Origin of the sequence: Micromonospora sonchi (assembly GCF_014646235.1) — a bacterium.
GTDB lineage: Bacteria > Actinomycetota > Actinomycetes > Mycobacteriales > Micromonosporaceae > Micromonospora > Micromonospora sonchi.
This window is the reverse complement of record NZ_BMNB01000017.1, coordinates 56,215-142,747: the sequence shown is the minus strand read 5'-3', so window position 1 is coordinate 142,747 and position 86,533 is coordinate 56,215. Positions and strand designations below refer to the sequence as shown.

General features: G+C 71.8%; 76 protein-coding genes, 2 tRNA genes, 2 pseudogenes and 1 riboswitch (1 of these 81 cut by a window edge). Of the genes and pseudogenes, 34 read left to right on the top strand and 46 right to left on the bottom strand.

From position 1 onward, the window contains the following. From IEY61_RS19150 to IEY61_RS19105, 10 genes and pseudogenes are all read left to right on the top strand, one after another. Positions 1–253: pseudogene (locus IEY61_RS19150) on the top strand (SCO3242 family prenyltransferase); the annotation flags it as partial. Next, positions 250–1,128, top strand: coding sequence for a sugar phosphate isomerase/epimerase family protein (locus tag IEY61_RS19145; RefSeq protein WP_189046262.1), 879 nt, complete (start codon positions 250–252; stop codon positions 1,126–1,128). The pseudogene IEY61_RS19150 and the gene IEY61_RS19145, both read left to right, overlap by 4 nt. A 25-nt stretch (positions 1,129–1,153) precedes the next feature. Next, entirely contained in the window at positions 1,154–1,774 is a 621-nt protein-coding gene (locus IEY61_RS19140; protein WP_189046260.1) for an EboA domain-containing protein, read from the top strand. Further along, positions 1,774–2,625 carry a TatD family hydrolase gene (locus IEY61_RS19135; RefSeq protein ID WP_189046258.1) on the top strand — a complete coding sequence of 284 codons (852 nt, stop codon included), beginning with the start codon at positions 1,774–1,776 and terminating at the stop codon, positions 2,623–2,625. Before IEY61_RS19140 ends, IEY61_RS19135 begins: the two co-directional genes overlap by 1 nt. Continuing rightward, positions 2,625–3,863, top strand: a complete 1,239-nt coding sequence (gene eboE / locus IEY61_RS19130; protein WP_189046256.1) for a metabolite traffic protein EboE — start codon at positions 2,625–2,627, stop codon at positions 3,861–3,863. The genes IEY61_RS19135 and eboE overlap by 1 nt, the downstream gene beginning before the upstream one ends. Before the next feature lie 118 nt (positions 3,864–3,981). Beyond that, on the top strand, positions 3,982–5,370 hold the full coding sequence (locus IEY61_RS19125) for an alkaline phosphatase family protein (protein WP_189046254.1): 1,389 nt from the start codon (positions 3,982–3,984) through the stop codon (positions 5,368–5,370). After that, positions 5,367–6,434 carry a polyprenyl synthetase family protein gene (locus IEY61_RS19120; protein WP_189046251.1) on the top strand — a complete coding sequence of 356 codons (1,068 nt, stop codon included), beginning with the start codon at positions 5,367–5,369 and terminating at the stop codon, positions 6,432–6,434. Before IEY61_RS19125 ends, IEY61_RS19120 begins: the two co-directional genes overlap by 4 nt. 385 nt (positions 6,435–6,819) lie before the next feature. Further along, positions 6,820–9,693 (top strand): carbohydrate-binding protein, encoded by a 2,874-nt coding sequence (locus IEY61_RS19115; RefSeq protein WP_189046249.1) that lies wholly within the window; start codon positions 6,820–6,822, stop codon positions 9,691–9,693. 79 nt (positions 9,694–9,772) lie between these two features. Then, the gene (locus IEY61_RS19110) at positions 9,773–11,491 is read left to right on the top strand and encodes a ThuA domain-containing protein (protein ID WP_189046247.1); all 1,719 of its coding nucleotides are present in this window, start codon (positions 9,773–9,775) and stop codon (positions 11,489–11,491) included. Positions 11,492–11,732: 241 nt separating this feature from the next. Continuing rightward, positions 11,733–12,740 carry a sugar phosphate isomerase/epimerase family protein gene (locus IEY61_RS19105; protein WP_189046245.1) on the top strand — a complete coding sequence of 336 codons (1,008 nt, stop codon included), beginning with the start codon at positions 11,733–11,735 and terminating at the stop codon, positions 12,738–12,740. Positions 12,741–12,806: 66 nt separating this feature from the next. Here IEY61_RS19105 and IEY61_RS19100 read toward each other — a convergent pair whose 3' ends face one another. From IEY61_RS19100 to IEY61_RS19085, 4 genes are all read right to left on the bottom strand, one after another. Then, complete coding sequence (locus IEY61_RS19100) at positions 12,807–13,985, bottom strand: ROK family transcriptional regulator (RefSeq protein ID WP_189046243.1); 1,179 nt, start codon at positions 13,983–13,985, stop codon at positions 12,807–12,809. Positions 13,986–14,118: 133 nt separating this feature from the next. After that, positions 14,119–15,204 (bottom strand): sugar phosphate isomerase/epimerase family protein, encoded by a 1,086-nt coding sequence (locus IEY61_RS19095; protein ID WP_229706043.1) that lies wholly within the window; start codon positions 15,202–15,204, stop codon positions 14,119–14,121. Positions 15,205–15,285: 81 nt separating this feature from the next. Then, on the bottom strand, positions 15,286–18,630 hold the full coding sequence (locus tag IEY61_RS19090; RefSeq protein WP_189046241.1) for a ThuA domain-containing protein: 3,345 nt from the start codon (positions 18,628–18,630) through the stop codon (positions 15,286–15,288). Positions 18,631–18,900: 270 nt separating this feature from the next. Continuing rightward, on the bottom strand, positions 18,901–19,290 hold the full coding sequence (locus IEY61_RS19085) for a hypothetical protein (protein WP_189046239.1): 390 nt from the start codon (positions 19,288–19,290) through the stop codon (positions 18,901–18,903). A 274-nt stretch (positions 19,291–19,564) separates the two neighbouring features. Between IEY61_RS19085 and IEY61_RS19080 the strand changes: the two genes are divergently transcribed. Then, positions 19,565–19,637: transfer RNA gene (locus IEY61_RS19080), tRNA-Asn, on the top strand. 170 nt (positions 19,638–19,807) lie between these two features. After that, positions 19,808–19,881 (top strand) — tRNA-Ile (locus IEY61_RS19075). 17 nt (positions 19,882–19,898) lie between these two features. Here the strand turns inward: IEY61_RS19075 and IEY61_RS19070 are convergent. Next, positions 19,899–20,060, bottom strand: a complete 162-nt coding sequence (locus IEY61_RS19070; RefSeq protein ID WP_189046237.1) for a hypothetical protein — start codon at positions 20,058–20,060, stop codon at positions 19,899–19,901. A 497-nt stretch (positions 20,061–20,557) separates the two neighbouring features. Between IEY61_RS19070 and IEY61_RS19060 the strand changes: the two genes are divergently transcribed. Further along, on the top strand, positions 20,558–21,376 hold the full coding sequence (locus tag IEY61_RS19060) for a class I SAM-dependent methyltransferase (protein ID WP_189046234.1): 819 nt from the start codon (positions 20,558–20,560) through the stop codon (positions 21,374–21,376). Next, the gene (locus tag IEY61_RS19055; protein WP_189046232.1) at positions 21,373–22,551 is read left to right on the top strand and encodes a hypothetical protein; all 1,179 of its coding nucleotides are present in this window, start codon (positions 21,373–21,375) and stop codon (positions 22,549–22,551) included. Before IEY61_RS19060 ends, IEY61_RS19055 begins: the two co-directional genes overlap by 4 nt. Before the next feature lie 16 nt (positions 22,552–22,567). Here IEY61_RS19055 and IEY61_RS19050 read toward each other — a convergent pair whose 3' ends face one another. Further along, entirely contained in the window at positions 22,568–25,366 is a 2,799-nt protein-coding gene (locus IEY61_RS19050; protein ID WP_189046230.1) for an AfsR/SARP family transcriptional regulator, read from the bottom strand. A 220-nt stretch (positions 25,367–25,586) separates the two neighbouring features. Here IEY61_RS19050 and IEY61_RS19045 point away from each other — a divergent pair, with 220 nt between their 5' ends. Next, entirely contained in the window at positions 25,587–26,315 is a 729-nt protein-coding gene (locus IEY61_RS19045; RefSeq protein ID WP_229706042.1) for a hypothetical protein, read from the top strand. Next, on the top strand, positions 26,303–27,193 hold the full coding sequence (locus tag IEY61_RS19040; protein ID WP_189046225.1) for a hypothetical protein: 891 nt from the start codon (positions 26,303–26,305) through the stop codon (positions 27,191–27,193). Before IEY61_RS19045 ends, IEY61_RS19040 begins: the two co-directional genes overlap by 13 nt. Before the next feature lie 90 nt (positions 27,194–27,283). Here IEY61_RS19040 and IEY61_RS19035 read toward each other — a convergent pair whose 3' ends face one another. From IEY61_RS19035 to IEY61_RS19020, 4 genes are all read right to left on the bottom strand, one after another. Beyond that, positions 27,284–29,458 (bottom strand): DUF4153 domain-containing protein, encoded by a 2,175-nt coding sequence (locus IEY61_RS19035; RefSeq protein ID WP_189046223.1) that lies wholly within the window; start codon positions 29,456–29,458, stop codon positions 27,284–27,286. A 216-nt stretch (positions 29,459–29,674) separates the two neighbouring features. Further along, a complete protein-coding gene (locus IEY61_RS19030) occupies positions 29,675–30,367 on the bottom strand; it encodes a dihydrofolate reductase family protein (RefSeq protein WP_189046221.1) in 693 nt (230 codons plus the stop codon). A gap of 100 nt (positions 30,368–30,467) precedes the next feature. After that, positions 30,468–31,700 carry an RNA polymerase sigma factor gene (locus IEY61_RS19025; protein ID WP_268240664.1) on the bottom strand — a complete coding sequence of 411 codons (1,233 nt, stop codon included), beginning with the start codon at positions 31,698–31,700 and terminating at the stop codon, positions 30,468–30,470. Continuing rightward, complete coding sequence (locus tag IEY61_RS19020; RefSeq protein ID WP_189046217.1) at positions 31,697–32,062, bottom strand: YciI family protein; 366 nt, start codon at positions 32,060–32,062, stop codon at positions 31,697–31,699. Before IEY61_RS19020 ends, IEY61_RS19025 begins: the two co-directional genes overlap by 4 nt. A 145-nt stretch (positions 32,063–32,207) precedes the next feature. On the opposite strand from IEY61_RS19020, the gene IEY61_RS19015 reads away from it, so the two are divergent. From IEY61_RS19015 to IEY61_RS19005, 3 genes are read left to right on the top strand one after another with little or no spacing between them, the layout of a single operon-like run. Beyond that, positions 32,208–32,567 carry a GntR family transcriptional regulator gene (locus tag IEY61_RS19015; protein ID WP_189046282.1) on the top strand — a complete coding sequence of 120 codons (360 nt, stop codon included), beginning with the start codon at positions 32,208–32,210 and terminating at the stop codon, positions 32,565–32,567. Continuing rightward, positions 32,564–33,484, top strand: a complete 921-nt coding sequence (locus tag IEY61_RS19010) for an ABC transporter ATP-binding protein (protein ID WP_189046215.1) — start codon at positions 32,564–32,566, stop codon at positions 33,482–33,484. Before IEY61_RS19015 ends, IEY61_RS19010 begins: the two co-directional genes overlap by 4 nt. Then, positions 33,481–34,173: an ABC transporter permease gene (locus IEY61_RS19005; RefSeq protein ID WP_189046213.1), complete on the top strand. Its 693-nt coding sequence runs from the start codon at positions 33,481–33,483 to the stop codon at positions 34,171–34,173. Before IEY61_RS19010 ends, IEY61_RS19005 begins: the two co-directional genes overlap by 4 nt. Positions 34,174–34,419: 246 nt before the next feature. Here the strand turns inward: IEY61_RS19005 and IEY61_RS19000 are convergent, their stop codons facing one another. Together IEY61_RS19000 and IEY61_RS18995 are read right to left on the bottom strand one after the other, a co-directional pair. Continuing rightward, the gene (locus tag IEY61_RS19000) at positions 34,420–35,937 is read right to left on the bottom strand and encodes a DUF6297 family protein (RefSeq protein ID WP_189046211.1); all 1,518 of its coding nucleotides are present in this window, start codon (positions 35,935–35,937) and stop codon (positions 34,420–34,422) included. 5 nt (positions 35,938–35,942) lie between these two features. Then, positions 35,943–36,659, bottom strand: coding sequence for an ABC transporter ATP-binding protein (locus tag IEY61_RS18995; protein WP_189046209.1), 717 nt, complete (start codon positions 36,657–36,659; stop codon positions 35,943–35,945). Positions 36,660–36,712: 53 nt separating this feature from the next. Here IEY61_RS18995 and IEY61_RS18990 point away from each other — a divergent pair, with 53 nt between their 5' ends. Continuing rightward, positions 36,713–37,642, top strand: coding sequence for an LLM class F420-dependent oxidoreductase (locus tag IEY61_RS18990; protein WP_189046207.1), 930 nt, complete (start codon positions 36,713–36,715; stop codon positions 37,640–37,642). A gap of 26 nt (positions 37,643–37,668) precedes the next feature. Here the strand turns inward: IEY61_RS18990 and IEY61_RS18985 are convergent, their stop codons facing one another. Continuing rightward, entirely contained in the window at positions 37,669–37,950 is a 282-nt protein-coding gene (locus tag IEY61_RS18985; RefSeq protein ID WP_229706040.1) for a hypothetical protein, read from the bottom strand. Between the two features lie 59 nt (positions 37,951–38,009). Between IEY61_RS18985 and IEY61_RS18980 the strand changes: the two genes are divergently transcribed. Continuing rightward, complete coding sequence (locus IEY61_RS18980; protein ID WP_189046205.1) at positions 38,010–39,245, top strand: D-arabinono-1,4-lactone oxidase; 1,236 nt, start codon at positions 38,010–38,012, stop codon at positions 39,243–39,245. Positions 39,246–39,270: 25 nt separating this feature from the next. Here IEY61_RS18980 and IEY61_RS18975 read toward each other — a convergent pair whose 3' ends face one another. Then, the gene (locus IEY61_RS18975; RefSeq protein ID WP_189046203.1) at positions 39,271–39,849 is read right to left on the bottom strand and encodes a TetR/AcrR family transcriptional regulator; all 579 of its coding nucleotides are present in this window, start codon (positions 39,847–39,849) and stop codon (positions 39,271–39,273) included. Positions 39,850–39,919: 70 nt separating this feature from the next. On the opposite strand from IEY61_RS18975, the gene IEY61_RS18970 reads away from it, so the two are divergent. Beyond that, complete coding sequence (locus tag IEY61_RS18970; RefSeq protein WP_189046201.1) at positions 39,920–41,161, top strand: FAD-dependent monooxygenase; 1,242 nt, start codon at positions 39,920–39,922, stop codon at positions 41,159–41,161. Here the strand turns inward: IEY61_RS18970 and IEY61_RS18965 are convergent. Next, positions 41,109–42,245 carry a site-2 protease family protein gene (locus IEY61_RS18965; RefSeq protein ID WP_189046198.1) on the bottom strand — a complete coding sequence of 379 codons (1,137 nt, stop codon included), beginning with the start codon at positions 42,243–42,245 and terminating at the stop codon, positions 41,109–41,111. The two genes, IEY61_RS18970 and IEY61_RS18965, sit on opposite strands and share 53 nt — an antisense overlap. A 160-nt stretch (positions 42,246–42,405) precedes the next feature. On the opposite strand from IEY61_RS18965, the gene IEY61_RS18960 reads away from it, so the two are divergent. Then, positions 42,406–45,714: a DEAD/DEAH box helicase gene (locus tag IEY61_RS18960; protein ID WP_189046196.1), complete on the top strand. Its 3,309-nt coding sequence runs from the start codon at positions 42,406–42,408 to the stop codon at positions 45,712–45,714. Between the two features lie 85 nt (positions 45,715–45,799). Here IEY61_RS18960 and IEY61_RS18955 read toward each other — a convergent pair whose 3' ends face one another. The 10 genes from IEY61_RS18955 to IEY61_RS18910 all read right to left on the bottom strand — a co-directional run bounded on the left by IEY61_RS18955 (position 45,800) and on the right by IEY61_RS18910 (position 51,562). Then, entirely contained in the window at positions 45,800–46,219 is a 420-nt protein-coding gene (locus IEY61_RS18955) for a PIN domain nuclease (protein WP_189046194.1), read from the bottom strand. Further along, positions 46,216–46,422: a type II toxin-antitoxin system VapB family antitoxin gene (locus tag IEY61_RS18950; RefSeq protein ID WP_189046192.1), complete on the bottom strand. Its 207-nt coding sequence runs from the start codon at positions 46,420–46,422 to the stop codon at positions 46,216–46,218. The genes IEY61_RS18955 and IEY61_RS18950 overlap by 4 nt, the downstream gene beginning before the upstream one ends. Before the next feature lie 73 nt (positions 46,423–46,495). Continuing rightward, on the bottom strand, positions 46,496–47,821 hold the full coding sequence (locus tag IEY61_RS18945; RefSeq protein WP_189046190.1) for a helicase-associated domain-containing protein: 1,326 nt from the start codon (positions 47,819–47,821) through the stop codon (positions 46,496–46,498). A 33-nt stretch (positions 47,822–47,854) separates the two neighbouring features. After that, on the bottom strand, positions 47,855–48,571 hold the full coding sequence (locus tag IEY61_RS18940; protein WP_189046188.1) for a hypothetical protein: 717 nt from the start codon (positions 48,569–48,571) through the stop codon (positions 47,855–47,857). A 124-nt stretch (positions 48,572–48,695) separates the two neighbouring features. Next, positions 48,696–49,118: a hypothetical protein gene (locus tag IEY61_RS18935; RefSeq protein ID WP_189046186.1), complete on the bottom strand. Its 423-nt coding sequence runs from the start codon at positions 49,116–49,118 to the stop codon at positions 48,696–48,698. Next, on the bottom strand, positions 49,102–49,779 hold the full coding sequence (locus IEY61_RS18930; RefSeq protein WP_189046184.1) for a hypothetical protein: 678 nt from the start codon (positions 49,777–49,779) through the stop codon (positions 49,102–49,104). The genes IEY61_RS18935 and IEY61_RS18930 overlap by 17 nt, the downstream gene beginning before the upstream one ends. Next, a complete protein-coding gene (locus tag IEY61_RS18925) occupies positions 49,776–50,036 on the bottom strand; it encodes a hypothetical protein (RefSeq protein ID WP_189046182.1) in 261 nt (86 codons plus the stop codon). The genes IEY61_RS18930 and IEY61_RS18925 overlap by 4 nt, the downstream gene beginning before the upstream one ends. Before the next feature lie 2 nt (positions 50,037–50,038). Beyond that, on the bottom strand, positions 50,039–50,302 hold the full coding sequence (locus IEY61_RS18920) for a hypothetical protein (RefSeq protein WP_189046180.1): 264 nt from the start codon (positions 50,300–50,302) through the stop codon (positions 50,039–50,041). Positions 50,303–50,490: 188 nt separating this feature from the next. Further along, on the bottom strand, positions 50,491–50,691 hold the full coding sequence (locus IEY61_RS18915; protein ID WP_189046178.1) for a DUF397 domain-containing protein: 201 nt from the start codon (positions 50,689–50,691) through the stop codon (positions 50,491–50,493). After that, positions 50,684–51,562: a helix-turn-helix domain-containing protein gene (locus tag IEY61_RS18910; RefSeq protein WP_189046176.1), complete on the bottom strand. Its 879-nt coding sequence runs from the start codon at positions 51,560–51,562 to the stop codon at positions 50,684–50,686. The genes IEY61_RS18915 and IEY61_RS18910 overlap by 8 nt, the downstream gene beginning before the upstream one ends. 357 nt (positions 51,563–51,919) lie before the next feature. On the opposite strand from IEY61_RS18910, the gene IEY61_RS18905 reads away from it, so the two are divergent. Genes IEY61_RS18905 through IEY61_RS18895 form a run of 3 tightly spaced genes read left to right on the top strand, consistent with a single transcriptional unit; the run spans position 51,920 to position 54,599 of the window. Next, positions 51,920–52,321, top strand: coding sequence for a DivIVA domain-containing protein (locus IEY61_RS18905; protein ID WP_189046174.1), 402 nt, complete (start codon positions 51,920–51,922; stop codon positions 52,319–52,321). Continuing rightward, positions 52,318–52,575: a hypothetical protein gene (locus IEY61_RS18900; protein WP_189046172.1), complete on the top strand. Its 258-nt coding sequence runs from the start codon at positions 52,318–52,320 to the stop codon at positions 52,573–52,575. Before IEY61_RS18905 ends, IEY61_RS18900 begins: the two co-directional genes overlap by 4 nt. After that, positions 52,572–54,599, top strand: a complete 2,028-nt coding sequence (locus tag IEY61_RS18895) for a thioesterase domain-containing protein (protein WP_189046170.1) — start codon at positions 52,572–52,574, stop codon at positions 54,597–54,599. The genes IEY61_RS18900 and IEY61_RS18895 overlap by 4 nt, the downstream gene beginning before the upstream one ends. A 16-nt stretch (positions 54,600–54,615) precedes the next feature. On the opposite strand, the gene IEY61_RS18890 is transcribed toward IEY61_RS18895, so the two are convergent. The 3 genes from IEY61_RS18890 to IEY61_RS18880 form a co-directional block, all read right to left on the bottom strand. After that, positions 54,616–55,365 (bottom strand): hypothetical protein, encoded by a 750-nt coding sequence (locus IEY61_RS18890; protein ID WP_189046168.1) that lies wholly within the window; start codon positions 55,363–55,365, stop codon positions 54,616–54,618. Positions 55,366–55,510: 145 nt separating this feature from the next. Beyond that, entirely contained in the window at positions 55,511–56,455 is a 945-nt protein-coding gene (locus IEY61_RS18885; protein ID WP_229706036.1) for a L,D-transpeptidase, read from the bottom strand. A 252-nt stretch (positions 56,456–56,707) separates the two neighbouring features. Continuing rightward, positions 56,708–58,156, bottom strand: coding sequence for an alpha-amylase (locus tag IEY61_RS18880; protein WP_189046166.1), 1,449 nt, complete (start codon positions 58,154–58,156; stop codon positions 56,708–56,710). Positions 58,157–58,412: 256 nt separating this feature from the next. Between IEY61_RS18880 and IEY61_RS18875 the strand changes: the two genes are divergently transcribed. The 4 genes from IEY61_RS18875 to IEY61_RS18860 all read left to right on the top strand — a co-directional run bounded on the left by IEY61_RS18875 (position 58,413) and on the right by IEY61_RS18860 (position 63,163). Beyond that, the gene (locus IEY61_RS18875) at positions 58,413–60,098 is read left to right on the top strand and encodes a ferric reductase-like transmembrane domain-containing protein (RefSeq protein ID WP_229706034.1); all 1,686 of its coding nucleotides are present in this window, start codon (positions 58,413–58,415) and stop codon (positions 60,096–60,098) included. 2 nt (positions 60,099–60,100) lie between these two features. Beyond that, complete coding sequence (locus tag IEY61_RS18870) at positions 60,101–61,561, top strand: NADH-quinone oxidoreductase subunit NuoF family protein (RefSeq protein WP_189046276.1); 1,461 nt, start codon at positions 60,101–60,103, stop codon at positions 61,559–61,561. A gap of 61 nt (positions 61,562–61,622) precedes the next feature. Then, complete coding sequence (locus IEY61_RS18865; protein ID WP_189046163.1) at positions 61,623–62,201, top strand: redoxin domain-containing protein; 579 nt, start codon at positions 61,623–61,625, stop codon at positions 62,199–62,201. After that, the gene (locus IEY61_RS18860) at positions 62,201–63,163 is read left to right on the top strand and encodes a cytochrome c biogenesis CcdA family protein (protein ID WP_189046161.1); all 963 of its coding nucleotides are present in this window, start codon (positions 62,201–62,203) and stop codon (positions 63,161–63,163) included. Before IEY61_RS18865 ends, IEY61_RS18860 begins: the two co-directional genes overlap by 1 nt. Here the strand turns inward: IEY61_RS18860 and serS are convergent. The 3 genes from serS to IEY61_RS18845 all read right to left on the bottom strand — a co-directional run bounded on the left by serS (position 63,150) and on the right by IEY61_RS18845 (position 66,908). Further along, entirely contained in the window at positions 63,150–64,433 is a 1,284-nt protein-coding gene (serS, locus tag IEY61_RS18855; RefSeq protein ID WP_189046159.1) for a serine--tRNA ligase, read from the bottom strand. The genes IEY61_RS18860 and serS overlap by 14 nt on opposite strands. 78 nt (positions 64,434–64,511) lie before the next feature. Next, positions 64,512–65,594 (bottom strand): DNA polymerase III subunit beta family protein, encoded by a 1,083-nt coding sequence (locus IEY61_RS18850; protein WP_189046274.1) that lies wholly within the window; start codon positions 65,592–65,594, stop codon positions 64,512–64,514. Positions 65,595–65,717: 123 nt separating this feature from the next. Further along, the gene (locus tag IEY61_RS18845; RefSeq protein WP_189046157.1) at positions 65,718–66,908 is read right to left on the bottom strand and encodes a saccharopine dehydrogenase family protein; all 1,191 of its coding nucleotides are present in this window, start codon (positions 66,906–66,908) and stop codon (positions 65,718–65,720) included. 184 nt (positions 66,909–67,092) lie between these two features. On the opposite strand from IEY61_RS18845, the gene IEY61_RS18840 reads away from it, so the two are divergent. Further along, the gene (locus IEY61_RS18840) at positions 67,093–69,927 is read left to right on the top strand and encodes a helix-turn-helix transcriptional regulator (protein ID WP_189046155.1); all 2,835 of its coding nucleotides are present in this window, start codon (positions 67,093–67,095) and stop codon (positions 69,925–69,927) included. Between the two features lie 41 nt (positions 69,928–69,968). Here the strand turns inward: IEY61_RS18840 and IEY61_RS18835 are convergent, their stop codons facing one another. Together IEY61_RS18835 and IEY61_RS18830 are read right to left on the bottom strand one after the other, a co-directional pair. Further along, entirely contained in the window at positions 69,969–70,667 is a 699-nt protein-coding gene (locus tag IEY61_RS18835) for a BON domain-containing protein (protein WP_189046153.1), read from the bottom strand. 160 nt (positions 70,668–70,827) lie between these two features. Then, entirely contained in the window at positions 70,828–71,232 is a 405-nt protein-coding gene (locus IEY61_RS18830; protein WP_189046151.1) for a hypothetical protein, read from the bottom strand. A 543-nt stretch (positions 71,233–71,775) separates the two neighbouring features. On the opposite strand from IEY61_RS18830, the gene IEY61_RS18825 reads away from it, so the two are divergent. Beyond that, entirely contained in the window at positions 71,776–72,141 is a 366-nt protein-coding gene (locus IEY61_RS18825) for an STAS domain-containing protein (protein WP_189046149.1), read from the top strand. Positions 72,142–72,145: 4 nt separating this feature from the next. Here IEY61_RS18825 and surE read toward each other — a convergent pair whose 3' ends face one another. The 6 genes from surE to IEY61_RS18795 form a co-directional block, all read right to left on the bottom strand. Further along, on the bottom strand, positions 72,146–72,970 hold the full coding sequence (gene surE, locus IEY61_RS18820; protein WP_189046147.1) for a 5'/3'-nucleotidase SurE: 825 nt from the start codon (positions 72,968–72,970) through the stop codon (positions 72,146–72,148). Then, positions 72,967–73,947, bottom strand: a complete 981-nt coding sequence (locus IEY61_RS18815; protein WP_189046145.1) for a 1-phosphofructokinase family hexose kinase — start codon at positions 73,945–73,947, stop codon at positions 72,967–72,969. Before IEY61_RS18815 ends, surE begins: the two co-directional genes overlap by 4 nt. Before the next feature lie 182 nt (positions 73,948–74,129). Then, positions 74,130–75,227 carry a coiled-coil domain-containing protein gene (locus IEY61_RS18810; protein ID WP_229706032.1) on the bottom strand — a complete coding sequence of 366 codons (1,098 nt, stop codon included), beginning with the start codon at positions 75,225–75,227 and terminating at the stop codon, positions 74,130–74,132. Positions 75,228–75,231: 4 nt separating this feature from the next. Next, positions 75,232–75,363, bottom strand: a riboswitch (cyclic di-AMP (ydaO/yuaA leader). A gap of 147 nt (positions 75,364–75,510) precedes the next feature. Then, positions 75,511–76,428 carry a cation diffusion facilitator family transporter gene (locus tag IEY61_RS18805; protein WP_189046142.1) on the bottom strand — a complete coding sequence of 306 codons (918 nt, stop codon included), beginning with the start codon at positions 76,426–76,428 and terminating at the stop codon, positions 75,511–75,513. Positions 76,429–76,525: 97 nt separating this feature from the next. Then, positions 76,526–78,640 (bottom strand): HelD family protein, encoded by a 2,115-nt coding sequence (locus tag IEY61_RS18800; RefSeq protein ID WP_189046140.1) that lies wholly within the window; start codon positions 78,638–78,640, stop codon positions 76,526–76,528. A 204-nt stretch (positions 78,641–78,844) separates the two neighbouring features. After that, positions 78,845–79,174, bottom strand: coding sequence for a hypothetical protein (locus IEY61_RS18795; RefSeq protein ID WP_189046138.1), 330 nt, complete (start codon positions 79,172–79,174; stop codon positions 78,845–78,847). A 295-nt stretch (positions 79,175–79,469) separates the two neighbouring features. Here IEY61_RS18795 and IEY61_RS18790 point away from each other — a divergent pair, with 295 nt between their 5' ends. Then, positions 79,470–79,961 (top strand): DUF3145 domain-containing protein, encoded by a 492-nt coding sequence (locus tag IEY61_RS18790; RefSeq protein WP_189046136.1) that lies wholly within the window; start codon positions 79,470–79,472, stop codon positions 79,959–79,961. A 114-nt stretch (positions 79,962–80,075) separates the two neighbouring features. Continuing rightward, complete coding sequence (locus IEY61_RS18785; RefSeq protein WP_189046134.1) at positions 80,076–81,803, top strand: glycoside hydrolase family 3 protein; 1,728 nt, start codon at positions 80,076–80,078, stop codon at positions 81,801–81,803. Between the two features lie 9 nt (positions 81,804–81,812). On the opposite strand, the gene IEY61_RS18780 is transcribed toward IEY61_RS18785, so the two are convergent. The 7 genes and pseudogenes from IEY61_RS18780 to IEY61_RS18755 form a co-directional block, all read right to left on the bottom strand. Beyond that, positions 81,813–82,469 carry a lipoprotein gene (locus IEY61_RS18780; protein WP_189046132.1) on the bottom strand — a complete coding sequence of 219 codons (657 nt, stop codon included), beginning with the start codon at positions 82,467–82,469 and terminating at the stop codon, positions 81,813–81,815. Positions 82,470–82,540: 71 nt separating this feature from the next. Then, entirely contained in the window at positions 82,541–83,443 is a 903-nt protein-coding gene (locus tag IEY61_RS18775; RefSeq protein WP_189046131.1) for a helix-turn-helix domain-containing protein, read from the bottom strand. Between the two features lie 149 nt (positions 83,444–83,592). Further along, positions 83,593–83,705 (bottom strand): annotated as a pseudogene (locus IEY61_RS32175) (carboxyl transferase domain-containing protein); the annotation flags it as partial. An 11-nt stretch (positions 83,706–83,716) separates the two neighbouring features. Then, positions 83,717–84,943 carry a beta-ketoacyl-ACP synthase II gene (gene fabF, locus IEY61_RS18770; protein ID WP_189046129.1) on the bottom strand — a complete coding sequence of 409 codons (1,227 nt, stop codon included), beginning with the start codon at positions 84,941–84,943 and terminating at the stop codon, positions 83,717–83,719. Positions 84,944–84,945: 2 nt separating this feature from the next. Further along, the gene (locus IEY61_RS18765) at positions 84,946–85,185 is read right to left on the bottom strand and encodes an acyl carrier protein (RefSeq protein WP_189046127.1); all 240 of its coding nucleotides are present in this window, start codon (positions 85,183–85,185) and stop codon (positions 84,946–84,948) included. 82 nt (positions 85,186–85,267) lie between these two features. After that, positions 85,268–86,212 carry a beta-ketoacyl-ACP synthase III gene (locus tag IEY61_RS18760; protein ID WP_189046125.1) on the bottom strand — a complete coding sequence of 315 codons (945 nt, stop codon included), beginning with the start codon at positions 86,210–86,212 and terminating at the stop codon, positions 85,268–85,270. Next, positions 86,209–86,533: the final stretch of an ACP S-malonyltransferase gene (locus tag IEY61_RS18755; protein ID WP_189046123.1), read on the bottom strand. The gene runs 668 nt beyond the window's last position; only the last 325 of its 993 coding nucleotides appear in the window; its start codon lies beyond the right edge, outside the window; the stop codon is at positions 86,209–86,211. Before IEY61_RS18755 ends, IEY61_RS18760 begins: the two co-directional genes overlap by 4 nt.

Sequence of the window (86,533 nt, the reverse complement as noted above, 5' to 3'; positions counted from 1 at the left end):
CGCCGCCGTCGCGGTCGCGCTGGTCGCCGGTCTCGCCGGCTGGTACACCGCCCGCTACGGCGGCGCGCAGGCCCGGGTGGTCGCCCGACCCGACGCCGGCCGGGTCCGCGCGGCGGTCGGTGCCGGCATCACCAACCTGCCGGCGTTGCAGGGTGCGTTGACCGCCCGCGCCGGAGCCGGCCTGCTCGGGCTGGCGGTGGCCGCGGCCGCGCCACTGGGCCGGCGGCTGGCCCGGAAGGTCTCCCCGACATGACCGCCGCCGCCAGCACCGCAGCCCCCGGCTCGGGGGCCGGCGGCCTGCGGTTCGGGTACGGCACCAACGGGTTCGCCAACCACCGACTCGGCGACGCGCTCGCGGTCATCGCCGAACTCGGCTACGCCGGTGCCGCGCTGACCCTGGACCACGCCCACCTCGATCCGTTCGCGCCGGGGCTGGCCCGGCGGGTCGACGCCGTTGGCCGTCGGCTGGCCGCGCTCGACCTCGCGGTGGTGATCGAGACCGGGGCCCGCTACCTGCTCGACCCCTGGCACAAGCACGCCCCGACGCTGCTGCACGACGACTCCACCCGCCGGGTGGAGTTCCTGCGCCGCGCGGTGGCGATCGGCGCCGACCTCGGCGCCGAAGCGATCTCCTTCTGGGCCGGGGTCCGACCGGAGACCGTGCCACCGGCCGTGGCCTGGGACCGCCTGGTCGCCGGCTGCGCCACCGTGGTCGAGGCGGCCGACGCCGCCGGGGTGCGGCTGGGCTTCGAGCCCGAGCCGGGGATGCTGGTCGAGGACATCGCGGGCTGGCACCGGCTGTACGCGGCCCTGGGCCGGCCGCCGGCGCTGGGCCTCACCCTCGACATCGGACACTGTCGCTGCCTGGAGCCGCGGTCGGTGCCCGACTGCGTCCGCGATGTCGGGGCGCACCTGGTCAACGTGCAGATCGACGACATGCGGCGGGGCGTGCACGAGCACCTGGAGTTCGGCACGGGCGAGATCGACTTCCCGCCGGTGCTCGCCGCGCTGCGCGAGGTCGACTACCGCGGTCTGGTCGCGGTCGAGCTGCCCCGGCACTCGCACGCCGCCCCGGCCGTGGCCGCCCGCTCGCTGGACTTCCTCCGGGCCGCGCGGCAGCACCGATGACAGCGCAGAAAGGGCGGAGACGGCGATGACACCGAACGAGCTGCGGGCGGCCCTGCGGGGCGTACCCGATCCGGAGTGGCTGGCGGCGGCGGTGCGCGGTGTCGCGGCACAGCCGGCGGCGATCGCCCGGTTCTTCCCGGCCGCCGGTCGGCGCTGCGGTCGGGCCGACCTGCCCGACCTGCCCGGCTGGACCGCCGACGAGGCGGCCCGCGCGCTGCTGCTGGCCACCATGACGGCCGACCAGGCCGAGTGGGTCGAGACGCTCTACCGCACCGGGGACGCCGCCGAGAAACGGGCCGTGCTCAAGGCGCTGCCGCTGCTGCCGATCGGTGCGGTCGGGTTGCCGCTGCTGCACGACGCGCTGCGCACCAACGACACCCGGCTGATCGCCGCCGCGCTCGGCCCGTACGCGGAGCATCTCGATCAACCGGCCTGGCGGCAGGCCGTGCTCAAGTGCGTCTTCAGCGGCGTACCGCTGGCCATGGTGGCCGACCTCGACACCCGCGCCGACGGGGAACTGGCGGCGATGCTCGCCGCGTTCGCCGCCGAGCGGCGGGCCGCCGGACGGACCATGCCCCCCGACGCCACCGAACTGCTGGACCGGCTCGCCACCGCCGCCGGCCGAGAGCACCACAAGGAGGCGTGATGCGCATCTTCGACCCGCACATCCACATGACGTCCCGCACCACCGAGGACTACGAGCGAATGGCCGCCGCCGGCGTGAAGGCGGTGGTGGAGCCGGCGTTCTGGCTGGGCCAGCCGCGCACCAACGTCGGCTCGTTCACCGACTACTTCGACTCGCTGGTCGGATGGGAGCCGTTCCGGGCCGGACAGTTCGGGGTGCGTTATCACGCCACGGTCGCGCTCAACCCCAAGGAGGCCAACGACCCGCGCTGCCGGCCGGTGCTCGACGTCCTGCCCCGCTACCTGGACAAGGACGGGGTGGTCGCGGTCGGTGAGATCGGGTACGACTCGATGACGCCCGAGGAGGACGCCGCCTTCGCCGCCCAACTCGCCCTGGCCGTGGCGCACGACCTGCCGGCGCTGGTGCACACCCCGCACCGGGACAAGGCCCGCGGCGTCGAACGCAGCCTGGCCGTGGTCGCCGAGTCCGGCATCGAGCCGGGCCGGGTGGTGATCGACCACCTCAACGAGGTGACCGTGCAGCTGGTCCGGGACACCGGCTGCTGGCTCGGCTTCTCCATCTACCCGGACACCAAGGTGTCCCCGCCCCGCTTGGTCGAGGTGCTCAAGGCGTACGGGACCGAGCGGGTCCTGGTCAACTCGGCCGCCGACTGGGGCCGCTCGGACCCGCTGCTCACCCGGGCCACCGGCGAGGCGATGCTGCTGGCCGGGTTCACCGACGACGACGTCGACCGGGTGCTCTGGCGCAACCCGGTCGAGTTCTACGGGCAGTCCGGACGGCTCGACCTCAGCGACATCGACGCACCGGAGCCGACCTTCGCCGGCAACTCGATCCTGCGCGGCGGTGGCTGATGCGGCTGCGGCACGCCGGCGGGCGCGCCGTGCACCTCGGCTACTGCACCAACGTGCATCCGGCCGAGGACCTCGCCGGTCTCCTCGATCAGCTCGACCGCTACGCGGTGCCGGTCCGCACCAACCTCGGCACCGACCTGCTCGGCCTCGGCCTGTGGCTGGCCGCCCCGGTCGCCGCCGAGCTGGCCGCCGACCCGGACGCCCGTCGCCGGTTGCGCACCGAGCTGTCGGTCCGCGGCCTGGAGGTGGTCACCCTCAACGGTTTCCCGTACGCGTCCTTCCAGGCGCCCGTGGTGAAGGGCGCGGTGTACCACCCGGACTGGACCACCGTCGACCGGCTCCGGTACACCCTGGACCTGGCTCGGGTGCTCGCCGACCTGCTGCCCGACGACGCCGCCCGGGGCTCGGTCTCCACCCTGCCGCTGGCCTGGCGGACGCCCTGGGACGCCGCCCGGGCCGGTGCCGCCCGGGGCCGCCTCGACCAACTGGCCGCCGGACTGGCCGCCGTCGAGCGGGACACCGGCCGGCCGGTGCGGGTCGGTTTCGAGCCGGAGCCCGGCTGCGTGGTGGAGAGCAGCGCCCAGGCCGTGGCCCTGCTGTCCGGAGTGGATACGACGCGGCTCGGCGTCTGCCTGGACCTCGCCCATCTCGCCTGTGCCTGGGAGGAGCCGGCCGACGCCCTGGACCGGCTGGCGACGGCCGGCCTGCCGGTGGTCAAGGTGCAGGTCTCCGCCGCGCTGGAAGCGGCCGATCCGGCCGCTGACCCGGCCGCGCTGCGCCGCTGGGTCGAGCCGCGCTTCCTGCACCAGACCCGCGCCGCCGGCTGTGCCGCCGCGACCGCCGGGACCGGAACGGCCGCCGGTGGGCCCGGCGGCTCGGAGCAGGCGGACCCGGCGGACCCCGCCTGGGCGGCCGACGACCTGGACGCCGCGCTCGACGCGCAGCTGCCGGGCCCGTGGCGGGTGCACTACCACGTGCCGCTGCACGCCCCGCCCGAGCCGCCGCTGGGCTCGACCCTGCCGGTGCTGCGCGCCGCGCTGGCCGCGCTTCTCGCCGGCCCCGACGCCGGCTGCGACCACCTCGACGTCGAGACGTACACCTGGGGGGTGCTGCCGGCCGGGCGGCGCCCGAGCACCGACGCGGAGCTGGCCGCCGGGATCGCCGCCGAGCTGGCCTTCGCCCGAGACGAGCTGGTCGCCCTCGGGCTGACCCCGATCGAAACGGCGGTGATCCCGTGAGCGCGAGGAGTGAGCCGGTTTTGCGAGCCCCGCAGTCGCGAACAGAAGGTGATCCCGTGAGCGCGAGGAGTGAGCCGGTTTTGCGGGCCCCGCAGTCGCGAGCAAAGGCGGTAAGAGCGTGAGTCAGAAACTTCTGGTGCTGGACGTGGTGGGGCTGACCCCGCGCCTGCTGGCGCACATGCCCCGGTTGCGGGCGCTGGCCGACGCCGGGTTCCGCGCCGAGCTGGGCACGGTGCTGCCGGCGGTCACCTGTTCGGTGCAGTCGACCTTCCTCACCGGGGCACTCCCTGCCGACCACGGGATCGTCGGCAACGGGTGGTACTTCCGGGACCTCGGCGAGGTGCTGCTCTGGCGGCAGCACAACGCGCTGGTCGGCGGGGAGAAGCTGTGGCAGGCGGCCCGCCGGGTCCGGCCGGACTACACGGTGGCCAACGTCTGCTGGTGGTACGCGATGGGCGCGGACGTGGACTGGACCGTCACCCCGCGCCCGGTGTACCACGCTGACGGGCGCAAGGACCCGGACTGCTACACCGACCCGCCGCAACTGCACGACCAGCTCACCGACGCGCTGGGCACCTTCCCGCTGTTCAGCTACTGGGGGCCGGGGGCCGGGCTGGCCTCGTCCCGGTGGATCTGCCAGGCCGCGCAGCGGATCCTCGCCGAGCAGTCGCCCGACCTGACCCTGGTCTACGTCCCGCACCTGGACTACGACCTGCAACGCTTCGGCCCCTCCTCGCCGCAGGCCGCCGCCGCGGCGACCGAACTGGACGGCGTGCTCGCCCCGCTGCTGGACGCCGCGCAGGCGCGGGACACGACGGTGGTGGTGCTGTCGGAGTACGGCATCACCGACGTCTCCCGGCCGGTCGACGTGAACCGGCTGCTGCGTGCCGAGGGGCTGCTGCGGGTGCACACCCAGGCCGGCATGGAGTACCTCGACCCGTGGACCTCGCGGGCGTTCGCGGTCGCCGACCACCAGATCGCGCACGTCTACGTGCGTGATCCGGCGGACGTACCGGCGGTGGCGAAGCTCTGTGCCGCGCTGCCCGGGGTGGCCGAGGTGCTCGACGCCGCCGGCAAGGCGGCCCACGGGCTGGACCACCCGCGCGCCGGTGAGCTGGTGCTGGTGGCCGAGCCGGACGCCTGGTTCACCTACTACTACTGGCTGGACGACGCCCGCGCACCGGACTTCGCCCGGCTGGTCGAGATCCACCGCAAGCCCGGGTACGACCCCGCGGAGCTGTTCTTCGATCCGGCCGCGCCGGGCGCGGCGAAACGGCGTGCCGGCGTCGCGCTGGCCCGCAAGAAGCTCGGCATGCGGTACCTGATGAGCGTGGTCGGGATGGACGCCGGAGCGCGGGCGGTGCGGGGCTCGCACGGGCGGCTGCCGGCCGATCCCGCCGACGGCCCGGTGCTGCTCTGCTCCGACGGGTCGGCGGCCCGGGACCGGATCGCCGCCACGGAGGTGAAGGGGCTGCTGCTGGAGCTGGCCGGATTGGAGGGGTCGTGACCGTCACGGTGGCGCCCACCGACACGGGCGAGCTGCGGGCCCGGTTCGACGCCGAGTTGACCGCCTTCCTCGACCGCCAGGACCCGGACTGGCCGGACGGCGCGCCCCGGGGCGTCTTCACCACGCTGCACCGCTTCGTGCTGACCGGCGGCAAGCGGCTGCGTCCGCTCTTCTGCTACTGGGGCTGGCGGGGTGTGGGCGGCCCGGACGGCACCCCGATCGTGATCGCCGCCGCCGCGTTGGAGTTGTTCCACGCCTTCGCGCTGATCCACGACGACATCCTCGACGGCAGTGATCGCCGCCGGGGCCAGCCCTCGGTGCACCGGATCTTCGCCGATCTGCACGCCCGCTCGTCCTGGCGGGGCGATCCCGAGGCGTACGGGCGCAACACCGCCCTGCTCTGCGGCGACCTCTGCGCCGCCTGGGCGGACCAGATGTTTCACGAGTGCGGGCTGAGCACCGAGGCGGTGCACCGCGGGTACGGCGTCTTCGCGCTGATGCGTACCGAGGTGATCGCGGGGGAGTATCTGGACCTGGTCTCTGCGGTGGGTGACGGCTCGGTCGCCAGCGCGCTCACCGTGATCCGGATGAAGGGGGCCCGGTACACCGTCACCCGGCCGTTGCAGATCGGTGCCGCGCTGGCCGGGGCGCCATCCGAGCTGGTCACCGCGTTGGCCGACTTCGGTGACCCGCTCGGGGACGCCTTCCAGCTCCGCGACGACGTGCTCGGGGTCTTCGGCGACCCGGCGGTCACCGGCAAGTCCGTCCTGGACGACCTGCGCGAGGGCAAGCCCACGGTGATGATGGCGCTGGCCCGCGACGCCGCCGACCGGAGCCAGGGGGCCCGGCTGCGGGAGCTGTTCGGCAATCCCGACCTGGACGCGGCCGGCGCCGCCGAGCTGCGGAAGATCATCGAGGACACCGGGGCGCGGGCGAAGATCGAGCAGATGATCCAGGTCCGGGCCGACGCCGCCCTGGCCGCGTTGGACCGGACCGAGCTGGCCGAGGAGAGCCGGGCGGCGCTGACCGCGCTCGCCACCCAGGCGATCGACCGGCGGAACTGAGCCCGTTCCGGCCACGGATCGCGCCGCCAACTTTCAATCAAATCGACAAAAGTCCATACCTTGCCGCCGGAAGGTATGGACACATCGACATATCTCATTTACTGTCGTCGGCAACACCGAAATGTTTCGTCGAGGTGAACCGGCGGCGCGGGAAGCCATCGACCGAACCTTCTCAACGGCACCGAGCCCGCGCCCTGACGTGGGCCGCGATGCGGGTTGAGCGGGTTCATCGGTGACCGCCGAGCACGTGGCCCGCCGGCCGTCGGCGGTCACGGCCGACCGGGCATCGCGCCCGGCGGTCCGACGGCATCCCCTGGCACCCGGCGCGACGGCGCGCCCGCCCTGGCAGTCCTCGTCAGGAAGGGACGACAATCAAATGTCCACAATGGACAAAGCTTCCCACCGCGGCACGCGGTGGTTCTCCGCCAGCTCGGCGTTACTGCTGGTCGCCACAGCCGGCACGGTCGCCCTCGCCACCGGTCCGGCCCCGCTCGGTGGCCCGACCCCGGCGCAGGCCCATCCCATCGTCGGCAGCGACTTCCAGCAGGTCACCCTCGCCAAGGGGGTCGCCGAGGTCGGGGAGCCGATGACCCTCGCGGTGCTTCCGGACCGCTCGGTCCTGCACACCGCCCGCAACGGCACGCTGCGCCGTACCGACGCGGCCGGCAACACCTCCGTGATCGGCAACATCCCCGTCTACACCCACGACGAGGACGGGTTGCAGGGCATCGGGGTGGACCCGAACTTCGCCACCAACCGGCACATCTTCCTCTACTACGCGCCGCCGCTCTCAACCCCCGGCGGCGACGCACCGGCCACCGGCTCCAACTGGTCCGCCTGGCAGGGCGTCAACCGGCTGTCCCGGTTCACCCTGAACGCCGACTTCACCCTGAACCAGTCGAGCAAGGTCGACATCCTCGATGTCGCCGCCGACCGGGGCAACTGTTGCCACGCCGGTGGCGACATCGACTTCGACGCCGCCGGCAACCTGTACCTGTCCACCGGCGACGACACCAACCCCTTCTCCTCCAGCGGGTACTCCCCGATCGACGAGCGGACCGACCGCAACCCGGCGTACGACGCACAGCGCAGCGCGGCCAACACCAACGACCTGCGCGGCAAGATCCTCCGGATCAAGGTCAACGCCAACGGGTCGTACTCCATCCCGGCCGGCAACCTCTTCGCCCCCGGCACCGCGCGGACCCGTCCGGAGATCTACGCGATGGGCCTGCGTAACCCGTTCCGAATGAGCGTCGACAAGGCCACCGGCATCATCTACGTCGGCGACTACGGGCCGGACGCGGGCTCCACCACCAACCGTGGCCCAAGTGGTCAGGTGGAGTTCAACCGGATCACCGAGCCCGGCTTCTACGGCTGGCCGTACTGCACCGGCACCAACACCGCCAACGAGACGTACGCCAAGTGGAACTTCGCCAACAACACCGCCGGCGCGAAGTTCAACTGCACCGGCGGCGCGACCAACAACTCGTTCCGCAACACCGGCCTGACCACCCTGCCGCCGGCCAAGCCGTCCTGGATCCGGTACGCCGGCGACGCGGGCAGCCCGCCGGAGTTCGGCGGCGGCTCCGAGTCGCCGATGGCCGGCCCGGTCTACCGCTACGACGCCGCGCTCAACTCGGCCACCAAGTGGCCGCAGAGCTTCGACGGGCAGTTCTTCGCCGGCGAGTTCGGCCGGGGCTGGATCAAGCCGATCCACGTCAACGCGAACGGCTCGATAGCCGGCATCGACGCCTCCTTCCCGTGGAACGGCAAGCAGGTCATGGACATGGCGTTCGGCCCGGACGGCGCGCTCTACGTGCTGGACTACGGCACCGGCTACTACAACGGCGACCAGAACTCGGCCCTGTACCGCTACGACTACGTCGGCAGCGGCAACCGGGCGCCGACGGCGGTGGCCTCGGCCAACAAGACCTCCGGCGTCGCCCCGTTGACCGTGAACTTCTCCTCGGCCGGGTCGTCGGACCCGGAGGGTGGGGCGTTGACCTACTCCTGGGCGTTCGGCGACGGCACCACCTCGACGGCGGCGAACCCGACCAAGACGTACACCGCGAACGGCAACTACACCGCCACGCTGACCGTACGCGACCCGCAGGGCGCCACCGGCACGGCGAGCGTACGGATCGGGGTCGGCAACACCGCGCCGACGGTCACCATCACCAGCCCCGCCAACGGGCAACTGTTCAGCTTCGGCGACACCGTGCCGTTCAGCATCACGGTGACCGACCCGGAGGACGGCACCATCGACTGCAGCAAGGTCAAGATGACCTACGTGCTGGGCCACGACAACCACGGCCACCAGATCACCTCGCAGAACGGTTGCTCCGGCTCGATCGCCGTGCCGGTCGACGGCGAGCACGACGACGCCGCGAACATCTTCGGCATCTTCGACGCCGAGTACACCGATGCCGGCGGCCTGACCACGCACACCCAGCACACCCTCCAGCCCCGCAAGCGGCAGGCGGAGCACTTCAAGACCGCCTCCGGCGTCGACCTGTTCGACAAGACGGCCGCCGAGGGCGGCAGGACCGTCGGCAACATCAACAACGGTGACTGGATCGCGTTCGAGCCGTACCGGATCGGCAACGTCACCTCGTTCAGCGCCCGGGTCTCCTCGGCGGGCTCCGGCGGCACCATCCAGGTGCGGGCCGGCTCGGCCACCGGCACCGTGCTGGGCTCGGCGACCGTCCCGGTCACCGGCGGCTGGGAGACCTTCGCCACGGTCACCGGCAGCATCACCAACCCGCCCACCGGCACCACCACGCTCTACCTGACCTTCGCCGGTTCGGGCACGGGCCACCTCTACGACCTGGACTCGTTCGCCTTCACCACCGGCACCACCCCGCCGCCGAGCGGCGACCGGACCGGCCCGATCACCGGCCTGGCCGGCAAGTGCCTGGACGTGCGCAACGGCTCGTCGGCGGATGGTACGCAGATCCAGATCTGGACGTGTAACGGTGGCGCGTCGCAGACGTGGACGGTGACGCCGAACTCGACGATCCGGGCGTTGGGCAAGTGTCTGGATGTCAACGGCGCCGCTTCGGCGGATGGTACGAAGATCCAGTTGTGGACGTGTCACGGTGGCGCTGCGCAGGTGTGGTCGGCGCAGTCCAACGGCACGTTGCGTAACCCGAATTCGGGCAAGTGCCTGGATGTGTCGAACAACAGCTCCGCCGACGGGCAGGCCGTGCACCTGTGGACCTGCCACACCAACGCCAACCAGCGCTGGGTACTTCCCTAGATGCAAGGAAGGGCCCCTTCTTAACGCCTAGTGTTGTAAAAGGGGCCCCTCCTAACACAACGATCGTTGGGAGAGCGACATGCGCAGACTCCTCCGACCCACCCTCGGCCTGGCCACCGCCGTCCTCGCCGTCCTGGCCTGCACCGCCCCGGCCACCCCCGCCAGCGCCGCCGACACCCCGTACGACGTCCTGGTCTTCTCCAAGACGGCCGGCTTCCGGCACGACGCCATCCCCGTGGGCATCCAGACCATCCGTGACCTGGGTGCGGCGAACAGCTTCACCGTCACCGCCACCGAGGACGCCAACGCCTTCACCACCGGCAACCTCGCCCAGTACGAGGCGGTGGTCTTCCTCAACACCACCGGCGACGTGCTCAACGCCAGCCAGCAGACCGCCTTCGAGTCGTACATCGGCGCCGGCGGCGGCTACGTCGGCGTGCACTCCGCCGCCGACACCGAGTACGGCTGGTCCTTCTACGGCAACCTGGTCGGGGCGTACTTCCGCTCGCACCCGGCCATCCAGCAGGCCCGGGTCCGGGTGGAGAACCGGGCCCACGCGGCCACCGCCCACCTGCCGCAGACCTGGACCCGCACCGACGAGTGGTACGACTACCAGACCAACGCCCGTCCCGGTGCCCGCATCCTGGCCAACCTCGACGAGTCGTCGTACTCCGGCGGCGTGATGGGCGCCGACCACCCGATCGCCTGGTGCAAGACGTACAGCGGTGGCCGGTCCTTCTACACCGGCGCCGGCCACACCCAGGCGTCGTACTCCGACCCGGCCTTCCGGGCGCACCTGCTCGGCGGCATCCGGTACGCGGCCGGCCGCACCAAGGCCGACTGCCGCCCGGAGACCGGCTACACCACCCTCTACAACGGCTCGACCACCGGCTGGTCCCAGGCCGGGCCGGGCAGCTTCACCAACTCCGACGCCACCCTGAGCTCGGTCGGCGGGATGGGGCTGTTCTGGTACAGCGCCAAGCAGTTCACCAACTACTCGCTGAAGCTGGACTGGCGGATCCCCGGGGACGACAACTCCGGCGTCTTCATCGGCTTCCCGCCGTCGAGCGACCCGAACTCGGCGCTCAACAAGGGCTACGAGGTCCAGATCGACCCCACCGACACGGTGGACAAGACCACCGGCGCGATCTACGGCTTCAAGGCCGCCGACATCGCCGCCCGGGACGCCGCGCTGAACCCGGCGGGGGAGTGGAACACCTACGAGCTGTTGGTGGAAGGGTCGCGCCTGCAGGTCTTCCTGAACGGCGTGAAGATCAACGACTTCACCAACACCGACCCGAACCGGTCGCTCGCCGGCCACATCGGCATCCAGAACCACGGCACCGGCGACGACGTGTCGTTCCGCAACATCCGGATCAAGGAACTGGGTGGCACCAACCCGCCGCCGAGCGGCGACCGCACCGGCCGGATCACCGGCCTGGCCGGCAAGTGCCTGGACGTGCGCAACGGCTCGTCGGCGGATGGTACGCAGATCCAGATCTGGACGTGTAACGGTGGTGCGTCGCAGACGTGGACGGTGACGCCGAACTCGACGATCCGGGCGTTGGGCAAGTGTCTGGATGTCAACGGCGCCGGCTCGGCGGATGGTACGAAGATCCAGTTGTGGACGTGTCACGGTGGCGCTGCGCAGGTGTGGTCGGCGCAGTCCAACGGCACGTTGCGTAACCCGAATTCGGGCAAGTGCCTGGATGTGTCGAACAACAGCTCCGCCGACGGGCAGGCCGTGCACCTGTGGACCTGCCACACCAACGCCAACCAGCGCTGGGTGCTGCCCTAGGTGTAAGGAGGGGCCCCCTGTTAACGCCTGGCGTTAACAGGGGGCCCTTTTTAACCGCGCGCCGCCCGCCTAGAGTGAGGGTGGCGACCGCGAGGTGGCCGGTGAGTCGGCGGGAGGCGCAACCCGTCGGCCCCCAGGCGCGAGCGCGCCCACCGGTGATCCTCGACGGCCGTCCACATCCGGCCCCCTCGCCCCGGTCACGCAGGTACGGAATCCCCAACACGACAGGGGAAATGGACACATGGCGCGACCGATCACGTTGTTCACCGGCCAGTGGGCCGATCTTCCGTTCGACGAGGTGTGCCGGCTCGCCGCCGAGTGGGGCTACGACGGCCTGGAGCTCGCCTGCTGGGGCGACCACTTCGAGGTCGACAAGGCCCTGGCCGACGACTCGTACGTCGACCGGAAGCGGGAGACGCTCGCCAAGCACAACCTCCAGGTTTTCACGATCTCCAACCACCTGGTCGGCCAGGCGGTCTGCGACCACCCCATCGACGAGCGGCACCAGGGCATCCTGCCGGCCCGGATCTGGGGGGACGGCGAGCCCGAGGGGGTACGCCAGCGCGCCGCCGAGGAGATCAAGGACACCGCCCGCGCGGCGGCGAAGCTCGGGGTCAACACCGTCGTCGGCTTCACCGGTTCGTCGATCTGGCACACCCTGGCGATGTTCCCGCCGGTGCCGCCGTCGATGATCGAACGCGGCTACCAGGACTTCGCCGACCGGTGGAACCCGATCCTGGACGTCTTCGACGAGGTCGGGGTGCGCTTCGCCCACGAGGTGCACCCGAGCGAGATCGCGTACGACTACTACACCACCAAGCGCACGCTGGAGGCGATCGGGCACCGTCCCGCGTTCGGGCTCAACTGGGACCCGTCGCACTTCGTCTGGCAGGAACTCGACCCGGTCAACTTCATCTTCGACTTCGCCGACCGGATCTACCACGTCGACTGCAAGGACGCCAAGGTGCGTACCGGCGACGGGCGGCGTGGCCGGCTCGCCTCGCACCTGCCCTGGGCGGACCTGCGACGCGGCTGGGACTTCGTCTCCACCGGCCACGGCGACGTGCCCTGGGAGGACTGCTTCCGGGCGCTGAACGCGATCGGCTACGACGGGCCGATCTCGATCGAGTGGGAGGACGCCGGAATGGACCGGCTGGTCGGTGCCCCGGAGGCGCTCCAGTTCGTTCGCCGGCTCGCCTTCGACGCGCCGGCCGCCGCCTTCGACGCGGCGTTCAGCAGCAAGGACTGAACCAACCGATCCCGGGGGTACGGCGCCTGCCGGCCCCCGGGAAGCAGGTCCGCCGTACCCGATGAATCAGTCGACGCTGAAGACGTGCTCGCTGACCAGGCGGGCCGCGCCCACCAGCCCGGCCCGGTCCGCCAGATCGGAGAGGACGACCGGCATGGTGCCGGTGGCCAGCGGCGCCGACCGCCGGTAGACCACGCCCCGGATCTCGGAGAGCATGATGTGCCCGAGCCCGTCGGGCGTGCCGCCGATCACCACGATGCCGGGGTTGACGAAGCTGACCAGGCTGACGAGCACCCGGCCGAGGCGACGGGCGGCGTCCCGGATCAGCGCCTGCGCGGCCGGGTCACCGGCGGTCGCGGCCGCGGCGATGTCCGGCACGGTGAGCACCCCGGCCTCGGCCAGCCGGGCGGCCAGCGCGGCGGAGCGGCCCGACCGGGCGATCACCAACGCCGCCCGGACCAGCCCGGCGTCGCCGCAGTACGCCTCAAGGCACCCGATCTCCCCGCAGGCGCAGACCGGCCCGTCATCGTCGAGTGACAGGTGCGCGATGTCGCCCGCGCTGTTGGTCGAGCCGAGGTGGAGCGAGCCGCCGAGAACCAGCCCGCAGCCGACCGCCGTGCCGAGCTTCAGGTAGAGAAAATCCTCGAAGGTACGGCCGATCCCGGCGTGCTGCTCGCCGAGCGCGAACACGTTGGCGTCGTTGTCGACCCGTGCCGGACAGCCCAACTCGGTGGCGAAGGCGTCCCGGACTCCGAAGCGCTGCCAACCGGGCAGCACGGCCGGCGCGACGCACACGCCGCCGTCGACCGAGCCGGGCAGGGCGACGCCGACTCCGGTGACGTCGGCGACGCCCAGGTCGGCGCGGAGCTTCCCGATCAGCTCGGCGGCGCGGCCGATCACCGCTTCGGGCCCACCGCGTACGTCCACCGGCTCGCCCGCCTCGGCCAGCACGTTCAGCTCACCGTCGGTGACCGCCACCCGAATCCGGTCCGCCGCCACGACGACGCTGGCGAAGCGTACGCCGGCGGCGAGGCGCAGCAGCGAGGACCGACGCCCGCCGCGAGAGGCCGCCGGTCCGGCGATCTCCACCAGCCCGCGCGCGACGAGCCGGTCCAACTCGGCGGTGAGCGTCGACCGGGACAGCCCCAGACGGTCGCCCAACTCCACCCGGGACCGGGGACCGTCGTCGCGCAGCAACCGGACCAGCCGTGCCTGATGCGGGTTCTCCGGTCGGAGCAGCGTCATCACCATCACCTCCGGTCGGAGTTTTCCACGCCGGTGTTCCGCGCCGACAGCCGGCAGGGGCCGCGTCCGTCACCGGACGCGGCCCCTGGGTGCGGGAGTTCGGGACCGTCAGCTCCACGGGCCCGAGGGGTGCTCAGCCCCGCAGACCCGCCATGTGCTGGTAGCTCACCTCGGCGTACCGCAGCGAGCGGCCCGGGTCGGCGGCGCCGCCGGGCGCGTTGTCCTGCTCCCACATCGGGTTGTGGTAGCCCTTCGCGCCCATGTTGGCGAAGAAATTGAGGTAGTCGATGTCGCCCTCGCCGAGCGGCACCATCTCGTAGCCGTTGGTGGTGTTGGGGTTGAAGGCGCCGTCCTTCGCGTGGAACAGCGGGAACCGCTTGGTCCGGGTGGCGACGGTGGCCAGCGGGTCGAAGATGTTCGTCTGCGGGTTGCCGTCCGGGTCGGTGTAGGTGTGCCACCGGTGCTGGGCCACGTGCGCCCAGTAGATGTCCATCTCGAAGTAGACCTTGTCGGCCTCGGTCAGGTTGAAGAAGTACTCCAACTTGCGGATGCCGGAGGACCGGGTCGGTCGACCCAGGCCGTCCAGCGGCCCGCTGTCGAGCAGGAAGTTGTACGCCGCGTCGTGGTTGTGCGTGTACAGCTTCAGCCCTCGGGCGGCGGCCATCTCGCCGAACAGGTTCCACCGGTCCGCGGCGGCGTCCCAGTCGGCCTTGTAGTTGCTGTTCGTCGGGTCGCTGCCGGTGCCGATGTGCTGCGTGCCGAGGATCTCGGCGGTGTCGAGGGTCTGCTCGAACGCGGCGATGGTGTTCGGCGTGACGCTGCCGGGAATGGAAGCGTGCGAGCCGTTGGCGCGCAGCCCGTTGTCGTCCAGGATCTTCCGGAGCTCCACCGGGGTGATCTGCCGGCCCAGGATTCCGGTGTTCTGGGTGTATCCGGCGAACTCGACCTCCTTGTAGCCGATCTCGGCGATCCTGGCGAGTACCCGCTCGAAGCCGTACGGCACACCACTGGTGTCCGGGGCGGCGGTGATCCGGTCCCGGACGCTGTAGAGGATGATGCCGCGCTTGCCGGGCGGCACGAGCACGCCGTTGGCCTTGCCCTTGCCGTTGGCGGCTGCCGCGGAACCGAAGCCGGCGGCGCCGACGGCCGCCGCGCCGGCCGCGCCGGCGATGGCGCCGAGCATCCGGCGGCGGCTCATTCCGTGCTGACTGTCGCTCATGTGCTGTTGCCTTTCTCGGTGGTGCTGTCGGGTGGTTGGCCGGGGCCGCCGCGCGGCGGCCCCGGCCGGTGGTGGTGCTGGCTAGGGGGCGACGCCGATACCCGCGCCGTTGAACCGGACCCAGTTGAGGTTGCCGAAGCCGCTGGCCGGTCCGCCCGCAACGGTGGTGAACACCAGGTAGAGCCGGAACGTGCCGCCCGGGTCGGTGACCGGCACGGTGGTGCTGGTGAAGGCGTTGTTGCCGGTGGTCGCGTTTACCGTGGCGGTGGTCAGCAACGGTCCGGTCGGCGAGTCCCTGCGCAACTCGACCTTGAACCGCGGCTGCCCGGCCGTGGCCGCACTGCCCCCGGAGGTACGCAGGGTGACCGAGTCGATGTTCGTCAGGTTGACCGTGCCGTTGATCGCGATCCAGTCACCGTCGTCGAGGCTGCCGCGCTGCTGCCCGCCGCCGGTGTCGGCGCTGTTGCCGACGGTGGTCCCGGACTGCTCCCGGGCGAACTCCACCTGCTGCAACTTGTCCTGGATGACCTGCTGACCGATGGTGGTCAACGGCGGCTGCCCGTTGGCGCCCTTGTCGGTGTAGGTCGCGCTGATCACGCCGTAGATGTAGCCGCCGTGTGAGGCGTCATCGGCGACCGTGGGCAGCACCCCGGAGCAGCCGAGCTGGTTCGCCCCGCCGTGCCCGTGGTCGTCGTGGCCGAGTACGAAGGTCACCTCGACCCTGCTGCAGTCGATCGGCCCGTCCTCCGGGTCGGTGACCGTCACCGACCAGGGGATGTCGTCACCCCAGTTGAAGAAGCCGCCCTCGATCGGTACGTCCACCCGGACCGTCGGGGCGGTGTTGCCGACCGTGATGGTGGTGTTCGCCGTCGCGGTCTTGCCGCTGGAGTCGGTGACCGTCAGCCGCGCCGTGTAGACGCCGTTGACGGTGTACGTGAACGTCGGGTTCGGGTCGACGGAGTCGACCGTGCCGTTGCCGTCGAAGTCCCAGGCGAACGAGATGGAGTCCGCCGGGTCCGGGTCGCGCGACCCGTCGCTGGAGAAGGCCACGGTCAGCGGGGCGCGGCCGTTGGTCGGGGTCGCGTTCAGCACCGCCGTCGGCGCCCGCAGGCCCTTGACGTAACTGAACTTCACCATCGCCGCGTCGGGGTTGATGTTGAAGAACCCGTCCCCGTACGTCAGCAGGTAGAAGTTGCCGTCGGGGCCCCACATCATGTCCATCGGGTTGTCGCAGAGGAACGGCTTGGCCGGCGTGACCGGGCCTCCGCCGCAGCTCAACAGATCGTTGATCTTCAGGATCTCGCCCTGCGAGTCGAGCCGGACCTCCCGCAGGTAGTCCCGGGTGAACTCGCCGAAGAAGATCGCGCCGTCGTAGTACGCGGGGAACTTCGTCTCCGACCTCAGCTCCGGGTCGTAGTCGTACTTCGCCGCGCCGTGCGGACCCACCCCACCGGTGCCGAGTTCGGGGAAGAGCACCGGGCAGGTCTGGGTCGGGGTGGACAGGTAGGACTCCGGGCACGGGGTCGGGGCCTGGAACGAATACCAGAGCTCCGACTTCTCCACCGGCGGCAGGTCGACCAGGCCGGTGTTGTGCCGGGAGGTGTTCCTCGGCGCCGCGCAGTCGAACGGCGCGATCGGCGAGATGGGGCTGGTGGTCCAGTTCATCTCGATGTACGGCAGGTCAGGCTGCACACACATCGGCCAGCCGTAGTTGGCCGGCTTGTCGACCACCATCATCCGACCGGTGCCCGCCGGCCCCCGGCCGACCGCCGCGGTCGAGGAGTCGGGGGAGTAGTCGGTGATGTAGGCGACGTCGTTCTTGTCCAGGGTGATCCGGAACGGGTTCCGCAGCCCCATCGCGTAGATCTCCGGCCGGGTCCGGTCACCCGGGTGGTCCGCCTCGGGGAACAGGTTCCCCTCGGGGATGGTGTAGCTGCCGTCCGGCTGCACGCTGATCCGCAGGATCTTGCCGCGCAGGTCGTTGGTGTTGGCCGAGCTGCGCCGGGCGTCCACGAACGGCGCCTGGTAGACGCCGCTGGCGCTCACCGAGTCGTTGTGCGGGGAGAAGCCGCCCGAACCACCGCCGCCGGCCGGGGTGTCGTCCCCGGTGACCAGCCAGAGGTTGTTCTCCGAGTCGAAGGCGATGTCGCCGGCCACGTGACAGCAGGCGCCCCGGTCCACCGGCACCTGCATGATCTTCTGCTCGCTGGCCACGTCGAGCGAGGGGTTCTCGCCGTCGACGAACTTGAACCGCGACAACTGGAAGTAGCCCTTCCACCCGTCCCAGGCGTTCGGGTTGGTGCTGGTGGCCGGCGCGGCGCCGGTGGGAGTGTCCAGCAGTGGGGCGTAGAAGAGGTAGACCCACTTGTTGGTGGCGAAATCCCTGTCGATCGCCGGGCCGTACATCCCGTCCTCGCTGTGGGTGTAGACCGGGATCTGGGCCAGCAGGGTGGTCTGGTTGCCGTCCGGTTCGTGCAGCCGTACGCCGCCGCGGCGGTCGGTCTGGATGACCCGCCCGTCGGGCAGCACGTCGAAGCCGATCGGCTCGTTGACGTTGGGCTGCGCGCCGATCACGGTCATCTGGTAGTTGGCCAGCACCGTCGCGCCGCAGTCGCCGTCGGTGGTGCCGGCCGCCCACTGGATCGCGCCGCCCAGGTGGGCGCGCAGGTCGGCACCGCGGAAGCTCGCCGCGGTCGCGCCGAGCCCGGTGTAGAAGGACCGGCCGCCCCGGTGGTCCTTGCACCAGGTGATCGGGTGGTCGAAGCCCATGGTGCCGCCGCTGTACGTCTTCTCGTCCACGGTGGCCAGGACGTGCGAGAAGCCCCGGACATTGGCCGCGAAGTTGTACCACCGGTCGGTCGTGGTCCATCGCTCGGGCAGGCTGGCCGAGGCCGGGTGCACCCGGTCGGCCACGGTCACCCTCGCTTCGCCGGCGGGCGTGGCAGCGCCGACGGCGCGGGTGCCCAGCACCTCGTCGAGGAAGGACCAGCCCGGCTCCGCCTCGATCGCCGAGTGCACGCCGACGAAGCCGCCGCCGTCGCGGAAGTACCGCTCGAACGCCGCCCGCTGGGCGTCGTTCAGCAGGCTGCCGGCGGTGTTGAGGAACACCACCGCGCGGTACTGCTTGAGATGCGGCGCGTCGAACTTACGCGCGTCGTCGGTGACCGAGACGGAGAACCGACGCTCCTGGCCGAGCTGCCTGATCGCCTCGACGCCGGCTGCGGTGGCGGGGTGACTGCCGTCGGCGGACCGGGTGAAGACGAGGACCTTGTACTGGTTGCCGTTGCTGTGCGGTGCCGGCTCCCCGGACAGGGGCGCGGCCTGTACCGGTGCGGCCTGTTGCGGCTCGGTCGCGACCAGCGTCGCGCCGACGAGGGTGAGAAGACTCAGGTAGGTGAGGGCTCTTCGTCCGAACGGTCTGCGCATCGAACCTCGCTCTGATCGGTCAGGTCCGCCCCGCCGCCACGGGGCAGCGAGGTGGTGGGGGATACCAAACGAGCCTGGCCAGGTCTAACGAGGACGATATTTGTGATCGACATCAAAGAGAAGAGGCTGGCGGCAGAAGTTTTGGCCAGAGCGGCCGCACTTTCGCTCAATATAGGCAAAAGTCCCCTCGTTGCGGCTCACCTCCCCTTGACGTGCGCAAACGGAACGGGCCCGGCGCCAGTTGGCGGCCGGGCCCGTTCGAGTGTGGTGTCAGACGGCGGTGCCGCTCGTGCCGGAGCCGGACGGCTTGCTGCGGGGGGTGCTCGACGTCGAGCTGGTGGTCGAGCCCGACGAGCTGGAACCCGATCTGGCGCTGGCCGTCGCGGGCGTGCCAGCGAAGGTGTCGTCGGCGGGGGTGACCCCCTGCTTGCCGTTCTGGCTCAGCTTCTCGCCCAGCTTGGAGTGGCCGAGCTTGTCCTTGCCCTCGCTGTAGAGCCGGCTCGCCTGGGCCTGCGCGACGCCGGCCGCCTCCTGGACGGTGGGGTGGTCGAGCACCTTGCGGCCCCGGACCACCAACTCCTCGTACTTCTCCCGGCCGGCACGGGCGCCCAGGACGAACCCTGCAGCCAGCCCGCCAAGGAACATGATCTTTCCGCGCATGGCGGCTCCTCTCGTACCTGACGCGCCGTCGTCCCGCCCCCGTGTCCGTGGGTGGGACCGACCCGTTCGCGCCTGCGTCCTGTCGTCGGCAGCTAACTACCCATCCTGCTCTCCGCTCATACCTCCTGGTGCCGGGATGGTGATTTGTCCGGGTAATCCGTTCCTCCGACCTCGGCTCGGGATGGGTAACCCCCTGGACCAAGACCCCCCAGAGTCCTGTACTCTTGTCCCCGTCGCTCGGTTGCGGAGAGATCCTCGCCGAGTGCGGATACGGTCCCCCGTAGCTCAATTGGCAGAGCAGCCGGCTGTTAACCGGCAGGTTTTTGGTTCGAGTCCAAACGGGGGAGCTTCTCCTCATCGTGACGCCCACCGCAAGCCGGTGGGCGTTTCTCGTGTCGCCGTCTCCTGGTCGATGTCGCGTTGCCCGTCGCGCTGCTGGTCAGGGCGGCGCCGTAAAAAAGACGCCGTGGCGCTGTTCGGCTGATCAACCGAGCGGGATAAAATTCCGCCCGGTGCCGGGGCGGTAGCTCAGCCGGTTAGAGCAGGGGACTCATAATCCCTCGGTCGCGGGTTCGAGTCCCGCCCGCCCCACCTCGGAAAGACCCTGGTCAACCCTGCTGCCGGCGAGCCGGACGGGCCGCGTCGAGATCCGGACCCGCCCCGTCAGTCCGCGCTGAGTCCGCAGCGGCACGGGCCGCCGCCCGGTCGAGGCGGTCCGCCACCTGGTCCAGGTCGTCCTCGAACAGGTTCGCGTAGACATCCAGCGTCATCGCCGCCGAGGCGCGCCCGAGCATCCGCGGTGCGGCGGTTCGTGGGCACGGGTGCCCCATCCGGCCGGTTCGAGAGGCGCCACGCGCACCTCGGCGATCCGGTTGCCGAGCAGCGGTCGGTAGGATCACGCGGATCTCATGCCCGCGATCCGCACCATGGGTCCACTGGTCGACACTCTCCGCGGTTCGAGCATCAGCAACCTCAAAGAACTGCGGCCGAGGTCTGGCCGCGACGTCGCCCTTCGGGTTCTTTTCGTCTTTGATCCCTGGTCACAGGCAGTGCTGTTGGTCGCCGGTAATGCCGGTTGCTTCGGCGTACCGCGCCGACCGGCGGTACGACGTAGATCAACAATCGGAGCCGGTGCTTGGGCGACCCTACCGGCGGTGCGGTTTCGTATGGCGGTGCCTCCGGTCCAACCTGTCGTACGCGGGAGATCCCAGCCGAGCTGGCGGATGCGGGCAGCTGTCATGTTGCCGGTTGATGGTTCGATGTGGACGTGCACAACGATGTCGGACTTACCGCGTACCTGGTCAACGAATCACGAGCGCGACGGGAGGACCTCGCGGCCGATCCGCTGGCGAGGGAGTGGATCGCGGACGAGCAGCGTGGCGCGGTTCGGGACATGTGGGACGAGTTCGCCGAATCGGTGTACCCCCATGACGACCTGGTCGTGTCATTGCGTGGCCGCATCATCCTGGAAACCCTGACCCAGGCCTTGGAGAAGCGCAGCGACACGGTGCTGGTGGTCTGCGGCGCCGGCTTCTCGTCGTACCCGTGGCTGCTGCCGTTCGCCGCGGCGATGGAGGTCGACCTGCCGCACATCGTGGCGGCCAAGCAGCGACGGGCTGCCGAGCTGCGGGCCGCCGGGGTGCTCGATCAACGAGACGTCGAGCATGTCGCGGCGGATCTCAACGACCCGGAGACACGTCATCGTCTCCTGGACCGTATCCGGCAGTTCGCCGCCGGGCGGCCCGTCGCGTACGTGGCCGAGGGGTTGGTTTTCTACCTGCCTCCGGAGGACGCCAGGGCGGTCATCGGGCTGGGGGTATCGGCGGGACCGGACACCGTGACGGCCGTCAGCTACTGGCCGCTCTCCACGGCGGATCATCCGGTGCTGGCGGCGCAACGCCGGTGGTTCCGGAAGCGGTCGGTGCCCGAGGACGCCACCTACCTGACGACCGGTGATCTCGCGACCATCGTGGGTGGGCCGGTGGACAACCACAGCCCCGAGGACCTTCAGCGCCGGTACCTCGGTGAGGTCGTGGTACCCGAGATCGAGCTGATCCCGGAGCATGTGGCGGTGGCCGGGTTATGACCGATGTGCTGCACGTCCAGACCAGGGCCTACCCGCTGCACTACGCGCTCGACCGTACGGTGGAGCGGGTGGTGCTGCCGGGACGGGGCGAATTCCACCCCGTCCCCGGCACGCTCGCTTCGGTGGCCTACAACTCCGAGGAGACGCTCGAGGTCGATCTCACGGACATCGTCCGAGCCGCGGTCAGCCTGCCCGAGGTGACGATCGTCAGCTGTCGGATCCGGATCCTCGCCGCCGGCGCGGTGTTCGTGGCGTACGCCCTGCGCCACCCGACCGATCTCCGCAAGTGCGACGCGCACGAGCTGGCCGCGCTGGACGCGACGATCAACCGCAAGCTCCGCGAAGCCGACCGAGCGTTGCTGGGGGAGGTGCTGGCCGGCGCGAAGCAGTCCGGGCTTCTCACGCATCTGGTGGTACCGCCCGGTGGCGCTCAGGCCTCCGACTGGACGGAGGTCGACCCCCGCGCCGTTCGATACAACTGCCACTTCATCGCCCGGGAGCCCGCCTGGGAGCCGGATCGTCGGGTGCCCAATCTGGTGCTGGGCCCCCACTGCCAGATCCTGCTGCCCTACACCTACGCCTGGGACGGTGATCCGTCCCCGGAACGTATCGACGACATCCTGACGATGCTGGAACCCGCCGACATCGCTGTCGCGCAGCAGTCGGTGCTGGTGGGTGCCAGCGTCGGCGGGCTCCGGATCCTGACCGAACTGTCCCGGGCGACCCTCGGACGGCTCGAGGGACCAGAGTTTCGTCGTTTCCTCGACAGCGTCTGGGCCGACTACCACCGACTCGACGCGTACCGTGTCGAGTCGGGCCAGGACGACCGCGCCACCTACATCGCCGCCCGCGAGACCATCGGGCTCGACGGTACGCACGACCGTGCGGAGAAGCTGCTCACCCACGTGAACGCCTCGTTGCTCGCCGAGTCGTCACTGCGCAGCACACAGCTGGACGGGCGGCTCAACCGGGTCGCCGCCGCGCTCACCGTGGTCGCGTCCGCGGCGTTCCTGCTGGACATCGCCGCCTTCCTGCTGCCGGACGTGAGCGGGCAGACGAGGGCGGTGACCGTCTCCGGGGTGACCCTGCTGGCCGCCGGCCTGCTGGGCGTGACGATTTTCTGGTCCCGGAAACGGGACAGTGACGGAAGACCGGGTCCGCAGCGGGAGGCGTGACAGCGGGAGGCGTTGGTCACGCGGTGAGTTTGGCGCGTACCGGGTCCGCGTCCGGGTGACCGAGTCGATCGAGGATCTCCACGGCGGTCCGCCAGGCTTGGTGGGCGGCTCGGCAGTGACCCGCGTGGTGGTGAACGTCCCCGAGATCGGCCAGGGTGAGGGCTTCGTTGTAGCTGTCGGTGAGGTCTCGGTACAGGTCGACGGAAAGCTCATAGCAGGTGACGGCCTGCCGATAATTGCCGAGGTGGCGGTGGGCGTAGCCGAGGCTGTCCCAGGTGGCGGCCTCGGTGCTCCGGTCGTTGAGCCCCTGGGACACGACCAGCGCCCGTTCGCAGTAGGTGACAGCCAGCTCGTGTTCGCCGAGCAGCGCGTGGCACCAGCCGACGCCGTTGAGGAGCCGGACCGTCGCGTACCGGTGCTCTTCGGCGCCGACGAGATCAAGACCGCGTTGCATTGTGCTGAGCGCGTCGGCGAGCCGACCCTGCCGCTCGGCCAGCCAGGCCAGTCCTTCGAGGGCGGTTGCCTGCCCGCCGGGATCGCCGACCGTTTCGAACAGGTCGACGGCCTGCTGCAGACATGGCAACGCGCTGTCCATCTGACCCGATCGGGAGTAGCCGAGACTGAGGTTGAGCAGGGCATTTGCTTGGCCGGTAAGGTCACCGACGCGGCGTGCGGCGGCCAACGCGGTGGTCTGGGCGGCTACCTGATCGGGCCAGAACCCCTGCCGGACCAGGAAGGTGCTCAGCGTCCAGGCAAGTTGCCACGCATGCGTATCGAGACCGGCTTCGGCGGCGTACTCGACGGCGGCCAGGAGCACGGGACGCTCGGCGGTGAACCAGGCCAGCGCCGCGTCGTCGTCAGCGTGCTCCTCGGTGGTGATGCCGGCCGGCAGCGGCGCCGGGTTGATCGGCGGGGCCAGGCTAGGGCCCAGGAGTGCCGTGGCGGCGTGAGCGGCGTGCACATAGTGGTCGAGGATCCGGTTCAGTGCGGCCCGGCGGATGTGCTCGTCGTCGAGGTCGTGGGCCTGTTCTGTGGCGTAGGCACGGAGCAGATCGTGGAAGGTGTAACGGCCGGGTATGCGTTCCGTGAGCAGGTGTGCGTCGACGAGTTCGGCCAGCAGCAGGCGCGCCGGTCGGATCGGGATGCCGGCCAGGCTGGCTGCGGCGGGTGCGGTGAGGTCCGGCCCGGGGTGTAGACCCAACAGCCGGAACAGCCGTGCGGCGTTCGGGCTCAGCGTTCGGTAGGACCAGGAGAAGACCGCCCGGATGTCGGTGGCGGCGTCACCGCCGCGCAGTGCGTCCAGGTGACCTGCGGCGTCGCGCAACTGTGCGGCGATCGCCGCGAGGGAGAAGCTGTGCTGCGTTGCCGCGCGGGCCGCGGCCACGGCAAGGGCGAGCGGGAGACCGGCGCAGCGGGCGACGACGTCGTCGACGGCCTGCGGCTCGGCCGCGATCCGATCGGCGCCGAGACGGCCGACCAGGAGTTCCCGGGCGCCTGCCGGGGAGAGCAGGTCCAGGGTCAATGGGTGGGCGCCCTCGGTCGCCACAAGCGGGGTGAGCCGGTTGCGGCTGGTGATCAATACCAGGCACCCCGGCGAGCCGGGCAGCAGTGGGCGGATCTGTTCGACGTCGCGGGCGTTGTCCAGCAGCACCAGTACCCGCTTGCCCGCAAGGGTGCTGCGGTAGAGGCTGGCCTGGGTATCCAGGTCAGCCGGAATCTGCTGCGCGGGTATCCCGAACGCGTCGAGGAACGAGCGGATCGCTGCGGCAGGGTCCAGAACCGACGCGGCGGGGTCGAACCCGCGCAGGTTCACGTAGAGCTGACCGTCGGGAAAGCGTGCCGCGATCCGGTGGGCCCAGTGCACGGCGAGAGCGGTCTTGCCGATCCCCGCGGTCCCGGAGACCGCCGAGATCACCACGGCCGCCGGATGTGTCGGGTCCGCCTCAGCCAGCTTGTCGAGGATCGCGTCCAGGTGCGTGATTTCCGCAGTACGGCTGACGAACGCCTGCGCCGCCAGGGGAAGTTGCGCCGGGACGGCCCGGTCGGGTGTGGGAGCTGACACGGTGATCGCCCGTGGCTGCGGAACGAGGTCGGGGTCCTGGCGCAGGATGGCGACTTCGAGCTGCCGCAACGCCGGGGCCGGCGCGATGCCGAGATCCTCCGCGAGGCGCCCCCGCAGCCGCTGATACGTCGCGAGCGCTTCGGCCTGCCGGCCAGCGCCGTACAACGCGATCATGAGCTGTCGGTGGAGGCCCTCGTCGTACGGCTGCTGCGAGGTCAAGCGCTGTAGCTCCGGCACCAGCTCGGTGTGTTCGCCCATGCTCAGGCGGGCCTCGGTCAACGCGTGCGCGGCCTCTCGCCGCAGGTGCGCCAGGCGCTCCGCCTGCGCCTCCAGCCACCCGACGCCGTCGACATCCGCCAGCGCCGGGCCGCGCCACAGGGCGAGGGCGGCCCGGAGCCCGGACGCGACGCGGTCAGGGTCCGCCGCCCGCTTGGCCTGCCCGATCAGGCGTTCGGCGGCCGCGGCGTCGGTGGCCTCGGAGCCGATCTGCAGAACGTAGCCCGGCGGTCGGGCCACGATCGCCTCCCGCCCGCCGATGATCTTGCGAAGGTACGACACGTGAGCTTGCAGAGTGTTGCGGGCTGTTGTGGGCGCCCGATCACTCCAGAGGATGTCGATGAGGCGGCCGGTGCTCACGATCTCGCCCGCGTGCAGAGAGAGGACGGCGAGCACAGCTTTGCGGCGCAGGCCGGGGACCGACCGCGCGACCGCGCCCACGGTCACGTCGACCGGCCCGAGAAGCCGTACCTGCATACATCCTCCCACCGGCGAGCGGACGGCTCCGGATCGAGCTTACGGCCGGATCACGCGTGGCTGGCCATCTGTCGGAACCACGACCCGACCATGTTCCATGACGCTTTCGCCCGCCGGGCATCGGCCCCGGGACCACGGTCTTTCAGCTCCGCTTCAGCACCGCTGAGGTGCGGACCACCACGCTTCGAAGGTCAGTCTCGATTGAGGATTGGAGCGCTAGATGAGGCGCATGACGTACCGATCGGCGGTGCTCGGGGTGGTCAGCGGCATGGTCCTGGCCATGCCCGCCGTCGCCGTGGCCCGGCCCGACGAGCCGCGAAAGGGGGGCACCGACTGTGTCGTCCAGTACCTGGACGAGCGCGGCGAGGTCATCAAGACCGCCACCGAGCCTGAGCGCGCGGTGCACGGCCAGTTCCGTTGCGTGGGCGGGCAGTGGGAGTTCGCGTGGGCGCCATTCGAGCGAACGGACGCCATCACCGCCAGTGAGATCCAGGTCGATCCGGCCGGCAACGTCTCGGTCCGGCAGTTCGCGGGATCTGCGTTGACCGGCAAGCTCACGATGGCCGAGATCGCCGGCATCACCGCCGCCCTCACCGGCGAGAAGGAACTGACGATCGACCGCGCGGTCGTGGTGGTCGACGACGGCAGGGAACGGACCCCCAAGGAGATCGAGGCGCTCCTGGCGGGTAAGGACACCACCGGGGCCAAGGTGCTGAAGGTCGTGGACCGGCCCGATCCCGCGAAGACCATGAACGACATCATCGACGACGTCGGCACGAAAGAGCCGACCGTGGTCTATCTGAGCTTCTGGGGCGCCATCAAGCGGGCCATCGCGTGGGTCGTCGGCGTGCTCGAAGAGCTCGGTGAGGTGGTGCGGGACCACTGCCGCGTGGTACCCGTGCCCGGGCCCAGCCTCAGCGTGGTGTTCACCTGTGAATGGCGGTTCTAGTGAGAGCAGCGTGGAAGGTAGCAGCCAGGCGGGCCACGGTCGTGGCCGCCGTGGCGGCAGTCGCACTGGCGGTCGCCCCCGTTCCCTCGGGTGCCGTCGAAACCGACCTCCCCACCGTGACGGTCACCGACCAGCCCGGTGCTCCGGGGCAGATGCTGTACGAGATGGAACGGCTGACCGGCAAGCCCCTCGGCAGCCTGGACACGGTTACGGCGATCGAAACCGAGGGTAAAGCCCTGACCGTCGACCAGCTGATGGCGCTGGCCGCCGGCGACGATGTCGAAGGCGTCAAGCTGCGGGGCGTGATGCCGGGCGGCAAGGAACTTCTCAACACGACGATGGCCGACCTCGCCGACGGCAGGTACGACGGTTCCCCCGCCGACGGGAAACCCACGTCCACCCTGGTCTTCGCCAACTCCGTTCCGGATGGCCGCGACTGGTGCACGACCCTGTGCTTCTATTTCATGAACAGGTGGACTTGCCCCCAGCCCGTCCGGAGCACGGCCCTCGACCTGTTCGGCTACACCACCTTGGGAGCGGCGAGAACGACCGCCGAAAAGGCCAGCGACGTGTCACTCGACGACCTGGAGGCGGTGGAGGTTCTCGTCGGCGACAGCGAGCTGTCGGCAGCGGACGCCAAGCGGTTCTTCCTCGGCGGGCGCGTCGATTCGCTCAAGAGCGTGGCCGTGCTGAAGCAGCCGGATCCCGACTGGACCCTTACCGACCTCGATCACAAATCCGGCGTGAAGTACGGGAAGACCAAGGCCCACATCTACACCTTCAAGGTTCCCTTTTTCGGGAAGTTCCTGATGCGCTGCATCTCGCAGGATGGTGGGAAGACCTACAGGTGCTCGGCGAGCAGGTGGAGCGGGTTCTAGCCGGCGCTTCGTCGACAGCTGACCATCGAGGTCTTCGCTTTCCCCGATGGCAGTCCCGCGCGGCCGGACAATCCGGCCGCGCGGGGCCCGTCAGCGTGGCGATCGGTTCTTCGGCAGGTCGAGCTGGTCGACACGACGGCAGTCGCGCTGGTTGCCGATGGCGTCGGGCCCCAACCGGTCGAGCACCGCCCGGGCCCGGTCGCGGCCCAGGTTCCAGGCGTACCACGGGTCCGGCTCGGCAAGGTCGTCGGCGATCCAGCCCAGTGTGCAGCGACGGATCGGATCGGGCAGCGCGGCCAGGGCCGGCGTGGCGTCGGCCGAGAGGGCACGTAGGTACCAGGCGTCGATGCGCCCGGTCTCCTCGTAGCGGGCCACGTTGCGGTGGGCCGCGTAATCCTCGGGATTTAGCACCGCCAACCCGAGCAGCATTGCCACCCCGAGCGCCGCGGTCAGTCGCGGGATCCACCCGCCGCGCCAGCGTACGCCGGCCACCAGGATCATCAGGAAGACGGCACCGAGCAGCAGCTCGAACGCCATCACGAAGATCCGCTCACCGGTAAAGCTGTACACCTTCTGGTACGTGTACATCCGGGACAGTGCCGACACCACGATGACCACGGTCAGTGCGCTGAGCAGGCCGAGCAGGACCCGCAGCAGAACCCGGTCGAGCTGTCGGTCCCGGCGGGCCCACCGGGTCACCGCGCCCAACACCGCCAGGGTCAGCAGGGTGACCACGACCAGTTGCCAGAAGCCGCTGCGGGCGTACTCGGCGTAGCTGAGACCGGTGGTCTTCAGCACGTGCTGCTGCCCGCCGAAGAGGACGGTGAACTGCACCGCGACGAAGCCGCCGAACAGGACCACGAGGGTGGCGATCGGCAGTGCCCACTCGACCAGGCCGAGCCGGCGGCTGGTGGGCCGGTCCACGGCCGCCAGGTCCGGCGGCGCGGCGATCGTGTAGACGGCGGCCACCGCGATCAGGCCGCCCACGGCCGCGAGGAAGAGCCAGCGGAACACGCCGCTGACGCTGATTTCCGGGATGACCGCGCCGAGCACCCGGGAGAAGGCGGCGTCGGCGGAGGAGAGCAGCGTACCGAAGACCACCAGGATGACCACGGTGGCGGCGACCGACCAGACGACGCGGCGCGCGGCGCCGGGGCTGCCGGGTGCCCGGACGTGGGTACGCACCCAGGGCAGCCCGCGAAGCCCGGCGATCGGGGCGGCGTACAGACTGAACAGGATCGACCGGAGTCGTCGACCACCGACGATCGCCAGTGCCGCGCAACCCAGTGCCCCGAGCACGCAGAACGTCACCAGCCACCAGGCGTTGCGGAAGCTGAGCACCGCGAGCAGCGCCAGGGCGCCGCCCGCCCAACCGGCCCGGACCCAGCGCTCGGCGCGGGGCAGCGCGGCGGTGTGGCACCGCACCGCCACGGTGACGGCGGCAGTGAGCACCAACCAGCCGAGGAACCAGCCGATGCCGGTGCGGCCGAGCGGCACGAAAGCCGCCACGCCCAGCGCGCTGGCCAGAACGGCCAATACGGTAGCCCGGTCGCCGCCGTCCGGCGCGGGTCCGGGCCACACCCGGTCGAAGAACGACGGCGGCCGGGGTGGCCGCCGGAATTCGTACGGTGAGGGGGCCGGCAGGTAGCCCGGCGGTACCGGCAGCGGACCGTGGCCGCCTGTCACCGATACCGCCCCGGCCACCGTCGGCGGGCCAACCGGTGGCGTGCCCACTGTCGGCGTGCCCACCGGTGGCGGGCCAACCGTCGGCGTGCCCACTGTCGGCGTGCCGGCCGTTGCCGTGTCGGCCGGCGCTGCCGTCGTGCCGATGCCGGCCGGTGGTGGCGCCGCCTCGCTGGCCCGCTGTGCCGGTGGCGTCTCGGCGGTCCGCTGTGCTGGTGGCGGTGGCGGTGGCGGTGGCGATTCGGCGGTCCACTGTGCCGGTGGCGTCGCCTGCGTCGAACCGGTGGCCGCGACGTGTCCCGTGATCATGGTCGGCCGGCCGGACCCCGCCGCCGGCACCGCCCCCGGCACCGGCACCGGCGGAGCTTGCGGGATCGCGGCCGGCTCGGCGTCGGCCGGCACCAGCGGGAGGAAGATGGCGTAACCCCTGGTGCCGGGCGGGACGGTCACCGGAATGGCCCAGGCGGGCTGGTCGGCCGGGCCGGGCCAGACGATGGACGGCAGCCCGGCGTCGGACGGCACGACCAGTAGTTGCGGTGTCGTCCCCGCTGCCGTCGTGCCGGCTTCAGTGGGGACAGACATCTCGCCGGGGTCTCCCGTGCTCGGGGAACGCTCGGCGGGTGGCGGCTCCGACACCGCACCTCCTAGGTCGAAAGGCTGCCGCCACTCTAGGGCTGGCGACCCGTTCGCGTTGTCCCTTGCCGGCGTCGGCGGTGCCGCCGGTCGCGACCAGGTTGTTAAGAAGGGGCCCTTTTACTACGCCAGGCGTTAAGAAGGGGCCCTTCCTTACACCCTTCCTTACGCCTTTTCGGTTCCGGCGCCGCGGTCGTCGAGGGTTAGGGGGGTGCGGTCGTGCACGGTGTAGCGGAGGTGGGTGACCTGTGGGTCGGGCACGACGCGGGTGGGGGTCAGCTCGATTCCCTCGAACTCGTCGAGGCCGAGGTCGGCGTCGAACAGGCGCATCCCGGTGCCCAGCACGACCGGCACCACGTGCAGTTCCAACTCGTCGAGAAGGCCGGCGCGCAGCACCTGCCGGACCAGGCTGCCGCCGCCGGCCACCGCCACGTCCTTGCCGCCCGCCGCGGCCCGGGCCTGTGCCACCGCGCTCTCCACCCCGTCGGTGACGTAGGTGAAGCTGGTGCCGCCCTGGCGTACCAGCCGTTCGCGAGGGCGGTGGGTCACCACGAAGACCGGGGCGCGGAACGGCGGTTCGTCGCCCCAGGGCACCTCACCGCCGTCGGCCATCCGGCGCCCCATCACGTACGCCCCGGCCGCGTCGAACGACTCCGCGACGATCTCGGAGTTGACGTCCTGCCGGCCACCGGCGAAGCCCTGCCGTTCCCGCCAGGACATCGCCTCGGTGACCCACCGGGTCACCCGGAAGAAGCCGTGGCTCTCCGCCGACGCCATCCAGTCGCCGTCGCCGTCGTGTCGTGGGCCGGCGTAGAAACCGTCCAGCGACACCGACAGCTGCGCGGTCACCTTGGTCATGTCCGTTCCTCCCGGATCCGGGGCACCCACGCCGGGTGCCCGCTCACCGGTGGATCGGAGCCGAGCCGGTCGCTTCTACCAGGATCTGCTGTGATCCGGATCACTCACAGCGGGCGGCTCGGCGCAGCAGGTGCCGTCGTTCGGGTTCGCTGCCGGCGAGATCGGCCGCCTGCCGCCAGGCCGCCGCGGCGGCGGCCCGGTCGCCGGCCAGCTCCAGCAGGTGCGCCGTGACGGCGTGCCGCCGGTGGTGCCCGGCGAGCAGCCCCGACTCCAATTCAGCCAGGAGGGCCAGCCCGGCGGCGGGCCCGCGCACCATGCCCACCGCCACCGCCCGGTTCAGCGTGGCGACCGGGTTGGGGGCCAGCCGCTCCAGCAGTTCGTAGAGGGCGAGCACCTGCGGCCAGTCGGTGGCCTCGGCGCTCGGCGCCTCGGCGTGCACGGCCGCGATCGCGGCCTGCACCTGGTACGGGCCGGGCGGCGAGGTGGACAGGCTCCGCGTGACCAGCGCGCAACCTTCGGCGATGGCCGCCCGGTCCCACCGCAGCCGGTCCTGCTCGGCGAGCGGCACCAGCTCGCCGTCCGTGCCGACCCGGGCGGTGGCCCGCGCCTCGGTCAGCAGCATCAGCGCCAGCAGCCCCGCCGTCTCCCCGTCGTCGGGCAGCCGCTCGTGCAGCCGGCGGGTCAGCCGCAGGGACTGCCGGGTCAGGTCGGGCCGGAGCAGCTCGGGGCCGCTGCTGGCGGCGTAGCCCTCGTTGAACATCAGGTACAGCGCCTGGCGGACCACCGCCAGCCGCGCCCCCCGCTCCGCCGCCGGTGGCAGCGCGAACCGGGCGCCCGCCTCCCGTAGCCGCTGCTTGGCCCGGAAGATCCGCTGCCCCATGGTCTTCTCCGGCAGCAGGAAGGCCGCGGCGACCTCGGCGGTGGTCAGCCCGCCCACCGCCCGCAGGGTGAGGGCCAGCTGTGCGGGGGCGGCCAGCGCGGGGTGGCAGCAGAGCAGGAACAGCTCCAGCAGGTCGTCGCGGGGCCGCTCGGCGTCGGGTGGCGGCGCGACCAGCGCGTCGCGCGGGGTGGTGTCGAGCACCGTACGCTCCCGGCGCGCCCGCGCGGCCTCGGCGCGCACCTGGTCGACGTAGCGGCGGTTGGCCACGGTGTGCAGCCAGCCCGCCGGATGCTCCGGTACGCCCTCGCGTGGCCACCTCTCGACGGCGGCGACCAGGGCGTCCTGCACCGCGTCCTCGGCCCGGGCGAAGTCGCCGTGGCGTCGCACCAGCGCACCGAGCATCTGCGGCGCGAGTCGACGCAGCAGGTCGGCGGCGGCCTCGTCGAGGCTCAGCGGTCCGGCCCGCTCGCCGTCATCAGCGGCCAGATCTCGAGGCCGCCCCCGGCATCGAACCGCAGGCCCGGGTACGACCGGGCGATCTCCAACGCCCGCTGCTCGCTGGACACGTCGACCACGAAGTACGAGCCGACGTACTCCTTCGCCTCCAGGTAGGGCCCGTCGGTGACCACCGGGGTGTCGTCGACGACGCGTACCGCCCTGGGTCGGGTGTCGAGCCCTTGCGAATCCACCAGCTCACCGGAGGCGCGCAGCGCCTTGTTGAAGGCATCGACCTCGCCGATCAGGGTGGCCAGGTCATCGGCCGGGAGGCTGCCCCAGATCTGCTCGTTGCCGTAGATCAGCATCAGGTACTTCACGTGGCGCTCTCCAGCAGGGTCGTGGTGTCCGGCAGGGACAGGATGGCATCCCGCACCGACACGACGTTTGACATCGGCCCCCTTCTGGTTGCATGGTTAGTTACATGAGTAATGAACCAGTGGACCAGGTAGGCGGGCAACCGTGATGGAGGACGGGCGGCCGCTCTTCCTCCAGATCGCCGAGTTGCTGGAGAACTCGATCCTGGACGGGACGCTGGCCGAGGAGGGGCAGGTGCCGTCGACGAACGAGTTGGCGGCCTTCCACCGGATCAACCCGGCGACCGCCGCCAAGGGCGTCAACAAGCTGGTCGACGACGGAACGCTCTACAAGAAACGAGGCATCGGGATGTTCGTCTCCTCCGGCGCCCGCGCCAAGCTGCGCGGCCGGCGCCGTGACGAGTTCGCCCGGCAGTACGTCCAACCGCTGCTGACCGAGGCGCGCAAGCTCGGCATCGACCCGGCCGAGCTCAAGCACATGATCGACACCTGGGAGGAGACCCGATGAGTCCGGTCGTCACCGTCACCGATCTCACCAAACGATACGGAGGTGTCACCGCGCTGGACGGGGTCAGCTTCTCGCTCGCCGAGAACCGGATCTACGGCCTGCTGGGGCGCAACGGCGCCGGCAAGACCACCCTGATGCAGATCCTCACCGCACAGAACTTCGCCACCTCCGGCGACGTCGCGGTCTTCGGGCAGCACCCGTACGAGAACGAGCGGGTCCTCTCCCGGATCTCCTTCATCAAGGAGAGCCAGACCTACCCGTCGGCCCTGCGGGTGCATCACGTGCTGCGCGCGGCCAGCCTGGTCCATCCCTGCTGGGACGAGGAACTGGCCCAGCAACTGGTCGACGACTTCCGGCTGCCGCCGCGACGCAACGTGCGCAAGCTCTCCCGCGGAATGCTCTCCTCGCTCGGCATCATCGTCGGGCTGGCCTCGCGGGCCCCACTGACCTTCTTCGACGAGCCGTACCTCGGCCTGGACGCCGTCGCCCGGCAGATCTTCTACGACCGCCTGCTGGCCGACTACACCGAGCACCCGCGCACCATCGTGCTCTCCACCCACCTCATCGACGAGGTCAGCGACCTGATCGAGCACGTCCTGCTGATCGACCGGGGCCGGCTGCTGCTGGACGTGGAGGCGGAGGCCCTGCGCGGTCAGGTGCTCACCGTTGCCGGTCCGGTCGCGGCGGTGGACGAGTTCACCCGTACCGGCGCGGAACTGCACCGGGTGCTGCTCGGCGGAGCGGCCCGCGCCACCGTACGCGGCGATTTCGGCCCGACCGACCACGACCGGGCCCGGGCCCTCGGCCTCACCCTCGAAGCGTCCTCGCTGCAGGACACCGTCGTCCGCCTGACCACCGCCACCAACGGCGCAGCACCGGCCACCGTCGGTGCGACCAGCAAGGAGGCCGTCCGATGAACCGCGCCCTGACCGTGGCCCGACTCCAGTTCGTCGCCTGGCCCCTCGTGGTCGGCTGGCCCTGGGGAATCCTCGCCTCCAGCTTTCTGATCAACCTGGCGATCTTCGCCTCGATCGGCGATGCCGATCCCGAACCCACCACCGGTGGCCTGGCCAGCATCTACATCGTGATGTTCATCGCCTGCGTCAACGTGATCATCCAGGAATTTCCGTTCGCGATGGGGCTGGGCATGTCGCGTCGCAGCTTCTACCTCGGCAGCCTGCTTCACTTCGTGGGACAGGCGATCGTCTACGCGGGGGTGCTTCACCTGCTCTCCGTCGTCGAGAAGGCGACCGGTGGCTGGGGCCTCGACCTGACCTTCTTCGGCCTGCCGTTCCTGCTGGTGGAGAACCCGGTGCTGCGGTACCTCGCCTTCGCCATCCCGTTCCTGCTGCTCGGCTTCCTCGGTTTCGCGATCGCGCTGGTGTTCAAGCGCTGGGGCATCAACGGCATGCTTACCCTGAGCACTGCGGCGTTTGTCGGGATCGGTGGGCTTGCGGCCCTCACCACCTGGCGGGGCTGGTGGCCGGCGATCGGCGGCTGGTTCGCCGACCAGTCCGGCGGGGCCCTGCTGGTCGGCTGGCCGGCGCTGCTCGCCCTCCCGCTCGCCGCCGTCAGCTACCTGATCATCCGCCGCGCAACCCCTTGAAAGGAGGGGCCCCCTATTAACGCCTGGTGTAGAGCAGGGGCCCCCTATTAACAACCACGATGTAACAACCACGATGTAGCAACCACGATGTAGCAACCACGCCGGGTACGCCCGGCGTGGCGCAACGGGGGCGGCTCCTCCCGATCGAGTATCGGGAGGGGCCGTACGGCACGTGTCGGCCCTGTCGGGGCCTGGTCAGGCCCGGCGGAGACCGGCGGACGGCGCGGTCAGGCCCGGCGGAACGGTTCACACCTGCGGGCGGCGACGGTCCACGCCGAAGTTCAGATAACCCGCCAGCGCGAGGGCGGAGAGCACGACCTGGGCCCCGACCCACCCCCAGGCCGGCGACACCGGAGCCAGCAGGGCGAACAGGGTGGGCACGGCGAACAGCAGCACGTCCGCGCCGTTCGTCAGCCACATCAACGGGCCGGGCGCGATGGCGCCCATCGGGGTGTCGATCAGCGGCAGAGCGTTGTCGATCTGGCCGGCTCGGGCGCGCCGCACGGCCAGCATCGCGGCCGTCGGACCGAACGCCAGACCGAGTGCCCACCAGGGCCCCGGCGGCAGACCGCCGAGCAGCCCCAACAGCGCCACGGCCAACCCGGACCAGACGGTGGCCAGCAGGATCGGCACGATCGACCGGAGCGTCACTGCCCGGCGCCCGGTCAGCCCCAGCAGGCGCAGCAACGCCGGGTGGGCCGCGTCGCGCCGCAGCGCGTCCAGGGTCACCCCGCCGGCCGTGCCGGCCCCCACCACCAGGGCCAGCGCGGGCAACCAGCGAGGGCCGGCGGTGAGCAGCGCCGGCAGCGGGGTCACCGCGAGCAGCCAGGCCACCCGCCAGCCGCGCCGGCGCAACACCAGCAGGTCCTGCTGCACCGGCACGAGCCAACGGCGTCGGGGAAGCAGCGGCCGGGTCCGCAGCGCCCGCCGCCGCCAGTACCGCCGCTCGCGCAGGTCGGTCAGGAAGGACGGTTCGACCGCGTACGCGGCGTCCAGGTAGCTGCCGACGGTCGCCGATGGTTCGTACAGGCGGGCGTCGGGAAGCCGCGCGAGACCGCGTACCGCCAGGGCAGTGAGCGCCGCGGTGACGGCGACCACCCCGATGGTGACCGGCAGCGGGGGCGGCGCGCCGGCGGCCGGCGCCGGCAGCGGATGCACCCGGGCGAGCAGCGCCGCCGCGCCGAGCACCACCAGGATCGCGGGCAGCGATCCGTCGAGCCAACGCCAGTATCCCGGCCCGCGTTGGGCGGCCACCGCGAGCAGCGCCAACAGCACACCGCCGGCCGCCCCCACGCTCAACCAGCCGGCCAGATCCGCCCCGGCGATCGGCCGGGCCGCCAGGCGGGCAGCGCCGACGAGGGCCAACACGCTGCCCGCGATCGCGCCGATGGTCAGCGCCCGGATCAGCGCCGGCAACAGCAGGCCCCGGCGGGGGATCGGTGCCGGAAGAAGCCAGGTCAGCTCATCGCGGCTCAGGAACAGCGGGCCCAGGCCACGCAGCAACAGCACCAGGCCGGCGGCGCCCCCGGCCAAGAGCAGCAGCACCGCCACCCGGTCGGCGCTGGCAGCCGGCTGCGCCGGCCAGAGTGCCAGCCCGAGCCGCGGACCGGCCAACGCCACCGCCATCGCGACCGTCAGCACCAGCACGTACAGCGTTTCCAACGACAGCGACCGACCCCGCTGCGCGCGTTGCCGCCGGACCCGTGCGCGCAGCCGACGGGCGCTCGGGTACGTCGACCCCCGCCGGGTCGGTCGCTCGACCACCTGGGTCACACCGGGCCGCCGGACACTGATGCCCCGTCGCCGACCGGACCCGTCCCATCGGGTGCCGGGCCGTCGGCGGTCTGCGGCAGCGGGCTGCCGGAGTGCAGCTTCAGCACCGGGCAGCCGAGGACGGCCACGAAGGCCGGGTCGTGGCTGGCCAGCAGCAGGCTTCCGCCGCCGGCCAGATGCTCGCGGAGCAGCCCCGCCACCACGGGCCGGATCGCCGCGTCGAGGCGTTGCTCCGGCTCGTCGAGCACCAACAGGTCGGCCGGGCGGGCCAGGGCGGCGGCCAGCAGCAGACGCTGCCGCTCACCGGAGGAGAGCCGGTCCGGCGTACCGTCGCCGAGGTCGTGCAGGCCCAGCACCTTCAGCAGATCGTAGACCCGGCCATCGGCCGGATCGCCGCCACCGGCCAGCCGGACCAGTTCGACGTGCTCGCGGACGGTGAGCCCGGCGTACCAACCGGGTTGCTCGACGGTGGCCACCACCCGGCGCCAGAACGCGGCCGTGCCGTCCGGCGGCGCGCCGAAGACCCGCACCGAGCCGGCGGTCGGCTCGACCAGCCCGGTGACACAACGCAGCACCGTGGACTTGCCGGCACCGTTCTCGCCGACCAGGCAGAGCGCGCCTCCGACCGGCAGGTCGAAGTCGACGTCCCGGACCACGGACAGGCTGCCGTACGTGACCCGCAGGCCAACCACGGCGACGGCGATTTCGGACACCGCCCCACCCTAGATCCAGGCGACGAGGCCGGCGCCTTCCTATGCTCGACATCATGGAACTGCGGATCTTCACCGAACCTCAGCAGGGCGCCAGCTACGACGATCTGCTCGCCGTGGCCCGTCGCGCCGAGGAGACCGGCTTCGGCGCCTTCTTTCGCTCCGACCACTACCTGAAGATGGGCTCGGTCAGCGGCGACCCCGGCCCCACCGACGCCTGGACCACCCTGGCCGGGCTGGCCCGCGACACCCGGTCCATCCGGCTCGGCACGCTGATGACCGCGGCCACGTTCCGGCTGCCCGGTCCGCTGGCCATCACCGTCGCCCAGGTGGACCAGATGAGCGGGGGACGGGTCGAGCTGGGCATCGGCGCCGGCTGGTACGACGCCGAGCACCGCGCGTACGGAATCCCGTTCCCGGGGCTGGGGGAGCGGTTCGACCGGCTGGCCGAGCAGTTGGCGGTGATCACCGGTCTGTGGCGGACCCCGTCGGGCGAGACCTTCGACTTCGCCGGACGCCACTACCAGGTCAGCGACTCGCCCGCGCTGCCCAAGCCGGTGCAGCGGCCGCACCCGCCGATCCTGATCGGCGGGATGGGCGCGAAGCGTACGCCGGCGCTGGCCGCCCGGTACGCCGACGAGTTCAACCTGCCGTTCGTCTCGGTGGACGACACGGTCACCCAGTTCGACCGGGTGCGCGCCGCGTGCCAGGCGATCGACCGCGACCCGGCCGAGCTGACCTGGTCCAACGCGCTGGTGCTCTGCTGCGGGCGGGACGACGCCGAGGTGGCCCGGCGGGCCGCGGTGATCGGCCGGGAGCCGGCCGAGCTGCGCGAGAACGGGCTGGCCGGCACGCCGGCCGAGGTCGTCGAGAAGATCGGCCGGTACGCGGAGGTCGGCAGCCAACGGATCTACCTCCAGGTGCTCGACCTGAGCGACCTGGACCACCTGGATCTGGTCGCCGCCGAGGTGATGCGGCAGCTCTGAGGCTGTGCCGAGCGCCCCGGCCGCTGTCAGTGGGCCGGGGCGCGCAGCACGGTGATCACCTCCACCGAGCCGTCCAGGTGCCGGCTCACGATCGAGCACGCGCCACCCTCGACCCGGGGCGGCGGGCCGGGGGTGGGCACGGGCGTCGGTGCCGGTCCGGGCGCGGGATTCGGCTGCGGGCCGGGCTGGCTGGCGAAGTACCCGCTGGCCGGGCCGCTGGCCGGCTCGACGCCGCTGCCGGTCGGGTCGATCTCCTCTTCGGAGGGGTAGACGTCGCCGCGAGGGGCGGGATCACGGTAGCTGCTCATCGGCGTAGGGTTCCCCGACAAGGCCGGCGGTAACCGTCGGCGCGGAGGGGGGAATCGCAGTGTCGACGCACCGCAACTGGGCGGGCAACGTTCGTTACGCCGCCCGGGCGTACCACCGGCCGTCCTCGATGGACGAGCTGCGCGAGCTGGTCGCCGGCAGCGACCGGATCCGGGCGGTGGGCAGCGGGCACTCGTTCAACCGGCTCGGCGACACCACCGGGGACCTGGTCACCCTGGCCGGGCTGCCGGCCACCGTGCGTCTCGACGAGCCGCGCCGGCTGGTCGACGCGCCGGCCGCGATGCGGTACGGAGACCTGGCGACCTGGCTGCACGAGCGGGGGTACGCCGTGGCCAACCTGGCTTCGCTGCCGCACATCTCGCTGGCCGGCGCGGTCGCCACCGGCACCCACGGCTCCGGCGAGACCATCGGCAACCTGGCCACCGCGGTCGCCGGCCTGGAACTGGTCACCGCGGCGGGCGAACCGCTCACCGTGGACCGCGACGACGCCGACTTCCCCGGCATGGTCGTCTCCCTCGGCGCGCTGGGCATCGTCACCCGGCTCACCCTGGAGGTGGTGCCAGCCTTCGACATCCGCCAGTACGTACACCTCGATCTGCCCCGCGCCGCGCTCGACGAGGCGCTCGGCTCCGCGTACAGCGTCAGTGTCTTCACCGACTGGCGCTCCACCCGCGGCACCCAGGTCTGGTGCAAGCAGCTGGCGGAGCAGAGCGCGCCCCCGGCGGGCTGGCTCGGTACGACGGCGGCCGACCGGCCCTGGCATCCGGTGCCCGGCATGCCGGCGGTCAACTGCACCGAGCAGCTCGGTGTCGCCGGCCCCTGGCACGAGCGGCTGCCGCACTTCCGGCTCGGCTTCACCCCGAGCAGTGGTGACGAGTTGCAGTCGGAGTACCACCTGCCCCGGGCCGTGGCCGCCGACGCGCTCGCCGCGCTGGACGAGGTGGCGCACCTGACCGCTCCGGTGTCGCAGACCAGCGAGCTGCGCACCGTCGCCGCCGACGGGCTGTGGCTCAGCCCGAACCAGGGCCGCGACACCCTCGCCGTCCACTTCACCTGGATCGCCGACGCGTCGGCGGTGCTGCCGGTGGTGGCCGAGGTCGAGCGCGCCCTGGCCCCCTTCGCCCCCCGTCCCCACTGGGGCAAGGTCTTCACGATCCCCACCGAGGCGATCGCCGCCACCTACCCGCACTGGCCCGACTTCGCCACCCTTCTGCACCGCCTCGACCCCACCGGCAAGTTCCGCACGGAGGAGCTGAACCACCTCTTCCCCGGCTGACCGGCCTGCTTTTCGCAGCCGCCGGTCAGGCGGTGAGTTCCCCGACGATCGTGCGCAGCGCCCGAATCAGATCCTGGGCGGACGGCACGCTGTCCGGGTCGACCAGCCACTGGGCGGCCAGACCGCCGAGCAACGCCTGATGGACGGCACCCAGCTTCAGCGCGTCCGCCTCGTTCGCGGTGGGATCGAGGCGGTGGAATATCTCGACCAGCCCGAGGCGGGCCTGGTGATTGGCGGCGGCGAAGGCCGAGCGCAGCTCCGGGGTCCGGTCCATCTGGGCGAGCAGCTCGAACTGGATGGCCCAGAGCGGCCGTAGCCGGGCGAACGAGTCGATGACCCGCGCCCAGGCCGCCTCGAACCGCTGCTCCGGGGTGACAGCCGGCCCGTCGTCCGCCGCCAGCGCCTGTTGCAGCTCATCGCCCCACTCCGCCATCGACTCGACCAGCGCCTCGTTGAGCAGGGCTCTGGTGGTGCGGAAGTGGTAGCCGATGGCCGCCAGGCTGGTGCCGGAGGCGGCGGCGATGTCCCGGGCGGTGGTGGCTGCATATCCCTTCTCCAGCAGGCACCGCTTCGCGCCCGAGAGCAGGTCTTCCCGATTTCCCATGCCCGGCAGTCTATCCGAGCCTTGAACGGATGTCTTGCACAAACGTCTTAAACGTTTGTACGCTACCGGCATGGCGAACATTCTGATCTCCGGTGCCGGCGTCGCCGGATCCGCACTGGCCTGGTGGCTGCGCCGACAGGGCTTTCGTCCGACCGTCGTCGAGCGCGCACCCGGGCTGCGCGACGGTGGCTACAAGGTGGACATCCGCGGCGCCGCCCTCGAAGTGATCGACCGGATGGGCCTGCGCGAGCAGGTGCGGCGGCGCGACACCGGCATGCGGCTGGCGCGATTCGTGGACGTCGGGGGCCGCCAACTCGCCACCATGGACGCCCAGCTCTTCGGCGGACGGGAGGGCGACGACGCCGAGATCATGCGCGGTGACCTGGCCCGGATCCTCGCCAGCGCCACCGACGACGTGGAGTACGTCTTCGGCGACTCGATCGCGACGCTGACCCCGACCGGCGACCGGGTCGAGGTGGCGTTCGAGCGGGGCAAGCGCCGGACGTTCGACCTGGTGGTCGGCGCGGACGGGCTGCACTCGACCGTCCGTCGGCTGGCCTTCGGGCCCGAGTCCGCCCACCTGCGACCACTCGGTCACCACATCGCGATCTTCTCCGTGCCGGCGGAGCTGGGTGAGGAGGGCGTCGAGCTGATGCATCCGGCCCCGGGGCGCACCGTCGGCGTCTACCGTACGGCCGGTGCAGCCCAGTCCCGGGTCCTCTTCCTCTTCCCCTCGCCAGCGGACGAGCCCGACCACCGGGATGTGGCCGGACAGCAGGCGCTGCTGGCGGAGGCGTTCGGCGGGCTCGGATGGCAGGTGCCACGCCTGCTCGACGCGATGCGGGACGCCCCGGACTTCTACCTCGACTCGATGAGTCAGGTGCGGATGGACCGCTGGTCGACTGGGCGGATCGGGCTGGTCGGCGACGCGGCGTACGCGCCGTCACCCGCGTCCGGGCAGGGCACCAGCCTGGGCCTGGTCGGCGCGTACGTGCTGGCCGCCGCGCTGGCCGAGGCACCGGGCGACCCGGTGGCCGGGCTCGCCGCCTACGAGCGGCGGATGCGCCCGTTCGTCTCGTTGAACCAGCAGCTGGCCGAGCGCAACCTGAAGGGCATGGTGTTGCGCTCGGCGGCGCAGATCCGGTTCCAGACGCTGATGCTGCGAATGATGCCGCATCTGCCGGGACGGGAACGCCTGATCCGGCGAGTGACCGAGCCGATCCGGAAGGCGGCCACGGCGATCACCCTGCCGGGGCCGGCTAACGCCCGGCCACCTGGTCACGCAGGTGGCTGCGTTGAACGGCGCGGCTGATGTCGCTGGGTGAGACGATGCCGACCAGGTTGCCCTCGGCGACCACCAGCGCCCGGCCGTCGGCGCACTCGCTGAGCCGGGGCAGCAGGTCGGTGAGCTGCTCGTCGGGGGAGGCGAGCACCAGGTCGCCGGCCCGGCAGGCCACCGCCTCGAGCGTGGTGCTGGCCCGCTGGTCGCTCGGGACTCCGCGTACCCGGTCGAGCGTGACCAGGCCGACCGGCCGCCCGTCCTCGGTGAGCGGCAGCGCCGTGTGCCGGTACGCGAACAGGTAGTTGTCGACGAAGTCGGCCACCGTCATCTCGCCCGAGGCGGTCTGCGGCTGCGGCGTCATCACCTCGGCGACCCGGAGCCCACGCAGCGCGCTGCCCATTCGCGCCTGCCGCTCCTCCAGAGTGGCGGCGCCGATCAGGAACCAACCGATCAGCGCCAGCCAGAGCCCGCCGACGCCGGCGCCGGTGAGGAATCGCCACAGCCCGAACCCGATCAGCACCACGCCGAATATCCAGCCGGCGCGGGCCGCCACCACCGACCCGCGGGTCCGGTCCCCGGTGGCCTTCCACACCGCCGCGCGCAGTAGCCGACCGCCGTCCAGCGGCGCCGCCGGCAGGATGTTGAAGATCGCCAGCAGCAGGTTGATGCCGGCGAGCCAGGCCATCGCGCCCAGCAGCAGCCCGTGCACCCCGGCGAGACCGAGGAGCATCGCGATGGCCCCGAAGAAGACCCCGATGATCAGGCTGACCAGCGGCCCGACCCCGGCGATGCGCAGTTCCGCACCCGGGTCCCGGGCCTCGCCACGCAGCTGCGCGACCCCGCCGAAGAGCCACAGCATGATCCCCTCGACGCCCAGCCCGTTGCGCTTGGCCACCACCGCGTGGGACACCTCGTGGGCGAGCAACCCCAGGAAGAAGACCACCGCCGCGGCCAACCCCGCGAGCAGGTACGCCACCCCCGACCGGCCAGGGTACGACCGGGGAAACAGGTTGGCCGACAGCCCCCACCAGATCAGCGCGAAGATGACCAGGACACTCCAGTTGACCCCGACCGGTACGCCCACGATCCGGCCGAGCCGGAAACTCGCCCTCATGTCTCGGTCATACCCCCGCAGCCGGTTCCCATGCCAGGGCGATGAGCCAGATCAGCCATCTGCCCCCACGTCCACGACACGCGCTGCTTTTTGGGGCGACGCCGGTCGGTGACTATCGTTTGCTGCGCATCGGGAGCCGGACCGGGCGAGAGGGATGACTGTGGCCAAGCTTGCCCTGACCGAGGCCGAGGCGGCGCTGTACGAGATCGTCGGGCCCCGGATCTTCGTCCGTGCCCGGCAGCACGTCGAAGGTGGGGACCTGTCCAAGGTCCGGTGGGACGCCGCCGCCGGTCGAGGGGAATGCGAGCTCGCCGGCCAACGCGCCAACTCGGTGACCGCGGCGGTGACCACGGACGCCGACGGTCGGATCACGGCGATGGACGGTTCGTGCACCTGCGGGCAGGCCGGCTGCGCCCACCCCGCGGCGTTGATCCTCGCGACCCTGCCCGACGCCGGCCTGCCCGAGGCCGCGCCGTCCGACGCCGTACCGCCCGACGCCGCGTCGTCCGCACCGCCTTCGGCGCGTAAGGCGGCGAGGCGGGAGTGGGAGAAGGCGCTTTCCAAGCTGGTACGCGACGTCACCGTGCCTTCGGTCGCCCCCGACCCGGAGCCGGCGGGTGTCGGTCTGCAGTTCGAGGTCGTACCGTCCGGCTCGGACGCCGACGGCTTCCGGATCGCGCTGCGGCCGGTGGTGCCGGGACGGACCGGCTGGATCCGTACCGGGATCAGCTGGTCGAGCCTGAGTTACGCGAACATCGGCCGGTCCAAGCGGGTGGAGCGGCATCGCCGGCTGCTCAGCGAGATCGTGCGGCTCGCCGCCGACGACTACGATCCGTACGGCTACTACGGCCAACGGCAGGCCCTCTTCCTGGATGATTTCGACTCCCGGCGGATCTGGGACCTGCTGGCCGAGGCCGACGAGGCCGGCATGGCGCTCGTGCAGCCCGGCAAGAACCCCGCACCGGTGGTGATCAGCAGGGCGCCGGCCCGGATCTCGGTTCGGATCGACCGGGCCGAGGACGAACTCGTGCTGGAACCGGCGTTGTCGGCCGACGGGGTGCCGATCCGAGCCGCGCAGCTGGCCTTCGTCGGTCGCCCGGCGCACGGCGTCGCCTGGTGGGGTGAGCCGCACGATCCGACACCCCGGCCCGGGAAGCCGGCTCTGCGGCTGGCCCCGTTGGCCGGGCCGCTGTCGCGGGGCATGACCCGGGCATTGTCCGGCGCGGGGATCCGCATTCCGGCCGCCGAGGAGGAACTCTTCTTCGACCGGTTCTATCCCGACCTGCTCCGTCAGGTGGAGGTGCTGCCGGCCAGCCCGGCGGTCCACCTCCCGGCGGTCGGTCCGGTCACGTTGGCGATGACGATGACCCCCGAGCCCGGCCATCGCCTGCGGGTGCAGTGGGAGTGGCACCGGGTCGTCGGTGGTCGGCGTCATCCCGAACCGTTGCGGGCCGGCGCGCCCGACGGCCATCGCGAGGAGGTGCTCCGCCGGATCGCCGAGCTGGTCGCCAAGCCGGCACCGGAACTCCTGGAGCCGTCGCCGGCCGGGCCCCGGCTGGCCGCCGCGGCCACCGTCGCCGGCGACGCCATGATCCGTCTGCTCGGCGACGTCGTGCCGAGGCTCGCCGAACTCGACGACGTCGAGGTGATCGCCCCGTCGGGCGTGGCGCTGCCCGACTATCAGGAGACGTACGAGCCGCCAGCCATCACCTTCGCGGGCGGCGGCGACTCCGACGAGCGCGACTGGTTCGACCTGTCGGTGCGGGTCAGCGTCGGCGGCGAACCGGTCGACTTCGCCGAGCTGTTCGCCGCGCTCGCGCAGGACCAGCAGTACCTCATCCTGCCCAGCGGCACCTACTTCGCGCTGGACCGTGCGGAGTTCCGCCAGCTCCGGGAGTTGATCGCCGAGTCGCGCACGCTTGCAGACGCCCCGCCCGGGAAGCTGCGGGTCGGCCGGTTCCAGGCTGGGCTCTGGGACGAGCTGGCCGAGCTGGGGGAGGTCACCGGCCAGGCCGCCGCCTGGCAGCAGTCGGTGCGCGCGCTGAGCGAGGCGGACCCGGCCGTCGAGCAACCGGTCCCGCCGGGCGTACGCGCCGAGCTGCGGCCCTACCAGCGTGACGGCTTCCGCTGGCTGGCGACCCTGCACGACCACGGCCTCGGCGGAGTCCTCGCCGACGACATGGGGCTCGGCAAGACCCTGCAGGCGCTGGCGCTGATCTGCCACGCCCACGGGAAGGGGCCGTTCCTGGTGGTGTGCCCGGCCAGCGTGGTGGACAACTGGGCCCGGGAGGCGGCCTGCTTCACGCCGGAACTGGTCGTCCGGACGATCACCCAGACGGCGGCGCGGCGCGGCGACGCGCTCACCGAGGCGGTGGCCGGGGCACAGGTCGTCGTCACCTCGTACACCCTGTTCCGGCTGGAGTACGACGACTACCGCGCGCTCGACTGGGCGGGTCTGATCCTCGACGAGGCGCAGTTCGTCAAGAACAGCCAGTCCCAGGCGCACCGCTGCGCGAAACTGCTGCCGGCGCCCTTCAAGCTGGCGATCACCGGCACCCCCATGGAGAACAACCTCGGCGAGCTGTGGGCGCTCTGCTCGATCACCGCGCCGGGGCTGCTGCCGCGGGCCGACCGGTTCACCGAGTACTACCGCAACCCGATCGAGAAGGACCGCGACCCGGACCGGCTCGCCCAGCTACGCCGCCGGATCCGCCCGCTGATGCTGCGTCGCCGCAAGGCGGAGGTGGTCGCCGACCTGCCGCCCAAGCAGGAACAGGTCCTCGAGATCGAGCTGGACCGCCGGCATCGGCGGGTGTACCAGGCGTACCTGCAACGGGAGCGGCAGAAGGTCCTCGGCCTCCTCGGCGACCTGGAGAAGAACCGTTTCGAGATCTTCCGGTCGCTCACCCTGCTGCGGCAGGCGAGCCTCGACGTCACCCTGGTCGACCCGGACCAGCGCGTGCCCTCGACCAAGCTGGACGTACTCACCGAGCGGGTCTCGGACCTGGTCGCCGAGGGCCATCGCAGCCTGGTGTTCAGCCAGTTCACCCGCTTCCTCGGCCAGGCCCGGCAGCGCCTCGAACAGGCCGGTATCGGGTGCAGCTATCTCGACGGCAGCACCCGCGACCGGGCCGCCGTGATCGACGAGTTCAAGCAGGGCAGCAACCCGGTCTTCCTGATCAGCCTCAAGGCCGGCGGGTTCGGCCTCAACCTCACCGAGGCCGACTACTGCCTGCTGCTCGACCCGTGGTGGAACCCGGCCGCCGAGAACCAGGCCGTCGACCGGGTGCACCGCATCGGCCAGACCCGCAACGTCATGGTGTACCGGCTGGTCGCCAAGGACACCATCGAGGAGAAGGTGATGGCCCTGAAGGCGCGCAAGGCGGAACTGTTCACCAGCGTCCTCGACGGCGGCGAGTTCGCCTCCGCCCAGCTCACCGCCAACGACATCCGCAGCCTGTTGGAGTAGCCGCCGGGATGGACACCTACGTCACCCGTCGTGGGCAGCGTCTGGCCGCTGGGCGGCCTACCAGCCCTGGATCGAGGTCAGGTGATCAGTCGGCGGTGCCGGCCGGGACGACCCAGGTGGTGGGCTGACCGGTGATCGCGGTGATCATGTCGTAGTCGCCGTCGTAGTGCAGCACGGTGGCTCCGTGCCGTTCGGCGGTCGCGCCGATCACCAGGTCAGCCATGGAGAGGGCGCGGTGGTTGCCCTTGTGCAGTGCCTGGAGCTGGACCTCGACCGCCCGGTCCCAGACCTCGTCCGGCGTGGCAAGCCAGTGAAAGCCGCCGAGCAGCCAGCGCGCACGTTGGGCGTCCTTGACCGTCCGGGCGCTCTGGATGACCTCGATCTCGATCGCGCCACACACCGCCAACAGGCCGCGCTCGGACAACTCGTCGAGTACTGGTGCGACGGCCGGTTTGGGCCAGCGGGCAAGCGCGGACTTGTCGAGCAGGTACAGCTCTCGACTCACGCCGCATCCGGCTTCGAGTCGGCGTGACCGGTGAGGTCCGGCAGGCCGCCGCTCTTGAGCCAGTCGGCGAACTCACGCCGCTTCTCCCGGTCGACGGCGGCCTTCAGTGCCGCGTTGACCGTCGCCTTCTTTGTGGTAGTGCCGAAGATCTTGGCGGCCTCGGCAAGTAGTTCGTCGTCCACATCAAGGATCGTCCTGGACAAGAGTTCCTCCAGTTCAGTGCGGTGCTTCCGGGATGATATCAACTTTTCCTGATCTTGATATCTAGCGGCCGTCCTACGCTTGTGCCCGCTGCCGCATCGGCACGGCGTAGCCGAGGGTGGTGAGCGTCCGCCGGAAGTCTTGTTCCCGGTCGACGGGCACGGCCAGGTGCCGGTCACCGATCAGCCGGCACAGCGACCGTAGCTTCCGGTCGTGGCTGATCAGCGTGGCCAACGCTGGGTCCGCACACGCGATGAGGCGCATCTGCCCCAGGTCGGTGAGCCGCCCGGTCCGCTCGGCGATCTCATCGAACAGCGCCAGCAGCGCACCGGGCATTTCGGTCTGCGCGGCCCGGGCCCGCAAGAATACGGCGAACTCGTCCGGCTGCCGCCCGGCATCGACGGCGGCGAGCAGACTCTCCCGGCTGACGGTCCAGACGTGGTCACCGGTGCGGCGGGCGTAGCTCTCCAACACCAGCAACTCGGCCGGGGACAGGCTGCCGACAGCCACGACATCGAGGTTGGGCAGGACCTTCACCGTACGCCCGGGTGCCTCTGGCTCCGGCGGAGTGTACGACCTGCGTACGCCGAGAACGTAGGCGCCGAGGTCGTTGAGGCGGATCGCGCGCAGTCCGTCGTACCGGCTGAGCGCGTCGAAGTAGTCGGCACCCCAGTTTTCGTGGTAGTCGTCGCGGGCACCGCCCGGCTCGTCGTAGGCGACGTCGATCAGGCCCAGCGTCGCCGCGTACTCGAAGAGCACCGCGAGCGTGTAGCGGCCTTCCAGCAGCTCCCATTCGCCGAACCCGGCGTAGCCGAGGCTGCCGTACTGCGGATCCCCCAGGTACAGCTTCCACAGTGCCCGTTCGCTGCGTGCGACCCGCGGCGACCAGGCGGTCTGCTTCATCTGTGCGAAGAGATCGTCCACGTCGACCCATTCGCCGACGGGCTGGGCGGCGAGCGCCTCGGACACCTTCTGCCGCCGTGCCTTCGGCGCGGTGAGCACATTGGCGGCGCGTTGCCCCTTGATGTTCTCGATCCGGCTGAACTCGTCGATCAGCCCCTTGGTCAGCCACGACCGCCACAACGCCTGAAGAACGCCGGCGGCCGGCTTGCCGAGGGCGGCCCGGCCCTTCGTGGTCAATTGCAGCTTTCCGCTGCTGATCTCGGCGAGGCCGCCAGCCTGCACCAGCAGCGGCCAGGCGAACGCAGCGATCGGCTCGTCCGGATAGAAATCACCCGAGGACAACGTCCTGGCCACCTCGACCACGGTGGCCGACGCCGGTCGCCGCGTCTTCTCGCTGCACCGCAGCCGCCCGGAATCACACAACCGCAGCACAGCGTGCACGTCGTCGGCCGCGTACCGCTCGGTCCGGCGTACGGACCCGGCAATCTGCTCGGTCACGCGTGCGCCTCCCACATCGGTCGATGATTGTCCTCAGAACATGGTCGGGACGATCGTGAAGTGGTAGTTGTCACGGCCGACCGTCCGGTCGAGGGTACGCATGATCCGCTCGGGGTTGTCGTGCGGACCTTGCTGAAAGTGGGGCTTGCCGTTCAGGCCGAAGGCGATCCGGCTCGGCGGCTCCCAGGCGCCGAGGTACGGCGCGGCGCTGTAGAAGTCACGATGAGGGTCGAAGCCGAGGCCGCGAGCGTAGTCCACCGCTCCGAAGATCAGGTGCCGGGCGAGGTCGAGGGGAGCCTGGAGCGGCTCGGCTTCGTAGGCGGCGAAGAACTCCGCCACGGTGTCCGTCATGACCTCCGGTTCGCTGGTTATCGGCGGCAGCGCGTTCTTGACCCCGAGGCAGTAGGTGTCGACCAGGAACCCGCAGGTGGTCACGCCGTTGTTCTCGGCGCGAGCGATCATGACGCTGACCAGCCCGGCACCCATCGCCATCTTGGGCAGCTTCTTGGCGTCCACCCAGTCGGCGGGTTGGTCGACGATGCTCAGCCCGTTGCTCCACTGCTGGGTGATCCAGCACCCCAGTAGCGGCAGCTCCGACGGGTGAACGCGCACCGGCCGCACTACGTCGACTCCACGAACCAACCGGGTCACCACCGCCCGGGTGACGTTCAGCTCCCGGGCAATCTGCTTCGGCGTTTTCCCGGCGGACCGCAGCGCCTGCGCTCGCTCCTTCAACTCCTTCGATTCCACGCGGGCTATCGTGGTGCCGTCCCGCCCATCGTCAAAGCCGCCACGCGGCGACCGGACCTCAATCGCCGTGCTGCCCGCTCTTCAGCACGTGCTATTGCCGGCATGAGCTTGCGAGGCTCGAGACTTACATGTACTCCGCAGCGGTCTGTTCCGCTTCGGCGACGAAGGCGTCAAGTTGCTCCGGCGTCAGACTGGCCTCCTGCAAGAGTCGTGTAAGGACGAATAGCTCCGCGCCCAGCGCCACGTCCGGAGTTATGTTGTCGGCAAGATCTGGCTCGCCGAGGGCGGCACGGATCAGTCCTTCCGTCTCAAGCGCGGGAAGGCTGTCGCCCTCCTCGTAGCTTGCCCGAGCTGTGGCCACGAACTGAGCGATGTCGGCAGGTGTGGTGTCCGCTCCGAAGCGCCGGTTGACGGCGATAGCGAAGGCGGCACCGATCACCTGGAGGCCGCCAGCCCATTTGGCGCGGTCAAGGTCAGCGATGAGGGCGTCGGTCGTCTCCCAGTCGCCGCGGGCCATTGCCTGGATCAACTCACCCAGTTTCGTCATGACCACGCTTCCTTATCCTCGGAATGTTCTTCTTGACGATTGCTGTGATTCGGTGTATCGCCACGCCTGCCAGTAGGCCGATGACCACGAGGTTCCCCGCGGCATCCGGTGCGTCTATCTTTGAACGTGGCGTCGGGTCCGGTGTACTCGGGGTGGCCGTGCCGGTCGAATGTGAGCCAGCCGGGCCGCTTGGATTCCGTACGACCTTGGCTGTCTGCTGTACCGCCTGGGTCGCGCTGGCTGCCTGATCTTGTAGCTCGTCCGCATTGCGGACCGCACGCTTGAGGAACGTCCCGACGTTCTTGCGTGCGAGTTCTCGCTCCTCGCTGTCCCTAAGCAGATCTTCGCCTGAGGGAGACGCCACTCCGGCTGCAGTACGGCCAGTGGCCGAGCCGGGCGCAATCGCGTTGACATAGTCGGCGAGGTGATCGGCGGCGTCGCTGTTCAATCGTCCCAGTCTGCCAGCCTTCGCCGCTGATGTTCTGCTGTCGGTGAGAGCCGCCTGAATCTTCGGATGGCTGCTGCCCTTACCACCTGCGGCGAAGTAGCCGGTCGCCTGCTCGATGTCTGCCTGTGCGCGGATGGCCTGGATGGCGAGGGTGTCGAGATCCTTGATGGCGGAGTTGAGCTGGGCGACGACCTGAGCGATGAGGCCGCTCATCCGAGCCCGGCTACGAACGTGGAGGCGTTGTCCTTTGCTCTCTTGATGGTCCGCAGTGTCAGATCGACCTCGCGCTGTGCGGCCACCAGCGCTCCGCGGGCTTCTTCCGCCTTCTCGTGTTCGCTGCCATCGAGGGTGGCCAACACGAGGCGGATCACGTCCTTGAGAGCGGTTCCGATGCCCTCGACCGTTGTGGTGGCCTGATCAAGGGAATGGTTGCCCTCTCCGATCACCGCCTTGACGTCACCGATGCTCACGGTCAGCCCAGAACGCTGATGTACTGCCGGGCGGCCTGGGCGCTGCCCTGAAGCGTCGTTGCTGCTTCGATCAAGCGCTGCTTGCTCTGTTCCGCGCGGGCGATCGCCTCGCCGATGGCTGGGTGCCCGGTGCCGGCGGCGACCGAACGCAGCCGGGCGAGCACCTGGTCGGTGCCGTCGATAGCGGCCCGGATTTGGTTCGTGGTGGCATTGCTCTGCTCAGCTGCCTGGGCGAGCGCGGCCTTCACCTGCTCGATACTGGCCATGCCGTCCCTTCCCGAGCTGCTGTCGGCGTCGAAGAGCGTTCGCGCGAGGTTCACGGATCCGTGGCGGGACGAACACTATCTGACATGCGGCTGCGTTCGCAGCCCCGCAAGGGTCAACTCTGGACGGGCCTGAGCAATGGTGAGGGGCGCGGTCCGGCGGCTGGACCACACCCCTCGCTTCGTCGACGTCAGTTACCGAACGTGTCCCGCTGCACGCCCGTCACGAAGGCGGTCCAGGCCGCCGGGCTGAACGCGAGTACCGGCCCGCTCGGATCCTTGCTGTCTCGCAGCCCGACAACGCCGGGCAGGTTGTCCGCCACCTCGACGCAGTTGCCGCCGTTGTTGCTGCGGCTGGATTTGCGCCAGACGGCACCGGTCAGATCAGGCACGGGAATACTCCTTAGCGACTTGCTCGATCAGACTTTTGGATCTTGACTCGTTCAGGGTACGGCTCGCCATGTCAGCCCAGATCGTGTTGTAGGCGGCCGTTTCGTGAGGCTTGTCGAGGTAGATCGCTCCGGTCGCGGCGTCGAGGTATGCCACGGGCGGTTCGACCTCTCGGCCGTGAGTGTCCTGGGGGAACTCCAAGAGTGAGAAGGCTCCCGCCATGGCACCCGCGTGCAGCCCGGCAGAAAAAGTTAGAACTTGGACGGTCACGTTCGGTAGCTCCGCAGCCTTCGCGATCTGGTGGAGCTGTTCGGCCATGATCGCCGCGTTGCCCACTGGGCGGCGCAACACGGCTTCGTTGATTATTACGCTGAGTTGCGGAGGAGAGAAGCGCGTGAGGAGGGTCTGCCGCTCAACGCGGAGTTGGACACCGCGCTGCTGCTCTTGCTCGTCGGCAGCATCAATCGCGCCGCCCGGCATCTTGAAGACCTGCTCGGCGTAGGCGCGAGTCTGAAGCAGGCCTGGTACCAGTTCGGCCTCGTACTGGCGGATGCTGGAAGCCGCCGCTTCGAGCCCGATGTAGAGCTGGAACCAGCGCGGAAGTCCGGCGCCGATGTAGTCATGCCACCAGTTTTTGTTCTCTCGCGTCGCCGCCGTCAGGGCGAGCAGTACTTCCCGGTCATCATCGGAGGCGCCGTACAGGTCGAGCATCTGCTGTACGTCAGCCTGACGGAAGCGGACGTGTTCGGCACCGTTCTCGATCCGATGCAGCGTGGCCCGTGCTCGATCCAGGTGCTCCGCAGCCTGTTCCATCGTGAGCCCCGCTGCCTTGCGCAGCGACTCGAACTTGCGTCCGATCTGACGCCGCAGCATTGTCGATCCCGCTACTGACTGTGACAACTATCCGTCCTCCGTCGGCAGATTGCTCGGCTTCCTTCCGTCCAATTGAAGCTGTCGAGTGTCTCATAATCAATAGACGTGTCACATTCAGTGAGTTCCGATAGCAAGATCGCTAACTGGTGACGTCTATTGCGACATTGCAATTGAGTTCTCCCGGTGCTTCACTCTCTCCACGGCCACTGTGGAAGTGCTGGTCAGGGGCCGTGTCTGCCCTGGTGCCGTACTGCGATGAAGGGCTGCGGTGGCAGGTGCGTGGCGGGTCCGTCGGTGCGCGGCGGGCCGATGGGCTCGCCGTCTACATCGCCCACGCTGACGAGAGCGAGGTCTGTCATGCGCATTTCTTTTCGGCGACGAGCCGGGCGGTACGACGCCAGGCACACCAGGCGGCCCGACGGGCAGCGAGGCGAGCAGCGTGGCGAGAGCGACGGAATCGGTACCTGTTACCGGGCGGCGAGCTATCGGCCGTGGCAGGTGCGGGATCGACGGTTCCGGTTGGGGCGGCGTGGCTACGACCCGGCGGAGGTGGCCGAGTTCCTTGGTCGGGTGGCCGACGACCTGGAGGCCGCGTACCGGCAGGTGGCCGAGTCGCACCGGGAGGCAGCGCGGGTTCGGGACGCGTTGCGGCGGTGGCAGTCCGAGTGGGGCCAGGGGCGGCCGGGCGGCGCAAACCAACGCCCGACGTACCACCGGCCCGTGGATCAGCGGCCGGTGAACCAGGGGGTGTGGCGGTGAGCGGGCGGTACGTGGTGCATCTGCCGGTGGAGGCGGCCGACCTGCTCGTGGCGCAGCGGTTGGCGCGGGTGGTGGCCCGGTGGGCGCGGGTGCTGCCGCAGGCTGACCCGGGGGAGACCACCGTGTCGGCCGAGGACGACCAGTGCGTACGGCATCGGGTTTTTTGTGATCTTCTGCTGCCCGGTGGCGGACGGTGCCTGCTGCGGGCCGACCACGACGGCGACTGCGCTCGGCGGTTGGGCGGGCGGCCATGAGCCCCACCGTGGACTGCGACGACTGCGGTGGGCTGGGCTTTCGGGTGCGGCGCTGCCAGTGCACCTGGGGTGGCGACCGGCTCATCGTGGACGGCGGTGAGTACCGCGACGAGGCGTACGCCGACTGCCAGCTCTGTGGCGGGGACGGCAGCGTGGCCGAGCCGTGTCACCGGTGCGCGCGTGGTGGGCGGCGGCGGGCGCAGCTGGTGGTGACGGTGGTCAACCTGGACACCGGGGCGGCGGCCTCGCGGCGGCTGGTGCCCGGTCGGCTCGACCCGCCGCCCGATCGCGAGCGGGTCGGCCGGGCGGGGGAGTTGCTCGCCGGGCTCTGTGCCGCCGTCGGGGTACGCGGGCTGCGCCCACGGTGGGGGCGGCGTTCCGTGGACGACACGCTGTACTGGCTGTCGCCGCAGTGGCGGCCCGAACTGCCCACGAGACAACGGTGGGCGCTGGAGGCCGAAGCGCTCGCCCGGCACGACTACGACCCGTGGTGGGTCTTCGTCGGTCGCAGCAGCGAGACACCGCCGCCGCCCAACCCGCCTGCTGAGCTGTCCCGGCTCTGCGCGCTGGCCGACCTGCTCCATCTCGACCTGGTGGTGGAGGTTCGCCGCCGCAGCTACCACGAGGTCGTCTGGGACATTCGGTACGAGTTGCCGGGCAGCCCGGTGCCGCTCGACCCGCAGGTGCACGCCCACGCCCGGGACCTGCCCTCGGCGATCGCCGACACGAGTTTCCGGTCCGCCATATGCGGGCTGGACGAGCGGGGACGGCACGCACCGCTCCACACGGTGCGGCCGGTGGCGGCTGTCGGCGTACCCCCGATCATGGACCTTGACCGGCTCGGCCGGGCGGTGCTCGCGGAGCTGGCCGGCGACGCGCCCGGCGCGCAGGCGATCTGGCGGGACGGGCGCTGGTGGCACACCGCGCTGCATCCGACCGGCAGCGTCGAGACCCTGCACGAGCGGGAGACCGGGCAGATCATCCGGCATGTCGCGGACTCGCTGCGGCGGGCCCCGGAACCACCCGACCCGGCCTGGTGGGGCGAGCCGATCCCGCACCGGCCCTGCCCGGACTGCCGGCCCGGCAGCCGGTTGCGCCGCTGCTACTGCCGGCTCGGCCGCTCCGGGCCCGACCCGGCGTGCCCGGACTGCTCCGGTGCCGGCCTGGCGCCCTCCGGGCGATGCTGCTTCACCTGCCGGGACAGCGGGCGGATCCCGGCGGCGCTCGTGGTGACCGTGACCGACCTGCGGCGGGTGAGCCACGAGACCTGGCGACCCGTCGTGGGCGAGCCCGCGCCGGTGGTCGCCCACCAACCCAACGGCAAGCCGGTGCACCAGCTCGGCCCGCACCGGCGGCTCGCCCGCTACGCCACCACCTTCGGGGTACGCCCCGCCGACCTCACCCGACTCGACACGGACTGGCCGGTCGACCAGGACCTGCTCGACGGGATCGTGACGGTCCATGAGCCCGACGTCGAGCCCGCGCGTCGCCACGTCGAGCAACTCGCCGCCAGGCTGCCCGGGGCGCGGCTCTTCGTGCTGGCCGCCGCGCCGGACGCGCCGTCGCTGACCGACCTGCTGCGGCTCGCGCACGCCCTCGACCTGGCCGCCGTACTCACCTACTGCGACCACCGGCTCGACGCGGGCGACCCGCTGAAGATCCAGGGGGAGCGGTGGGACGTCCGGCTCGCCGCCCGGGGCGCGCAGGTCGGGGCGGAGTTGCCGTTCGGCGCCAGCGTCGAAGCGGCCGTGGCCCGCTGCGTCGAGCACCTCGACAGTCACCTGGTCGCTGCCGTGCCCCGGGAACCGGACCAGCCGGTGCCCAGCCCGCAGACCGCGCCCGCGCCGCCGGTGCCGGACCCGACCGAGCTGCTGCGCCGCGTCGGCCGGCACTATGCGGGGCAACCGGTGGTGGCGTCGTTCGACCGTACGGGTTGCCGGCTCTGGCTGACCGAGGAAAGTGGCGTCCGGCCGCTCGCCCAGGCCGCCACGCTCGAGGATGCCGTCTCGGCCCTGCGGCTGTGACCCGGCCCGATGCTCCTCAGATGACGGTGGTGATCGATCCCACCTGCTGCCAGAGCAGCACGCCCACCACGCAGGCCGCCAGGGACGCCGCGACGAAGACCGGCCACGACTTCGCCGTGCGGCGGTGCGCGAAGAGAACCGTCAGCCCGGCTGCCGCGAGGAGCACGCTGACCGCAGCGGAGAGGATGTGGCCCAGGAAGAACGCGTCGAGGGCGCCCCAGACCCGGACACCCAACAGGAACTCCAGGCCCTGCCCGGCCAGGAGCCCGAGCGCGACACCGGCTGCGGTCGACGCCTGGACCCGCGTGCCACGCCGTACGACCGCGCCCAGGTGGCCCAGGGCGATGCCGGCGGCGACCGACGCGGCGAACCAGAACGCGGCGGCCCGTCCGACCGAGGCCAGGCCGGCCAGCGCGGAGGAACCGCCGTCTTCGAGTTCGCCGAGGTGCCAGCGTCGTCCGTGCGCGAGGATCAGCCCGTAGTAGACGGTCGTGGCGACGAGCAGGACCACGGTGGCGCTGATCGGCGCTGCGGTGCGGTACACCGTGCGGCGGGCCGCCGCGTAGCCGGCCAGCAACGCCGCCCCGCCCCAGGCGAAGCCGCTGCTGGTCAGGGTCAGGACGACCATGCCGGCGACGCCCGGCAGCTCGTCTCCGACGAAGGCGAACAGCCCCAGCCCGCCGCCCACCAGGAGCGCCGGTCGCCACGCGACCTCGCGGTATCGGCCCGCGCCTCCGGTCCTCGGCACAGTCTCCGCTGTGGCCATCCGTCTCCCCGCCTACCGCGCTCGCCGCCCGAGCCCGGTCAGGTATCCGGGACCCGCGTGGTTGGCTTCGCTGAGCATGCCACCCTCGGCCACGATGCGGGTGCCTCAGCGGGCCTGCCGCCGGGAGGCCGGAGCCACGGGCGGGTCAGGCGGTCGGGGGTGGGGTGGGCAGCTCGTCGACGACCACGACGGGGGTGCCCGGGCGCAGTTGCTCCAGCAGGAGCCGCTGGCCGCTGCTGGTCAGCCGGATGCAGCCGTTGGTGGTCGACCGGCCCAACTCGCCGTCGTGGTACCAGGTGTGAATGCCGATGTGCGCGCCGCGCAGACCGGTGGGTACGGCGTCCGGGTCGTCGGGGATTGCGCCGAGAGCGAAGATGTCCACCCCGCCGTAGACCGGTTCGGGTGGCGGGGTGCGGCCGAGGATGAAGGTCCGGCCGAGCGGAGTTTCCTGGCCGGGCTGGCCCAGGCTGAGCCGCCAACTACGTTTCGCGATCCCGTCGCGGTACCAGGTCAGCCGGTATGGCACCCGTTCCACCACGATCTGGTCGGCCAGCGCGACCGTGCGGAAGCCGCCCGGTGGCAGCCAGGCCAGTTTGCGGTTGGCCGAGGGAAGCAGCACCGCCGTCCAGCCGGCCTCGCGTCGCGCGACGGGAACGGTCAGTTCCACCCCGCTGACGGTCGGCATCAGGAAGGCCAGCGGCCGACCACCGGGCGCGTCGTAGGCGGCGAGCCGGCGCTCGGGGCGCAGCCCTTGGGCCAGCGCCGTGGTGTCCAGGGTGTCCGGGTCCTCGGGGAAGCCGGCGGGTGCCGGGTCGTAGTCGATCTCCGGCAGGTCGTCCGGCGCGGGCGCTGCGGGCGGGGCGGGCGGCGCGGCGTCGGACGTGGAGGGTCTGCCGGCGGCCCTCTCGGTCTCGGCGGCCCTCTCGGTCTCGGGGGCGTTCGGCGTCGTCACCTGGCCCGGCCGCCCCACCCACGCCGGCCGGTCCGCAGGAATCAACGCCCATCCGGTGTACGCCATCCCTCCCAGCAGGATGGCCACCCCCAAGCCCACCCCGGTCCACCGTCGCCCCACCACCCCACCAAACCCCACCAAACCACCCTAACCCGGACGCACCCCCACCCCCACCCCCGCCCGATAAACCCCTTCCCCACCCATCCCATCCCCCGCCCCACCGTCACCCCGGTTGATCATGAGGTTAGCGGCAGTTTTTGAGATCAACATCGCCGCTAACCTCATGATCAACGCTGCGGTGGGCGGGGCGGGGCGGGGTGGGGTGGGGTGGGGTGGGGGTGGGGTGGGGGTGGGGGTGGGGTGGGGGTGGGGTGGGGGTGGGGTGGGGGGTTAGGGGAGGCGGGCGGAGGTGTGGAGGGCCAGGGCGTCGCGGGCGGGGACGGTGGCGGAGAACCAGCCGTTGGCGTCGACCGTGATGATCGGGCCGGAGCAGGTGTTGTTGGTGAAGGTGCCGTGGATGACGTCGCAGTAGCGGCCGGCGGGCAGGCCGGTGTAGTAGGAGCGGCCGGTGATCGCGTACGACTCGTTGTTGATGGTGATGTAGCCCTTGCCGGTGCGGCTGAAGGCGATGTGCTGGTAGCCGTTGTCGTACCAGTTGCTGACGCCGGTGCCCTCGGTGGCGTTGCGGAAGCCCACCATGTTCGCGATCACCGGCCAGCGGTGCTCGCACTCCCAGCCGGAGTAGCAGACCGCGTTGAGCGTCTTGTTGTTGCCGTCCGAGGGCGGGCCGGCGTCGCGGCTGCTGTAGGTGTAGCTCGACATCACCGTCGGCGAGCCGTACGGCCAGGCCAGCATGAAGGCGTTGGCCAGCGCGTAGGTGCCCCGGTCGCGGTAGGTGAGCACTCCGCCGTCGTCGCGCTGGGTGTCGTGGTTGTCGGTGAAGACCGACGCCCGGCCGGTGGGCAGATGCCCCCAGCCCTCGCCGAAGTTGCGCAGGTAGGCCAGCCGCTCGGAGCGGAACACCCGGGCCAGGTCCTTGCCGTAGCGGAACTCGTGCACGTCTCCGTTGCCGGTGTACTCCTCGGGCCGGATCGGCTCGCCGGCGCCGTAGATGACCTCCTGCACGACGTACGCCGAACGGTTCAACCGGCCGAGGATGGCGGCGATGTCGGCGGCCGGCATGTGCTTGCTGGCGTCTAGCCGGAAGCCGTCCACGCCGAGTGACAGCAGGTCGTTGAGGTACGCGGCGAGCCGGGACCGGACGTAGTCCGACTCCGTCTTCAGGTCGGCGAGGTTGACCAGCTCGCAGTTCTGCACCTCGTACCGGTCGTTGTAGTTGACGATGTCGTGGTTGCCGTTGCGGCCGCAGTAGTGGAAGTCCTGCGCCTGGTAGATGCCCGGGTAGACGTAGTGCTGGTACGACGATCCGGCCCAGCCGGTGCCGCCGTTGTCCTGCCCGGACATGTGGTTGATGACCGCGTCCACGATCACCTTGACGCCGGCGGCCTGGCAGGTGTTCACCATGGACCGGAACTGTTCCCGGGTGCCCTTGCGGGACTCGATCCGGTAGCTGACCGGCTGGTACGCCACCCACCACTGGTTGCCGCGGACGTGCTCCTGCGGGGGCGAGACCTGGACGTAGCCGTAGCCCTTCGGGCCGAGGGTGCTGGTGCACTCGCTGGCCACCGAGGGCCAGTTCCACTCGAAGAGGTTGGCGATGACCTTCTTGCCGCCCGTCGGCGCGGCCGCGGCCGGGGGCGTCGTCACGAGGGTGGGGGCGAGGAGGCTGGCGATCGTGGCGAGTGCGACGAGCGCCGGGCGGAGTCGACGTCGATGCATCGGGTGCTCCTGAGGGTGCCGAGGGGACGGGGGTGGTTGGTCGGCTGCCCAGATTTTGCAATCCGGGCTGAAAAATTTCGGAAAGATTACAAGCCGATTTCATCGGCTGTCAATGTATGGAGATGAGTCACTGTTCGGGACGCCCTACACGCACCGGGCGGGAGGACGGTTCGACAACTTGCTGAGATTTTTTCGCCGCGGCTGATCCGTCCGGGGCTCGGAGACGTACTGGTGTGGGGAACAGGGTCGGCCGGCGGTGCGCCGCCGCGAGACGATCGAGGAGCACATGGCCCGGGCTACGCAGAACGAGAAGCCGCCTGCCGTCCGTACCAGCGTCAGCAGTAGAGGGATCCGGGTTCGGTCCCGCGCGCAGATCCTGGCGCTGTCCGCGTGCGGACTCGCCGTGCTGTGGGCACTGATGATGCTCACCACCGGTGGCCAGCAGATGTACGCGATGGGCTTTTTCTTCACCGAGTTCTTCGCCGGCGTTGTCGCGCTCGTCGCCCTGAGCATCACCGTGATGTTGGGGCTGGTCTCCACCGACCGGCTGGTCCTGATGATCCGGCACCGGGTGCTGTTGCAATCCGCGCACCGGGCCACCGGCATCCTCGGCGTCGCCGGCCTGGGCTTCCACGTGATGACCAAGATCGCCAGCGGTCGGGCGGGCGTGACCGACGCCGCCGTGCCGTTCGTCGGTGGCCGGGGCCTCTACGTCGGGCTCGGCACCATCGCCGCGCTGCTCATGGTCGGTGTGCTGTGGACCGGCATCATCCGGGCCCGGTTCGCCGACATCGGCCCGAAGTGGGTGTGGCGGGCGCTGCACTCCATGGCGTACGTCTCCTGGCCGTTCGCCATCTTCCATGGTCTGCTCGCCGGCCGCGCGCCCGCCGGCTGGGTCACCCTCAGCTACTTCCTCTGCGTGGTGCTGGTCGTGGTGGCAATGCTCGTGCGTCTCTCGGTGACCCTGCAACGCCGCAGCCGCGAGCAGCACCAGGCCGCGGCCCTCAACGAGGCGATGACCGGCAAGGGCAGCGAGGAGACCCGGGCCCGGTCGCTGCTCGGCAACCTGACCCGGCGGGGCGGCGAGAACGAGCGGGCCCGCCGCGACACCAGCTGGGCCGACAGCACCTCCGGCACCTGGGCCAGCCCCACCATCCGGCGCAACGACCCGGAGCGGTTCACCGTGCCCGTGGTCCCGGAGCCCGGCTCACTGCGCGACCCGGTCCGACCGGGCCGCACCCGCCGCGACGAGGAACTCGAGCCGGTCGTCCGGCGGGCGTCGCGCCGCGACGAGGAGTTGGAGCCGGTCCGGCGGGCGTCGCGCCGGGACGAGGAACTGGAGCCGGTTCGGCGGGCGTCGCGCCGGGACGACGAATCCAGCCGGCGGCGATCCGACCGGCGGGAGGAGGCGCGCGAGCCGGTGGGCCGCCGCTCCACGCGCCGCCGCGACGAGGAGGAGCTGCTGTTGGAGGACGACCGGGAGCCGGTCGGCCGGCGCCGCCGCGACGACGAGGAGTTGGACCGCTCCCGGCGGTCCCGGGTCGCCAGCGACGCCCGTAGCCGCTACTCCGCCCCGCCTGAGCGCACCGACGACGAGGCGGAGGAGCCCTGGGACAGCCCGCGCCGGTGGGAGTCGCCGATCTCCGGCGCCCCGATTTCCGGATCGCCGATTTCCGGTTCGCCGATCTCCGCCGCACCGCGCAGCGGCAGCGGACGGCACAGCGCCGAGGAGGACGTGCCGGAGGCCGAGACCGACTACTGGCGCCCCCCGGCGCGGTACACCCCGGACGACGTACCCGACGACGACACCCCGACCCTGGTCGACCTCGCCTCCCGGCGGGCCCGCCGGGCCTCCTCGGCCGACAGCCGGCGCCGTCGCCGGGCCGACCCGGACAGCGTCGACGGTGCCTACTGGGCCGGGCTGCGAGGTGAAGCGAAGTGACGATGCGTACCACCGTTCCGCCGGTGGCCTGCATCGGTGAGCCCCGGATCACCGCCGGCTTCGCCGAGTTCGGCCGGCTCGACCTGCGCGCCCACGAGATGGTGCACGGCCCGATCAGCCCGATGGAACCCTCCGCGCTGCTGGGTCTCGCCGAGGGCATCCAGCTCAAGGGCAAGGGCGGCGCCGGCTTCCCGTTCGCCAGGAAGCTGCGCGCGGTGCTGGAGTCCTGCGAACGGCAGGACCTGCCGCCCGTGGTGGTGGTCAACGCCACCGAGGGTGAGCCGGCCAGTTGGAAGGACAAGGTCATCCTCACCCGGGCCCCGCACCTGATTCTCGACGGTGCCGCCCTGGCCGCGTTCGCGCTCGACGCCGAGGAGATCGTGCTCTGCGTGGCCGACGACCTGATCGGCCGGGACTCCCTGATGGAGGCGCTGGAGGAACGCCGGATGCCGGTGCCGACCAGCGTGGTCACGGTGCCGCACCGGTTCATCAGCGGAGAGGGTGGCGCACTGGTCAACGGGATCAACGGCTTGCCGCACATCCCGCCCGGCACCAAGAAGCGCTCCAGCGACTCCGGGGTGAACAACCTGCCCACCCTGCTGTCCAACGCCGAGACGTACTCCCAGATGGCGATCGCCGCCCGGCTCGGCCCGTACGAGTACGCGGCGCTCGGCACCGACGACGAGCCCGGCACCGTGCTGCTCAGCGTGACCGGCGCGGCGAAGCGGCACGCGGTCGTCGAGTGCGCCGCCGGCACCCCGCTGCGGGAGGTTCTCGAACTCTGCGAGGTGCCCGAGGGGCCGGGCATCCTGATGGGCGGCTACCACGGCAAGTGGATCACCTGGGAGGCGGCGAACGAGGCCGAGGTGTCCCGCAAGGGGCTGGCCGCGGTCGGCGGCACCCTCGGTGCCGGCATCATCGTCCCGCTCGCCAACGACACCTGCCCGCTCGGCGAGGCCGCCCAGGTGGTGCGCTACCTGGCCGGCGAGTCCGCCGGGCAGTGCGGCCCGTGCAAGCGGGGCCTGCCCGACCTGGCCCGCGCCGTCGACCTGGCGGTCTCCGGCAGCGCGCCGGTGGAGGTGGTCCGGGCCGCGGCCGGGGACGTCAAGGGGCGCGGTGCCTGCAGCCACCCCGACGGTACGTCCCGCTTCGCGCTCTCCGCCATGGAGGTCTTCGCCGACGACCTGAAGAGGCACACCACCGGCGAGGGCTGCGGCCGACGGGTCAAGGGCATGATGGGCCTGCCCGGTGCCCCCGACCCGGACCCGCAGAAACTGGTGCTGGACTGGTCCCGGTGCGACGGGCACGGCCTCTGCGCCCACGTGGTGCCGGACTTCATCCGGCTCGACCACAACGGATATCCCGCCTTCCCGTCCACTCCCGTGCCGACCTGGCTGCGGGAGGGCGCGACGAAGGCGGTCAAGGTCTGCCCGGAACTCGCGCTGCGGCTGACCAAGGCCTGAGCGTGCCGCCGGGGGCGGCCAGAGCGCTGCCGCCGGCCTGAGCGAACCGAAGGAGACGCGGATGGGGTCGGCAGGTACGACGAGACGGTTCACGGGGGCGCTCGCCGCCGCACTGCTCGCCGGGGTGCTGGCCACCTCCGGCTGCGGTCCGGCCCCGGACGCGGAGGCGGCGCCCGACACCTCGCCCAACGCGAGCCCGGCGGTCGGCGGCACCGCGTCGCCCCCGACCGGCGCGGTGCCGGACACCCTCCGGTTCACCGGGCAGACCCTGGACGGCGCGGCGTTCGACGCCGCCACCCTGGCCGGCCGGCCGGTGGTGCTCTGGTTCTGGGCGCCCTGGTGCGCCACCTGCGCCAGCCAGGCGTGGACCGTGGCCGAGATAGCGCCCGGCTTCCGCGACCGCGTGCCGATCATCGGGATCGCCGGGCTCGGCGAGCAGCAGGCGATGAAGGACTTCGTCACCGAGTTCGAACTCGGGCCGGTGCCGCAGCTCGACGACCGCAAGGGGGTGCTCTGGCGGCGCTTCGAGGTCGTCGAGCAGAGCACCTTCGTGATCATCGACCGGAACGGGCGGGTGATCCACCAGGGCTGGCTGGACGGGGAGGACTTCACCCGCCGGGTCACCGAGCTGGCCGCCTGATGGAGGCCCCGCTGCTGCTCGCGCTGACCGCCGGCATGCTCGGCGCGGTCAACCCGTGCGGCTTCGCGATGCTGCCGGCGTACCTGTCGCTGCTGGTCGCCGGGGCCGCCGACACCCGGGGCGCGATCCGGCGGGCGCTCACCGCCGCAGGTGCGCTCACCCTGGGGTACGTCGTGGTGTTCGGCGCCTTCGGCTTGGCGCTGGCCCCGCTCGCCGGCTGGCTGCGCCCCCGGCTGCCCTGGTTCACCGTCGGGTTGGGACTGCTGCTGGTGGTGCTCGGCGGCTGGCTGCTCGCCGGCCGGCGGCTGCCCACCCCGCGTCCGCTGGCCCGGGCGCCGCGACTGGCCCGCACGCTGCCGTCGATGGTGCTGTTCGGCATGGCGTACGCGGCCGCCTCGCTGGGCTGCGCCATCGCGCCGTTCCTGGCCACCGTGGTGACCAGCCTCCAGGCCGGCTCGACGCTGCGCGGGCTGGCGCTGTTCGGGGCGTACGCCCTCGGGATGGGGCTGGTGGTGGCGGTGGCCGCGCTCGGCGTGGCGCTGGTGCGCGGCGAGGTGGTGGCCCGGCTGCGCGGAGCCGGCGCCTGGGTGCCCCGGCTCAGCGGCCTGGTGCTGCTGCTCGCCGGCGGCTACGTCGCCTGGTACGGCTGGTACGAGGCGCGGCTGGCCGCCGGCCGTCGCGACGTGCTCACCGACCCGGTGGTGACCGCCGCCGCCGGGATCCAGCGCTGGCTCGCCAACGCCGTCGACACCGCCGGCCCCGCCACGCTCGTCGCCCTCCTCGCCGCTCTCGTCCTCACCGCTGCGCTGCGAAGGAAGGGCCCCCTTTTAACGCCTGCGGTAGAGGAGGGGCCCCCTTTTAACACCGAGCTAGCGCATGCCGCGCCGCCGCGTGCCGAGCCGCTGCTCGCCGAAACGGCGCGCGGCTCGGCACGCGGCGCCGGGTCGGTCAGCGAGGGGTGAGGCGGTCGGTGCCGAGCCGGTCGCGGAGCACCTCCGGCACCAGCACCGAGCCGTCGGGCTGCTGGAACTGCTCCAGGATCGCCGGGAAGAGCCGGCTGGTCGCCAGCGCCGAGCCGTTGAGGGTGTGTACGAAGCGGGTCTGCTTGCCGCCCGGCTCCCGATAGCGGATGGCGGCCCGGCGGGCCTGGTAGTCACCACCCCAGGAGACCGAGGAGACCTCCTTGTACTTGCCGGTGCTCGGCATCCAGACCTCGATGTCGAGGGTCTTGCGCATCGACGCGCTGGAGTCGCCGGCCGCGAGCAGGCTGCGCTGGTAGTGCAGGCCCAGCGCCTCCACCAGGCTCTCCGCGTGCGCGACCATCTGCTCCAGCGCGGCGTCGGCCTGCTCGGGAAGCGTGAACTGGAAGATCTCCACCTTGTTGAACTGGTGGCCCCGGACCGTGCCGCGCTCGTCAGAGTGCGAGCCGGCGGCCTCGCGCCGGTAGCAGGGGGTGTACGCGAACACCTTCAGCGGCAGCTTCGCGGTGTCCAGGATCTCGTCCTGGTACGCGCCGAGGATCGCCGTCTCCGCGGTGGGCAGCAGGAACTGCCCGCGCGGGGCGGACTGCCTGTCCAGGTGGTAGACGTCGTCGTAGAACTTGGGGAACTGGCCGGCGGCGAAGCCGGCGGTGTCCAGCAGCAGGTGCGGCGGGAGGAGGAAGTCGTAACCGGCCTCGATGTTCCGCTCGATCAGCCAGTTGATCAGCGCCCACTCCAGCCGGGCGCCGACACCGGTGTACATCCAGAAGCCCGAGCCACCGAGCTTGACGCCGCGCTCGTGGTCGACCAGGCCCAGCATCCGGCTCAACTCGACGTGGTCGCGGACCTTCTCGATCGCCGGCGGCTCGCCGAAGGTCTTCACCACCCGGTTGGCCTCCTTGCCGCCGGGCAGTACGTCGTCGGCGGGCAGGTTGGGCAGTTCGCTCATCACGGTACGCAGCCGCGACTGCACCTCGTCGAGCTCGCTCTCCAGCTCGGCGATCTGCTTGCGGCCCGCTTCCGAGGGGGCCACCTCCGGCTCGACACCGGCCCGCTTGGCCTGTGCGTACGCCCGGGCCTCGGCCTTGCGGCGCTGGCGTTCTCCGTCGATCTCACTGATCAGCCGGCGGCGCTCCCGGTCGAGCTGCTGGATCTCGTCCAGCGCCCGGTCGACCTCAGCGGCATCCAGCCGCTTCGCCAGCGCGGTCGCCACCGCGTCGCGATCCTTCCGGATCAACTCCATGTCGAGCATGCTGCTCCGTACGCCTCCGTCCGGGAGTCGGGTGGACTCTCAGATGCTACCGCCGAGCCCGGATCGCACCGTCGACGGTCAGAGGCGGATCGGCATCAGGATGGAGAAGGCGTCCTCGTCGTCCGGGCGGCGGATCGCCAGTGGGGTGATCGGGCCGTCCAGCTCCAACACCAGTTGGCCCCGGCCGCCGGCCGCCAGCGCCTCCAACAGGTACTCGCGGTTCACCCCGACCCGCAGCAGGCCCGGCTCGTCCACGGCGAGGTCGTCGTCGCCGAGGATCCGCAGCTCGCCCTGGTCGTCGAGGCCAAGGGCGGTCACCTCGTGCCGCACCCCGCCATGTTCCCGGACCACCACCGGGGCACGCCCGTCGGCGAGCGTCTCCCGCAGCGCCGGCACGTCGACCGGGACCCGACGGGTCGGTGCGCCGGAGGACGCGTCACGCAGCAGGCGCCCGTAGTCGGGGAAGTCGTAGGGCAGGCCAGCAGCGGAGGCCGACCGGTCGCCGACGGACACCGTCACGGTCGACCCGGTCACGGTCAGGTGCGCCTGCGGCGTGCCGCCGGCCGCCGATTCCAGCAGTGCCCGTACCTCGTCGACGAAGGTGACCGGGGCGAGCGCCCGCACCGGCGGGCCGACCGGCGCGCCATCCGACCGGGCCACCGCGAGCCGGTGCCGGTCGGTGGCGACCAGCCTCAGACCGTCGTCGGCCACGTCGAACAACACGCCGGCCAGCATCGGCAGGTCGGGATCGTCGCCCACCGCGAAGCGGACGGCGTCGACGGCGGCGGCGAGGTCAGCCGGGGACAGGGCGAGTCGGGTGGTCATTGGTTCCTCCGGATCGAGCAGCGTACGGACCCGGGAGAGTTCGCGGCGGGCGTCGGCGAGACCGGCCTCGAGCCGGCGCAGGTGCCCGTCGAGCAGCCGGCCGATCACGGCCGGCTCGCGGCGGTGCCGCACCGCGGCCGTGATCTCGGCCAGCGGCATCCCGACCCGGCGCAGGCCGGCAACCAGCCGGGCCGGGGCCACCTGCTCGTCGGTGTACCAGCGGTAGCCGGTGACCGGGTCGACGAAGGCCGGGATCAGGACGCCCGAACGGTCGTAGAACCGCAGGGCGCTCACGGTCAGCCCGCTGGCCCGGGCCAACTCGCCGATGCTGCGCAGGTCACTCTCCACGCCGTTGATCCTGTGGCCTCGACCAGGTCGAGGGTCAACCCGGTCCGCCCGGCCGTGTCGCTGCGGCACCGGGCGCGGTGTTAAAAGGGGGCCCTTTCTCTACCGCAGGCGTTAAGAGGGGGCCCCTCCTTCGTCCAGCACCCGGAAGGTGAGGCCGACGGAGGTGAGGCGGTGCAGCAGGGCGTCGCCCATCGCGGTGACCGGCGTGACCTGACCCGACGTCGGTGGCAGGTCGTCCAGGGCCAGGCAGAGGGCGGACTCGCCGAGAATCCTGGCGGTCTCGTCGTAGCCGGGATCGCCGCCGGCCACCTCGGTGATCACCCGCCGGTCGCCGCCGGTGCCGACGAAGCGGATCCGGAACCACGACCGGGCCCGCCGCTCGGCGCTCGGCCCCTGGCCGGAGGCGAGCCGGCCGAACAGCCAACGTCGGGTCGGTGGCAGCGCCACCAGCCCGACCAGGGCACCCAGACCGGCGCCGGCGGCCAGCACCGTCGACAACCGCTTCATGCCGGCGAAGTTGCGGTAGCGGAAGTCCGGCCCGTACTCCGGGCGGGCCGCCGCGGAGCGGGTGACCACCTGCGGGTCGATGGTGGGCAGCGGCACCGACCAGACCGACAGGTCCCGCGATCGGGCCAGCCGGCCCGACCCGGCGCGGACCCGCCGGTCGGCCGGGCGAGGCTCGACCGCCCGGCGTTCGCGGGCGGCGCGGGATGCCTGCCGGGTACGCGAGAAGGCGGTGAGCACCGAGTGGTACGTGCCGGCGGAGAACCTCGCGCCTGCCTGAACGTAGCCGTCCACGGTGATCGGCACGTCGGCGGGAAGTTGCTTGATCGTGAACCAGACGCCTAGGTCGTGCGGGGCGGAGTCGAAGCCGCAGGAGTGCACCAGCCGGGCACCCGTGCGGACCGCCTCGGCGTGGTGGCGCAGATACATCAGGTCGACGAACTCCGGCTCGCCGGCGAGGTCGAGGTAGTCGGTGCCGGCGGCGGCGCAGGCGGCCACCAACGGCTCCCCATGATGGACGTACGGCCCGACGGTGCTGGCCACCACCCGGGCCTCGTCGGCCACGGCACGCAGCGACGCCGGATCGGTGACGTCGGCGGTGAGCAGCGGCAACCCGACCAGGGCCGGCTCGATGGCAACCAACCGCTCCCGGACCCGGGCCAGCTTGTCCGGGTTGCGCCCGGCGATCGCCCAGCGCAGCCCGGGCGGGGCGTGCCGGGCCAGGTATTCCGCGGTGAGCCCACCGGTGAACCCGGTCGCCCCGAACAGCACGATGTCGTACGCCCGATCCGTAGCCATCTCGCGATCATCCCATCCCGGCGCATCGACCGCCTCCAACGAGGTCCACCCGGCGCCTGAGCAGGCCGAGCGATCTCGGGGTGAGTCGGCTTCCCCGTGGGAACCGGTCCTCGCCCGGAACGGGTGAACCGGTCCGGGTGGGGTAACCGCTGGCACAGGGCCCGGGGAGGTGGGGGTGGGCCGGATGCCGGATGACCGCAGCGCCGCCCGGGCCACGACGGCCCGGCGAACGGCCGGCTCGCCCGTGCTGGCGTCCCGGCTGACGCCCGCCGCGCCGCCCGAGCCGGTCGTCCTGCGGCCCCGCTTGGCCCGGCTGCTGGACGACGGGGTGGCCCGTCCGGTGACGCTGCTCCGCGCGCCGGCGGGCTGGGGCAAGACGACGCTGCTCGCTGCGTGGCGCCGGGCCGCCGTCGAGGCCGCCCCGGCCGCCCCGGCGCCGGCCTGGGTATCCGTGGAGTTCGGGGACGACAGCGACCGCTTCTGGACGTACCTCGCGGCGGCGCTGCGCTCGGTCGCGGACCCCGACGGCGATCCGGCCGCCGCGCCGCCGGTGCCCGACCGGGCCCCGCGACCGGACGAGCTGGAGGTGCTCGCGGCGGCCCTCGCCGCCCGGGAACGACCGGTCGTGCTGATCCTGGACGACCTGCACCGGATCACCGACCCAGCGGCGCTGACCGGCCTGGAGTTCCTGTTGCGTCACACCGAACAGCGGCTGCGTCTGGTGGCGGCCGGGCGCGCCAACCTGCCGTTGGCCGTGCAGCGGCTGCGGCTGGCCGGAGAGCTGACCGAGATCGGTCCGGATGAACTGGCCTTCACCGGTGACGAGATCGCCGACCTGCTGACCGCGCACGGCGTGGCGGTGCCGGCCGCGGCGGTGCGACGGCTGCGGCAGCGTACCGAGGGGTGGGCGGCGGCGCTGCGGATCGCCGCGCTCGCGCTGCGCGATCAGCCGGACCCGCAGCGCTGGATCGCCGGACTCGGCGCGGACCAGCCGGAGATCGCCGGCTACCTGCGCGAGGAGGTGCTGGCCGGCCTGGAGGCGCCGGACCGGGAGCTGCTGCGCCGGGCGGCGGTCGCGGACACGATGTGTGCGGGACTCGCCGAGGCGCTGACCGGCGGCGCGGACGCGGAGACCCGGCTGAGCGCGCTCGCGGAGAACGCCGGCCTGCTCCACCACGACGGTGGCCGTCCGGCGTGGTATCGGTGCCCACCGCTCCTGGCCGACCTGCTGCGGCGCGAACTGGGCCGGCTGCCGGCCGAGGAGCTGCGCGACCTGCACCTGCGCGCGGCGGGCTGGTACGACGGCAACGGCCGCCCGGTCGACGCGCTGCGTCACGCGTTCGCCGGTGGGGACTGGACGCGGGCCACCGACCTGTTCGTGACCCGGTGGCCGGACCTCGTGCCGTACGACCGGATCGTCCCCACCACCGCGCCGCCCGCACCGGCCCCGACGGAGGTGGTGGCGGATGCCCCGGAACTGGCGCTGGCCGCTGCCGTCCAGCGGGCGCTCGACGGCGATGCCGACGCCACCCGGGAGCACCTGCGGCTGGCCACCGCGCACGCACGATCCCTGCCGGAACCGCGCCGGGCCCGGTTCGGGCGCCTGGTCGCCGTGGTCGAACTCGTCCAGGCCCGACTGGCCGGCGAGGCCGAGGCGGTACGCGCCGCCGCCGCCCGGCTGCTCGCCACCCGCGACGCCGCTCCGGCCGTCGGGGAGCCTCGGGCCGACGCGGGCGGTGACGCCGACGTGCGGGCGGTGGCCGGCACCGCGTTGGCCCTGCTCGCGCTGGACGCGGGCGACCTGGACGGGGCGGCGGCCGGATTCGCGGCGGCGCTGACGGCGGCGCGGGAGGCGGGACGCCTGCGCACCGAGCTGGTCTGCGCCAGCCGGTGGGCCCTGCTCGCGGCGGTACGCGGCGAGTTGCGGGCGGCCGAGGAGGCGGCTCGCGCCGCCCTGGCCCTGCCACCCTGCCAGGGCTGGTCGGCGCGGGTCGACTGCGGGTACGCCTATCTGGCGCTGGCCCTGGTGGCGCTGCACCGGGACGAGCCGACGGAGGCGGAGGCGAACCTCACGCTGGCCACGGCAGCCACGCGGGAGCCGCCGGCCGGCGCGGTGGCCGCCTGGTGCGCCGCTCACCTGCGCTCCGACGAGGGTGACCTGGCCGCTGCCCACCGAGTCCTGGTGGCGGCCCGCGCCCAATGGTCGGACCGCTCCGGCACACCGGCCGCTGCGACGGGTCTTTGTGCTGACGTGGACACGTGGCTGCGGGCCGCCGAGGTGGACCTGCACAGTGCCCGAGACGACACCCGGACCGCCCGCGACCTGGCCGCCGCCCAGCAGCCCCCGCCGCACCGTCCCGACCCCCCGACTCCCCACCCACCACCTGCCCCGGTGTCCGGCTCGCCGGCCGAGCCCGATGGCGCCGTGCTGGGGTCGGACGTGGCGTTGGCCGTCGCGGCGGCCCGGACCGAGTGGCGGGCCGGCGATCCCCGTGCCGCAGCCCGCCTGCTACCGGACTGGGACGCCGCGCCGGCGGACGCCTGGCCGCTTCCGGTACGCCTCGACGCCGCCCTGCTGGACGCGCTGCTCGCCGCAGGGGACGGTGACGATCGGCGTGCTGGCCGGACCCTGGAACGGGCGCTCGACCTGGCCGCCCCGGACGGCCACCGCCGGCCGTTCACGCGAGGCGAGCCGGGGCTGCGGGCCCTGCTGAGCGCTCGGCTGGACGCCGGTACGGCGCACTGGTCGATGGTCAGCGACCTGGTCCGGGCCGTCGAGGTGCCGGCCGAACGGGCTCCGGCCGGCGCTTTGGTGGCACCGCTCGACGAGCCGCTGACCGAGCGGGAGCTGATCATCCTGCGCTACCTGCAGAGCATCCTGTCCAACGTGGAGATCGCAGCCGAGTTGTCCGTCTCGGTGAACACCGTCAAGACACACGTGCGCAACATCTACCGCAAGCTCGGCGCCGTCCGCCGCCGCGACGCCGTCCGCCGCGCCCGCGCCCTCCACCTCATCTGACCCATCCCTTTCCCGGTCAGTGCTGGATCGGGTTTACCGGTTCAGTGCAGGATCGGGGCGACCGCGATGTGGTTCTGCACCTCCCGGATGCCCGGGGCGGACCAGGCGACCTGCTCCACCTCGGCGCGTTCGGGCATCGAGTGCACCAGCCCGCCCAGCAGCACCGTGTCACCGTGTACGCGTACCGTGACGCGCTCGGCGTCGGTGGCCCGGTGGCGGGCCAGCGCGTCGACGATGCGCTGGGCCAGCCGGCCGCCGTCGGGGCGTACCGCGGGCCGGACGGTGATGCCGTTGCTGACGCCGCGTACGCCGGTCAGCTGGCCGATCGCCTGCTCCGCGGCGCGGCGCTGGTACTCCCACTCGACCTCGCCGTCCAGGGTCACCCAGCCCTGGGAGACCGTGATCTCCAGCTGCTCGACCGGCACGAACGCGTGCCACTCCAGGGCGTGTCCGACGGCCGCGGCGATCTCCGGGTCGGCCCGTTCCGCACCGGTGGCCAGCCGTACCGTCAGGTCGTTGGCGACTGCGCGGACCTGCCCGACCCGGTGTGCGGCCCGCTCCGCCGCCCACTTCTTGGCGTAGCTGTCCACCCGCCCGGTCAGCGTCACCACGCCCTCGGTGACGGTTACCCCGATCTCGTGTGGGCGTACCCGGGGTTCCCAGTCGAGTTCGTCGAGCACCGCGGATCTGGTCTCCTGATCGATCCGGTCGATGCGGTTGATCGTCGAGATGTCGGCCATCGCCTCGCTCCTTCCCTCGCCGGGCGGGACCGGCGTCCGGGGCGTGTCGCGGTGGCGGACCAGGATCCGGATCCGCCGCAAGCGATGCTGGTGGCTGTTCAGGTGAGCCGCCCTCACCCGGACGGGGTGAGGGCGGGACAGCGGGCGTGACCGCGCGGCGTCAGCGGTCGGTCTCGGCGGGGGAGTCGGGGCGCTGCACGTCGACGAACTCGATGTCGTCGGCGGCGCGATCGTGGCTGCCGGCGGCCCGCGCCGCGGTGCCCGCGGCCCAGCCGATCGCGGCACCGACCAGGGCCGCGCCGATCAGCAGCGTCCAGGGTAGTGCGGGACTGCGCCCGGCCAGCGCGTCGAAGGCGCGGGTGGCCCGGCGGCGGGCCTCCTCGGCCGCCGACCCGACCAGGTCACCGGCGTCGTCGGCGAGGTTGGCGGAGGTGTGCCGGGCCGAGCGGGCGGTGTCGCGAATGCTGTCGCCCGCGGTGTTGACGGCCGAGGCGAGGTGTTGCCAGGCCTGGTCGGCGATCCGCTCCGGCTTGCTGCGGCGCTCCAACAGGTTGGTTCCGATCATGAGGGCTCCCTCCTCGACAGTGCCGAGGCCGGTGCCCACATCAGACCTCCTCGGCGGCTTGCCCGGGTGCGGCGGCTAGCCATGGCAAGCTGTGCCCCGCCGGCTGCCGTCGCAAACCCCACCGTCGCAAACCCCACCGTCGCGAGCCCCGCGCTCGCGCAACCCGACGCTGGGGCACGACGACCACGCGCACGAGACGCCGTCAGCGGTCGGCGGGTCACCTCAGGTCACCGGTGATGCTGGGCACACCGCGCCGGCCGCGCCGGTGGCCACCGGGCTGCCGGGCCGGGCGTGGGGCACGCCGGTACGTCGGATCGCTGCCGGGGCGGCGTTGGGCCGCTACCCTGGTTCGGCGGCGTGGGTGACCCCATCCGACGTCAAGTACATTGGTCCTGGAAGGTCCGGATATGGAGCTTTTGGCGTGTCCGTATCCGCGAATTGCTCATCCCGAAGGGTGGCGACCGAGGCGGTTGGAGGAATACTCTCGGTCGCGGCCCGCGTACTGATGAGGTGCCCGTCGGACGGGCGAGTGGAGGTGCTCGCGTGAGCCTGTCGATCCTGCAGACGGTTCGGCCCGGTGGTGTCATCGAGATCGCCCCTCGAGGCGAGATCGACGTCGACACCGCGTACGAGGTGAAAGAATCCATCGCCGAGGTGTTGGCCAAGGGGCGCCCGGCCCGGATCGAGCTCAACATGCGGCTGGTCACCTTCATCGACTCGGTCGGCATCAGCGCGATGGTCGCCGGCTTCCAGACCGCCGAGGTCAGCGGCGTGAAACTGGTCGTCACCGAGCCGAGTCGGTTCGTGCACCGGCAGCTCTGGGTGACCGGCCTGCTCGGTCTCTTCGGTGCGCCCGAGCCCTACTACGCCGGCGCCGCCGCCACCCCGGAGGTCCTGCCCGGCGCCTGAGTTCTCAGCCGACGTCCAGATCCGACAGGTCGACGTCGGTCGCCTCGGTGACCGCCCGCACCGCCGTCACCGAGGCGTATCCCTCGGCGAGCAGGGCCAGGTCGGTTCCGGGCTGCACCACCTCACCCGGCTCCTCCAACGAGGTACGCACGAAGCCGTGGCCGGATTCGGCGACGGTCATCTGCACCTGACCGAAGGCGGCCAGGGTGCCTCGTCGGACCCCGCGTAGCCGCTCGAACGGCAGGTCCGGCGCGTTGACGTTCAGCACGCTCTCCGTCGGCCCGGTGGTCAGCCGGGGCAGCAGGTCCAGGGCGACCCGGGCAGCGGTCGCCCAGTGCCGGTCGGCGTCGCGTACCCGGTCGGCGGCAGCCACCGCGGCGCCTCCGCTGACCGCGGTGGCCTCACCCACCGACAACACGTCCAGCGACACCGCCATGGCCCGACAGCCGTTGGCGGTGGCCGTGAACGCGGCGCCCACCGTGCCGGAGTGCAGCACGGCGCGACCCGCGTTGGCGCCTCGGTTGATGCCGGACAGCAGCACCGCCGGTGGCGGCCCGAAAGCGCCGTGCACGGCGATGAGCGCGATGAAGCCGGGGGAGCCGCCCACCCCGAAAGCCGGCACCCCGTCCAGCCCCGGCAGCGGGTGCTCGCGGACCACCACCTGCCCGTCCCGCTCCACGGCGCTCATCGCGGCGCTGGTCCCGCTCGCCTCCTCCAGCGGTGCGGCGACCACCACGTCGTACCCCCGGTCGACCGCCGCTCGGGCCAGCGCCTGGATGCCGGGTGCGTCGATGCCGTCGTCGTTGGTGATCAGCACTCGCCGGGTCATCGCCCGGCCACCCGCTGGGCCAGCTCGTCCGGGGTGGTGCGCCCCTGGGGAAGGATTCCCGCCGGTTCCAGCCGAACCCGGTCGACCAGGCCGTTGATCGATTCGAGCCGCCCGGTGCCCAGACCGTGCCGGGTGACGTTCAGCGCGCCGGCCGCCGCGCCGGTGCGGATCGCGGTGCGCAGGTCGCCGCCCCGGGCCACCACGGCCGCCACGCTGGCCGTCATCGAGTCACCCGCCCCGCGCGGATCGGCGGCCTCCAGCCGCGGCATCCGCACCTCGAACACCTCGCCGTCGACCAGCGCCAGCGCCGGCCGGTCGGCCCGGCTGACCACCACGTTCTCGGCGCCGGCGGCGTGCAGCTCGTGCAGAGCGCGGGTGAGCTGCTCCTCCCCGTCGCCGGCCGCCCGCCCGTCGGCGATCAGCTCCTCGTGGCTGACCTTGAGGAAGAACACGCCGCTGTCCAGCACGGCGGTCAGGTGCTCGCCGCTGAGGTCGACCACCACCCGGCTGCCGTTGGAGCCGAGGTCGGCGGCGAAGCGCCGGTAGAGGTCGGCCGGGACCAGCGAAGGATGGTTCGGGCCACTCAGCACGCTCACCGCCGCGCACAGCCCCTCGCCGAGCGCCAGGTTGTACAGCTCGTCCAGCTCGTGTCGGCTGAACGGCTGGCCGGTCACGTCGACGATTTCCTGCCGGGTGCCCCCGCGGCGATCGTGCACGTATCCGCCGCTGCCGCCCGAGTCGCGCGTCACCACCTTGAGGTCGACTCCCTCGCTGACCAGCAGCGGTTCCAACACCTGCCCGATCTCGCCGCCGAGCGCCGTGCAGAGCACCACGTCGACGCCGTGCGACAGCACCATCCGGGCCTGCCAGACGCCCTGACCGCCGGGATGCAGGTGCAGCTCCGGGGTCTCGTTGGGCTGATCGATCGTGACGGTGAGCAGTGGTGTGGGCGCGAAGACCATCACCCGGCCGCTCATGGCTGACACCTATCCATGGTCATTCCTCCCGCTCGCGACGAAATGTCCGCTCACTGGTTGGACCGTAACGAAGGTGGTGCGGGGGCGCACGGCGACGGGCGGGGGCGCGCCCCCGGCGGAGGGCGCGGGAAACGACAGCGGGTGGGCCGCCGCACGGCGACCCACCCTGCGTGTCGTTGGAGTCAGTACACCGACAGGTGGACGTGGTTGGTGTGGTCGCTGGACGGGTCGCCGCGAGCGCCGCTGTACGACTTCCATCCGCTGCTGGGCAGCCAGATCTGCTTGTACCAGATCACGTAGAGCACGGCGAGCCGGTCGGCGTTGTTCACGAAGTACGCCGCCAGGTTGTTGCCGTACGTCCGGTCGCCGCCGGTGGCCGCCCCGCCGAAGCCGTTCTTCTGCGCCGCGAAGTCGCAGGCCCGACCCTTCGGGTGCTCACCCGAGCCACCCGAGCGGTAGCAGGAGACGTAGCGGGTGAAGCCGGCCGCCTTGGCCTGCTGCAACGCGTGCAGCGTGCGCGGGGTGATGCAGCCGTTGGCCGGGGTGGGGTCGTTCACGCTGCACGATTCCGCCGGCCAGGAGCCGTTGGAGTTGCGCGGCGCGGGCTTGGCGGTGGCGCTGGACCGGGCGCTGTTGCTGGTCGGTGCCCGGTTGGCCGCGGAGGCGCGCTCGGCCGCCTCGGCCCGCTCGTTGGCGACGGTCAGCGCCCGTTCGGCCTGCTCCTTGCGCTTGGCCATCACGGCGACCTGCTTGCGCTGCTCCTTGACCTCCACGTCCAGGGCCTGCTTGGTCTTGCGGATCTCGTTCCGGGTGGCCTGGAGCTCGCGTACCGCGCGGTCCTCGTTGGCGGCCACCGCGTCCAGCGCCGCCGCCCGGTCCATGAAGCCGGCCGGGGAGCCGCTGTTGAGCAGCGCCGACGCGGCGCCGAGCCGCCCGCTGCGGTAGGCCTGCGCGGCGATCTCGGCGACCTTGGCGGACCGTTCGCCGAGTTGCTCCTCGGTGCTGCTGAGCTGGTCGGCCAGTTGCTTCTGCCGCTTGACCGAGCGGTCCAGTGCGGCCTTGGCGTCGAGATAGCCCTTGCTGGCCGCCTCCAACTGGGCGCGTAGCGCCGGGGTGCCGCCCTCGTCGTCCACGTCGCCGGGGGCCGCCGCGCGCAACCCCGGTGGCGCGGCGGCCGCGGGGCTGAACGGTGCGAGCGCGACGCTCAGCGCGAGGACGAGCCCTGCGGCGATCAGGGCCGCCATTCGGGCGGCCGGTCTCACGGTTGCCACTGCTGGCATGCACATGTCCTTCCGTCAGCCGCCGACCGGGTTAGCTGACGGGTTCGGGACGGAAGATCCCTACCGCGTGTGCGGATGCACCCCAGGAACGTGGTTCCCCGGCTCGCCCTGGCGGGCGATTAGGCGGCGACCACCGCCGGCACCGTTGGGTGCCGCCTGGCGGAGGCCGGGTTCGAGCCTACCGGGGCTGCTGTGACTGGTGCAGCCGCTGTGACTCGTGGTATTCGCTCGCTCACCAGTGAATCAGACACAAGCGGACAATGCCCTACCTTTGCCTATCTCGCTACCACTCGACCGGACCGCAGGCCCCGGGGTTCGCGCCCGGTTCGAGCTGAAGGGTGGCGTGCTCGATGTGGAAGTCCTCGTGCAGCGCCGTGCGGGCGGCGGCCAGCACCGCGCCGACGTCGGCGCCGGGGGCCATGATCAAATGCGCCGAGGCCACCTCCATGCCGGAGGTGAGCGTCCAGACGTGCAGGTCGTGGACGCCGGCCACGCCGGGCACCGCGGCCAGCCGGTCGTGCACCGCGGTGACCTGGAGGTGCTCCGGGGCGGCCTGCACCAGGATCCGTACCGCCGTCCGGCCGAGGCGCCACGTCCGGGGCAGGATGAACAGACCGATCGCGACCGCCACCAGCGGGTCGGCCCACCACCAGTCGGTCACCGCGATCAGCAGCGCCGCCGCGATGACCCCCAGTGAGCCGAGCAGGTCGGCCAGCACCTCCAGGTACGCCCCGCGCAGGTTGATGCTGACCCTCGCCCCGGGCCGCAGCAGCGCGAACGCGGCCAGGTTGGCGAGCAGGCCCAGTGTGGCCACCACCAGCACCGGCCCGGCGAGCACCTCGGGCGGGTGGCCGAACCGGCGTACCGCCTCGACCAGGACGTAGACCGCGACGCCGGCGAGCAGTACGGCGTTGGCCAGCGCGGCGAGCACCTCCAGGCGGTAGAGGCCGAAGGTGCGCTGCGGGTCGGCGCCGGGTCGGCGGGTGGCGGCGACGGCCGCGAGTGCCATTCCGATGCCCAGCACGTCGGTGAACATGTGCCCGGCGTCGGAGAGCAGGGCCAGCGAGCCGGTCCGCAGGGCGGTCACCGCCTCGACCACCATCAGGGCGCCGAGCAGGGCGAACGCCGCCCACAGCCGGCCGGAGTGGCGGTGCGCGGCGGTCGACACCGCGGCGTGGTGGTGGTCATGACCCGCGCCCACGCAGACACCATCCGCCGTCCGCCGGACCGGCGGCAGATCTATGCCGACATCGCTATGTGTGCAATTCTCGGCGCCAGGTGCGGCCCGTGCGGCCGGCTCAGCCGGTCGGATCGACCGTGGTCAGCCGCTGGGTGGCCCGGGACAGGGCGACGTAGAGGGTCCGTACGCCGGCACCCGGCTCCGCGCGGATCTCGCCCGGCGCGACCAGCACCACCCCGTCGTACTCCATGCCCTTGGCCTCCAGGCTGGTCACCACCGCCAGGCGCTCCCCGCCGAGCCCGCCGAGCCAGGCCGCGACCTCGTCGCGGCGCGGCACCGGGGTGATCACTCCGACGGTGCCCTCGACCTCGTCGAGCAGGGCGCGCGCCGCCGTCACGACGCTGCTCTCCAACTCCGCCGCCGGCACCGCCAGCCGGACCGGGTCGACCCCGGTGGTGCGGACCGCGGTCGGCAGCTCGAGATCCGGGTACGCCCGGCGGATCTCGGCCGCCGCCACCGCGAAGATCTCCGCCGAGTTGCGGTAGTTGGTGGTGAGCGTGAACCGGTGCCGGCGGCGCCGGCCCAGCGCCTGGTCCCGGGCCCGGGACAACTCCTGCGCGTCACCCGTCCAGGCGGTCTGCGCCGGGTCGCCGACCACGGTCCAGGAGGCCAGCCGCCCGCGTCGGCCGATCATCCGCCACTGCATCGGCGACACGTCCTGCGCCTCGTCGACCACCACGTGGGCGTAGTCCCGATAATCCTCCGGGCGTTCGCGGGCCGCCTGCCGGGCGGCCCGTTGCCGGTCGGCGAAGGTGCTCAGCTCGCGCACCCCGCCGGCCAACTGGAACGGATCCCGCTTCCGGCGGGCCGGGCGCATCGGCTTGCCGAGCAGCGCGTCCAGTTCGTCGAGCAGCGCCACGTCGGCGACGCTCGGCCCGTGCTCGGCCGACTCCCGGTACGCCTGGCCCAGCAGCCGGGTCTCGGCGTTCGAGAGGAGGCCGGCGGCGTAGCGGCGCAACCGCTCCGGATGCGCCAGCCAGTCCAGCACGTGCCGGGGATGCAACCGGGGCCACCAGGCCTTGAGGAAGTCCCGGAAGTCCGTGCGGTCGATCAGTTCGTCCTCGAAGGAGCGCTGCTCCGGCAGACCGGAGATGCCCAGCCGGCGGGCCTGCGCCCAGAGCGCGGCGAGCACGCCGTCGAAGCCGGCCCGGCGTACCTCGTTGCGGCGGGCGCCCCGGGGCAACGCCCGGTCGCGGATGGCGTCCAGTTCGGTCCGCTCCAGCCGCAGCAACTGCCCCCGGTAGAGCAGGCGCAGCTCGGTCGGCGAGTCGGGCACCGCGTCCCGGGTCGCCCGCTCCAGCACCCGACGCATCCGCAGCGAGCCCTTGATCGCCGCCACCTCGGGCGGATCGGTCCGGGTGGCGGCCACCCCGGGGAAGATGCTGCCCAGCGAGTGCAGGGTGGCGGTCTCCTCGCCCAGCGACGGCAGCACCGAGGCGATGTACTCGACGAAGACCGAGGACGGGCCGATGACCAGGATGCCGCCGCCGGCGTACCGGCTGCGGTCGGAGTAGAGCAGGTACGCGGCCCGGTGCAGCGCCACCGCCGTCTTGCCGGTGCCCGGACCGCCGGAGACGAGGGTGACTCCCGAACCGGGGGAGCGGATCGCATCGTCCTGCTCGCGCTGGATGGTCGCCACGATGGCGCGCATGCCCCGGCCGGTGGCCCGGGACAGGGTGGCCAGCAGTGCGCCGTCGCCCACCACGGGCATGTCCGGCGGTGCGGCGTCCGGGTCGAGCAGGTCGTCCTCGATCCGGGTGACCCGCTCGCCACTGGACTGGATCGTCCGGCGTCGCACCACGCCCAGCGGCTCGGCGGGGGTGGCCCGGTAGAACGCGGCGGCGGCCGGGGCCCGCCAGTCCACCACCAGCGTGCTGGCGTCCTCGGCACGGATGCCGAGCCGCCCGACGTGCAGCACCTGCCCGTCGTGCAGGTCGAGCCGGCCGAAGACCAGTCCCTCGTACTCGGCGTCGAGCCGGTGGCGTTGCTGGGCGGCGTGGAAGACCATCGCGTCGCGCTCCACCAGCGCGCCGTAGTTGCCGACCCGGGCCAGCCGGTAGCCCTCCCGCTCGGCGCGTACCGCGTCGCGGCGCAGCTCGGCCAGTCGCGCGTACACCCGATCGAGATGCCGCTGCTCGACGGCGATCTCCTGATCCAGGGTGCTCTGATCCACCGCTCGCTTCTCCTCGTGACGCCGCCGACCAACCGCACGAGATTACAGGTGCGAGGAAGGGCACCTTCTTGACGCCTGCGGTAGAGGGAGGGCCCCTTGTGTGCCAGCACCCGTCTCCACCGCCTTCTGCCGGTCGCTCCAAGGCAGCGAAGGCCCGCCGGGTCACCCGGCGGGCCTTCGCGATGCTGTCCGGCGGGCTGGGGATCAGCCCTCGAAGACGCCGGCCTCGACCAGGCGCTTCTCGATGGCGTCCCAGCCGTCGCCCGGGTGGACGGCGTTGAGGCTGCTGATCTCGGCCCGGATCTTGGTGGCGTGGCCGGCGGCGGCCAGCGTCCGGATCTCCTCGACGAAGGCCTCGGAGTCGGTACGCAGGTGCGCGGTCTTGCCGTTGGTCAGGTTGCGCACGTAGGCGTGCTTGCCGCCGTTGAGCGGGATGAGGTACTTGAACTCACCGAGCACGCTGAGGGCGCCACCCTGGCCACCCTGGCCAGCCCGGACTGACGCGCGCGCGGTCTTGGAGGTGTTGCTCGCCACGGAGGGACTCCTTGGAAGACGTACGGAGGACGGGACGTCCGGGGGCTGTGCGGGATGACCCGCGAAGGCTGTACACGACACAGGCCGCCGGTGAACTTTACACCCACGATCCCGGCTGGTCACCGCGGGTGCCGCGAGGTGGAACAGCGGTCCCCTGTCCGGGTATTTCCGGGGGACGGATTTCCCGAATCCCTGGCGCACCATCGTCACACCAGTCATCATGTGTTCCACAGCAACGGGCCCGGACAGGGCGAGGTCGTAGGGGAAGACGCACCTCGCTCTCCGGGAGGTCTTCGTGCCAACACGTGGCGTCGTATACGTCCACTCGACCCCGCTCGCCGTGTGCTCACACGTCGAGTGGGCGATCGCGCGCGTCCTCGCCGCGCCGGTCGATCTGCAGTGGACCGCTCAGCCCGTCGACCCCGGCGCCCGCCGGGCCGAGTGCGGGTGGTCCGGTCGTCCGGGGACGGGCGCCGAGCTGGCCGCTGCCCTCCGGCAGTGGCCCATGATCCGTTTCGAGGTCACCGAGGAACCCAGTCCGGGCGCCGACGGCGAGCGTTTCATGTACGTCCCGGGCCGGGGACTGTTCCGCGCCACCGTGGGTGCCGCCGGTGACATCCAGCTCGGCGAGGACCGGCTGCGCAGCATCATGGCCGCCGCGCGGGCGCCGGAAGCCCTCGCGCACGCCCTCGACAAGGCACTCGGCACCGCCTGGGACGCCGAACTGGAGCCGTACCGCTACGCCGGGGACGGCGCTCCGGTGACCCTGCTCACCCGGGTGGGCTGACCAGCGGCCGGCACGACCGCCGGCTTCGTGCCGGCGGGCGGCGGTGCGCCCCGGCACGGGCCGCCGATCGGTGGCCCAAGGTCGAGTTGCCCCGATCCGTGTTGGGCTGGTGGGATGGGCCGCGTGTCGACCACCACCCGGCGGGTCGCCGCCGCCCTCCTCGCCGCGTCCGTGCTGCTCGTTTCCGGCTGCACCGGCCCCGGACAGCGGCCGGAGCCGTCCCCGACCGCCCCGGCCGATCCGACGCCGCCGTCGAGCGCCGGGCCGGACGACCCGGCCGCCCGGGCCGCCGCTCTGGTCGCCGAGTTGGCCGACGAGGACCTGGTCGGCCAGGTGCTGATGCCGTACGCGTACGGCGATCGGGCGACCGGTGTCTCGGCCGGCTCGGTGGCCGGTAACCAGGCCCTCGCTGGCGTCGACACGCCCGCCGAGATGATCGAGAAGTACCGGCTCGGTGGGCTGATCCTGGTGGGGTTCAGCGCCGACGACCCCACCCAGGGCAACCAGGAGACCACCAACGTCGACAACCCGAAGCAGGTCCGGGAGTTGACCACCGGGCTGCACGCGGCCGCCGGGAAACTGCCCGCCGGCTTGGCGCCGTTCCTGATCGGCACCGACCAGGAGTACGGCGTGGTCACCCGGATCACCGACGGGGTCACCATGCTGCCCAGCGCGCTCGCCGCCGGAGCAGCCGACGATCCCGCGCTGACCGAGGCCGCCTGGCGGGCCGCCGGCACCGAACTGGCCGCGATGGGGATCAACGTCGACTTCGCGCCGGTCGCCGACGTGCTGGTCACCCGGAGCGCGGTGATCGGGTCCCGGTCCTTCGGCGCCGAGCCGAAGCGCGCGGCGGCGCAGGTCGCCGGCGCGGTACGGGGTCTCCAGGCGGCCGGGGTGGCGGCCACGCTCAAACACTTCCCCGGGCACGGACACAGCGCCGCCGACTCGCACGAGGAACTGCCCGTGCTCGGGCAGCCCCGCAAGAAGCTGGCGGCCGAGGCCTGGCCGCCGTTCAGCGCCGGCATCGAGGCCGGCGCGCTCGCCGTGATGTCCGCCCACCTCGACGTGCGCTCGGTCGACCCGGGCGTGCCCGCGACCTTCTCGCACAAGTTGCTCACCGAGGTGCTGCGCGGCGAACTCGGCTTCCAGGGCGTGGTGATCACCGACGGGATGAACATGGCGCCGGCCCTCCGCTGGTCACCGGGGGAGGCCGCGGTACGCGCGCTCAAGGCCGGCAACGACCTGATCCTCATGCCGCCGAACGTCAGCCAGGCGTACGACGGGCTGCTCGCGGCGCTGCGGGACGGCTCGCTGCCCCGGGCCCGCCTGGTGGAGGCGGCCACTCGCGTGCTGACCATGAAGTTCAGCCTGGCCGGTGGCGAGGCGCCGGAGATGTCCACGCTGAACGCCCCGGCGCACCGCGAGGCGGCCCGCGCCCTGGCCGCCGCCGCGATCACCGTGCTGCGCGGCCGGTGCGACGCCATCGGCGTGCCTGGCCCGGTCACGGTCACCTCCTCGGGCGGCCGGGCGCACACCCGGGCCGCGCTGACCGAGGCGCTGACCGAGGCAGGGGTGACGGTGGCGCCCAGCGGCGGCACCATCGTCCACCTGGTCGGGTACGGCGACGGCACCGACGACCTACGGGCCGACGCGGCCGTCACGGTGGCGATGGACACCCCGTACGTGCTGGCCCGGGCGGCCTCGCCGACGCTGCTGGCCACCTACTCGTCGAGCCGGGCCTCGATGGCCGCCCTCGCCGACGTGCTCGCCGGCAAGGCCGCCCCGCGAGGGCGTTCCCCGGTCAAGGTGACCGGGCTGCCCGCCACCACCTGCGCGGGCTGACGCCGCGGGTCAGGCCTGGCCGGCGAGGGTGTCGCGGGCCAGCCGGTACGCCGGGAGCAGGTCGACCGGCTCGCCGAAGCTGGTGCTGCTCGCCTCGACCAGCACCGTCCGGTCACCCACCTGGACGGCCAGCGCCCACTCCCGGAGGTCCTCGTCGGTCAGCACCCGCCGGCGCAGCCAGGTCGCCTCGACCACGTCGAGGTCGCCGGGGCGGGTCTCGCGGTACTGCGGCTCGGTCAGCCCCTCCTCGGCGTCGACGAACGCCTCCAGCGCCTGCCGGGCCGAGGTGCCGGCGCCGTCGACGGTCCACACCCGCAGGAAGCCCGGGGTTACCGCCCGGCCGTCCAGCTCGCAGCGCACGGTCGACCCGCCGCGCCGGGTCAGTGCCTCGACCACCTCGTTGCCCAGCTCGTCGCCGGGATCCGGAGCCTCGACCGCCTTGGCCCGCCACCCCTCGGCCAGGTCGAACGTGACCGGCAGCGGGCAGGGGCCGCCGGCACCGATCGTGCCAGCGGCCCCTGCCGCGGTCACCTCGTCGTGCCACGGCTCGCCGGTCGCGCCGCCACCATCGTCCTCGGCTCCGCCACCGGCCCGGTCCGCGCCGTCGGTGCACCCACCGAGCAGCCCGATGGTCAGTGCCGCTAGCGCGAGCGCGCGTCGTCCCACGATGTCCACTCCCCGTCGATGATCCACAAGTGCCGTCAGCAAAGCGGTTCGACGGACGGAGGTCAAATCCCTCAGCGGCTCGCGCGCAGCGCGGCGATCAGCCACTCCACCGCCGGTACGGCGGGCGGAAACGGCGGCCGATGGTTGAGCACCCCGATCAGCTGCCAGTACCGCTCCACCCGGCGGTCGGTGAACGTGGCCATCTCCTCGGCCAGCCGGTGCCGCTGCTGCGCGGAAAGCGCCGGGTCGACCATCTCGTCCAGCACCGCCCGCGCCTGGTCGGAGTCGGGGGCGACGCCGGCGGCCAGCGCGTCCCGGGCCGTGTCGATCCTCAGCAGCGGTTCCGGTGGTGGAGTGGGGGAGTCCGCAGACCCGGCCTCCGCCATCTCGCGTACCCGGCGGCGGAAGTCCGGGTCGGCGACCAGTTCGGCGAGTTCCAGCCAGGCGTCCACCTCGGCGTCGCTGGGCTCGTCGGGTAGCTCCGCGGGCATCGTGCGCATCGCCTGGGCCAGGCCGGCCCCGGGGCTGCCGTCGAGGCCGGCGAAGACCCCGGCGACGAAGTCGTCGATGATCTGCTGCCGCTCCTGCGCGGAGAGGCGGGCCAGATCGTTCATCAGTCTCAACTCCTCGGTCGTACTGCCACGTCGGGTGACCGACCGCAGCACCGCCCGGCGCAGCCGCAGCGTCCGGATCTCCGCGTCGAGCGCCTGGACGTGCGCCTGCGCCACCTCCCGGACGCTGGTCTGCCGCTCCAGGATCCGGCGCACGTCGTCCAGGCCGATCCCCAGGTCACGCAGGCTGCGCAGCAGCTCCAGCCGGGCCACCGCGACCGCGTCGTACAGCCGGTAGCCACCGCCGGAGCGGGTGGTCGGAGGCAGCAGATCCAGGTCGGACCAGAAGCGGATGGTCCGCACGGACAGCCCGGTCCGGCGGGCCAGCTGCCCGATGGTGAACAGGTCGGTGCGGTCGGTCACCAGGTCACTCTGCACGTTCCAGCCGATGGAGGGTCAAGCCGGAGCACGACGAGGCCCCCGGCCGACACCCGGAGGCGTCGGCTGGGGGCCGATACGTCGATCTGCTACAGCGGGATGTTGCCGTGCGCGCCGCGGGCCGGCGGCGCGGCCGCGAGGGCCTCGGCGCTGGACGCGTCGAGGCAGCCACCCAGCCGCAGCGGGTTGCTGGCGATCACGCCGACCGTGCGGCGGCGAACCGGCCCAGCGTGGTGACGATGTTCGGAGGCTGTGCGCTCAGACCCGGGTGAAGACGAGAGCCACGTTGTGGCCGCCGAAGCCGAACGAGTTGTTCAGCGCGGCGGGGATGTCCAGGTGGCGTGCCTTGTTGGCGGCGACCTCGAGGTCGAGGCCGTCGTCCGGGTCGTCCAGGTTGATCGTCGGCGGCACCACGCTGTCGCGGATCGCCAGGATGGTGGCGATCGACTCCAGCGCGCCGGCCGCCCCGAGCAGGTGCCCGGACATCGACTTGGTGGCGGTCAGCAGCGGGTGGTCGCCCAGTGCGGTGCGGAGCGCGATGATCTCCGCCATGTCGCCCACCGGGGTCGACGTGGCATGCGCGTTGACGTGCGTGATGTCGGCCTTGGCCACGCCCGCGTCGGCGATCGCCTTGGCGATGGCCCGGATCGCGCCGGCCCCCTCCGGGTGCGGCTGGACGATGTCGAAGCCGTCGGAGGTGATGCCGGCCCCGGCCAGCCGCGCGTACACCCGGGCGCCCCGGGCGGCGGCGTGCTCGGCCCGCTCCAGCACCACGATGCCGGCGCCCTCGCCGAGGACGAACCCGTCCCGGCCCTTGTCCCACGGCCGGGAGGCCCGCTCCGGCTCGTCGTTGCGGGTCGACATGGCCCGCATCGAGGCGAAGCCGGCGATCGGCAGCGGGTGGATGACCGCCTCGGTGCCGCCGGCCACCACCACGTCGGCGCGGCCGGCCCGGATCATGTCCAGGCCCAGCGCGATCGCCTCCGCACCGGTGGCGCAGGCGCTGGCCACCGAATGCACGCCCGCCTGCGCACCGAGCTCCAGGCCCACCCAGGCGGCCGGACCGTTGGGCATCAGCATGGGCACGGTGTGCGGGGACACCCGGCGGGGGCCGGAGGCCTCCAGGATGTCGTCCTGGGTGAGCAGGGTGACCGCCCCGCCGATGCCGGAGCCGACGCTGACCGCCAGCCGCTCCGGGTCCAGCCCGGAGTCGGCCAGGCCGGCGTCCGCCCAGGCCTGATGGGCGGCGATCAGTGCGATCGCCTCGGAACGGTCCAGCCGGCGCAGCTTCACCCGGTCCAGCAGGCTGGCCGGATCGACCGCCAGTTGGGCGGCGATCCGGACCGGCAACTGCTCGGCCCACTCCTGGGTGAGCGCACTCACCCCGGAGCGGCCGTTCAGCATGGCGTCCCAGGTCGACGCGACGTCCCCGCCCAGCGGGGTGGTCGCGCCGAGCCCGGTGACGACGACGTCGGAGCGACTCATGATCAGGACTGCGCCTCGATGTAGCTCACGGCATCCCCGACGGTCTTGAGGTTCTGCACCTCGTTGTCCGGGATCTTGACGCCGAACTTCTCTTCGGCCGCCACCACGACCTCCACCATGGAGAGCGAGTCGACGTCCAGGTCGTCGGTGAAGGACTTCGCCTCGGCCACGTCGTCCGGGCTCACCCCGGCAACCTCTTCGAGGATCTCGGCGAGGCCGGCGGTGATCTCGTCACGTGTCATTGCGGTGGGTTCCTCTCATCGGGTTCTCTCGACGGCGGCGACGCCGCCTGTCGCTCCTCGGCGCTGGCGCGCCATGGGGGTATCAGGGACAGCGGATGACCTGACCGGCGTAGGTCAGGCCGCCGCCGAAGCCGAACAGCAGCACCGGCGCCCCCGAGGGCACCTCGCGGCGCTCGACCAGCTTGGACAGGGCCAGCGGGATGCTGGCCGCGGAGGTGTTGCCGGACTCGACGATGTCCTTGGCGATGATCGCCTGCGGGATGTTCAGCCGCTTGGCGATCCCGTCGATGATCCGGGTGTTGGCCTGGTGCGGGACGAAGGCAGCCAGCTCGGACGGGTCCACCCCGGCCCGCTCGCACGCCTGCAACGCCAGCGGCGCCAGTGCCGTGGTGGCCCAGCGGAACACCGTCTGGCCCTCCTGGGCGACGTACGGGCGCCAGCCCTCGATGCGTACCGCGTCACCGCGCTCGGGCACCGAGCCCCAGACCACCGGGCCGATGCCCGGGGCCTCGTCCTCGGCGGCGGCGGTGACCACCGCGGCACCCGCGCCGTCGGCGAAGATGATGCAGGTGGAGCGGTCGGTCCAGTCGGTGAACTCGGAGAGCTTCTCCGCGCCGATGACGATCGCGTTGCGGGCGGCGCCGGCGCGGATCGCGTGGTCCACGGTGCCCAGCGCGTACGCGAAGCCGGAGCAGGCGGTGTTGACGTCGAACGCCGCAGGGGCGGCGATGCCCAGCTTGGCGGCGACCCGGCAGGCCACGTTCGGGCTGCGGTCGACCGAGGTGCAGGTGGCGACCACGACCAGGTCGATGTCGGCGGCGGTCAGACCCGAGTTGGCCAGGGCCTTGTCGGCGGCTGCCGCGGCCATGTCGGCGACCGTCTCGTCCCCGGCGATGCGCCGGGAGACGATGCCCACCCGGTCCCGGATCCACTCGTCGTTGGTCTCCACCAGCTGGGCGATCTCGTCGTTGGTCACCACCCGGGACGGCTGGTAGTGCCCCAGGGAGAGAATCCTGCTACCGCTCATGACGAGCCTTCCCCACGGTCGGTCTCGGCACGAGACGCGTTCGGATTGAACTTGCTGGTTTGGTCGTCACGCCGGCTCAGGCGGGCGATCAGGTCCCGCGCGGCGGGCAGGTCGTCCGGGGTGTTCAAGGTGACGATCTCCGGGGCGCCGGTCGCCTTGAGTTCGCGCTTGACGAGGCCGGCGAGCGCCCCGGCGGGGGGCAGCTCGATCACCCCGGTGACACCGAGCTCGGCCAGGGTGGCCATGCAGAGATCCCACCGCACCGGTGCGGTGACCTGGTGGACCAGGCGCTGCACCAGCTCCCGTCCGTGGTCGACCGCC

Excerpts from the sequence above, each read along its gene's own strand:
- IEY61_RS19145 (WP_189046262.1), top strand. The coding sequence starts at position 250 with ATGACCGCCGCCGCCAGCACCGCAGCCCCCGGCTCGGGGGCCGGCGGC.
- IEY61_RS19140 (WP_189046260.1), top strand. The coding sequence starts at position 1,154 with ATGACACCGAACGAGCTGCGGGCGGCCCTGCGGGGCGTACCCGATCCG.
- IEY61_RS19135 (WP_189046258.1), top strand. The coding sequence starts at position 1,774 with ATGCGCATCTTCGACCCGCACATCCACATGACGTCCCGCACCACCGAG.
- eboE (WP_189046256.1), top strand. The coding sequence starts at position 2,625 with ATGCGGCTGCGGCACGCCGGCGGGCGCGCCGTGCACCTCGGCTACTGC.
- IEY61_RS19115 (WP_189046249.1), top strand. The coding sequence starts at position 6,820 with ATGGACAAAGCTTCCCACCGCGGCACGCGGTGGTTCTCCGCCAGCTCG.
- IEY61_RS19110 (WP_189046247.1), top strand. The coding sequence starts at position 9,773 with ATGCGCAGACTCCTCCGACCCACCCTCGGCCTGGCCACCGCCGTCCTC.
- IEY61_RS19105 (WP_189046245.1), top strand. The coding sequence starts at position 11,733 with ATGGCGCGACCGATCACGTTGTTCACCGGCCAGTGGGCCGATCTTCCG.
- IEY61_RS19100 (WP_189046243.1), bottom strand. The coding sequence starts at position 13,985 with ATGACGCTGCTCCGACCGGAGAACCCGCATCAGGCACGGCTGGTCCGG.
- IEY61_RS19095 (WP_229706043.1), bottom strand. The coding sequence starts at position 15,204 with ATGAGCGACAGTCAGCACGGAATGAGCCGCCGCCGGATGCTCGGCGCC.
- IEY61_RS19090 (WP_189046241.1), bottom strand. The coding sequence starts at position 18,630 with ATGCGCAGACCGTTCGGACGAAGAGCCCTCACCTACCTGAGTCTTCTC.
- IEY61_RS19085 (WP_189046239.1), bottom strand. The coding sequence starts at position 19,290 with ATGCGCGGAAAGATCATGTTCCTTGGCGGGCTGGCTGCAGGGTTCGTC.
- IEY61_RS19070 (WP_189046237.1), bottom strand. The coding sequence starts at position 20,060 with ATGACGCTGGATGTCTACGCGAACCTGTTCGAGGACGACCTGGACCAG.
- IEY61_RS19055 (WP_189046232.1), top strand. The coding sequence starts at position 21,373 with ATGACCGATGTGCTGCACGTCCAGACCAGGGCCTACCCGCTGCACTAC.
- IEY61_RS19050 (WP_189046230.1), bottom strand. The coding sequence starts at position 25,366 with ATGCAGGTACGGCTTCTCGGGCCGGTCGACGTGACCGTGGGCGCGGTC.
- IEY61_RS19045 (WP_229706042.1), top strand. The coding sequence starts at position 25,587 with ATGAGGCGCATGACGTACCGATCGGCGGTGCTCGGGGTGGTCAGCGGC.
- IEY61_RS19040 (WP_189046225.1), top strand. The coding sequence starts at position 26,303 with ATGGCGGTTCTAGTGAGAGCAGCGTGGAAGGTAGCAGCCAGGCGGGCC.
- IEY61_RS19035 (WP_189046223.1), bottom strand. The coding sequence starts at position 29,458 with ATGTCTGTCCCCACTGAAGCCGGCACGACGGCAGCGGGGACGACACCG.
- IEY61_RS19030 (WP_189046221.1), bottom strand. The coding sequence starts at position 30,367 with ATGACCAAGGTGACCGCGCAGCTGTCGGTGTCGCTGGACGGTTTCTAC.
- IEY61_RS19015 (WP_189046282.1), top strand. The coding sequence starts at position 32,208 with ATGGAGGACGGGCGGCCGCTCTTCCTCCAGATCGCCGAGTTGCTGGAG.
- IEY61_RS19010 (WP_189046215.1), top strand. The coding sequence starts at position 32,564 with ATGAGTCCGGTCGTCACCGTCACCGATCTCACCAAACGATACGGAGGT.
- IEY61_RS19005 (WP_189046213.1), top strand. The coding sequence starts at position 33,481 with ATGAACCGCGCCCTGACCGTGGCCCGACTCCAGTTCGTCGCCTGGCCC.
- IEY61_RS18990 (WP_189046207.1), top strand. The coding sequence starts at position 36,713 with ATGGAACTGCGGATCTTCACCGAACCTCAGCAGGGCGCCAGCTACGAC.
- IEY61_RS18985 (WP_229706040.1), bottom strand. The coding sequence starts at position 37,950 with ATGAGCAGCTACCGTGATCCCGCCCCTCGCGGCGACGTCTACCCCTCC.
- IEY61_RS18975 (WP_189046203.1), bottom strand. The coding sequence starts at position 39,849 with ATGGGAAATCGGGAAGACCTGCTCTCGGGCGCGAAGCGGTGCCTGCTG.
- IEY61_RS18970 (WP_189046201.1), top strand. The coding sequence starts at position 39,920 with ATGGCGAACATTCTGATCTCCGGTGCCGGCGTCGCCGGATCCGCACTG.
- IEY61_RS18965 (WP_189046198.1), bottom strand. The coding sequence starts at position 42,245 with ATGAGGGCGAGTTTCCGGCTCGGCCGGATCGTGGGCGTACCGGTCGGG.
- IEY61_RS18935 (WP_189046186.1), bottom strand. The coding sequence starts at position 49,118 with ATGACGAAACTGGGTGAGTTGATCCAGGCAATGGCCCGCGGCGACTGG.
- IEY61_RS18930 (WP_189046184.1), bottom strand. The coding sequence starts at position 49,779 with ATGAGCGGCCTCATCGCTCAGGTCGTCGCCCAGCTCAACTCCGCCATC.
- IEY61_RS18920 (WP_189046180.1), bottom strand. The coding sequence starts at position 50,302 with ATGGCCAGTATCGAGCAGGTGAAGGCCGCGCTCGCCCAGGCAGCTGAG.
- IEY61_RS18910 (WP_189046176.1), bottom strand. The coding sequence starts at position 51,562 with ATGCTGCGGCGTCAGATCGGACGCAAGTTCGAGTCGCTGCGCAAGGCA.
- IEY61_RS18905 (WP_189046174.1), top strand. The coding sequence starts at position 51,920 with ATGCGCATTTCTTTTCGGCGACGAGCCGGGCGGTACGACGCCAGGCAC.
- IEY61_RS18895 (WP_189046170.1), top strand. The coding sequence starts at position 52,572 with ATGAGCCCCACCGTGGACTGCGACGACTGCGGTGGGCTGGGCTTTCGG.
- IEY61_RS18890 (WP_189046168.1), bottom strand. The coding sequence starts at position 55,365 with ATGGCCACAGCGGAGACTGTGCCGAGGACCGGAGGCGCGGGCCGATAC.
- IEY61_RS18880 (WP_189046166.1), bottom strand. The coding sequence starts at position 58,156 with ATGCATCGACGTCGACTCCGCCCGGCGCTCGTCGCACTCGCCACGATC.
- IEY61_RS18870 (WP_189046276.1), top strand. The coding sequence starts at position 60,101 with ATGCGTACCACCGTTCCGCCGGTGGCCTGCATCGGTGAGCCCCGGATC.
- IEY61_RS18865 (WP_189046163.1), top strand. The coding sequence starts at position 61,623 with ATGGGGTCGGCAGGTACGACGAGACGGTTCACGGGGGCGCTCGCCGCC.
- IEY61_RS18860 (WP_189046161.1), top strand. The coding sequence starts at position 62,201 with ATGGAGGCCCCGCTGCTGCTCGCGCTGACCGCCGGCATGCTCGGCGCG.
- serS (WP_189046159.1), bottom strand. The coding sequence starts at position 64,433 with ATGCTCGACATGGAGTTGATCCGGAAGGATCGCGACGCGGTGGCGACC.
- IEY61_RS18845 (WP_189046157.1), bottom strand. The coding sequence starts at position 66,908 with ATGGCTACGGATCGGGCGTACGACATCGTGCTGTTCGGGGCGACCGGG.
- IEY61_RS18840 (WP_189046155.1), top strand. The coding sequence starts at position 67,093 with ATGCCGGATGACCGCAGCGCCGCCCGGGCCACGACGGCCCGGCGAACG.
- IEY61_RS18835 (WP_189046153.1), bottom strand. The coding sequence starts at position 70,667 with ATGGCCGACATCTCGACGATCAACCGCATCGACCGGATCGATCAGGAG.
- IEY61_RS18830 (WP_189046151.1), bottom strand. The coding sequence starts at position 71,232 with ATGATCGGAACCAACCTGTTGGAGCGCCGCAGCAAGCCGGAGCGGATC.
- surE (WP_189046147.1), bottom strand. The coding sequence starts at position 72,970 with ATGACCCGGCGAGTGCTGATCACCAACGACGACGGCATCGACGCACCC.
- IEY61_RS18815 (WP_189046145.1), bottom strand. The coding sequence starts at position 73,947 with ATGAGCGGCCGGGTGATGGTCTTCGCGCCCACACCACTGCTCACCGTC.
- IEY61_RS18810 (WP_229706032.1), bottom strand. The coding sequence starts at position 75,227 with ATGCCAGCAGTGGCAACCGTGAGACCGGCCGCCCGAATGGCGGCCCTG.
- IEY61_RS18785 (WP_189046134.1), top strand. The coding sequence starts at position 80,076 with ATGGGCCGCGTGTCGACCACCACCCGGCGGGTCGCCGCCGCCCTCCTC.
- fabF (WP_189046129.1), bottom strand. The coding sequence starts at position 84,943 with ATGAGTCGCTCCGACGTCGTCGTCACCGGGCTCGGCGCGACCACCCCG.
- IEY61_RS18765 (WP_189046127.1), bottom strand. The coding sequence starts at position 85,185 with ATGACACGTGACGAGATCACCGCCGGCCTCGCCGAGATCCTCGAAGAG.
- IEY61_RS18760 (WP_189046125.1), bottom strand. The coding sequence starts at position 86,212 with ATGAGCGGTAGCAGGATTCTCTCCCTGGGGCACTACCAGCCGTCCCGG.